Annotated in this window: 117 protein-coding genes, 1 tRNA gene and 1 pseudogene (1 of these 119 only partly in view); 74 read left to right on the plus strand and 45 right to left on the minus strand. The window is 73.0% G+C overall.

Going from position 1 to position 110,813, the window contains the following annotated elements; genetic code table 11:
- Window positions 1–130: 130 nt before the first annotated feature.
- Both IG69_RS0112495 and IG69_RS0112500 read left to right on the plus strand, forming a co-directional pair.
- A complete protein-coding gene (locus IG69_RS0112495; protein WP_030528510.1) occupies window positions 131–457 on the plus strand; it encodes a CD225/dispanin family protein in 327 nt (108 codons plus the stop codon).
- Window positions 458–461: 4 nt separating this feature from the next.
- Window positions 462–917 carry a DUF2752 domain-containing protein gene (locus IG69_RS0112500; RefSeq protein WP_030528511.1) on the plus strand — a complete coding sequence of 152 codons (456 nt, stop codon included), beginning with the start codon at window positions 462–464 and terminating at the stop codon, window positions 915–917.
- Between the two features lie 16 nt (window positions 918–933).
- Here IG69_RS0112500 and IG69_RS0112505 read toward each other — a convergent pair whose 3' ends face one another.
- The 5 genes from IG69_RS0112505 to IG69_RS0112525 form a co-directional block, all read right to left on the minus strand.
- The gene (locus tag IG69_RS0112505; protein WP_030528512.1) at window positions 934–1,356 is read right to left on the minus strand and encodes a DUF2752 domain-containing protein; all 423 of its coding nucleotides are present in this window, start codon (window positions 1,354–1,356) and stop codon (window positions 934–936) included.
- 1 nt (window position 1,357) lies between these two features.
- Window positions 1,358–1,819, minus strand: coding sequence for a DUF4190 domain-containing protein (locus IG69_RS0112510; RefSeq protein WP_051750512.1), 462 nt, complete (start codon window positions 1,817–1,819; stop codon window positions 1,358–1,360).
- A 175-nt stretch (window positions 1,820–1,994) separates the two neighbouring features.
- Window positions 1,995–2,681, minus strand: coding sequence for an RDD family protein (locus tag IG69_RS21075; RefSeq protein ID WP_051750513.1), 687 nt, complete (start codon window positions 2,679–2,681; stop codon window positions 1,995–1,997).
- Between the two features lie 97 nt (window positions 2,682–2,778).
- Window positions 2,779–4,020: a DUF4032 domain-containing protein gene (locus IG69_RS0112520; protein WP_030528515.1), complete on the minus strand. Its 1,242-nt coding sequence runs from the start codon at window positions 4,018–4,020 to the stop codon at window positions 2,779–2,781.
- Between the two features lie 115 nt (window positions 4,021–4,135).
- Window positions 4,136–5,236 carry an ABC transporter ATP-binding protein gene (locus tag IG69_RS0112525; protein ID WP_030528516.1) on the minus strand — a complete coding sequence of 367 codons (1,101 nt, stop codon included), beginning with the start codon at window positions 5,234–5,236 and terminating at the stop codon, window positions 4,136–4,138.
- A 199-nt stretch (window positions 5,237–5,435) separates the two neighbouring features.
- On the opposite strand from IG69_RS0112525, the gene IG69_RS0112530 reads away from it, so the two are divergent.
- From IG69_RS0112530 to IG69_RS0112540, 3 genes are all read left to right on the plus strand, one after another.
- On the plus strand, window positions 5,436–5,864 hold the full coding sequence (locus IG69_RS0112530; RefSeq protein ID WP_030528517.1) for a CBS domain-containing protein: 429 nt from the start codon (window positions 5,436–5,438) through the stop codon (window positions 5,862–5,864).
- Between the two features lie 287 nt (window positions 5,865–6,151).
- Window positions 6,152–7,894 carry a serine/threonine-protein kinase gene (locus IG69_RS0112535; RefSeq protein ID WP_051750514.1) on the plus strand — a complete coding sequence of 581 codons (1,743 nt, stop codon included), beginning with the start codon at window positions 6,152–6,154 and terminating at the stop codon, window positions 7,892–7,894.
- Window positions 7,891–9,351 carry a threonine/serine exporter family protein gene (locus tag IG69_RS0112540; protein ID WP_051750515.1) on the plus strand — a complete coding sequence of 487 codons (1,461 nt, stop codon included), beginning with the start codon at window positions 7,891–7,893 and terminating at the stop codon, window positions 9,349–9,351. Before IG69_RS0112535 ends, IG69_RS0112540 begins: the two co-directional genes overlap by 4 nt.
- Before the next feature lie 45 nt (window positions 9,352–9,396).
- Here IG69_RS0112540 and csrA read toward each other — a convergent pair whose 3' ends face one another.
- Genes csrA through flgN form a run of 3 tightly spaced genes read right to left on the minus strand, consistent with a single transcriptional unit; the run spans window position 9,397 to window position 10,695 of the window.
- Entirely contained in the window at window positions 9,397–9,735 is a 339-nt protein-coding gene (csrA, locus tag IG69_RS0112545) for a carbon storage regulator CsrA (RefSeq protein ID WP_036830000.1), read from the minus strand.
- A gap of 34 nt (window positions 9,736–9,769) precedes the next feature.
- Window positions 9,770–10,174 carry a flagellar assembly protein FliW gene (gene fliW / locus IG69_RS20270; protein ID WP_051750516.1) on the minus strand — a complete coding sequence of 135 codons (405 nt, stop codon included), beginning with the start codon at window positions 10,172–10,174 and terminating at the stop codon, window positions 9,770–9,772.
- A gap of 8 nt (window positions 10,175–10,182) precedes the next feature.
- A complete protein-coding gene (gene flgN / locus IG69_RS0112555; protein ID WP_051750517.1) occupies window positions 10,183–10,695 on the minus strand; it encodes a flagellar export chaperone FlgN in 513 nt (170 codons plus the stop codon).
- Window positions 10,696–10,944: 249 nt separating this feature from the next.
- Between flgN and IG69_RS0112560 the strand changes: the two genes are divergently transcribed.
- The 38 genes from IG69_RS0112560 to IG69_RS0112745 all read left to right on the plus strand — a co-directional run bounded on the left by IG69_RS0112560 (window position 10,945) and on the right by IG69_RS0112745 (window position 48,195).
- Window positions 10,945–11,808 (plus strand): sigma-70 family RNA polymerase sigma factor, encoded by an 864-nt coding sequence (locus IG69_RS0112560; protein ID WP_030528523.1) that lies wholly within the window; start codon window positions 10,945–10,947, stop codon window positions 11,806–11,808.
- 157 nt (window positions 11,809–11,965) lie between these two features.
- Window positions 11,966–12,793: a flagellin N-terminal helical domain-containing protein gene (locus IG69_RS0112565; RefSeq protein ID WP_030528524.1), complete on the plus strand. Its 828-nt coding sequence runs from the start codon at window positions 11,966–11,968 to the stop codon at window positions 12,791–12,793.
- Window positions 12,794–12,885: 92 nt separating this feature from the next.
- Entirely contained in the window at window positions 12,886–14,751 is a 1,866-nt protein-coding gene (fliD, locus tag IG69_RS21080) for a flagellar filament capping protein FliD (RefSeq protein WP_051750518.1), read from the plus strand.
- 16 nt (window positions 14,752–14,767) lie between these two features.
- On the plus strand, window positions 14,768–15,151 hold the full coding sequence (gene fliS / locus IG69_RS0112575; RefSeq protein ID WP_030528526.1) for a flagellar export chaperone FliS: 384 nt from the start codon (window positions 14,768–14,770) through the stop codon (window positions 15,149–15,151).
- The gene (locus tag IG69_RS0112580) at window positions 15,148–15,462 is read left to right on the plus strand and encodes a hypothetical protein (RefSeq protein WP_030528527.1); all 315 of its coding nucleotides are present in this window, start codon (window positions 15,148–15,150) and stop codon (window positions 15,460–15,462) included. Before fliS ends, IG69_RS0112580 begins: the two co-directional genes overlap by 4 nt.
- A gap of 1 nt (window position 15,463) precedes the next feature.
- Entirely contained in the window at window positions 15,464–16,834 is a 1,371-nt protein-coding gene (gene flgK / locus IG69_RS0112585) for a flagellar hook-associated protein FlgK (RefSeq protein ID WP_030528528.1), read from the plus strand.
- A gap of 37 nt (window positions 16,835–16,871) precedes the next feature.
- Window positions 16,872–17,771: a flagellar hook-associated protein FlgL gene (gene flgL, locus IG69_RS0112590; RefSeq protein WP_030528529.1), complete on the plus strand. Its 900-nt coding sequence runs from the start codon at window positions 16,872–16,874 to the stop codon at window positions 17,769–17,771.
- A gap of 318 nt (window positions 17,772–18,089) precedes the next feature.
- Window positions 18,090–18,446: a flagellar basal body rod protein FlgB gene (locus IG69_RS0112595; RefSeq protein WP_030528530.1), complete on the plus strand. Its 357-nt coding sequence runs from the start codon at window positions 18,090–18,092 to the stop codon at window positions 18,444–18,446.
- Window positions 18,446–18,838: a flagellar basal body rod protein FlgC gene (locus IG69_RS0112600; protein ID WP_030528531.1), complete on the plus strand. Its 393-nt coding sequence runs from the start codon at window positions 18,446–18,448 to the stop codon at window positions 18,836–18,838. The genes IG69_RS0112595 and IG69_RS0112600 overlap by 1 nt, the downstream gene beginning before the upstream one ends.
- Complete coding sequence (fliE, locus tag IG69_RS0112605) at window positions 18,838–19,134, plus strand: flagellar hook-basal body complex protein FliE (protein WP_030528532.1); 297 nt, start codon at window positions 18,838–18,840, stop codon at window positions 19,132–19,134. Before IG69_RS0112600 ends, fliE begins: the two co-directional genes overlap by 1 nt.
- Window positions 19,131–20,711, plus strand: coding sequence for a flagellar basal-body MS-ring/collar protein FliF (gene fliF / locus IG69_RS0112610; RefSeq protein ID WP_030528533.1), 1,581 nt, complete (start codon window positions 19,131–19,133; stop codon window positions 20,709–20,711). Before fliE ends, fliF begins: the two co-directional genes overlap by 4 nt.
- A complete protein-coding gene (gene fliG / locus IG69_RS0112615) occupies window positions 20,708–21,724 on the plus strand; it encodes a flagellar motor switch protein FliG (RefSeq protein ID WP_245616144.1) in 1,017 nt (338 codons plus the stop codon). Before fliF ends, fliG begins: the two co-directional genes overlap by 4 nt.
- Window positions 21,708–22,364, plus strand: a complete 657-nt coding sequence (locus IG69_RS0112620) for a FliH/SctL family protein (protein ID WP_051750519.1) — start codon at window positions 21,708–21,710, stop codon at window positions 22,362–22,364. The genes fliG and IG69_RS0112620 overlap by 17 nt, the downstream gene beginning before the upstream one ends.
- A complete protein-coding gene (locus tag IG69_RS0112625; protein ID WP_030528536.1) occupies window positions 22,361–23,662 on the plus strand; it encodes a FliI/YscN family ATPase in 1,302 nt (433 codons plus the stop codon). The genes IG69_RS0112620 and IG69_RS0112625 overlap by 4 nt, the downstream gene beginning before the upstream one ends.
- Window positions 23,659–24,096, plus strand: a complete 438-nt coding sequence (locus tag IG69_RS0112630; protein ID WP_030528537.1) for a hypothetical protein — start codon at window positions 23,659–23,661, stop codon at window positions 24,094–24,096. Before IG69_RS0112625 ends, IG69_RS0112630 begins: the two co-directional genes overlap by 4 nt.
- A complete protein-coding gene (locus tag IG69_RS0112635; protein WP_030528538.1) occupies window positions 24,093–25,100 on the plus strand; it encodes a transglycosylase SLT domain-containing protein in 1,008 nt (335 codons plus the stop codon). Before IG69_RS0112630 ends, IG69_RS0112635 begins: the two co-directional genes overlap by 4 nt.
- Window positions 25,100–26,521 carry a flagellar hook-length control protein FliK gene (locus IG69_RS0112640; protein ID WP_030528539.1) on the plus strand — a complete coding sequence of 474 codons (1,422 nt, stop codon included), beginning with the start codon at window positions 25,100–25,102 and terminating at the stop codon, window positions 26,519–26,521. The genes IG69_RS0112635 and IG69_RS0112640 overlap by 1 nt, the downstream gene beginning before the upstream one ends.
- A gap of 5 nt (window positions 26,522–26,526) precedes the next feature.
- Complete coding sequence (locus IG69_RS0112645) at window positions 26,527–26,958, plus strand: flagellar hook assembly protein FlgD (RefSeq protein WP_030528540.1); 432 nt, start codon at window positions 26,527–26,529, stop codon at window positions 26,956–26,958.
- A 46-nt stretch (window positions 26,959–27,004) separates the two neighbouring features.
- Window positions 27,005–28,231 carry a flagellar hook protein FlgE gene (locus IG69_RS0112650; protein ID WP_030528541.1) on the plus strand — a complete coding sequence of 409 codons (1,227 nt, stop codon included), beginning with the start codon at window positions 27,005–27,007 and terminating at the stop codon, window positions 28,229–28,231.
- Between the two features lie 14 nt (window positions 28,232–28,245).
- Window positions 28,246–28,746, plus strand: a complete 501-nt coding sequence (locus IG69_RS23000; RefSeq protein ID WP_051750520.1) for a flagellar FlbD family protein — start codon at window positions 28,246–28,248, stop codon at window positions 28,744–28,746.
- A 3-nt stretch (window positions 28,747–28,749) separates the two neighbouring features.
- Complete coding sequence (locus tag IG69_RS0112660) at window positions 28,750–29,517, plus strand: motility protein A (RefSeq protein ID WP_030528543.1); 768 nt, start codon at window positions 28,750–28,752, stop codon at window positions 29,515–29,517.
- Window positions 29,514–30,404, plus strand: a complete 891-nt coding sequence (locus IG69_RS0112665; protein WP_051750521.1) for a flagellar motor protein MotB — start codon at window positions 29,514–29,516, stop codon at window positions 30,402–30,404. Before IG69_RS0112660 ends, IG69_RS0112665 begins: the two co-directional genes overlap by 4 nt.
- Window positions 30,401–30,871, plus strand: a complete 471-nt coding sequence (locus tag IG69_RS0112670; RefSeq protein WP_030528545.1) for a flagellar basal body-associated FliL family protein — start codon at window positions 30,401–30,403, stop codon at window positions 30,869–30,871. Before IG69_RS0112665 ends, IG69_RS0112670 begins: the two co-directional genes overlap by 4 nt.
- A gap of 185 nt (window positions 30,872–31,056) precedes the next feature.
- On the plus strand, window positions 31,057–31,920 hold the full coding sequence (locus tag IG69_RS0112675; protein ID WP_051750522.1) for a flagellar motor switch protein FliM: 864 nt from the start codon (window positions 31,057–31,059) through the stop codon (window positions 31,918–31,920).
- 25 nt (window positions 31,921–31,945) lie between these two features.
- Window positions 31,946–32,347, plus strand: coding sequence for a flagellar motor switch protein FliN (gene fliN, locus IG69_RS21645; RefSeq protein WP_084696785.1), 402 nt, complete (start codon window positions 31,946–31,948; stop codon window positions 32,345–32,347).
- Window positions 32,347–32,949, plus strand: coding sequence for a flagellar biosynthetic protein FliO (locus tag IG69_RS22730; protein ID WP_051750523.1), 603 nt, complete (start codon window positions 32,347–32,349; stop codon window positions 32,947–32,949). Before fliN ends, IG69_RS22730 begins: the two co-directional genes overlap by 1 nt.
- A complete protein-coding gene (fliP, locus tag IG69_RS21650) occupies window positions 32,942–33,736 on the plus strand; it encodes a flagellar type III secretion system pore protein FliP (RefSeq protein ID WP_051750524.1) in 795 nt (264 codons plus the stop codon). The genes IG69_RS22730 and fliP overlap by 8 nt, the downstream gene beginning before the upstream one ends.
- Before the next feature lie 10 nt (window positions 33,737–33,746).
- Entirely contained in the window at window positions 33,747–34,016 is a 270-nt protein-coding gene (gene fliQ / locus IG69_RS0112695; protein WP_030528550.1) for a flagellar biosynthesis protein FliQ, read from the plus strand.
- Window positions 34,016–34,795 carry a flagellar biosynthetic protein FliR gene (locus tag IG69_RS0112700; protein WP_030528551.1) on the plus strand — a complete coding sequence of 260 codons (780 nt, stop codon included), beginning with the start codon at window positions 34,016–34,018 and terminating at the stop codon, window positions 34,793–34,795. The genes fliQ and IG69_RS0112700 overlap by 1 nt, the downstream gene beginning before the upstream one ends.
- Before the next feature lie 4 nt (window positions 34,796–34,799).
- Window positions 34,800–35,909: an EscU/YscU/HrcU family type III secretion system export apparatus switch protein gene (locus IG69_RS0112705; RefSeq protein ID WP_036830069.1), complete on the plus strand. Its 1,110-nt coding sequence runs from the start codon at window positions 34,800–34,802 to the stop codon at window positions 35,907–35,909.
- A gap of 109 nt (window positions 35,910–36,018) precedes the next feature.
- Window positions 36,019–38,091, plus strand: a complete 2,073-nt coding sequence (flhA, locus tag IG69_RS0112710; protein ID WP_036830005.1) for a flagellar biosynthesis protein FlhA — start codon at window positions 36,019–36,021, stop codon at window positions 38,089–38,091.
- Between the two features lies 1 nt (window position 38,092).
- On the plus strand, window positions 38,093–38,437 hold the full coding sequence (locus tag IG69_RS0112715) for a hypothetical protein (RefSeq protein ID WP_030528554.1): 345 nt from the start codon (window positions 38,093–38,095) through the stop codon (window positions 38,435–38,437).
- 166 nt (window positions 38,438–38,603) lie between these two features.
- Window positions 38,604–38,679 (plus strand) — tRNA-Thr (locus IG69_RS0112720).
- 275 nt (window positions 38,680–38,954) lie between these two features.
- On the plus strand, window positions 38,955–40,409 hold the full coding sequence (locus tag IG69_RS0112725) for a type I restriction-modification system subunit M (protein WP_030528555.1): 1,455 nt from the start codon (window positions 38,955–38,957) through the stop codon (window positions 40,407–40,409).
- Window positions 40,406–41,539 (plus strand): restriction endonuclease subunit S, encoded by a 1,134-nt coding sequence (locus tag IG69_RS21095; RefSeq protein ID WP_084696787.1) that lies wholly within the window; start codon window positions 40,406–40,408, stop codon window positions 41,537–41,539. Before IG69_RS0112725 ends, IG69_RS21095 begins: the two co-directional genes overlap by 4 nt.
- 21 nt (window positions 41,540–41,560) lie before the next feature.
- Complete coding sequence (locus IG69_RS0112735; RefSeq protein WP_245616145.1) at window positions 41,561–42,622, plus strand: PDDEXK family nuclease; 1,062 nt, start codon at window positions 41,561–41,563, stop codon at window positions 42,620–42,622.
- Window positions 42,623–42,631: 9 nt separating this feature from the next.
- Window positions 42,632–45,982, plus strand: a complete 3,351-nt coding sequence (locus IG69_RS0112740; RefSeq protein WP_030528558.1) for a DEAD/DEAH box helicase family protein — start codon at window positions 42,632–42,634, stop codon at window positions 45,980–45,982.
- Window positions 45,979–48,195: a KAP family P-loop NTPase fold protein gene (locus tag IG69_RS0112745; protein WP_030528559.1), complete on the plus strand. Its 2,217-nt coding sequence runs from the start codon at window positions 45,979–45,981 to the stop codon at window positions 48,193–48,195. Before IG69_RS0112740 ends, IG69_RS0112745 begins: the two co-directional genes overlap by 4 nt.
- Before the next feature lie 225 nt (window positions 48,196–48,420).
- Here the strand turns inward: IG69_RS0112745 and IG69_RS22150 are convergent, their stop codons facing one another.
- A complete protein-coding gene (locus IG69_RS22150) occupies window positions 48,421–49,095 on the minus strand; it encodes a hypothetical protein (RefSeq protein WP_157577550.1) in 675 nt (224 codons plus the stop codon).
- Window positions 49,096–49,836, minus strand: a complete 741-nt coding sequence (locus IG69_RS0112750) for a Sua5/YciO/YrdC/YwlC family protein (protein ID WP_030528560.1) — start codon at window positions 49,834–49,836, stop codon at window positions 49,096–49,098.
- A 60-nt stretch (window positions 49,837–49,896) separates the two neighbouring features.
- Between IG69_RS0112750 and IG69_RS21655 the strand changes: the two genes are divergently transcribed.
- Entirely contained in the window at window positions 49,897–50,583 is a 687-nt protein-coding gene (locus tag IG69_RS21655) for an L-threonylcarbamoyladenylate synthase (RefSeq protein WP_084696788.1), read from the plus strand.
- A 639-nt stretch (window positions 50,584–51,222) separates the two neighbouring features.
- On the plus strand, window positions 51,223–51,546 hold the full coding sequence (locus IG69_RS0112755) for a hypothetical protein (protein WP_030528561.1): 324 nt from the start codon (window positions 51,223–51,225) through the stop codon (window positions 51,544–51,546).
- A 76-nt stretch (window positions 51,547–51,622) separates the two neighbouring features.
- Here IG69_RS0112755 and IG69_RS0112760 read toward each other — a convergent pair whose 3' ends face one another.
- Complete coding sequence (locus tag IG69_RS0112760; RefSeq protein ID WP_030528562.1) at window positions 51,623–52,372, minus strand: class I SAM-dependent methyltransferase; 750 nt, start codon at window positions 52,370–52,372, stop codon at window positions 51,623–51,625.
- A gap of 107 nt (window positions 52,373–52,479) precedes the next feature.
- Here IG69_RS0112760 and IG69_RS23295 point away from each other — a divergent pair.
- Window positions 52,480–52,884 (plus strand): annotated as a pseudogene (locus tag IG69_RS23295) (phosphotransferase family protein); the annotation flags it as partial.
- A gap of 40 nt (window positions 52,885–52,924) precedes the next feature.
- Window positions 52,925–53,332 carry a phosphotransferase gene (locus IG69_RS23140; RefSeq protein ID WP_211251003.1) on the plus strand — a complete coding sequence of 136 codons (408 nt, stop codon included), beginning with the start codon at window positions 52,925–52,927 and terminating at the stop codon, window positions 53,330–53,332.
- Window positions 53,333–53,381: 49 nt separating this feature from the next.
- Here IG69_RS23140 and IG69_RS0112770 read toward each other — a convergent pair whose 3' ends face one another.
- The gene (locus IG69_RS0112770) at window positions 53,382–53,588 is read right to left on the minus strand and encodes a hypothetical protein (RefSeq protein ID WP_157577552.1); all 207 of its coding nucleotides are present in this window, start codon (window positions 53,586–53,588) and stop codon (window positions 53,382–53,384) included.
- Window positions 53,589–53,929: 341 nt separating this feature from the next.
- On the opposite strand from IG69_RS0112770, the gene IG69_RS0112775 reads away from it, so the two are divergent.
- On the plus strand, window positions 53,930–54,556 hold the full coding sequence (locus IG69_RS0112775) for a hypothetical protein (protein ID WP_030528564.1): 627 nt from the start codon (window positions 53,930–53,932) through the stop codon (window positions 54,554–54,556).
- Here IG69_RS0112775 and IG69_RS0112780 read toward each other — a convergent pair.
- From IG69_RS0112780 to IG69_RS0112800, 5 genes are all read right to left on the minus strand, one after another.
- A complete protein-coding gene (locus tag IG69_RS0112780; RefSeq protein ID WP_157577554.1) occupies window positions 54,553–55,938 on the minus strand; it encodes a glycosyltransferase in 1,386 nt (461 codons plus the stop codon). The genes IG69_RS0112775 and IG69_RS0112780 overlap by 4 nt on opposite strands.
- Window positions 55,935–56,975, minus strand: coding sequence for a glycosyltransferase family protein (locus tag IG69_RS22155; protein ID WP_157577556.1), 1,041 nt, complete (start codon window positions 56,973–56,975; stop codon window positions 55,935–55,937). Before IG69_RS22155 ends, IG69_RS0112780 begins: the two co-directional genes overlap by 4 nt.
- Complete coding sequence (locus tag IG69_RS0112790; RefSeq protein ID WP_051750527.1) at window positions 56,972–58,120, minus strand: glycosyltransferase family protein; 1,149 nt, start codon at window positions 58,118–58,120, stop codon at window positions 56,972–56,974. The genes IG69_RS22155 and IG69_RS0112790 overlap by 4 nt, the downstream gene beginning before the upstream one ends.
- Window positions 58,121–58,263: 143 nt before the next feature.
- Window positions 58,264–58,908: a hypothetical protein gene (locus IG69_RS0112795; protein WP_245616146.1), complete on the minus strand. Its 645-nt coding sequence runs from the start codon at window positions 58,906–58,908 to the stop codon at window positions 58,264–58,266.
- A 5-nt stretch (window positions 58,909–58,913) separates the two neighbouring features.
- A complete protein-coding gene (locus IG69_RS0112800) occupies window positions 58,914–59,681 on the minus strand; it encodes a mechanosensitive ion channel family protein (protein ID WP_051750528.1) in 768 nt (255 codons plus the stop codon).
- Window positions 59,682–59,862: 181 nt separating this feature from the next.
- Here IG69_RS0112800 and IG69_RS0112805 point away from each other — a divergent pair, with 181 nt between their 5' ends.
- The gene (locus tag IG69_RS0112805) at window positions 59,863–60,591 is read left to right on the plus strand and encodes a TetR/AcrR family transcriptional regulator (protein ID WP_030528570.1); all 729 of its coding nucleotides are present in this window, start codon (window positions 59,863–59,865) and stop codon (window positions 60,589–60,591) included.
- A 590-nt stretch (window positions 60,592–61,181) separates the two neighbouring features.
- On the opposite strand, the gene IG69_RS21100 is transcribed toward IG69_RS0112805, so the two are convergent.
- Window positions 61,182–61,433 (minus strand): hypothetical protein, encoded by a 252-nt coding sequence (locus tag IG69_RS21100; RefSeq protein ID WP_051750529.1) that lies wholly within the window; start codon window positions 61,431–61,433, stop codon window positions 61,182–61,184.
- Between the two features lie 57 nt (window positions 61,434–61,490).
- Window positions 61,491–61,829 (minus strand): hypothetical protein, encoded by a 339-nt coding sequence (locus IG69_RS21105; protein ID WP_051750530.1) that lies wholly within the window; start codon window positions 61,827–61,829, stop codon window positions 61,491–61,493.
- A 107-nt stretch (window positions 61,830–61,936) separates the two neighbouring features.
- Here IG69_RS21105 and IG69_RS20295 point away from each other — a divergent pair, with 107 nt between their 5' ends.
- Window positions 61,937–62,359 carry a sortase domain-containing protein gene (locus IG69_RS20295; RefSeq protein WP_051750531.1) on the plus strand — a complete coding sequence of 141 codons (423 nt, stop codon included), beginning with the start codon at window positions 61,937–61,939 and terminating at the stop codon, window positions 62,357–62,359.
- Window positions 62,360–62,419: 60 nt separating this feature from the next.
- On the opposite strand, the gene IG69_RS0112820 is transcribed toward IG69_RS20295, so the two are convergent.
- Together IG69_RS0112820 and IG69_RS0112825 are read right to left on the minus strand one after the other, a co-directional pair.
- On the minus strand, window positions 62,420–63,049 hold the full coding sequence (locus tag IG69_RS0112820) for an alpha-ketoglutarate-dependent dioxygenase AlkB (RefSeq protein ID WP_030528571.1): 630 nt from the start codon (window positions 63,047–63,049) through the stop codon (window positions 62,420–62,422).
- Window positions 63,050–63,098: 49 nt separating this feature from the next.
- Entirely contained in the window at window positions 63,099–63,602 is a 504-nt protein-coding gene (locus IG69_RS0112825; protein WP_030528572.1) for a MarR family winged helix-turn-helix transcriptional regulator, read from the minus strand.
- Between the two features lie 124 nt (window positions 63,603–63,726).
- On the opposite strand from IG69_RS0112825, the gene IG69_RS0112830 reads away from it, so the two are divergent.
- Window positions 63,727–64,518, plus strand: coding sequence for an SDR family NAD(P)-dependent oxidoreductase (locus IG69_RS0112830; RefSeq protein WP_030528573.1), 792 nt, complete (start codon window positions 63,727–63,729; stop codon window positions 64,516–64,518).
- Window positions 64,519–64,703: 185 nt separating this feature from the next.
- On the opposite strand, the gene IG69_RS0112835 is transcribed toward IG69_RS0112830, so the two are convergent.
- The gene (locus IG69_RS0112835; protein WP_030528574.1) at window positions 64,704–66,152 is read right to left on the minus strand and encodes a peptide ligase PGM1-related protein; all 1,449 of its coding nucleotides are present in this window, start codon (window positions 66,150–66,152) and stop codon (window positions 64,704–64,706) included.
- A gap of 71 nt (window positions 66,153–66,223) precedes the next feature.
- Window positions 66,224–66,478, minus strand: a complete 255-nt coding sequence (locus IG69_RS0112840; protein ID WP_030528575.1) for a hypothetical protein — start codon at window positions 66,476–66,478, stop codon at window positions 66,224–66,226.
- A 171-nt stretch (window positions 66,479–66,649) separates the two neighbouring features.
- Here IG69_RS0112840 and IG69_RS0112845 point away from each other — a divergent pair, with 171 nt between their 5' ends.
- Window positions 66,650–67,660: a LacI family DNA-binding transcriptional regulator gene (locus IG69_RS0112845; RefSeq protein WP_030528576.1), complete on the plus strand. Its 1,011-nt coding sequence runs from the start codon at window positions 66,650–66,652 to the stop codon at window positions 67,658–67,660.
- Window position 67,661: 1 nt separating this feature from the next.
- Window positions 67,662–68,816: a glycerate kinase gene (locus tag IG69_RS0112850; protein ID WP_030528577.1), complete on the plus strand. Its 1,155-nt coding sequence runs from the start codon at window positions 67,662–67,664 to the stop codon at window positions 68,814–68,816.
- Between the two features lie 148 nt (window positions 68,817–68,964).
- Here the strand turns inward: IG69_RS0112850 and IG69_RS21110 are convergent, their stop codons facing one another.
- The 3 genes from IG69_RS21110 to IG69_RS0112865 form a co-directional block, all read right to left on the minus strand.
- Complete coding sequence (locus tag IG69_RS21110; RefSeq protein WP_051750532.1) at window positions 68,965–70,122, minus strand: M15 family metallopeptidase; 1,158 nt, start codon at window positions 70,120–70,122, stop codon at window positions 68,965–68,967.
- A 414-nt stretch (window positions 70,123–70,536) separates the two neighbouring features.
- Complete coding sequence (locus tag IG69_RS0112860; protein ID WP_030528579.1) at window positions 70,537–71,418, minus strand: NAD(P)H-hydrate dehydratase; 882 nt, start codon at window positions 71,416–71,418, stop codon at window positions 70,537–70,539.
- Window positions 71,411–72,214, minus strand: a complete 804-nt coding sequence (locus tag IG69_RS0112865) for a histidine phosphatase family protein (RefSeq protein WP_084696793.1) — start codon at window positions 72,212–72,214, stop codon at window positions 71,411–71,413. Before IG69_RS0112865 ends, IG69_RS0112860 begins: the two co-directional genes overlap by 8 nt.
- A 360-nt stretch (window positions 72,215–72,574) precedes the next feature.
- On the opposite strand from IG69_RS0112865, the gene IG69_RS0112870 reads away from it, so the two are divergent.
- The 4 genes from IG69_RS0112870 to IG69_RS0112885 all read left to right on the plus strand — a co-directional run bounded on the left by IG69_RS0112870 (window position 72,575) and on the right by IG69_RS0112885 (window position 76,189).
- Window positions 72,575–73,345: a hypothetical protein gene (locus IG69_RS0112870; RefSeq protein WP_030528581.1), complete on the plus strand. Its 771-nt coding sequence runs from the start codon at window positions 72,575–72,577 to the stop codon at window positions 73,343–73,345.
- Between the two features lie 207 nt (window positions 73,346–73,552).
- On the plus strand, window positions 73,553–74,248 hold the full coding sequence (locus IG69_RS0112875) for a response regulator (RefSeq protein WP_084696794.1): 696 nt from the start codon (window positions 73,553–73,555) through the stop codon (window positions 74,246–74,248).
- A 40-nt stretch (window positions 74,249–74,288) separates the two neighbouring features.
- Window positions 74,289–74,678: a response regulator gene (locus IG69_RS0112880; RefSeq protein ID WP_051750534.1), complete on the plus strand. Its 390-nt coding sequence runs from the start codon at window positions 74,289–74,291 to the stop codon at window positions 74,676–74,678.
- A gap of 107 nt (window positions 74,679–74,785) precedes the next feature.
- Entirely contained in the window at window positions 74,786–76,189 is a 1,404-nt protein-coding gene (locus IG69_RS0112885; protein ID WP_169742065.1) for a PAS domain-containing sensor histidine kinase, read from the plus strand.
- Between the two features lie 977 nt (window positions 76,190–77,166).
- Here IG69_RS0112885 and IG69_RS0112890 read toward each other — a convergent pair.
- The 3 genes from IG69_RS0112890 to IG69_RS0112905 all read right to left on the minus strand — a co-directional run bounded on the left by IG69_RS0112890 (window position 77,167) and on the right by IG69_RS0112905 (window position 78,951).
- Window positions 77,167–77,763 (minus strand): FGGY-family carbohydrate kinase, encoded by a 597-nt coding sequence (locus IG69_RS0112890; protein ID WP_030528585.1) that lies wholly within the window; start codon window positions 77,761–77,763, stop codon window positions 77,167–77,169.
- A gap of 158 nt (window positions 77,764–77,921) precedes the next feature.
- Window positions 77,922–78,518 (minus strand): biotin transporter BioY, encoded by a 597-nt coding sequence (locus IG69_RS0112900; RefSeq protein WP_030528586.1) that lies wholly within the window; start codon window positions 78,516–78,518, stop codon window positions 77,922–77,924.
- 232 nt (window positions 78,519–78,750) lie between these two features.
- Window positions 78,751–78,951, minus strand: coding sequence for a DUF4177 domain-containing protein (locus tag IG69_RS0112905; protein ID WP_030528587.1), 201 nt, complete (start codon window positions 78,949–78,951; stop codon window positions 78,751–78,753).
- Window positions 78,952–79,100: 149 nt separating this feature from the next.
- Between IG69_RS0112905 and IG69_RS0112910 the strand changes: the two genes are divergently transcribed.
- From IG69_RS0112910 to IG69_RS0112920, 3 genes are all read left to right on the plus strand, one after another.
- Window positions 79,101–81,521, plus strand: a complete 2,421-nt coding sequence (locus IG69_RS0112910; protein WP_030528588.1) for a zinc dependent phospholipase C family protein — start codon at window positions 79,101–79,103, stop codon at window positions 81,519–81,521.
- Between the two features lies 1 nt (window position 81,522).
- Window positions 81,523–82,860, plus strand: a complete 1,338-nt coding sequence (locus IG69_RS20300; protein WP_036830011.1) for a hypothetical protein — start codon at window positions 81,523–81,525, stop codon at window positions 82,858–82,860.
- Between the two features lie 214 nt (window positions 82,861–83,074).
- On the plus strand, window positions 83,075–83,365 hold the full coding sequence (locus tag IG69_RS0112920; protein WP_030528589.1) for a hypothetical protein: 291 nt from the start codon (window positions 83,075–83,077) through the stop codon (window positions 83,363–83,365).
- A gap of 38 nt (window positions 83,366–83,403) precedes the next feature.
- Here IG69_RS0112920 and IG69_RS0112925 read toward each other — a convergent pair whose 3' ends face one another.
- The 6 genes from IG69_RS0112925 to IG69_RS0112950 form a co-directional block, all read right to left on the minus strand.
- Entirely contained in the window at window positions 83,404–84,111 is a 708-nt protein-coding gene (locus tag IG69_RS0112925; RefSeq protein ID WP_030528590.1) for an ABC transporter permease, read from the minus strand.
- A 4-nt stretch (window positions 84,112–84,115) separates the two neighbouring features.
- Window positions 84,116–85,030, minus strand: coding sequence for an ABC transporter ATP-binding protein (locus IG69_RS0112930; protein ID WP_030528591.1), 915 nt, complete (start codon window positions 85,028–85,030; stop codon window positions 84,116–84,118).
- A complete protein-coding gene (locus IG69_RS0112935; protein ID WP_051750535.1) occupies window positions 85,027–85,932 on the minus strand; it encodes an ABC transporter permease in 906 nt (301 codons plus the stop codon). Before IG69_RS0112935 ends, IG69_RS0112930 begins: the two co-directional genes overlap by 4 nt.
- Entirely contained in the window at window positions 85,925–86,881 is a 957-nt protein-coding gene (locus IG69_RS0112940; protein WP_030528593.1) for an ABC transporter ATP-binding protein, read from the minus strand. Before IG69_RS0112940 ends, IG69_RS0112935 begins: the two co-directional genes overlap by 8 nt.
- Window positions 86,882–86,956: 75 nt before the next feature.
- Window positions 86,957–87,619 (minus strand): hypothetical protein, encoded by a 663-nt coding sequence (locus tag IG69_RS0112945; RefSeq protein WP_030528594.1) that lies wholly within the window; start codon window positions 87,617–87,619, stop codon window positions 86,957–86,959.
- 433 nt (window positions 87,620–88,052) lie between these two features.
- Window positions 88,053–88,913 carry an SDR family oxidoreductase gene (locus IG69_RS0112950; RefSeq protein WP_051750536.1) on the minus strand — a complete coding sequence of 287 codons (861 nt, stop codon included), beginning with the start codon at window positions 88,911–88,913 and terminating at the stop codon, window positions 88,053–88,055.
- 140 nt (window positions 88,914–89,053) lie between these two features.
- On the opposite strand from IG69_RS0112950, the gene IG69_RS0112955 reads away from it, so the two are divergent.
- Both IG69_RS0112955 and IG69_RS0112960 read left to right on the plus strand, forming a co-directional pair.
- The gene (locus tag IG69_RS0112955) at window positions 89,054–89,662 is read left to right on the plus strand and encodes a sulfite oxidase-like oxidoreductase (RefSeq protein ID WP_030528596.1); all 609 of its coding nucleotides are present in this window, start codon (window positions 89,054–89,056) and stop codon (window positions 89,660–89,662) included.
- 13 nt (window positions 89,663–89,675) lie between these two features.
- Complete coding sequence (locus IG69_RS0112960; RefSeq protein WP_030528597.1) at window positions 89,676–90,428, plus strand: ferredoxin reductase; 753 nt, start codon at window positions 89,676–89,678, stop codon at window positions 90,426–90,428.
- A gap of 101 nt (window positions 90,429–90,529) precedes the next feature.
- On the opposite strand, the gene IG69_RS0112965 is transcribed toward IG69_RS0112960, so the two are convergent.
- Complete coding sequence (locus tag IG69_RS0112965; RefSeq protein WP_030528598.1) at window positions 90,530–91,732, minus strand: GAF domain-containing protein; 1,203 nt, start codon at window positions 91,730–91,732, stop codon at window positions 90,530–90,532.
- A 192-nt stretch (window positions 91,733–91,924) separates the two neighbouring features.
- On the opposite strand from IG69_RS0112965, the gene IG69_RS0112970 reads away from it, so the two are divergent.
- The 3 genes from IG69_RS0112970 (at window position 91,925) to IG69_RS0112985 (ending at window position 95,794) form a co-directional block, all read left to right on the plus strand.
- Window positions 91,925–93,757, plus strand: coding sequence for a flavin-containing monooxygenase (locus IG69_RS0112970; protein ID WP_030528599.1), 1,833 nt, complete (start codon window positions 91,925–91,927; stop codon window positions 93,755–93,757).
- Window positions 93,754–94,809, plus strand: coding sequence for a 2,3-butanediol dehydrogenase (locus IG69_RS0112975; RefSeq protein WP_030528600.1), 1,056 nt, complete (start codon window positions 93,754–93,756; stop codon window positions 94,807–94,809). The genes IG69_RS0112970 and IG69_RS0112975 overlap by 4 nt, the downstream gene beginning before the upstream one ends.
- 79 nt (window positions 94,810–94,888) lie before the next feature.
- Complete coding sequence (locus IG69_RS0112985; protein WP_281174737.1) at window positions 94,889–95,794, plus strand: NAD(P)-dependent oxidoreductase; 906 nt, start codon at window positions 94,889–94,891, stop codon at window positions 95,792–95,794.
- Window positions 95,795–95,937: 143 nt separating this feature from the next.
- Here the strand turns inward: IG69_RS0112985 and IG69_RS0112990 are convergent, their stop codons facing one another.
- Complete coding sequence (locus IG69_RS0112990; RefSeq protein WP_051750537.1) at window positions 95,938–96,924, minus strand: aldose epimerase family protein; 987 nt, start codon at window positions 96,922–96,924, stop codon at window positions 95,938–95,940.
- Window positions 96,925–97,023: 99 nt separating this feature from the next.
- Here IG69_RS0112990 and IG69_RS21115 point away from each other — a divergent pair, with 99 nt between their 5' ends.
- The gene (locus IG69_RS21115) at window positions 97,024–98,403 is read left to right on the plus strand and encodes a sensor histidine kinase (protein WP_051750538.1); all 1,380 of its coding nucleotides are present in this window, start codon (window positions 97,024–97,026) and stop codon (window positions 98,401–98,403) included.
- Here IG69_RS21115 and IG69_RS0113000 read toward each other — a convergent pair.
- Together IG69_RS0113000 and IG69_RS0113005 are read right to left on the minus strand one after the other, a co-directional pair.
- Window positions 98,372–99,061 (minus strand): response regulator transcription factor, encoded by a 690-nt coding sequence (locus IG69_RS0113000; protein ID WP_030528603.1) that lies wholly within the window; start codon window positions 99,059–99,061, stop codon window positions 98,372–98,374. The genes IG69_RS21115 and IG69_RS0113000 overlap by 32 nt on opposite strands.
- Before the next feature lie 219 nt (window positions 99,062–99,280).
- Window positions 99,281–99,553, minus strand: a complete 273-nt coding sequence (locus IG69_RS0113005) for a DUF7218 family protein (protein WP_030528604.1) — start codon at window positions 99,551–99,553, stop codon at window positions 99,281–99,283.
- A 145-nt stretch (window positions 99,554–99,698) separates the two neighbouring features.
- Here IG69_RS0113005 and gabT point away from each other — a divergent pair, with 145 nt between their 5' ends.
- Window positions 99,699–101,033 carry a 4-aminobutyrate--2-oxoglutarate transaminase gene (gabT, locus tag IG69_RS0113010; RefSeq protein ID WP_030528605.1) on the plus strand — a complete coding sequence of 445 codons (1,335 nt, stop codon included), beginning with the start codon at window positions 99,699–99,701 and terminating at the stop codon, window positions 101,031–101,033.
- A 2-nt stretch (window positions 101,034–101,035) separates the two neighbouring features.
- A complete protein-coding gene (locus IG69_RS0113015) occupies window positions 101,036–101,839 on the plus strand; it encodes an SDR family NAD(P)-dependent oxidoreductase (protein WP_030528606.1) in 804 nt (267 codons plus the stop codon).
- A 99-nt stretch (window positions 101,840–101,938) separates the two neighbouring features.
- Here IG69_RS0113015 and IG69_RS0113020 read toward each other — a convergent pair whose 3' ends face one another.
- Entirely contained in the window at window positions 101,939–102,307 is a 369-nt protein-coding gene (locus IG69_RS0113020; protein WP_030528607.1) for a VOC family protein, read from the minus strand.
- A 64-nt stretch (window positions 102,308–102,371) separates the two neighbouring features.
- Between IG69_RS0113020 and IG69_RS0113025 the strand changes: the two genes are divergently transcribed.
- Both IG69_RS0113025 and IG69_RS0113030 read left to right on the plus strand, forming a co-directional pair.
- Window positions 102,372–102,812, plus strand: a complete 441-nt coding sequence (locus IG69_RS0113025; RefSeq protein ID WP_030528608.1) for a MarR family winged helix-turn-helix transcriptional regulator — start codon at window positions 102,372–102,374, stop codon at window positions 102,810–102,812.
- A gap of 176 nt (window positions 102,813–102,988) precedes the next feature.
- Window positions 102,989–104,335: an MFS transporter gene (locus IG69_RS0113030; protein ID WP_030528609.1), complete on the plus strand. Its 1,347-nt coding sequence runs from the start codon at window positions 102,989–102,991 to the stop codon at window positions 104,333–104,335.
- 155 nt (window positions 104,336–104,490) lie between these two features.
- On the opposite strand, the gene IG69_RS21120 is transcribed toward IG69_RS0113030, so the two are convergent.
- From IG69_RS21120 to IG69_RS22745, 5 genes are all read right to left on the minus strand, one after another.
- Window positions 104,491–105,012 (minus strand): hypothetical protein, encoded by a 522-nt coding sequence (locus IG69_RS21120; RefSeq protein WP_051750539.1) that lies wholly within the window; start codon window positions 105,010–105,012, stop codon window positions 104,491–104,493.
- 63 nt (window positions 105,013–105,075) lie between these two features.
- The gene (locus IG69_RS0113040) at window positions 105,076–106,230 is read right to left on the minus strand and encodes an acyl-CoA dehydrogenase family protein (RefSeq protein ID WP_030528611.1); all 1,155 of its coding nucleotides are present in this window, start codon (window positions 106,228–106,230) and stop codon (window positions 105,076–105,078) included.
- A 64-nt stretch (window positions 106,231–106,294) separates the two neighbouring features.
- Window positions 106,295–107,140 (minus strand): SGNH/GDSL hydrolase family protein, encoded by an 846-nt coding sequence (locus tag IG69_RS0113045; protein WP_030528612.1) that lies wholly within the window; start codon window positions 107,138–107,140, stop codon window positions 106,295–106,297.
- The gene (locus tag IG69_RS0113050) at window positions 107,137–107,841 is read right to left on the minus strand and encodes a uracil-DNA glycosylase (RefSeq protein ID WP_030528613.1); all 705 of its coding nucleotides are present in this window, start codon (window positions 107,839–107,841) and stop codon (window positions 107,137–107,139) included. Before IG69_RS0113050 ends, IG69_RS0113045 begins: the two co-directional genes overlap by 4 nt.
- 59 nt (window positions 107,842–107,900) lie before the next feature.
- Entirely contained in the window at window positions 107,901–108,302 is a 402-nt protein-coding gene (locus IG69_RS22745) for an ArsR/SmtB family transcription factor (RefSeq protein ID WP_425414808.1), read from the minus strand.
- 52 nt (window positions 108,303–108,354) lie between these two features.
- Between IG69_RS22745 and IG69_RS0113060 the strand changes: the two genes are divergently transcribed.
- The 4 genes from IG69_RS0113060 to IG69_RS0113075 all read left to right on the plus strand — a co-directional run.
- Window positions 108,355–108,831 carry an ArsI/CadI family heavy metal resistance metalloenzyme gene (locus IG69_RS0113060; protein ID WP_030528615.1) on the plus strand — a complete coding sequence of 159 codons (477 nt, stop codon included), beginning with the start codon at window positions 108,355–108,357 and terminating at the stop codon, window positions 108,829–108,831.
- Window positions 108,828–109,901, plus strand: a complete 1,074-nt coding sequence (gene arsB, locus IG69_RS0113065) for an ACR3 family arsenite efflux transporter (RefSeq protein ID WP_051750540.1) — start codon at window positions 108,828–108,830, stop codon at window positions 109,899–109,901. Before IG69_RS0113060 ends, arsB begins: the two co-directional genes overlap by 4 nt.
- A complete protein-coding gene (locus IG69_RS0113070) occupies window positions 109,894–110,316 on the plus strand; it encodes an arsenate reductase ArsC (protein ID WP_030528617.1) in 423 nt (140 codons plus the stop codon). The genes arsB and IG69_RS0113070 overlap by 8 nt, the downstream gene beginning before the upstream one ends.
- 180 nt (window positions 110,317–110,496) lie before the next feature.
- Window positions 110,497–110,813 carry the 5' end (the start) of an HAD family hydrolase gene (locus IG69_RS0113075; protein ID WP_030528618.1) on the plus strand. The gene runs 346 nt beyond the window's last position, so only the first 317 of its 663 coding nucleotides appear in the window; its start codon is at window positions 110,497–110,499; its stop codon lies off the right edge, out of view.

The following is a 110,813-nucleotide window of genomic DNA, read 5'->3' on the forward strand; positions in this document are numbered from 1 at the left end:
ACGAAACCGCCTGCCCGCGAACTGGGTCTGTGCCACGATCGACGCCGCCGGACGAGCCGGCACGGGGTGCGGGGCCGGCGACCGATGAGGTCGGGGTCCGCCCCCGCCGACCTCCAGGAAGCGAGGCGACATGTCCGCCTACGGTGCCACCCCTCCGCCGCCCGTCCCGGGCCACCCCGCCGGGGGGCCGCCCGACAACAAGCTCGTGTGGTCCATCCTCGCGACCCTCTTCTGCTGCCTGCCGTTGGGCATCGTGGCCATCGTCAAGTCCGCCGAGGTCAACACCCGCTGGGGCGCGGGCGACGTCGCCGGTGCGCACGAGTCGGCCGCCGCCGCGGGGAAGTGGATCAAGTGGTCGGTCATCGCCGGCGTCGTCGGCATCGTGCTCGGCGTGCTCCTGTGGTTCGGCCTCGTCGCGAGCTTCGTGGCGGCCACGTCGACGACGACGAGCCCCTGACCGGATGACCACCGCCGCCGCCTCGCGCCTCGAGCGGGTCCGCTCGCTCGAGACGAGCCCCGTCCGGTGGCACCGGCTCGTGCGCCCGGCGGCGGTCGCCGGTGCGGCCGCGACCGTGGTCACCGTCGTCGGCTCGCTCGACCCGAACGCGCCGGGCCACTACCCGCCCTGCCCGTGGCTGTTCCTCACGGGCACGTGGTGCCCGGGCTGCGGATCGCTGCGTGCCGTCCACGCCCTCGCCCACGGCGACGTCGGCACCGCGTTGGCCCGCAACCCGCTCGCGGTCGTGGCGGCGGTCTGGCTGACGGCGTGGTTCGTGCGCTGGTCGCGCCGGCAGTGGCTCGGCCGACGACGCACGACGATGGCTCCGGCCTCCGCGATCCACGCACTGCTCGGCGTCGTGCTGGCCTACTGGGCGCTGCGCAACGTGCCGGGGTGTGGCTGGCTCTCGCCGGCCTGAGCGGCGGGCCGCGAGGTCAGGCGGGGGAGAGGAACTCGGCCCCGGGCAGGTTGCGCCCCACGCCGAACACGAGCACCGCGACGCCGAAGGCGACGGGCAGCCAGTTCGGGACGATCGTGCGGACCGGGCGCCCCTGGCGCGCGCGCAGGAGGCGGTAGCCGAGGTAGAGCACGACCGCGAGGTAGAGCGGCGGCACGAGGGGGTGGCGCTCGAAGGCGGCGCCGACGTGGCCGTGCAGCAGCTCGTAGGTGGCGCGCGTCCCCCCGCACGCGGGGCAGTACAGGCCGGTCGCCGCGTACAGGACGCAGCCGGGGTAGTGACCGGCCTCGTAGGGGGAGTGGGTGGCGAGCCACGCGGCCCCACCGGCGACGGCGACCCCGGCCGCCCCCCACCACACGCGCGGTGAGAGGTGACCGAGGCCGCCGACGTGGGTCGTCATCTCAGTTGGTGTAGTTGGCGGCGAAGTTGGCCGCACCGAGCGCCATCATGATCACGGCGAGGACGACGGCGATGATGCCGGTGACGAAACCACCCTGCGCGAGACCGCGACCGGCCTGGCCGGTGCGGCCGATCTCCTGCTTGGCGAGGTAGCCGAGCACGGCGCCGCCGATGCCGAGCAGGAGCCCCACGATCGAGCAGCAGATGGCGAAGACGAGACCGGCGATGCCGAGGACGAGGGCGATGACCGCCTTCGTGTTGTTGCCGCCGAGGCCGCCGGCGGGGGAGCCGCCGGGGACGGGCATGCTGGGCGGTGCGGTGTAGCCACCACCGGCACCGGGCGGCGGCGGGGGCGGCGGGTAGCCACCGGTGGCCGACGAGTCGCTCGGCTCCTCGGGCTCCGGCGGGGGCGGGTAGCTCCCACCGGGCGGGGGCGGCGGGGGCGGGGGCGTGCTGCTGCTCATGGGTCCTCCGTCGTCAGGGGCCGGCGAGCGCCGGCTCGCGTTCACCCTAGCGGCCGCGCGGCCGTGCGCCGCGGCATTCCACGGCCGTCGTGGGGGCCCCGGTGCGCCCGGATCCTCGGGGGTCGAGGTGATGTCCGACCACCTGTGGGTCGGACATCACCTCGACCCGAGGAGGTCAGGACTTCGGGACCTTGATGACCGTCGAGTGGACGGCTTTGTCGGCGACCGTCTGCCGGTTGTCGTCCCAGAGCATCCAGAGGTAGGAGAGGTAGACGACGCCGTTGACGACCCCGCTGACCAGCTCGCGCAGGAAGCAGTTCCCCGCGCCGATCGGGGCGCCGGTGCGGGCGTCGACGAGCTTGAGGCCCACGACCGACTTGCCGATGCTCTGGCCGCGCCGGCCCATCCGGAAGACCCGGTTCCACAGCTGGAAGCCGACGCCGACGAGCCAGAACAGCACCATGACGGCGATGCCGACGGCGATGAGCGCACCGTTGGCGTCCCCGTACGTCGTCATCCCGTACTCGTCGACCCCGTTGCGGTCCGGGACCCCCGCGACGATGAAGGGGATGCCGGCGAGCATGAGGAGGAACGGCAGGAACGAGAGGCCGGCGTCGACGAGCAGCGCGAGCACCCGGTCGCCGAACGACGCGACGGGGCCGAAGTGGGCCTCGACGTACGGCACCGACTCCGGCACGGCGGGTCCGCTGGCGTACGCCGGCGCGGTGGTCCATCCGCCGTACGGGTTCTGCTGCGGCGCAGACTGGTTCGGTTCGGCGGGCTGGTACGGCGCGGGGGGCGGCGCGGTGGGTCCCGGGGGCGGAGCGGGCTGCTCCGGGGTGGGGGGCTGCTGGTCGCTCATCGAGGTCCTCCGTCGGCGTGCGGCGGGGCGGCCGCCCCGCGGTGTCGCGTGCGCACGCCGTCGATCCTAGGGCGCGGCCGGCGGCCGGTCGGGGACGTCACCGGTCGGCGATGACCGGCAGCTCCTCGGTGTCGACGCCGAGGACCGCGCGCTCGTCGGGCTTGCCGGGGAGCACGTTGGCGACGTAGTCGTCGACGACCTCGCGGATCGGGACGTCGTGCTGCGCGCGCTCGGCCATGTACCACCGGTGCTCGAGCACCTCGTGGAACACCTCGGCGGGCTCGAGCTTGGCGACGAGGTCGCGGGGCACGCCCCGGGTCACGGGCTCGTAGACCTGCGCGAGCCAGTCGTGCGCGATGATCTCCTCGTCCTCGCCCTGACGACCCGTCGCGGCCGAGTACACCTCGAGGTCGTTGAGCAGCCGGCGCGCCTGGTTCTCGCGGACGTCGAGACCGGTGAGCCGCAGCAGGCGCCGCGAGTGGTGGCCCGAGTCGACGACCTTCGGCTGCAACCGGATCGACGTGCCGTCGATGTCGGTCGTGATCTCGAGCTCGTCGACGTCGAAGCCCAGCTTGTTGAGGCGGCGGATGCGGTCGTCGACCCGCCAGCGCTCGGTGTCGTCGATGGTCTCGGCGTTGGTCAGCTCGGCCCAGAGCTCGCGGTAGCGGGTGACGATGCGCTCGCTGACGTCGACCGGGTCGCGCTCCTCCTGGAGCAGGCCGCCGGCGTCGAGGTCCATCAGCTCGCCGGCGATGTTGACCCGCGCGATCTCGAGGTCGTGCTCGCGCTGGCCGTCGCTCAGCCGGTTGCGCAGCTCGCCCGTCTCGGCATCGACGAGGTAGGCCGCGAACGCGCCGGCGTCCCGGCGGAAGAGGGTGTTGGACAGCGAGACGTCACCCCACCAGAAGCCCGTGAGGTGCAGGCGCACGAGGAGCACGGCGAGGGCGTCGATGAGGCGGGTGGCCGTGCCCTTGCGCAGCGACTGGCTGTACAGGGCGCGGTAGGGGAGGGAGTACTGGAGGTGCCGGGTCACGAGGCAGGCGTCGAGCGGCTCGCCGTCGAGGCCGACGCGCCCGCTGACGACCGCGAACGGCTCGACCGACGGCAGGTGCAGCCGGCGCAGGTTGCGCAGCATCTCGTACTCGCGGCGCGCGATGTCGTCCTTGATCTCCTTGATGGCCAGGACGCGGCCGGAGAGGCGGACGAAGCGCACGACGTGCCGCGAGATGCCGCGGGGGAGCGCGGCGAGGATGTCCTCCGGCCACTCCTCGAGCGGGATGCGCCAGGGCAGGTCGAGCAGGGCGGGGTCGGGGCGGGCGGCGGTGAGCTCGAGGGCCATGACGGGCTTCCGGGGTCGGGGGACTCGGGACGGCGGGCGGGCCGGGGACGGGCGACGCCCCGGACGAGTGTCTCGTCCGGGGCGTCGTCGCGTGCGGGCGAGTCGGCGGAACGCCTCAGAGGCGCTTGCCGCTCTCGGGGTCGAAGACGTGCATGTGCTGCGCCTTCGGGTAGACGTAGACCTTCGAGCCCTTCGGGGGGACCGAGCGGCCGTCGACGCGCGCGATGAAGGGCTTGGCGAGGTTGTCGTCGCCCCCGACGAGGCTGATGTCGCCGTCGGTCGGCGTGCCGTAGACGTACGCGTCGGCGCCGAGCTCCTCGACGACGTCGATCGTCAGCTCGAGGCCGTCGTTGTTCGTCGTGATCTCGACGTCCTCCGGGCGGACGCCGACGACGACGTGCGAGCCGCCGTGCTCGACGCCCTCGCGGGGGATGGTGACCGTGTGGTTGCCGAACTTCGCGCCGTCGGACGAGGCCGGGACGGTGACGAGGTTCATCGCGGGGGAGCCGATGAACCCGGCGACGAACAGGTTCGCCGGGTTGTCGTACATCTCGCGCGGGGTCGCGCACTGCTGGAGGACGCCGTCCTTGAGCAGGGCGATGCGGTCGCCCATCGTCATGGCCTCGACCTGGTCGTGCGTGACGTAGACGGTCGTGACGCCGAGGCGGCGCTGGAGGCTGGCGATCTGGGTGCGGGTCTGGACGCGGAGCTTGGCGTCGAGGTTCGACAGCGGCTCGTCCATGAGGAAGACCTGCGGGCTGCGGACGATCGCGCGGCCCATCGCGACGCGCTGGCGCTGGCCACCGGAGAGGGCCTTCGGCTTGCGCTCGAGGTACTGGGTGAGGTCGAGGATCTTCGCGGCCTCCTCGACGCGCTTGCGGATCTCGCCCTTGTCGACGCCGGCGATCTTCAGGGCGAAGCCCATGTTGTCGGCGACCGTCATGTGCGGGTAGAGCGCGTAGTTCTGGAAGACCATCGCGACGTCGCGGTCCTTCGGCGAGAGGTCGGTGACGTCGCGGTCACCGATCCAGATCTTGCCGCCGTTGACCTCCTCGAGGCCGGCGAGCATGCGCAGCGAGGTGGACTTGCCGCAGCCGGAGGGACCGACCAGGACGAGGAACTCCCCGTCCTGGATGTCGATGTTCAGCTTGTCGACCGAGGGGGTGTCGTTGCCCGGGTAGATGCGGGTGGCCTCGTCGAACTTCACAGTTGCCATGGCGTCGTTGCCTTTCCTTCACCGGCAGGAACGTGCCGGACGATCCGTCGTAAAGGGGTGGAGCTCCCGCCTGCGTCGGTGCAAACGGTTTCGCCAGTATGCCGGACGACCCGCCCGCGCCGCGAGGACCGTCCCAGGGGATGGCGCGGCGGCCCGGCTTCCTCTGGCGCGTCCCGCCGGGAGTCCCTACGGTTGGGCCATGAGGATCGCGGACGTCGTCAAGCGCAAGGGTGATGCGGTCGTCACGGTGCGGCCCGACGCCACCGTCACCGAGCTGCTGGCCCTCCTGGCCGAGCACCGGATCGGCGCGGTCGTCGTGAGCGGCGACGGTTCGTCGGTGCACGGCATCGTCAGCGAGCGCGACGTCGTGCGGCACCTGCACTCCGACGGTGCCGGCGCGCTGGAGGCCCCCGTCGAGCAGATCATGACCGCCGACGTGCACACCTGCACGCCCGACGACTCGCTCGAGGACCTCGCCACGCGGATGACCGAGCGGCGCATCCGGCACGTGCCGGTCGTCGTCGACGGCGCGCTCGGGGCGATCGTCAGCATCGGCGACATCGTCAAGTTCCGGATCGACACGCTGCAGGCCGAGCGCGACCAGCTGCGCGACTACATCCAGCAGTAGCCCTCCCGGGACCTCCCGCCACGCCGCGAAGGTGCTGCGTGGCGCGGGAGCATCCGGTGCCGCGCCGCGCGGGTGTGCAGGAATCGACACATTCGTCGATTTCTGCACGGATGGGGTCTGCGCGGGTGCGCAGCTATCGACACATTCGTCGATTTCTGCACGGATGGGGTCTGCGCGGGTGCGCAGCTATCGACACATTCGTCGATTGATGTACGGGGGGGCGCGGGGAGCGGTTCGGGGGTGCACCCGTCCAGCGCGTACCCAGCCCCAGCGAATACCGTGGAGCCATGACCGCCGACGCCCCCGTGGACGGACATCCGTCCCCGGATCCCGACGACCCGGGGACGCACGCCCGGCTCGGGCCCTACCGGCTGGTCCAGCGACTCGGCGAGGGCGGGATGGGCGTGGTCCACCTCGGGCTCGACCGCCACGGCCGGGCGGTCGCCGTCAAGGTCCTGCGCTCCCACGTCGCGCACGACCCGGACGCCCGCCGGCGCCTGGCCCGCGAGGTCGACACGCTCGAGCGCATCCGCAGCCCCTTCGTCGCGCCGGTCGTCGACGCCGACGTCGACGGCGACACCCCCTACGTCGTGACCCGCTTCATCGACGGCCCGGCGCTCGACACCCACGTCGCGGCCCGCGGGCCCCTGCCCCCGCCCGAGCTGCACCGCCTCGCCGACGGCCTGGCCCAGGCGCTCGAGGCCATCCACGCCGCCGACGTCGTGCACCGCGACGTCAAGCCGGGCAACGTCCTCCTCGTCGACGGCGACCCGGTCCTCATCGACTTCGGCATCGCCCACGTCGTCGACGACGTCCGGCTGACCAGCGTCGGCCTCGTCATGGGCACCCCCGGCTACCTCGCCCCCGAGGTCGTCCACGGCGACGACGTCACCGACGCCACGGACTGGTGGGGATGGGCGGCCACGACCGCCTTCGCGGCGAGCGGCACGCCGCCGTTCGGCAGCGGCGGGATGAGCGCCGTCCTCGCGCGGGTGGCGGCCGGCGAGCCGGACCTCGTCGCCGTCGACCCCCGCATCGAGCCCCTGCTGTACGCCGCGCTCTCGCCGTACCCGGACGAGCGACCGCACCAGCACGAGGTCGTCCGCGCCCTCGAGCGCTACGCGCGCGGCGAGCTCGCGACCTCGGCCATCGAGGTGCGCCGCGCCCGCCCCGAGACCCAGGCGCGCCCCGAGACCCAGGCCCTCCCGGCGTCCGGCACCGCGGTGCTGCCCGCGCCGGCCACGGCCACGGCCCCGGCGCCGCTGCCGCCCGTCGCCCCGCGCGTCCGACCGCAGCCCGCGCCGTCCCGCGACCCGCTCCCGCCACCCCCGACCGGCGCCGGCCGGCCGGGGCCGCCGCCCTACGCCCTGCCGCCCGCACCGCGACCGGACGACGACGACGTCCTCGAGGCGCGCGTCGACCCCCGCATCGGCCTGCCCACGCGCTCGGGTGTGCTCCTCGCGCTGCTCGCCCTCCTCGCGGGGCTGACGGCCACCGCGCCGCTCGTCGCCCTCGCCGCGCTCGCGGTGTGGATGGTCCTCGCGCGCACCGCCGACCGGTCCGTCACCTCCCTCGTCATGCGCCGCCACGACCGGGGGGCCCGCGGCAGCGACGTCGCGGTCGCCGTCGTCAGCAGCCCGTGGCACGTCGTCGTCGGGGCCGTCGGCACCCTCGTCACCCTCGCGCTCCCGCTGCTCGTCGGGGTGTCGGCGATGTTCGCCGGGGCCCTCGTCGTCGGCAGCGTGACCGGCGGGGCCACCCGGGCCGACGGCGTCGTGCCGCTGCTCGCGGCCGGTGTCTTCACCGCGCTGACCGCCTGGTGGGGCCCCGGCGGCGCCGGCCTGCGCCGGGGCAGCCGCAGCCTCGTGCGCGGCGCGACCGGGCACCCGACCGTGCGGCAGGTGCTCGTCGTCGCGCTCCTCCTCGCCGGGGCGCTGCTCACCGCGCTCACCGCCTCCCGGGGCGGGCCGGAGTGGTGGCCGCTGCCCGAGGCCCCGTCGTGGGTCGACCAGGTGGTGCCGCAGCTGTGACCGACCCCCGCACCCGGCGGGCCCGCATCCTGCGCGGCGACCTGCCCACCGAGCCGATGCCGATGGCGGACCTGCTGCGCCGCACGCCCTACCGGCACGCCCGCATCCCCGGCGCCTCCGCCCCGGACCCGACGATCGAGCGCGGGCTCGACCTCGCGCTGCGCGTCGGCGCGCTGATGCTGCGCTGCGGCGCCGGCGCCCCGCAGGTCGAGGGTGCGATCGCCGCGACGGCCGCGGCCGCCGGTGTCGACCAGGTCGAGCTCGACATCACCCTCCAGTCGATCCTCGTCCAGGCGCGCAGCGCGGAGGGGCGCCAGCACACGATGCTCAAGGTCGTGCGGCACACCCGCTTCGACTACGCGCGCCTCGTCGCGGTGCACCGGCTCGTCGAGTCGCTCGTCGCCGGCGAGGTGACCCCCGACGAGGCCTCCGACCGGCTCCGGCAGATCAAGCGGACCCCCCGCACCTACCCGAAGTGGGCCATCTCGCTCGCCAACGCCGTGCTGGCCTCCGCCGTCGCGGTCGTCATCGGCGCCAGCGCGCTCGCGGCCCTCGCGACCATCGGGGTGGTCCTCGCGGTCGCCGGGATCGCCCGGCTGCACGCCCGGGTCGACCTGCCCGAGTTCTACGGGAACGCCATGAACGCCTTCGCGGCGACCCTCCTCGCCGGCGGCCTCTACGCGATCGGCGCGACGGGGGCGATCCCCTTCACGGAGGCCGACTTCGCCTTCGTCGTCGCCGGCGGCATCGTCGCGATGCTGCCCGGACGCACGATGGCCTCCGCGATCGAGGACGTCATCTTCGGCTACCCGCTGACCGGCGCCGGGCGCCTGCTCGCCGTGCTGCTGTCGCTGACCGGACTGATCATCGGCATCGCGTCCGGGCTCTCCGCGATGCTCATGCTCACCCGCTGGACCAGCAGCAGCTTCGTCTCGCCGGACGTGCTGGACCTGCGGGTCAGCCAGGCCCCGATCGTCCCGGCCCTGCTCGCGTCCCTCGTCGTCGGTCTCGCCGCCGGGGTCACCGTGCAGAGCCGCCGGGGGCTCATCCTCCCGATGGGGCTGCTCACCATCGTCGGGGTCGCGGTCTCGGCGGTGCTCACCCGCGGCCCGGGGGTCGGGGCCGTCACGGCCACCGGCATCGCGGCCGTCGTGGTCGGCGTGCTCGGCCGGCTGCTGGCCCAGCGCATGGATGCCCCCTCCCTCGTCCTCGTCGTGCCCGCGAGCTTCGGCCTGCTGCCCGGTCTGACGATCTTCCGGGGCCTCTACGAGCTCGTCGCCCAAGGTCAGGACTCGGGGCTGCTCACCTTCCAGTCCGGCCTGTCGACGCTGCTGTCCGCCGGCGGCGTGCTGCTGGCCATCGCCACGGGGACCGTCCTCGGTGAGTACCTCGCCGCGCCGTGGGACCGCCACGTCCGGGGCTCGCGCCGGCCGCGCACCGACGCGGTCCCGCGCTGACGCAGCCCGACGACGGGTCCGTCGTGACGGACCCCGGGAGCGGGGTCAGCCCCGACGCGGGTCGGTCGGCGGCCGCGGGGTGGCCGGAGCCGGGGACGCCGCCGGGGGCGCCGCCGGAGTCGAGGGGGCGGGGCCGGCCGGGCCGCGCGGAGCGGGGGCGCCGCCACCGAGGGCACGTGCGAGGTCGCCGGCGGCGCCGGGACGGGCCGTGGCCTCCTCGTTGGCCGCGCGCACCGCGAGGTAGATCTCCTCGCGGTGGATCTGGACGTCACCGGGCGCCTCGATGCCCAGGCGCACCTTGTCGCCGCTGATCTCGAGGACCGTCACGACGATGTCGTGGCGGATCCGGATGGCCTCGTGGGGGCGTCGGCTCAGGACGAGCACGCGAGCACCCCCCGGCCGAGCAGCCCGGCGCCGGTCATGCGGCCACCAGGGGCGCCCGCAGGGGGAGGTCCTGCCCGGTGAGGACGACCTGCTCGGCGTCGGAGGTGCGGGTGTTGACGACGAGGGGGGCGAGGAGGTTGGCCGTCGAGCGGGTGATGTCTTCGGCGATCGTCACGACGACGAGGACGAGGGCGTCCTCGGCGGTGCTCAGGTGCAGCCGGTCGGCCGTCGCGTCGTCGATCTCGGGGTGGTAGTCGGGGAAGAACGCGGCCGCGTCGGCGGTGACGAAGCTCGGGCCGGCGTCCCCGACGGGGGCGAGGTCGAACAGCCCGGTGGCGACCGCCCGCACCTCGTACTCGGTGGCGGGGAAGCCCACGAGGCCCTCGGGCAGGTGGATCCGACGGACGTCGAGGTCCGCCTCCTGGGTCGGCTGGGTCATCCGGTCCCTCACGTGGTCTCGTCGAAGAGGCGCCCGGCGGTGTCCCGGTCACGCCGTCCGCTGGCGGTGTAGGTGGAGCCGGCGCCGGCTCCGTGGAAGCGCGAGAGCGCCTCCTCGATGGCCTGCGCGCTCGAGGCGAGCAGCTCGCGGTTGGCGAGGGCCGCCTGGAGGAGCGCGGCGGTGGCCTCGCCCAGGGCGTGCCGGTGCTCGGCGAGCACCTGGTCCCAGGGCGCCGGCACGGCCTCGGCCAGCTCGCGCAGGCTGGCCTGCGGGGACAGGCCGAGGGCCTCGGTGAGGGGGAGGAGGTCGACCGAGCGCGCGAGCTCCGAGGAGCGGATCGTCGCGATCGTGTCGTCGACCTCGCGGGTCGAGCGGGCGAGCCAGCCGGAGCGCGCGGTCTCGACGAGGGCCCGCTGGACCTCGATGCGGTAGGCGAGCACGTCGAGCAGCTCGCGGGTGCGCCACAGCGACTCGGACAGGTCCGCGCAGGCGGCGGCGATGTCGGTCTGGCTGTCGGGCACGGTGTCCTCATCGGGTCGGGCGGGGCGGACTTGAGCGGCTCCGCGGGACGGATCCGGCTCTGGGTGCTCCAGCCAGTCTGCCACGCGCGCGCGCACGCGTGGCGCAGGCGCGGATCGGCACGACAACCGGCCGTTCGGACGACCCCCGGTGACCGGTCGGAGACGCCCCCGGTGGCCGAAGGGATCGAAGTCGGCCCCGGAGCCTTCTACGGCTGGCGACATGCTCGGACGTCCCTCGACAGTGGACCCATGACCACCACGGCCTCCCCTGCGGCCCCCCGTCACGACGTGGACGCGCTCTGCCGCGAGCACCTCCCGATCGTCAGCTACGAGGTGCGCGCCCTCAGCGCCCGCCTCCCCTCCCACGTGGCGACCGACGACCTGACGTCGGCCGGCCTCTTCGCCCTCGCGTCGGCCGCCGAGTCGTTCGACGCGAGCCGGGGCGTGCCGTTCGGCCGCTACGCGGCGACCCGCATCAAGGGAGCCCTCCTCGACGAGCTGCGCTCGATGGACTGGGCGACGCGCTCGGTCCGCACCCGGGCCCGCGAGCTCGACGCCATCCGGGGCGCGATGACCTCCGAGCTGGGCCGTGAGCCGGCAGAGCGCGAGCTCGCCGACCGCCTCGGCGTCGGGGTCGAGGCCGTGCGCCAGGTCTCCGAGGCGGTGCACCGCTCGGTCGTCGTCCGCCTCGACTCGCTCGTCGACGCCGGGGTCGCGGACGCGGCCCTGCCGCGCGACGAGCGCACCCCCGAGGACGTCGTGGTCCAGCGCGAGCGCGAGAGCTACCTCTCGGCCGCGGTCGCGGCACTGCCCGAGCGGCTGCGCATCGTCGTCCAGGCCACGTTCTTCGAGGACCGGCTCCTCAAGGACGTCGCCGAGGAGCTCGGGGTCACCGAGTCCCGTGTCTCGCAGCTGCGCACGGAGGCCCTCGGGATGCTCCGCGACGGGATGCGCGCCACGCACGGCGAGGAGCGCCCCGCCGCCGCGGCCGCCGCGACGACCGCCGCCGCCCGCCGCCGCGCGGGCTACTACGCCGACATCGCCCAGCGCGCCTCCATGGCGCAGCGGGGCTCCGTCGCCGGCCGCCCGGCCGGCGTCCGGTTCGCGGGCTGACGCCCGCGCACCACCCCTGAACGGTCTCGGCGGAAAAAGTTCGCCGGGGCCCTCAAGTCCCTCACGGCGCCGCCGATGAGGGGTGTGCCGCCCCGACTGGGAGCGGCACGGATCGCCACGGACGGCGGTCCGAGACCCCATCCAAGGAGGAAACATCATGGGTCTGCAGGTCAACACCAACGTCGCCGCTCTGAACGCCTACCGGCACCTCAGCTCCACCCAGAGCTCGATGAACACCAGCCTCGAGCGCCTGTCCTCGGGTCTGCGCATCAACCGCGCCGCGGACGACGCCGCCGGCCTGGCGATCAGCGAGAAGCTGCGCGCCCAGACCAACGGTCTCTCCCAGGCCACGTCCAACGCCCAGGACGCGATCTCCCTCGTCCAGACGGCTGAGGGTGCGCTCAACGAGACGCACTCGATCCTCCAGCGCATGCGCCAGCTGGCGGTCCAGTCGGGCAACGACACGAACACCGCGGACGACCGCCTCGCCATCCAGAGCGAGGTGACCGCCCTCAACGACGAGCTCGACCGCATCGCCAACACCACCCAGTTCAACGGGCAGAACCTCCTCGACGGCACTGGTGGCACCGCCGGCACCTTCACGTTCCAGATCGGCGCCAACAGCGGCCAGACCGTCGACGTCGCGTTCGCGCAGGCCGACACGACGACCCTCGGCACCGACACCCTGGACGTGTCGACCTCGACCGGCGCGACGGCCGCGCTCACCGCGATCGACGCCGCCATCAAGACCGTCTCGGGCAACCGGGCCGACCTCGGTGCGGTGCAGAACCGTCTGCAGCACACCATCAACAGCCTGAGCGTCGCGTCGGAGAACGCGGCCGCCGCCGAGTCGCGCATCCGTGACACCGACATGGCGAAGGAGATGAGCTCCTTCAGCCGGAGCCAGATCCTCTCCCAGGCCGGCGTCTCGATGCTCGCCCAGGCGAACAGCGCCCCGCAGTCCGTCCTCAAGCTCCTCGGCTGAGCCTGAGCACTGACTGACACCGTCGCCCGGGTCCGGCTCTCGCACGGATCCGGGCGAACGGTCAGCACCACCAGCGAGGAAGGAACAGGACCATGGCGGGAGTCGACGGGCTGATCTCCGGCCTCAACACGACGCAGATCATCAGCCAGCTGATGACCGTCGAGCGGCAGTCGGGCGCGGGCCTGACGAAGGGCAAGACCGCCAGCCAGACGATGGTCAGCGTCCTCCAGTCGCTCAACACGCAGATGCTGTCCCTGCGCGACGCCGCGAAGTTCTTCGTCCCCGACCCGCTCCTCAAGACCTCGGGCTGGACGACCACGACCTCCACCTCCTCCGCGCCGAGCGCCGTCTCCGTCGTCACCGACGGCACGGCCCTGCCGGGGACCACGACCTTCACGGTGTCGAGCGTCGCCTCCGCCGGGTCCGCGGTCTCGAAGGGGTCGGTCGCCTCGACCTCCACCGCCGTCACCGCCGGCCCGGTCGTCGCCGCGAAGGGCCTCGGGGCGCTCGGCGCCTCCGCCCTCCTCGCGGGCACGACGCTCGCGGCCGGGTCCCACACCGTCAAGGTGACCCAGGCCTCGGGTGGCGCCACCCTCTCCGGCGTCCCCCTCGGCTCGACCGTGACCATCGGCTCCGGCGCCCAGCTCGTCGTCGACCTCGGGTCCGGCCCCCAGAGCATCAGCATCGCCGCCGGCACCTACACCCCGTCGCAGCTCGCGGCCGAGGTGACGCGCGCGGCCGGCGGCGGCCTCACCGCGACCGCCGGCGACGACGGTGCGCTGCGCCTGGCCACCACCCGCGAGGGCAGCGCCGCCTCGCTCCAGGTCGTCTCCGCCGACCCCGCGCTCGGCCTCACCGACACGACCACGACCGCCCACGGCACCGACGGCGTCGTCGAGCTCGACGGCGTCGCGACGACGCTCAGCGACCTCGGCCCCGGCTCCACCGTCACGCTCGCCGGGGCGGGCACGGACTCCGTGCAGCTGTCGCTCGCGGGCGGCCTGCGGGCCGGCACGGCGACCCTCGCGGACCTCGGCCTCGCGGCGGGGTCGAACATCGCCCAGGTCGCCTCGGCCGCGACCTCCTCGTCGCTCGGCCTCTCCGGCACGACCATCAAGGTCGGCGACGCCGCCTACAAGCTCCAGCTCACCTCGTCGACCACCGGCGCCGCGTCCGACGTCATGGTCTCGGCCGGCGCGTTCGGGGCGAGCGGCCTCGGCGACCTCGTCGAGCTCCAGACCCCGACCGACACGGTGCTGCGCGTCGGCACCGGCCCGGGCGCCTTCGACGTCCGCTCGGCGAGCAAGGACGTCACCGGACTGCTGCCGGGGACGACCATCACCGCGACGAAGGCCGACCCGACGACGCCGGTCACCGTGACCGTCGCCGGTGACTCCTCCGGCATCGCGGACAAGATGCAGGCCCTGGTCGACGCGGCGAACGCCGCCATCTCGTTCATCGGCGCGCGCTCCGGCTTCAACGGCGACACCAAGACCGCCGGTGTGCTGCTGGGCAACTCGCTGACCCAGAACATCGTGCGCCGGGTCACCGACGCCGCGGTCGGCGGCTCCGCCTCGCAGCCCTCCGCCGCCGGCATCACCGTCGGACGCGACGGCAAGATCGCCCTCGACAAGACGGCCTTCCTCGCCGCCTACGCCAAGGACCCGGCCAAGGTGACGGCCAACCTCACGAAGATGGCGTCGAGCATCGCCGACGTCGCCCAGCAGGCCGCCGACCCGCTCAAGGGCTCGATCACCAACGCGGTGAAGTCCGAGCAGGGCCGGATCCGCGACTACACGAACCAGATCGCGTCCTTCGAGACGCGGATGTCGCTGCGCGAGGACACCCTCAAGCGGCAGTACGCCGCCCTGGAGTCCCTCCTCGGGACCGTCAAGTCCCAGGGCGACTGGCTGACCGGCCAGCTGAAGACCCTCCCGACCAACTCGAGCTCGAACTGAGCCAGGAGACGACGACGTGACCACCACCGCCACCCTGCGCCGCCTCTACCAGAGCGACTCCGTGACGACGGCCTCCCCGAGCCGCCTCGTCGTGCTGCTCTTCGACCGGCTCGTCAAGGACCTGCACCTCGCGATGATCGCCATCGAGAAGCGCGACATCCAGGGTTCGCACCACGCGCTGCGGCACGCGCAGGACGTCGTCACCGAGCTCTCGACCTCGCTCGACCTCGAGATGTGGCCCGAGGGTCGCGGCCTGGCCGCCCTCTACGACTACGTCGTCGAGCGCCTCGTCCGGGCCAACGCGACGAAGTCGCACGAGCTCGTGGCCGAGGTGCTCGAGCTCGTCGAGCCGCTGCGCGAGGCCTTCACGACCGTCTCGGCCACCGCGGAGGCGTCGTGACCGTCGCCGACCTCTCCTGGGACGACGCACTCGACGCGGTCGAGGGCGACCTCGCGCGCGCCGAGCACGCCGTGCGCTCGGGGGACCTCGTCGACCTCGCGGAGGTGCTCGGCCGCTCGCCGCGCGCCACCGGCCCGCTGCCGGAGCGGCTCGCCTCCCGCGCCACCGCCGCGCTCGAGCGCACGCGCGCGCTCGAGGCCGAGATCGGCGATCGGATGGCCGCCACGGTCCGTGCCCTCGGTGCCGACGAGCGCCGCCCGCACACCACCCCCGTCCGGCAGACGCCGGCCTACGTCGACGCGAGGGCCTGAGATGTCCAGCGCCTCCTCCCTCGGCATGGGCCTGAGCGCCCTCCAGGCCGCCCAGCGCGGACTCGAGATCGCCGGCCAGAACATCAGCAACGTCAACACGCCCGGCTACACGCGCCAGCGCATCGACCAGGCCGCCGCGTCGAGCACCGACGTGCCGTCGATGTTCGGGCGCATCCCGGCGATCGGCGAGGGCGTCGTCGTGCTCGGCACGACCCGCATCCAGGACCAGCTCCTCGAGGTCCGTGCGCAGCAGACCCGCGGCGCCGCGACGGCGGCCACCCAGGTCGCCAACGGCTACTCGATGGTCGAGTCCGCCTTCGGCGAGCCGGGCGACACCGGGCTGCAGGCCGGCATGGCCGAGTTCTGGAGCACGTGGGGCGACCTCGCGACCGACCCGACGAGCAGCGCGGCCCGCACGAGCGTGCTCGAGGAGGGCGGCCGCCTCGCCTCGCAGTTCCGCGAGCTCGCCGGCCGGCTCTCGACCCAGTGGGGCGGCACCCGCGAGGCGCTCAGCTCCTCGGTCGACCGCGTCAACCGGCTCGCCCAGGACGTGGGTGACCTCAACGACGCCATCCGCGCCTCGAAGGTCGCCGGCGTCAACACCTCCGAGCTCGAGGACCGCCGCGGCCAGCTCATCGGCCAGCTCGGCGACGTCGTCGGTGCCATCGCGCAGCCGATGGAGGACGGCACGATGACGCTGACGGTCGGCGGCTCGGTGCTCGTCTCCGGCGCGCACGTCAGCAGCCTCGCCGTGTCCGGCCCGTCCACCGGCCCCGGTGGCGCGAGCCCGGTCTCGGTCGTCTGGGCGGCCAGCGGCACCCCGGCCACGGTCGGCGCCGGCGAGATCGGTGGGATGCTCACGACGCTGGACAGCACGATCCCGACCGTCATGTCGCGCCTCGACGCCGTCGCCGCGTCGCTCGCGAGCACGGTCAACGCCCAGCAGGCCGCGGGCTACGACGCGACCGGCGCGGCCGGGGCCCCGTTCTTCGCCGGCACCTCCGCGGCGTCGCTGCGCCTCGCGCCGCTCACCGCGGCCGGGGTGGCCGCCTCCTCCGCGCCGCCGCCGGCCAGCGACGGCAAGAACGCCGACGGGATGTCGGCCCTCTCGGAGCTGCAGTCCGGCCCCGACGCCACCTACCGCGACCTCGTCGTCTCCATCGGCGTCCAGGTGCAGGGTGCCTCGCGGCGGGCCGACGTCCAGACCGCGCTCGCCGGCCAGGCCGAGTCGGCCCGGCTCGGGGTCTCCAGCGTGAGCGTCGACGAGGAGATGGTCTCGCTCATGGGCTTCCAGCACGCCTACGAGGCGGCCGCGCGCTTCATCAGCGCCGTCGACGAGACGCTCAACACGCTCATGCAGATGGCACGATGACCATGTCCGACGCCTCGCCCGTCCCCGGAGCACCGCGATGAACCGCGTCACGCCCAGCGCCACCCGCCAGCAGGTCGTCTCGTCGCTGCAGGCCAGCCTCGCGCGCCTGCAGGCGACCCAGGACCAGATCAGCTCGGGCAAGCGCCTCGGCAAGCCGTCGGACTCGCCGACCGACACCGCGACCGCGATGTCGCTGCGCTCCGAGAGCCTGCGCAACGAGCAGCTGCAGCGCGCGATGGACGACGGCGCCGGCTGGCTGGCCAGCGCGGACTCCGCCCTCATGCAGAGCGGCCCCCTGCTGCAGCGCGCGCGCCAGCTCGTGCTCGCGGGGACCAACGACACCAACAGCACCGACGAGCGCGCGGCGATGGCCGCCGAGCTCGACCAGCTGCGCTCGAGCCTGCTCGACGTCGCCAACACCCGCTACCTCGGCCGCGCGGTCTTCGCCGGCACGCAGGACACCGAGAACGCCTACGCGAGCAACGGGGCCTACCTCGGCAACACGACCGCGGTCGAGCGCCGCATCACGACGGGTCCGGACCGGCTGGAGGTCAGCATCGTGGGACCGCAGGCCTTCTCGACCCTCTTCGCCGACCCGAGCGACCCGGCCGGGGCCGGCATCCTGCAGCGGCTCTCCGACGCGCTGCGCAGCGGCGACAAGACGGCGATGGAGCAGGGCCTGAGCGACCTCGACGCCGCGAGCTCGACGCTGCGCACGAGCCAGAGCATCATCGGGTCGCGCACGACGCGGCTGGAGTCGGTCCGCAGCGTCAGCGAGACCGCGGCGACCCGCGCGTCGGTGCAGCTGTCGACCGTCGAGGGCATCGACCTCGCGAAGGCGCTGACCGACCTCAGCGTGCAGCAGACCGCCTACCAGGCGGCGCTCCAGGCGACGGCCAAGGTCGTCCAGCCGTCGATCCTCGACTTCCTGCGCTGACCCCGGCCCGGTGCACATTTCGGGGTGACCCCGAAAAGTGCACGAGACAAGGGAACGGTTCCGGGGTCTCGTGGACATTTCGGGGTGACCCCGAAAAGGTGAGGCACCGGGAGGGGCTCCGCGCAAGCCGACCGGGGAGGTCCGGCCGAGCGTCGGAACGTGACTCGGCCGTTCGGCCACACCGCGGTTGGCGCCTCAAGTCACCCGGGGGGACGCCGATGGGGCAGTCGGTCATGGATGGCCGTCAGCCGCCAGGGACGCGCGGCGTACCCGACGCACCACCGTTCGCGGATGGTGCGTGACGCCTCCAGGAGAACCATGATCGACCCCGTCGGCGACAGCACGTTCCGTGCTCTGGGCCGGGCGCTCACCGGTCTGTCGGTGCGCCAACGCACGATCGCGGACAACATCGCGAACCTCCAGACCCCCGGGTACACCGCGCAGCGCGTCGACTTCGAGAGCAGCCTCGCCTCCGCGTGGGCCTCCGGCGGCGACACCGGCTCGTCCTCCATCCGCACGATGGCGTCCTCCGACCCCGCCGGCCTCAACGGCAACAACGTCAACCTCGACGAGGAGACCCTCGCCGCCACCGAGACCGGACTGTCCTACCAGCTCGGCGTCCAGGCGATGACCGACCGCTTCCAGCGCCTGCGCAACGCGATCGGCGGTGCGTGATGGCCCTCTTCGGTGCGATGAACACCGCGGGCAGCGGTCTCCTGCTGCACCGCACCTGGCTCGACGCGATCTCCGACAACATCGCCAACGTCAACACCGTCCGCCCGACGAGCGAGAACGCCTTCCAGGCGCGCTACGTCGTCGCCCAGTCCCGGGGCAACGGCACGGGCGTCGACGTCGCCGGCATCCAGCTCTCCTCCGCGCAGGGCCGGCTCATCCACGACCCGAGCAACCCGATGGCCGACGCGCAGGGCTTCGTCCGCGCCCCCGACGTCGACCTCGGCGAGCAGATGACCCAGCTGATCATGTCGCAGCGCGGCTACCAGGCGAACCTCGCGACGGTCGAGCGCGCCCAGGCCGCCTACCAGCAGGCGATCGGGCTGGGCCGCTGATGAGCATCAGCCCGATCTCCTCGCTCGGCGCTCTGCCCCCCGTCGGGGCGACCCAGCGCGCCGCCGGCCCCCAGGCCGCCGGGTTCGGCGACGCCGTCACCCAGGGCCTCGAGAAGCTCGACCAGCTCCAGAAGGTCAGTGACACCAAGGCCGTCGAGGCCGTCACCGGCCAGCTGAGCGACGTCCACGACTACACGATCGCCGCCAACCAGGCCGCCGTCGCCACCCAGCTGACGGTCGCCGTCCGCAACAAGGCCGTCGAGGCCTTCACCGAGATCATGAGGATGCCCGTATGACCGGCCCGGACCCCAAGGCCCTCCTCGCGCGCGGCGGGAAGATGTTCTCCGACCTCACCTCCGGCCAGAAGATGGTCGCGCTCGTGGCGGTCCTCGGGGTGGCCATCGGTGGGTTCTTCTTCGTCCGCTGGGTCTCCACGCCGGCCTACGCGCCCCTGTTCACCGGCCTCAGCGCCTCGGACGCCGGCGCCGTCACCTCCGCGCTCACCGACGCGGGGACGCCCTACCAGCTCGCCGACGGCGGCCAGACCGTCCTCGTGCCGCAGGCGCAGGTCTACCAGCAGCGCATCTCGCTCGCGGGCCAGGGCCTGCCGGCGGGCGGCGGCGAGGGCGCGACCGGCTACTCGCTCCTGGACCAGCAGAGCATGACGAGCAGCGACTTCCAGCAGAAGGTCACCTACCAGCGCGCGCTCGAGGGCGAGCTGGCCAAGACCGTCCAGGCGCTCGACGGCGTGCAGTCGGCCGTCGTCCACCTCGCGGTCCCCCAGGAGGACGTCTTCACCTCCGACGCGACGAAGCCCACCGCCTCGGTCCTCGTCAAGACCGCCCCCGGCAAGACCCTCTCGACGGGCGCCGTCGACTCGATCGTCAACCTCGTCTCCGGCTCCGTGCCGAAGCTCGCCGCGGCCGACGTCACCGTCTCGGACGCGACCGGCCAGGTCCTCAGCGCCGGCGGCAACGGCACCGGCGCCGGGGGCAGCGACGCCCGCCAGACCCAGCAGCGCGCCGTCTCGGACGCCGCCGCCGCCAACCTCCAGTCGATGCTCGACAAGGTCGTCGGCCCGGGCAAGGCCGTCGTCCGCGTCGACGCCACCCTCAACTTCGACGCACAGCAGACCGACCGCGAGACCTACATCCCGACCAAGCCGCAGACCACCACGCAGCTGCAGACCTCCAAGGAGACCTACACCGGCACCGGCGCCCCCGCCGGCGGTGTGCTCGGCGGCACGACGACCACGGGAGCCGGTGGCACGGGCTCGTACTCGAAGACCGAGACCAGCCAGACCAACGCGCTCGGCACCCTCAAGGAGTCGGTCAAGAGCACCCCGGGCAAGGTCGAGCGGATGTCCGTCGCGGTCCTCCTGGACTCCGCCGCCTCGGCCTCGGTCAGCTCCAACGACATCACCCGCCTCGTCACCGCGGCCGCCGGCCTCGACCCCAAGCGCGGCGACCTCGTCGAGGTCACCTCGCTGCCCTTCGACACCTCCGCGGCCGCCGCCGCGCAGAAGGAGCTCGAGGCCGCCGCCGCGGACGCCAAGCAGCAGAACATGATCGACCTCGCCAAGACCGGCGGGCTCGCGCTCCTCGTCCTCCTGGCCCTCGTCTTCGGGTTCCTCCGCAGCCGCCGCCGCAAGGGCGACGCCGAGCCCGAGGAGATCGAGTACTACCGCGTGCCCGAGGGCCCGGCCCCCGCCGACGCCGTCCTCGAGATGGCCGAGGCCCGCGCCGCCCTGCCGATGCCCGCGGAGACCCAGCTCGTCACCGCCGGCTCCGGCGCCGTCGAGTCGATGGCCCGCGACAACCCCGACGACGTGGCCCGCCTGCTGCGCGGCTGGATCTCGGAGGGGGCGAAGTGACCGTCACCGCCCAGCCGATGAGCGGCATCCGCAAGGCGGCGCTGCTGCTCATCCAGCTCGGCCCGGACCAGTCGGCGCCGGTGCTGCGCTCGCTGCGCCCGGAGGAGATCGAGGCCCTCATGGCCGAGGTCGCCGCGATGGACGTCGCCGACGAGGACTCGCGCGAGGCCGTCCTCGCCGAGTTCCACGAGATGGTGCGGGTCAGCAAGCAGCGCACCCGCGGTGGCTTCGACATCGCCGAGGAGATGCTCGTCAAGGCCGAGCACGAGCAGTCGCGCGAGATCCTCGGGCGGCTCTCCACGGCCATCACGCACGCCCCGTTCGCGTCGCTGCGCACGGTCGACGGCGCCCTGCTGCGTCCGTTCCTCGAGGACGAGCACCCGCAGACCATCGCCCTCGTGCTCGGGCACCTCTCGAGCGAGCAGGCGGCCCTCGTCCTGTCCGGCCTGGCCGACGCGGTCCGCGCCGACGTCGCCCACCGCCTCGCGACGATGGACAAGACGAGCCCCGAGGTCGTCCGGGTCGTCGAGTCGCACCTCGTCCGCAGCCTCGCGACCCTCGGCGACGCCCGCGACCACGTGACCGTCGGCGGCCTCGACCCCCTCGTCGGCATCATGAACCGCTCGCAGCGCGAGACCGAGCGCGCCATCCTCCTCGGTATCGAGGAGCGCGACCCCACCCTCGCCGAGGACCTGCGCTCGAAGATGTTCGCCTTCACCGACATCGTCGACCTCGACGACCGGACGATCCAGCTCGTCCTGCGCCAGGTCGACGCCAAGGAGCTCGCGCTCGCCCTCAAGGGTGCGCCGCCGGCGGTGCGGGACAAGGTGTTCCGCAACATGTCCGAGCGCTCCGCGGCCGCCCTCCAGGAAGAGGTCGAGGTGCTCGGCCCGGTCCGCACGGCCCAGGTGGAGGAGGCCCGCTCCGCCGTCGTCAAGGGCATCCGTGCCCTCGAGGAGGCCGGCGAGATCGTCATGTCCCGGGCGGGAGGCAGCGATGACCTCGTCCACTGACCTCCGCCCGACGACCCTCCTGCGCGGCGCGGACGAGCTGCGCCCGGCGAGCTTCGGCCGTCAGCTCGCGCCCGCCGGCGACCCCGCCGGCGTCGGCATCCCCGCCGAGTGGCTCGAGGGCCGCGAGGCCGGGATCGCCGCCGGCCGGCGCGAGGCCGCCGCCGAGCAGCTCGCCTGGCTGGAGCGCGCCGAGGCCGCCACCGCCGCCGAGCGCGCCGAGCAGGCCCGCCGCGTCACCGCGGCGCTCGCCGGCATCGGCCGCGCCGCCGAGGACGCCGTCGCCGGGCTCACCGTCCGTGACGTCCTCACCACCGCCGCGGCCCTCGCCGTCGACATCGCCGAGGCGCTCGTCGGCCACCACCTCGAGGTCGACGGCTGCGCTGCCCGCGACGCCGTCGCCCGGGCGCTCACCGAGGTGCCGCGCGGCGGCACCGTCCTCGTCCGCCTCAACCCGGACGACGCCGAGCTGCTCGCCGCCTCCGCCGAGGACCTCGGCGCTCTCGCCCCCACCTCCGTCCTCGAGCTCGTCGCCGACCCCGCCGTCGAGCGCGGCGGCTGCCTCGCCGACGTCGGCGACCGCACCGTCGACGCGCAGCTCTCCTCGGCCCTCACCCGCGTCCGCGAGGTGCTCGCGCGATGACGACCACCCTCCACGACGAGCTCGTCGCCGCGGCCCGCCCCCGGGTCACCGGCCGGGTCACCCGCGCCGTCGGCGTCGGCCTCGAGGTCAGCGGCCTCGACGTCGCCGTCGGCGAGGCCGTGCGCGTCGTGGGGGAGCGCGGCTCGATCCTCGCCGAGGTCGTCGCCCTCGACGACGGCACCGCCCGCTGCATGCCGGTCGGCGAGCTGCGCGGCGTCCGCGTCGGCGACCGCGTCGAGGCCACCGGCGGCCCGCTGCGCGTGCCGGTCGGCGACGGCCTCGTCGGCCGCGTCGTCAACGCGCTCGGCCAGCCGATCGACGGTGGTCCGGCGCTGACCGACGTCCAGTGGGTCGGCACCGACGGCACCCCGCCGCCGGCGATGACGCGCGAGCGCATCAACACCCAGCTCGGCCTCGGCATCCGCGCCTTCGACACGCTCATCCCGTGCGGCCGCGGCCAGCGCATGGGCATCTTCGCCGGCTCGGGCGTCGGCAAGTCGAGCCTGCTGTCGATGATCGTCCGCGGCACCGACGCCCCGGTCACGGTCCTCGCGCTCGTCGGCGAGCGCGGCCGCGAGGTGCGCGAGTTCGTCGAGCACGACCTCGGCCCCGAGGGCCTGGCCCGCGCCGTCGTCGTCGTGGCGACCTCCGACGAGCCGGCGCTCGTGCGCCTGCACGCGGCGTTCACCGCGACCCGGATCGCCGAGTGGTTCCGCGACCAGGGTCGCGACGTCCTCCTCGCGATGGACAGCGTCACACGCGTCGCGATGGCCCAGCGCGAGGTCGGCCTCGCCGCCGGCGAGCCCCCGACGACCCGCGGCTACCCGCCGTCGGTCTTCGGCATCCTGCCGCGGCTGCTCGAGCGCGCCGGCACCGCCGAGCGCGGCAGCATCACCGGCCTCTACACGGTGCTCGTCGAGGGCGACGACATGAACGACCCCGTGGCCGACGCCGTGCGCTCCATCCTCGACGGCCACGTCGTGCTCGACCGCCGCCTCGCGACCGCCGGCCACTACCCGTGCATCGACGTCCTCGAGTCGGTCTCGCGCGCCAACCGCGCCCTCACCGACCCGCAGCAGCGCGCCGCCGCCGACACCCTGCGCAGCCTCCTCGCCGCGCGCCGCGACGCCAAGGACCTCGTCGAGATCGGCGCCTACGTCGCCGGCACCAACCCGCTCGTCGACCGCGCCCTCGCGCAGAGCGGCGCCATCGACGCCTTCCTGCGCCAGGACCTCGACGACGTGACCGACGCCCGCGACAGCTGGGCCGCCCTCTCGAGCCTGGCGGGTGCGCTGTGAGCACCCGCACCGAGCGCCTGAAGACCGTGCTGCGCGTCCGCACCATCCAGGAGGAGCAGCGCCGCGGCGACCTCGCCCGCGCCGCCGCCGCGCAGGGGCGCGCCGCCGAGGCCGCCGCCGAGGCCGCGGCCCGCTACGGCGCGCGCGACGTCTGCGGCGTCGGCGTGCCGGTCGACCTCGCGACCTTCCTCGGGACGCGCGCCGCCGAGACCCGCCGGGCCGACGGCGTGGCCCACGCCGTGCGCGAGCAGGCCCTCGCCGAGGGCGAGACCGACCGCGCTCGCGCCCTGCTCACCGAGGCCCGCACGCGCACCTCGGGCCTCGAGCGGCTCGTCGAGCGCGCGGCCGAGGAGCAGCGCCTCGAGGTCCTCGCGGCCGACGAGCAGACCGCCGAGGAGTCGGTGCGCGGCCGCCGGACGGAGGACGAGGGATGAGCGTCGAGACCTCCGGCCCCGCCGCCGCATTCGCCCGGATGGCCGCCATCCAGGGCGCGATCGCCTCCGTCTCCGGCGGCGCCCGCACCCAGACGGCGGCCGCCACCACCGGGGCGTCGTCCTTCGACTCCGTCTACGGCGCCGCGCTCGAGGGCGTCGAGGGCGGCACCGACCTCGCCGGCGGCTCGTCCGTCGGTGGCTCCGACACCGGCTCGCGCGCGGTCGCCGCGGCCAAGAAGTACCTCGGCGTCCCCTACGTCTGGGGCGGCACCACGCCGAAGGGCCTCGACTGCTCGGGCCTGGTCCAGCTCGCCTACCGCGAGGTCGGCGTCGAGCTCCCCCGGGTCGCGGCCGACCAGGCGCGGCAGGGCACGGCGGTCCCGGACCTCGCCCACGCGCAGCCCGGCGACCTGCTCGCCTTCAACTCCCCGGTCACGCACATCGCGATCTACGTCGGCGACGGCAAGATGATCGCCGCTCCCAAGCGCGGGGACGTCGTGAAGATCCAGGACGTCTACAAGACGCCGACGGCCATCCGCCGGATCGGCCCGACCGTCGCGGAGGGCGTCTCCGCCACCGGCCCCACCGCCGCCACCGGTGGTGTCGCGGCCCTCTCCGGCAGCGGTGCGCCCGCCGGCCTCCACCAGCTGTTCTCGGCCGCGACGGCGCGCTACGGCCTCCCGGCCGGCCTGCTCGACGCGGTCGCCAAGGCCGAGAGCGGGTACGACCCGCGGGCGGTCAGCGGCGCCGGCGCCCAGGGCCTCATGCAGCTGATGCCGGCCACCGCGCGCGGCCTCGGCGTCGACCCGTTCGACCCGGCCCAGGCCGTCGACGGTGCGGCCCGGATGCTCAAGCGCGACCTCGCGCGCTTCGGCCGGCTCGACCTCGCGGTCGCGGCCTACAACGCCGGGGCCGGTGCCGTGCAGCGCTACGGCGGCATCCCGCCGTACGCGGAGACCCAGCAGTACGTCCGCCGAGTCCTCGGCACCCTGGGGGTGAGCTGATGTCCCTCGTCGTCACGCCGACCGTCGCGCCGCAGCCGGGCGCGTCGCGTCCCGGGCGGCCCGCCGCGTCCGACGACGGCTTCGCGGCCGTGCTCGCGGCCCGCTCCGGCGCCGCCTCCGACGAGGCGGCGCCCGCGCGCACCGACGACCGCGTCGACCCCGCCGACCCGCGTGAGCGGCGGCCCGTCGAGGCGAAGCCGGCCCGCGTCCGCGGCGAGCACGCCACCGACGGTCCGGCCGCCCGCACCACCCCGGACGACGGGGGAGCGGACCGCCCGGTCACCGCCGACGTCGACACCACCGACTCCGCCGACGTCGCCACGACCCCTGCGGTCGACCCCACCGCCCCCGAGGCCACGGCGACGACGGTCGTGCCCGCCCCGGCCGCCCCGCCCGCGGGTCTCGTCCTCCCGGTCGTCGTCGGCGCCCCGGTGGCCGCCACCCCGGACCAGACCCCGGTCGACACCGTGGCGACGACCGCCGGCGCCGCCCCGGCCGGCGCGTCCACGACGACCGCTGCCACGACGGTCCAGGACCCGACGAGCGACGGCACGGCGACCCACGGAACCACGACCGGGGGCACGACGACCTCCGGCGCGACCGTCCCGACCACGGACGCCGCGGCCACCGCGACCCCGGGTTCCGCGACCGCCACCACCGCGACCGCCACCACCGCCACCGACGCGGCGGCCCCGACGAGCGCTCCCGCCACCACGCCCGCGACCCCGGCCCCGGCCGGCGCGCCCGCACCGGAGGGTGCCACCGGCGACGCCGCCTCGGCGCCGACGACCGGTGCCCCGACGACCGGTGCGCCCGCCCCGGCCGCGACCGACGTCCCCGCGCCCGCCCACGCCGCGGTGCACGAGGCCCTGACGACGGCCGTCGCGAGCACGCCCGACACCACCCCGGCGCCGACCGTGGTGGCTCCCGCCCTCGCGGCGCCGGCGCCCGTCACCGGCGCGACGGCCACGGCGGCCACCCCGGCCGCCGCGCCCGTCCCGCAGCCGGCGCACACCCAGGTCCTCACCGCCGTGGGTCCGCTCCTCACGGGCGCCGACGGCAGCCACGAGCTGACCATCCGCCTCGACCCCGACGGCCTCGGCGCCGTGCACGTGCGCCTCTCGGTGAGCGGCGACGAGGTGCGGATGCACCTGACCGCCGCCGAGACCGGCACGCGGGACGCGCTGCGCGACGGCCTCACCGAGCTGAAGGCCCGTCTCGAGGAGTCCGGCCTGCGAGCCACGAGCCTCGACGTGGGCACCGGCAGCACACCCGGCCGGAACGGCGCCGACGCGCAGGACCTGCGGCAGCCGCGCCCGAGCGGGCACGCGACCGTCCGCCACGGCCCGGCGCCGCCGCTCGTGGCTCCGACGCCGGCATCCCTGCAGCACACCGACTCCCGACTCGACCTGAGGATGTGAACCCGATGACCACGATCCCCACCGGCGCCGCCGCCGCGGGGCAGGCGGCCGCCGCCGGCTCGACGGCCGCGACGAGCTCAAACAAGAGCTCGATCGACTCCGGCGCCTTCCTCAAGCTGCTCGTCGCGCAGCTGAAGTACCAGGACCCGAGCAAGCCGGTCGACAGCTCCGCCTTCATGGCCCAGACCGCGCAGATGCAGATGGTCGAGAGCATGAACCAGCTCGTGTCCCAGAACGCCGCCATGATCGGCGGCCAGAACAGCCTGAGCGCCCTCGCCCTCGTCGGCAAGGACGTCAGCTGGACCGTCGACGGCGTCACCAAGTCCGGTGTGGTTCAGGCCGTCAAGCTCGACTCCACAGGACCGCTCCTCGTCGTCGGCAGCGCCGAGGTCCCCCTCTCCGTCGTCTCCCGCGTCAGCCAGCACGGCACGGCCTGAGCCGCGCCGCCCCGACCTCGCACCACCGACCCCGAAGGACCCCACCATGCTCCGTTCGCTCTTCTCCGCCGTCACCGGCATGCGCAGCCACCAGACCGCGATGGACGTCATCGGCAACAACATCGCCAACGTCAACACCGCGGGCTTCAAGTCCAGCCAGACGCAGTTCCAGGACACCCTCAGCCAGGCGCTGCGCGCCGGCGGTGGCGGCGTCAACCCGGCCCAGGTCGGCCTCGGCGTCCAGGTCGCGGGTGTCGCGACGAACTTCAGCCAGGGCAGCGCCCAGACGACCAACCGCCCGAGCGACCTGATGATCTCCGGCGACGGGTTCTTCATCGTCCAGCAGGCCGGCTCGCAGGTGTACACCCGCTCCGGCGGCTTCTCGCTCGACGACCAGGGCAACCTCACCTCGCCCAACGGCGGTGTCGTGCAGGGCTGGCTGGCCGTCGACGGCCAGATCAACACCGGCACCTCGATGACCGGCCTGCGCGTGCCGACCGGCCTCATCATGGCGCCGACCCCGACGCAGGCGGTCGACGCGGGCGGCAACCTCTCCGCCGACGCCGCGGTCGGCGCGACGGTCGTCAACGGCATCGACGTCTTCGACCAGACCGGCCGCAGCATCCCGGTCACGCTGACCTACACCAAGACCGGCACGGACACCTGGTCCGCCGTCGCCACGGTGACCAACTCGGCCGGCAGCACCGCGACCGTCGGGTCGGCCAACCTCGCGTGGAACTCCACGACGATGGCCTTCACGCCCGAGACGGTGACGATGACCAACGGGGCGCTCGCCTCCGCGGGCTTCGTCTTCCCCGGCGACGTCGCGGTCAACCTCGCCGGCGACGGCACGCCGCTCACGCAGTACGCCGGCGCCAGCACGGCGACCCTGCGCGGCCAGGACGGCTCCTCGGCCGGCCAGCTGCAGAGCTGGGGCGTCGGCGCCGACGGCGTCATCACCGGCTCGTTCTCCAACGGCCGCACCCAGTCCCTCGGCATGGTCGCCCTCGCGTACTTCGGCAACCCCGAGGGCCTCGAGAAGGCCGGCGACACCTCCTACCGCGTCTCCGCCGCCTCCGGCCAGCCGGCCATCGGTGTGCCGGGCTCCGGTGGGCGCGGGTCCATCGCGGCCGGCCGCCTCGAGATGAGCAACGTCGACCTCGCGCAGGAGTTCACCAACCTCGTGATGATCCAGCGCGGCTTCCAGGCCAACTCCCGCGTCGTCAGCGCCTCCGACGAGATCCTCCAGGACCTCGTCAACCTCAAGCGCTGAGCCGGAGCCGGTCGATGACCGACGGTCCCTCGGCGGGCCCGCCCCCCTCGGGGGCGGGCCCGCTGGCGTGCCCGTCGGGCGACGGCACGCACGACCCCGCGCACGACCCCGCGGACGGCCCGCTCGCCCCCGCGATCCCCCTCGTCGGTACCCGCCCGGACCTCAAGTCCTGGGCCCGGCTGCCGATGGGAACCCCGACGCGCCACGGACGGCGCATCCAGCACACCCAGGACGGACCCGGCCCCATGATCATCCTCACCCGCCGCAACGGCACGCGCTTCGGGATCAACCCCGACCTCGTCGAGCGCGTCGACGAGACCCCGGACACCATCGTCCTGCTCGTCACCGGCTCGCGCTACGTCGTGCAGGAGACCCTCGACGAGGTCGTCTCGATCATGCGCGAGTCGCGCGCCTCGGTCCTGCACGCCGCCGAGGAGTCCGGCACCGGCCAGCCCGGGTCCCGCCCCGGCGCCGGCCGCGTGGCCCTGCGTGCCGTCCGCGGCCTGGAGGACTGAGCCATGGAGCTCGCGACCATCGGTGGGATCGTCCTCGTCTTCGTGGCGGTCATCGTCTCGCTGATCATGGAGGGCGCCTCGCCCACCTCGATCATCCTCATCCCGCCGATCATCCTCGTCTTCCTCGGCAGCATCGGCGCCGCCGTCGCCGGTGGCTTCCTCTCCGACGTCTCCTCGATCCTCAAGCAGACGGTCAAGGCCTTCACGACCTCCGCCCCGAAGAGCGCCGACGCCGTAACCGAGCTCATCGGCCTGGCCGACATCGCCCGCCGCGAGGGCCTGCTCGCCCTCGAGGAGAAGGCCCGCAGCGCCGAGGACCCGTTCCTGCGCGAGGGCCTGGAGATGACGGTCGACGGCACCGACGCCGACGAGATCTACGACGTCCTCGCCGCCCGCATCAAGACGCGCAAGAAGGCCGACCAGCTCGGCATCAAGTTCTTCGCCGACATGGGCGGGTACGCGCCGACCATCGGCATCATCGGCACCGTCATCGGCCTCATCCACGTCCTGAGCAACCTCGACGCCCCCGAGGAGCTCGGCCACCTCATCGCCGGCGCCTTCGTCGCGACGCTCTGGGGCGTCATGACGGCCAACGTCATGTGGCTGCCGCTCTCGAGCAAGCTCAAGCGGATCAGCGAGGCCGAGGCCCTGCACCTCGAGATGGTGCTCGAGGGCATCATGTCGATCCAGGCCGGCACCAGCCCGCGCGTCGTCGAGAAGCGGCTGCGCGCCGTCATCGCCGGTGACGCCCCGCTCCAGGACGCGGCGTGAGCGGCCCCGGGCCCGGCGGCAAGCGTCGCAAGGGCCACGAGGAGGAGCACGAGGGCGGTCACGAGAACGCCGAGCGCTGGCTCCTCAGCTACGCCGACATGATCACGCTGCTCATGGCGCTGTTCATCGTCCTCTTCGCGATCAGCCAGGTCGACCAGCAGAAGCTCCTCCAGCTCTCCTCGGGCCTGCAGGAGTCCTTCGGCGCCCCGCAGATCACGAACCACACCAACGGCGTCCTCGACGGCACCTCAATCGACTCGGCCATCCAGGCGATCGCGCCGATCGCGCCGCAGGTGACGAGCGACATCGCGTCGGCCCCCGGCAAGTCGCAGACCTGCGTGCCGGTGGACGAGAAGGCCAAGCAGGCCTCCCGCGACCAGCTGACCGCGGTCCGGCAGAAGATCACCAAGGCGCTCGCCGCCCAGGGGATGGCCAACGCCGCGCACTTCGAGGTGCGTGACGACGGGCTCGTCGTCGACATCGTCTCCGACCGGGTGCTCTTCGACCCGGGCCAGGCGACGCTGCGCGACGGCGGACGCAAGGTCCTCACCGCGATGGCCCCGACCCTGCGCCAGCTGTCGAACACGATGACCATCGAGGGCCACACCGACGACGTGCCGGTGGCCAGCTTCTACCGCTCCAACTGGGAGCTCTCCGCCTCCCGCGCGACGACGGTGCTCGAGTACCTCATCGCCTCCGGCGTCCGCGGCAAGCAGCTCTCCGCCGCCGGCTACGCCGACCAGCGCCCGCTCGCGAGCAACACGACCGACGCCGGCCGGGCCCGCAACCGCCGGGTCGCCGTCGTGGTCCACGCCGCGACGACCGGCGCCACCTCCTCCACCTCGACCAGCGCCACCGCCACCGCCACCTCAGGAGGCTCCCGATGAGCACCGCCACCGTCCCCGCCGCCGCGGCCGCCGCCGCCGCGCCGGAGAAGAAGAAGCCGATGATGCTCATCGCCGTCGTCGTGGCCCTCGTCATGGCCGGCGCCGGGTACTGGTTCTTCCTCAAGCCCTCGTCGGCCGAGGGGGCCGAGGCGCCCAAGCCCGAGCCGACCCCCGGCGTCGTCGTCGACCTCGACCCCCTGACCCTCAACCTCGCCGACGGCCGCTACCTCAAGATGGGCCTCTCGCTCGAGGTCACCGAGGAGGCCCAGGCCGCCGCCGGCAAGGAGGGCGTCAACGGTGCCAAGGCGCGCGACGCCGCCATTACCATCCTCGGCCAGCGCACCTACGAGCAGATGCTGCAGCCGAAGACCAAGGAGGCGGCCATCAAGACGCTCGAGAAGGAGATCAAGAAGCGTTACGACGGCGACGTGATGGACGTCTACGTGACGGAGCTGGTCATGCAGTGACCCTGCACTGACCCTCGGCCTTCGGGCCGGCACGGACAGGGAGCCGGCCCGCAGCCACCCGGTCGGGGGACGCCGCCCACTCGGGCGCTCGTCCCCCACCGGGTCGGCCGAACGGCCCTTGCTGCCCACGTGCGACACGAACCGCTCAGGTCCCCCCGGTGGGTGCCGATGGGCAGGCCGTGAGTGTGGAGCCACAGACGTACGACTTCCGGAGCCCGGACCGCCTCTCGCGACAGCGTGAGCAGGCGCTCCAGGTCGTCGTCGAGACCTGGGCGCGGCGCGTCTCCACCGTGCTGTCGACCGCCCTGCACACGATCGTGCCCGCGAAGGTGGTCGCGCTCGGCCAGTGCACCTACGGCGAGTACCTCGAGTCGATGGCCCGCCCCAGCGTGCTCGGCGCGCTCGCGGTCGAGAACCTCCCCGGCGGCGGCCACCTCCAGCTCTCGCTCGGTGACGCCATGGGCTTCGTCGACCGCATGCTCGGCGGCTCCGGCACCGGCGCGCAGCCCGAGCGGCCCCTCACGGAGATCGAGTCCGGTGTGGCCGAGCTGCTCCTGGCCCAGATGGTCGGCGAGCTGCCCTTCTCGTTCACCGTCATCGGCGACCTGCCCGTCGCGATGACCGGCCTGGAGTCGACGGTGCGCTTCCACCAGGTCGCCCGCACCACCGATCCCGTCGTCACGGTCGAGCTCGAGCTGCTCGTCTTCGAGCGGCCGGTCCCGCTGACCGTCGCGGTCACCCTCGCCACGCTCACCCCGCTGCTCACGTCCCTCGACAAGATGGCCGACGACGACGGCGCGGGGGAGCGGGCCGCGCAGGTCCGCCGCGTCGTGACCGACCGCCTCGGCCAGGTCGAGGTCGACGTCGCCGTCTCCTTCCGCGAGGTCACGCTGACCTCCGCCGAGGTCTTCGCCCTCTCCGTCGGTGACGTCGTCCCCCTGCGCCACCGCACCGCGGAGCCGCTCCTCGTGTCCGCCGGTGGCACCCGCGTCGCCCGCGCGACGCCCGGCAGCCACGGCCGCCGCCTCGCCGTCCAGATCGTCCCCTGACCCCCGACCCGACCGGAGACCCGCCATGAGCATCGCCGACACCCAGGACCCGTTCGCCGTCACCGGTGAGGAGGCGCCCGCCCCGACGACCGAGGCCGCGCCCGCGCTGCCGCCGCTCGGTGGTGCCGTGCCCGCCGCCGCGACGGCCGCGCCCGCCGCGGTCGACCCCCGCCGCCTGCACCTGCTGCGCGAGGTGGAGCTCGGCATCAGCGTCGAGCTCGGCCGCAGCCGGATGACGGTGCGCGAGGTGCTCGGCCTGGCTCCGGGCGCCGTCGTCGAGCTCGACCGCCCCGCCGGCAGCCCGGTCGACGTCCTCGTCAACGGCACCCTCATGGCGCGCGGCGAGGTCGTCGTCGTCGACGACGAGTACGCCGTCCGCGTCACCGAGATCGTCAGCGCCGACCCGGCCCTGGGGCTCGGCGCCTGATGGACGGATCCGTCGTGCTCGTCGTGCTGCGGCTGCTCGTCTCCCTCGGCGTCGTCCTCACCCTCCTCGTGCTGCTCGCCCGCTGGGCGCGCAAGCGCGGCCTCGGGGGTGCGGTCGGCTCGCGTGCCGGGGTGCAGGTCGAGGTGCTGTCGCGGCGCGCGCTGGGCCGCGGGTCCGCCCTCCACGTCGTGCGCGTCGGCGAGCAGGTACTCGTCCTCGGCGTCACCGACCAGCACGTCTCGCTCCTGCGCGAGCTCGACCCGCAGGTCCTCGAGGTCGTCGAGCCGGAGCAGGAGGCCCCCGTGGTCACCGCCCCGACGGTCGCCATCGCGCCCGCCGCCGCGCCGGACTTCGCCGCCGCGCTGCGGGCGCAGGCCGACGGGACCGGCCTCGACCTCGGCCCCGCGGCCACCGTGCCGGTCGCCGTCGCCTCCGTCGCTCCCGCTGCTCCGGTCACCCGCAGCGGTCGCCACGCCGCGGCGCGCCGCCCCGTCCTGCCCCGCCCCGCCGCCCCCGCGGCCGGTGGCGCCCCGGTGCCGACCGGATGGCCGTGGAACGCCGCGAGCCTCGTCGTCGGCGCGATCAAGGGGAGTCGTGCCTAGTCCCCTCGCCCTCCTGCGGCGGGTGCGCCCGCTGCTCGTGACCGGCCTCGTGCTGTTCACGGCGTTCGGCCCCGGCGCCGCCCTCGCGTCGGCCGCGCCGAGCCCGAGCCCGTCGCCCACCCCCGGTGGGGTGTCGGTGACGCTCGACGGCGGCGCGACGCAGCCGAGCCAGACGGTGACGATCATCGTCCTGCTCACCGTGCTGTCGCTGGCGCCGGCGCTGCTCATCCTCACGACCGCCTTCACCAAGGTGATCGTCGTGCTGTCGCTGACCCGCAACGCGCTCGGCACCCAGACCATCCCGCCGAACCAGGTCTTGGTCGGCCTCGCGCTCTTCCTCAGCCTCTTCATCATGGCGCCGGTCCTGTCGCAGATGAACGACCAGGGCATCCAGCCCTACATGAAGGGCGACATCACCCAGTCGCAGGCGATCGAGCGCACCGTCAAGCCGCTCCGGACGTTCATGGGCGAGCAGACCCGCCCGGCCGAGCTCGCGACGATGGTCAAGCTGAGCGGTGAGGAGAAGCCCGCGACGGTCGACGACGTGCCGCTGACGACGCTCGTGCCGGCCTTCGTCCTCTCGGAGCTGAAGTCCGCGTTCATCATCGGCTTCGTCATCTTCGTGCCGTTCCTCGTCATCGACGTCGTCGTCAGCTCCGTGCTCATGTCGATGGGCATGATGATGCTGCCGCCCGCGCTCATCTCGCTGCCCTTCAAGCTCCTGCTCTTCGTCATGGTCGACGGCTGGGGCCTCATCGTCACCGCCCTCGTCCAGAGCTACCGGTGAGGGGGAGGACGTGACCGACGCCGACATCGTCCACATCGGGGTGCAGGCCATGATCGTCAGCGCGAAGCTGGCGATGCCCGTGCTGCTCACCGCCCTGGCCATCGGCTTCGTCATCTCGCTCTTCCAGGCGGTCACGCAGGTGCAGGAGGTGACGCTCAGCTTCGTGCCGAAGCTCCTCGGCGTCGCGCTCGTCCTCGTCGTCGCCGGCCACTGGATGCTCCAGGAGGCGGTGTCCTTCACCCGCGCCATGTTCGACCTCCTGCCGCAGCTGCTCACCTGATGACGATCGCGTTCGCCGCCGACTCGCTCGTCACGCTGCTGCTCGCGACGACGCGGCTCTCGGTGTTCTTCCTCCTCGCCCCGCCGTTCAGCAGCAAGGCCGTTCCGGCGCGCGTCAAGGCCGGTCTGGCCGTCGCGCTCTCGCTGGCGGTGCTCCCGGCCATCCGTGGGCAGGCGACGCCGGCGCTCGAGCTCTTCCCGCTGCTCGGCGCGGCCCTCTACCAGGCGGTCGTCGGCGCGGCGATGGGCTTCGTCGTCCTGCTGGCCTTCGCGGTCGTGCAGGCCGCCGGCGAGCTGCTCGACCTCGCGAGTGGCTTCACGCTCGCCTCGCTCTACGACCCGATGTCGAACGCGACGAGCAGCATCTTCGGGCGCATCCACCAGCTGCTCGCGATCACCCTGCTCTTCGCGACCGGCGGGCACCTCTTCCTCGTGCGCGGGCTCATCTCGACCTTCACGGTCCTGCCGCTGCACCCGATGGCCCTCGGCGACCTCGCCCGGCTCGTCACCGACGGGATCGGCACCTTCCTCGGTGGGGCGCTGCAGGTGGCGGCGCCGGTGCTCGTCGTGCTCTTCCTCTCGGAGATCGCGCTCGGCCTGGTGTCGCGGGCCGTCCCGACGCTCAACATCTTCGCGATCAGCTTCCCCGTGAAGATCATCCTCGTCATCTCCTTCGCGGGAATGGCCTTCGCGCTGCTGCCCGGGGTCGTCAGCGAGCTGCTCGACCAGACCGGACGCGACATGACCTCGGTGGCGCGGATGCTCGGGGCGGGTGGGTGAGCCGGTGAGCGACAAGTCGCAGAAGACCGAGAAGCCCACCCCGCAGCGGCTCAAGAAGGCGCGCCGCGACGGGCAGGTCGCCCGCACCGCCGAGCTCAGCGCGTGGGCGGCCGTCATGCTCGCGTCCGTCGTCCTGCCGCACCTCGTCTCCGGGCTGTCCGAGCTGTTCGTCGGCACCCTCCAGGGGCTGCGCGAGGTCATCCTCGACCCGCAGCCCGAGCGCGGCGTGACCGTGATGCGGCAGACGGGGATCGACGCCGTCAAGGTGCTCGCGCCGTTCCTCGGCGTCATGGTCGTGGCCGCGCTGGCCAGCAGCGCGGCGCAGGGCGGCATCCGCGTCTACCCCGGCAAGTTCAAGCCCAACTTCGGTGTGCTCAACCCGGCCAAGGGGCTCAAGCAGCTCGTCTCCGCGCACGCCGCGTGGACCCTCGGCAAGACCCTGCTGAAGTTCGTCATCTTCGGGTGGGTCGGGTACACCGAGCTGCGCGACGTCGCGATCCTCATGACGACGCACGGCTCGTGGTCACTCGGGGCTGCGGCGTCCGCAGCGGTCGGGGCCGTGACGCACGTGCTCCGGCTCGTCGCCGGCGTCGGGCTCGTGCTCGCCGCAGCGGACTTCGTCATGGAGAAGCGGCGCATCGGCTCGCAGCTGAAGATGAGCCAGGACGAGATCAGGCGCGAGCACAAGCAGTCCGAGGGCGACCCGCTGCTCAAGGGCATGATCCGCGGCAAGCAGCGCGAGATGAGCCGCAACCGGATGCTCTCCAACCTCGCCTCGGCCGACGTCGTGCTCGTCAACCCGACGCACGTCGCGGTCGCGCTCAAGTACGAGATGGGCCTCGGCGCGCCGCGGGTCGTCGCGCGCGGCGCCGGTGCGGCGGCGGCCCGCATCCGCGAGGAGGCGGCCGAGCTGCGGCTGCCGATGGTCGAGGACGTGCCGCTCGCGCGCACCGTCTACCGGATGTGCGACGTCGGCGACGAGATCCCGCCGGAGCTCTTCGATGCCGTCGCGGGCGTGTTCGTCTTCGTCCTCGGGCTCAAGCGCCGCGGCGTGACGAGCGGCTTCCACCGCAGCCCGTACGCGGGCACCGACCGGGCGGGGGTCGCCGCGTGAGCTCCGCGACCACCCCGGGCGCCCGGACCCCTCAGGTCACGTCCCCGCCTGCCGATGGGAGTCCCGAGATGACTGCCACCACCCGCTCCCGTCGCCACCGCGAGGTCCGATGAAGAACGCACGGCTGAGCCAGATCGGCATCCCGGCGGCCGTCGTCGGCGTCGTCGTCATGATGGTCGTGCCGGTGCCGAGCATGCTGCTCGACCTGCTGCTGGCCCTCAACCTCACGATCTCGGTGCTCGTCCTGCTCGTGGCCCTGCGCGTGACGCGGCCGCTGGACTTCGCGGTCTTCCCGTCGCTGCTGCTCGTCGCGACGCTCTTCCGGCTGGCGCTCAACATCAGCGCGACCCGCCTCGTGCTCGTCGACGGGTTCGCCGGCAAGGTCATCGAGGCGTTCGGTCACTTCGTCGTCGGCAGCTCGCTCGTCGTCGGCCTCGTCATCTTCCTCATCCTGGTCGTCATCCAGTTCGTCGTCATCACCAACGGTGCCGGGCGCGTGGCCGAGGTGGCCGCCCGCTTCACCCTCGACGCGATGCCCGGCAAGCAGATGGCCATCGACGCCGACCTCAACTCGGGCCTCATCGACGAGGACGAGGCGCGGCGCCGCCGCAAGGAGGTCTCGGGCGAGGCGGACTTCTACGGCGCGATGGACGGTGCCTCGAAGTTCGTCAAGGGCGACGCGATCGCCGCCATCGTCATCACGCTCGTCAACCTCATCGGCGGCCTCGTCATCGGCGTCGTCCAGAACGGCCAGGCAGTTGGGGACGCGATCCAGACCTACAGCCTCCTGTCGGTCGGCGACGGCCTCGTCTCGCAGATCCCCGCCCTGCTGCTGTCGATGTCGACCGGCATCATCGTCACCCGCGCCTCGACCGAGCGCGACATGGGCGGCGACATCATCCACCAGTTCGGCCAGCAGCGCGGCGCCATCCAGATCGCCGGCGTCGTCATCATGGCGCTGGCGCTCGTGCCGGCCCTGCCGAAGCTGCCGTTCATCCTCATCGGCGGCGGCGCGGTGCTCCTGGCCCGCGCGATGCCGAAGCTCGAGGAGCGCGAGGAGGCCCGCCGCGCCGAGGAGGCCGCCGCCGAGCGCGAGGCCCTGCCGTCTCCCGACAGCCCGCAGGTCCTCGCCCACGACATCCGCGTCGAGCCGCTCGAGCTCGAGCTGGCCTTCGACCTCATCGGCCTCGTCGACGCCGACAACGGTGGCGACCTGCTCGGCCGGGTCAAGGCGCTGCGCCGCAAGCTCGCGATGGAGCTCGGCGTCGTCATCCCGCTCGTGCGCACCCGCGACAACCTCGACCTGCCCTCGCACACCTACGCGATCCGCGTCCACGGTGTCGAGGTCGCCCGCGGCGAGGCGCCCGCCGGGCACGTGCTCGTCATCGGCGACGCCATCGCGCACCTCGAGGGCATCCCGACCCGCGAGCCGGTGTTCGGCCTCGAGGCCAAGTGGGTCGCCGCGCACCTGCGCGGACGCGCCGAGGCACTCGACGGCACGGTCGTCGACCGCTCGTCGGTCATCACCACCCACCTCGCCGAGACCGTCCGCCGGCACGCTGCGGACCTGCTGGGCCGCGAGGACGTCAAGCTGCTCGTCGACGCCGTGCGCTCCACGCACCCGCAGGTCATCGAGGAGCTCACCCCCAACCCGCTCGCGCTCGGCGAGATCCAACGCGTCCTCAAGGGACTGCTCGTCGAGGGCGTCGGCATCCGCGACCTCGTCCGGATCTTCGAGGCGATCTCGCTGCGGGCCCGGGTCACCACCGACCCCGACCAGCTCGTCGAGGCAGCGCGCCTGGCGCTCGGCCCGGCCATCGCGGCGTCGCACGCCTCCAACGGCGACCTCCACGTGCTCACCTTCGAGCCGCGGCTGGAGCAGAAGCTGCTCGAGTCGCTGCGCTCCGGTGACGGCGGCCCCCAGCTGCTGCTCGACCCGTACTTCGCCGACCGGCTGGCCACCGAGGCCGCCCGCGTCTCGCGCACGGTCGAGGAGGGCGGTGTGCAGCCGGTGCTCGTGTGCGCGCAGCCGCTGCGGCGGGCGGTGCGCCGGCTCGTCGAGGGCGCGGCCCCGCAGCTGCCGGTGCTGGCGTACCAGGAGCTCGGTGGCCACCTGCGCCTGACCACGGCCGGCGTCGTCGACGTCGCCGCCGCCGACGCGCTCGGCACGGCGGGGGTCTGACATGGGCCGCACGAAGTCCGGGGGAGAGGCGAAGGCCAAGCCGGCCAAGGCGCACTCGCCGGAGCGCTTCGCGTTCGGCGCGCTCTTCGGCGTCGCGCTGTTCGTCCCCGCGGGGATGCTCGTCTACGCCGGCAACCTCTCGATCGACCAGGCCGTATACCGCTTCGGCCTCGCGTGGCTCGTCGCGGTCGTCGGCGTCGGCATCGTCGCCTCCACGCTCCACAACCCGGTCGTCCGCACACCCGCTGCGGCTCCCGTGCCGGTCGCCGCGCCGGCTGAGCAGCCGCCGGTCGACGAGACGATGGCTTTCCCCACGACCGACCCCGCGGACCCGCAGGCCGGCTGAGCCCCCTCCGCTGCGCCGGGTCGAGGTGAAAACCGACCACGTCAGGGTCGGTTCTCACCTCCACCGGATGAGGTGCGCGGGGGTCTGTTACGCGCTGCCCTGAAGCCGCGCATCGGGCTGTGAAGCGGCCGATAGAGTGTGGGGCCGTCGGCCTCCGGGTCGGCCCGCTGGCGTGGCGCAATCGGTAGCGCACCTGTCTTGTAAACAGGGGGTTGGGGGTTCGAGTCCCCCCGCCAGCTCCACCCCGCGTGTATTGCTTCGCCTGATGCTGGACGTTTCGTGGTCGGCTGATCCGCGACAGTGTTCCGCTTGAGGCTTGACAGGTGCTTCGGCTGATCCTCAACGCTCTTTCACAAGGAGTGAGTCGAGCTGCGGAGTGGCAGACACCGCCCGCTGCGCGGAGGGCCATCCGGTTGGTCACGCGGCACGGCATCCTGGATGGATCCTCGGGAGAGCCCTGAGGCGGAGGTGGCCCATGTCCAAGTCCATCGGGCAGGCCCCTACTAGGGTTGCGCCCGTGATCACGGGTGACTTGAAGAGCAACATCGACCGCGTCTGGGACGCCTTCTGGTCAGGGGGCATCAGCAACCCGCTCGAGGTCATCGAGCAGATCACCTACCTGCTCTTCATCCGTCGCCTCGACGACATCCAGACGCTGGCCGAGAAGAAGGCACGCGTGACCGGCGGCGCCGTCGAGAGCCCCGTGTTCCTGCCCGGCCATTCTCACCTGAGGTGGAGCCAGTTCAAGAACACCTCCCCCGAAGTGATGCACAAGACGATCGCCTACGAGGTCTTCCCATTCCTTCGCGGGATGGGCGACGGCACCACCTACAGCGAGCACATGAAGGATGCCCGCTTCACCATCCCGACCCCGGCCCTGCTGTCCAAGGTCGTAGACATGCTCGACGACATCCCGATGGCGGATCGCGACACCAACGGCGACCTCTACGAGTACCTGCTCTCCAAGATCGCCTCAGCCGGCGTCAACGGTCAGTTCCGCACCCCGCGCCACATCATCGAGCTGATGGTCAAGATGACCGCTCCGCAGCCGGCCGACGAGATCTGCGATCCTGCCTGCGGCACGGCTGGCTTCCTTGTCGCCGCGGGCGAGTACGTCCGCGACACTCACGCCGACGCGCTCCTGGACCAGCTGGAGCGCAAGCACTTCCACGCGTCGATGTTCCACGGCTACGACTTCGACTCGACCATGCTCCGCATCGGCAGCATGAACATGCTGTTGCACGGCATAGAGGCCCCCGACATCCGCTATCGCGACTCCCTGTCTGAGGGCGCGGCCGCGGACGCCGACAAGTACACGCTGATCCTGGCCAATCCGCCTTTCGCCGGGTCGCTCGACTATGAATCCACGGCGAAGGATCTCCAGCGGGTCGTGAAGACAAGGAAGACCGAGCTGCTCTTCCTCGCTCTGTTTCTCAAGCTGCTCAAACCTGGTGGGCGGGCTGCTGTCATCGTGCCGGACGGCGTGCTCTTCGGTTCGAGCAGCGCGCACAAGGCGCTCCGCAAAATGCTGGTCGAGGATCAGAAGCTCGACGCCGTCGTGAAACTGCCGTCCGGTGTCTTCCGCCCGTACGCCGGCGTCTCCACCGCGATCTTGTTCTTCACCAAGACCAACTCCGGCGGCACCGACCAAGTCTGGTTCTACGACGTCCGCGCCGACGGCTTCAGCCTCGATGACAGGCGCAACCCGGTCGAAGCCAATGACCTCCCCGACGTGCTCGCCCGCTGGCAGACCCGCGACGACGAGAAGGATCGTGCCCGCGCCGAGCAGTCCTTCCTCGTGCCCAAGGACGACATCGTTGTCCAGGGGTACGACCTCTCCTTGAACCGTTACAAGGAGATCGTCCACGACGAGATCGAGCACCGCGCCCCGCTGGAGATCATCGCCGACATCGAGACGCTTGAGGACGAGATCGCCCAGGGCCTCGCGGAACTGAAGGCGATGCTCTCGTGACAGTCATCGCACTGGGCAACGTCGTCGACATCGTTATGGGGCAGGCTCCGCCCGGCAACGCATGCAACAAGGATGGCGTTGGTGTTCCCTTCGTTAAGGCAGGCGAGTTTCAAAGTCGTCGGCCTGTTATCCGCGAATGGACCACTAAGCCGCTGAAGTTGGCTCAGCACGATGACACCCTTGTTTGCGTTGTCGGCGCGACCGCCGGCAAGGTCAACCAGGGTGTCGACTGTGCCATTGGACGATCAGTCGCAGCGATTCGTCCTCAGCCAAGCGAAATCGATCCTGAGTACCTGTACCGGTTCCTCTCGACGACCGTCACCCGCCTGCGTGGAGGTAGCCAGGGCGCCGCTCAGGGCGTCATCACAAGGGAGATGATCGGCAACCTCGAGGTGGACCTCCCACCCCTCCCCGAGCAGCGCCGCATCGCCACGATCCTCGACCATGCCGACGCCCTCCGCGTAAAGCGCCGCCAAGTCCTCAGCCACCTCAGCTCCCTCACCCAATCGATCTTCACCGAAATGTTCCCGGACGAAGCGGAAGCTGAACGCGTCCCCCTTGGCGACCTCGCAACGCTCGTCACAAAGGGCACTACCCCCACGAGTGTTGGCCTGAAGTTCTCACCCGAAGGGGTGCCATTCCTACGTGCCCAGAACCTGCAGTGCGGAACTGTGGCGTTCGGTCCCGGCGACTTGTTCATCGATGAAGATTCAGATCTTGCGCTGAAGCGATCCAGGATCATGCCCCGCGACCTCTTGATCTCGATCGCAGGCACAATTGGCCGAGTTTCCCTCGTGCCTGAGGAATCCCCGACAATGAACTGCAACCAAGCCGTGGCCATTATCAGGCTCATCGAACCGGAGACCGGCCCGTGGCTTCGAGCATGGCTCGCGTCCAGCGATGCACTTTCACAAATCGGCGCTTCCACCGTGACTGGAACAATCTCCAATCTCAGCCTTGGTCAGATTCGGCAGCTGAAGGTCCCCATCGTCAGGGGAGACGAAGTCAGGGAGTTCAATCTGCGATCCGCATCCGTCGAAGCGGCAAAGGATTCCGCCGCTGCTGTTGCGGCTACTGAAGACGAACTTTTCGTCTCCATCGAGTACGGCGCCTTCCGAGGGGAGCTGTAACCGATGCCCGTTGAGATGAGGATGTGGCGCATCGACGGAGACGAGCCCAAGCCACTGACGGCGTCAGTGCTCCCTGCAGAGAAGGACCTGCACGAGTTCCTCAAGCGCGATCCCTCACTACTCGGCGAGCGCCTGCTGGTGATCGGCAGTGAGGTGATCACGCCGTACGGCCCGCGTCTCGACCTTCTTGCGATCGACGCCGACGGAAACCTGCACCTGCTGGAACTGAAGCGCGACAAGACGCCTCGCGAGGTTGTCGCTCAGGTGCTCGACTACGGCTCGTGGGCGTCGACGCTGTCGCGCGACGACGTTCTCGATATCGCCACCAAGCACCTCGACCAGCCGTTCGAGGCCGCGTTCGAGGACGTCTTCGGAAGCGCGCCGCCCGACGAGCTCAATGGCAACCTCAGCCTCACGATCGTGGCTGCCGAACTCGATGCCAGTTCCGAGCGAATCGTCAACTACTTGCGCGACTTCGGTGTCCCCGTCAATGCGGTCTTCTTCTCCTACCTCGAAGACGACGACCGTCGCTACCTGGCCCGCTCCTGGCTCACCGCGTCAGATGACGAGACTCCGCAGGGCCCCCCGGGAAGCAAGAAGAACAAGCGCGCCGCGTGGAACGGCAAGGACTGGTACATCTCCTTTGCCGGTGGCGACCGCGTATGGGACGACGCCCGCCAACACGGCTTCGTCTCGGGTGGCGGCGGCAAGATGTTCTCGCAAGACATGAGGGCATTGCCCAAGGACGCTCGGATATGGGTCAACGTCCCGCCCATGCGCTACGTGGCGGTGGGGCGAGTCCTGGCACCGGCGGCACGTTTCGAGCACGCCCAGGTCCGCGTCGCCGGCAACTGGGTACAACTGAGCGCGCAAGCGCTGCACGGCACTTACTCTGATGACCCGGCGACGCCGGACGACATTGCTGAGTGGGTCGTGCCGGTCGAGTGGATTGATGCGCGGCCCCTCGAGGCTGGGTTCTGGGAGAAGGGCATGTTCGCCAGCCAGCACAGCGCCTGCAAACTGCGCCAGGAGTTCACTCTTCAACGACTGGCCGACCACTTCAACATCGACGACGGCGAGTAATCGACGATCATGGGGAACTTCGACTTCGTTCATCAGACGCTGCCGTCACTCCATGACGACTGCGCCCGGGCTGAGTCGTACCTGTCGTCTGACCCGCGCTCGGCGTGCTTCTACAGCCGCCGGGTGGTCGAGGAGTTGGTGGGCTATCTCTACGACGTCCTCTCGCTACCACCCCCGTACCGCAACGACCTCGCGGCGAAGATCAACGATGCCGCGTTCAAGGCCAAAGTGCCGCAGGGCATCACGCAGAAGCTGACGGCGATCCGGCGAATCGCCAACACCGCAGTGCACGAGAACAGGCAGATCCGCCCGGACGTGTCACTGGCCGTGCTGCGCGAGCTGTTCAACGTCGTCGTGTGGACGTCCTACCATCACTCCCCGGCGCCGACAGTGGTGCCGCTACAAGCCCAGTTCGACCCTGCTCTTGCAGCCAAAGCCGCGCCGCTGTCGCGCGAGGAGGTCGCCCGCCTCGCGGCGAAGTTCAAGGAGCAGGACGAGGCCCACGCCCGCGAGCTCGCCGAGAAGGACGAACGGCTGGCTGGCCACGAGGCGGAGATCGCCGAGTTGAAGGCTCAGATCGCAGCCGCCCAAGCAGCAGCAGCGCCGGACACGCGCGACTACGACGAGGCCGCCGCCCGGGACCTGTTCATCGACGTCTTGCTGCACGAGGCCGGGTGGACGTTGGATGAGGAGCGGGACCGGGAGTACCCCGTCACGGGGATGCCCAACGCTGGGGGGAGCGGCTTCGTCGACTACGTCCTCTGGGGCGCCGATGGTCTGCCGCTGGCGGTGGTGGAAGCCAAGCGCACCGCCAAGTCGCCGGAAGTGGGTCAGCAGCAGGCCAAGCTGTACGCCGACTGCCTGGAGAAACAGTTCGGCCGACGACCCGTCATCTTCTACACCAACGGTTACGAGCACAGGATCTGGGACGACGCCGGCGGTTACCCACCGCGCGAGACCCAGGGCTTCTACACCCGCGACGAGCTGGAGCTGCTCATCCAGCGCCGCCAGACCAAGCTCCCGTTGTCGTCCGCACAGGCGAACACCAACATCGCTGGCCGGCCGTACCAGGTGCAGGCCACCAAGGCAGTGGGCGTTGCCTTCGACCGCAAGCAGCGCGAGGCCCTCCTCGTGATGGCGACCGGCTCGGGCAAGACCCGCACCACCATCGCGCTCGTCGACCTGTTGCAGAAGGCGAACTGGGTCAAGCGCGTACTCTTCCTCGCTGACCGCACCGCTCTGGTCAACCAGGCCGCCAACGCGTTCAAGCAACACCTGCCTGGATCAACGACGGTCAATCTCGTCACCGAGAAGGCGATCGAAGGGCGCGTCTACGTCTCGACCTATCCCACGATGATGAACCTCATCAACGAGATCGACGACGGCACTCGCCGCTTCGGGCCGGGCTACTTCGACCTCATCGTGGTCGACGAGGCGCACCGCTCCGTCTACGCCAAGTACGGAGCGATCTTCGACTACTTCGACTCACTACTCATCGGCCTCACCGCGACGCCCAAGGACGAGGTCGACCACAACACCTACCGGCTGTTCCACCTCGAAGATGGTGTCCCCACCGACAACTACTCCCTCGACGACGCAGTCGACTCCGGCTACCTCGTTCCCCCGAAAGGCATCAGCGTCGGCACCCAGTTCCTGCGCTCCGGCATCAAGTACGAGGACCTCACCGAGGAGGAGAAGGACCAGTGGGACGCCCTCGACTGGGGCGAGGACGGTCCGCCCGACGAGGTCGGTGCCGAGGAGATCAACCGGTTCCTCTTCAACGAGGACACCGTGGACAAGGTCCTCGAAACCCTGATGGTGCAGGGCTACAAGGTGGCCGGCGGGGACCGCCTGGGCAAGACGATCATCTTCGCCAAGTCACAGAAGCACGCCGAGTTCATCGAGAAGCGGTTCAACTTCGCATACCCCGAACTCGCCGGCCACTTCGCCCGCGTGGTCACCCACGGCACGCCGTACGCCCAGTCGCTGATCGACGACTTCTCGATCAAGGACAAGGCGCCGCACATCGCGATCAGCGTCGACATGCTCGACACCGGCATCGACGTGCCCGAGGTCGTCAACCTCGTCTTCTTCAAGATGGTGCGATCGAAATCAAAGTTCTGGCAGATGATCGGCCGTGGCACTCGCCTCTGCCCGGGTCTCTTCGGTCCCGGAGAAGACAAGCACGACTTCCTGGTCTTCGACTTCTGCGGCAACCTCGAGTACTTCAGCCAGGACCTCCCCGGATCCCAGGGGCAGACCCAGAAGTCACTCTCCCAGCGGCTCTTCGAGGCGCGGCTCGGGCTTCTCACAAGACTCGGCGATAACGAACCCGATCTGCGCTCGTCCAGCGTGAAGACGCTGCACGAGCTCGTCGCCGGAATGAATTTCGAGAACTTCGTTGTCCGCCCGCACCGCCGAGCCGTAGAGAAATACGCGTCCGCAGACGCCTGGAACCAGATCGTGCCCGAGGACTCGGAGGCGCTGCTCACTCTCGCCGGACTGCCGTCCTCTGTCCGCGACGACGACGAGGACGCCAAGCGCTTCGACCTCCTCATACTGCGGCGACAGCTCGCCCAGCTCGACGGCGATGCCGCGCTGGCCGAGAGGCTGCGCGAGTCCGTCCAGCAGATCGCCGCCGCGCTACTCGGCAAGACCACGATCCCGAGCGTCGCCGAGCAGGCGGTGCTTCTGGAGTCGGTGGCCGGCGACGAGTGGTGGATCGACGTGACGCTGCCGATGCTGGAGCTCGCCCGACTCCGCATCCGAGGCCTCGCGCGGTTCATTGAGAAGACGTCACGCAACCCGATCTACACCGACTTCGAGGACACTATCGGCGAGGGCGTCGAGGTGGTGCTGCCTCGCGTCACCCCCGGCACCAACTTCGAGCGCTTCCGCGCCAAGGCCGAGGCGTACCTCCGCGAGCACCTCGACAACCTCGCCCTCCAGCGCCTCCGCCGCAACAAGCAGCTCACCGCGAACGACCTCACTGAGCTGGAGCAGATGCTGGTTGCTTCCGGTGGCGAGCAGGTCGACCTCGTCTGGGCCAACGAGCAGACCGGCGGCCTAGGCATTTTCGTCCGCGGACTCGTCGGCCTCGACCGCACCGCGGCCATCGAGGCGTTCGAGAACTACCTGGACGGCACGAAGTTCTCCGCCGATCAGGTCCGCTTCGTGAATCTCATCATCGACGAGTTGACCAAGAACGGTGTCATGGAACCTGCGCGCCTCTTCGAGTCGCCTTATACCGACCATGCCCCGTCCGGCCCCGACTACGTCTTTCCAGACGTGGAAGTCGAGGTCATCGTTGAGACGTTGAAGGGCATCAAGCGCAACGTCCTACCTGAAGACGTCGCGTGAAGTTCCGCCGGAAGGACCCGGTCACCCCACGCGTACCGAGGACCCTCGCACGGAAGACGAAGTCGCTCTATGCCGACGACGCTGACGGTCTTGATCGCGACGTCCTGAATCGAAAGAGGCTAGCAACGCAACTGGGGCGAGCCGTCAGGGACCTTGCGGAAGAGACCGAGAGCGCGGTTGTTGGGCTGGTTGGTCCGTGGGGATCCGGCAAGTCCAGTTTGCTCGGCCAGATCGAGAAGGACCTTGCCGAGAACGATTGGTACATCGGACGACATAACCCCTGGGCCTACTCCGATTTCGCAGGCTCGGCTGCCGGCTTCTTCGCGTCCGTACGTGACGCCGTCCCGGAGGATGTCCTCGGAAAGGAGTGGCGCGCGGTCGTGGGCGAGTGGGTCTCCAAGGCGGCGCCGCTTGGCGCGGCAGGTGGTGTTGCTGGCGTTGACGGATCCGGCGCCATCGGAGCGGTCGGTGCAGTCATCACCGGCGACCGCAGCCCGGCCCGTCTCCGCGAGGCTGCAGCTGAAGGCCTGACCAAGATCGATCACCCAGTCCTCATGGTGCTCGATGACCTTGACCGACTAGCGCCCGACGAACTCCTCTACACGTTCAAGCTCGTACGGCTCCTCGGCCGCCTGCCAAACGTGTACTACCTGCTCGCCTACGACGAGACGACTCTCACGGATCTACTCGAGGCGACCGATCTGGTGGGCAAGGGCACAGGTCGCGCGCAGCAGTACCTCGAGAAGATCATCCAGGTCCGCCTGGAAATGCCGCCCATGCTGCCCGAGCAGCAGGCAGCACTGGCGAACGCCGCAATGGACGAGGTCTGTGCCCGGAGGGAAATAACGCTGTCAGCCAGCACCACGCGACGAATGCAACAGGTCTGGCAAGACTGCCTCTCGACCTATCTTGACCAACCCCGTTCAGTGAAGCGGCTGTTCACCCAGGTCGACGCTACGTGGCCAGATGTCGCGGGAGAGGTTGACTTCTCCGACTTCGTCGCCATCACGTTCCTGCGGGTCTTTGAGGGTCCGACGCTCGAACTGGTCATCAACCACCGCGCTGAGATTCTGGAGCAAGCCTCCGCCTTCAGCTTTGCCATGCGACAGGAGTCGCCACAAGATCGGTGGCAGCGGTGGAGTCAGCGGATCGCCGACGCGGGACCGCGACACCCTGCTGCGATCGAGGCGCTACTGGCGCACCTCTTCATCTTCATCCGCGGCGCCCGAGAGGGTACGACGTACGCCGGCTCCTCCCACCAAGAGGATGTCAGGAAAAGGATGGGTGTCGGTACCTCCGAGCACTTCGACCGTTACGTCCAAGTCGGCGTCCCGGAGTCCGACCTACCCGAAGCGACAGTCAGGGCCGCAGCGGAGGAGCTGAGGGCCGGCCAGTCCGGCGAGGCGTTGGCCGACCTAGTCCGTCGGATGAACCAAGACGCCGCTCCTGTCTTGCGTAAGTTGCGCCGAGAACACCTTTCGTCGCCGTTGCCTGCTTCGACGACCCTGCCCCTGCTCAGCAGCGTCTATCTGCCAGCGATGGAGCAGAAGAGCGGTCTGTTCGGGCTCTCGCCAGATTTCAGTGTTATCGGTCTCGCTATCGACGTGCTCGACAGCACCGAAAGCGCGACCGCTGCTCCCTTAGTCGAGCAGATGGCCGTCTCGGACGCCGCCGGGCTCGCTCTGGCAGCCGCCTGCGTGCGGATGGCGCTTAAGGACTCGGACACACCGCGCCCGTGGGCAGCGGGCGCGAAGGCATCAATCGCGGCGGCGCTCGAAGATGGGATCAGGGCCTTCGCTACTCAGCCGGCCAGATCCCACCCTCGTCTGGTGTCTTACGTCTACGACCACCTACACCTCGCGAAACCCGCAAACACCCGCGAGTTGCTCTGGGAGGCCATCGACTCCGGCGTGTGGGACTTGCGCGAGGTGCTCGGACTGATGGTCCCCCTCGGACAAGCCAGCAACGGCGAAGCCAGCTGGACCTCGATGGGCGACTTCTCCGAAGGGATGGTCGAGGACTTGCTGGGCGTTGACGCGGTGTTGGCCCGTATCCCCGAGCGTCCGGACTTGCTCGAGCGCCACAATTCTGATGACTACTTCGATCGGCGAGTTGACGCCGACGACCTCGAGGCGAGGATCGAGTACGCCCTTATCGGCCTTGAGCGCGTGAGGGCTAGGCGCCTGCGAGAAACAGAAACCACCGACGAATAGTCGACACCTGGTGAGCGTGACCAGCCCGGATCGGATAGCTGACCTTTCGAGGCGGCTGCCCTTGCCCATCAGCGTCCGCACGTGGGTACCAGATCACCACGTCAACTCACCAAACCCGCCGCCATTTGGCATTCCCCCAGTAGCCCCTTGGATCCCTCGAGTTCAGTCGAATAAGCCGCTTCCATTGGCCCGGTGGGTCCTGACAAGTCCGCCCACTTGCATGTGCTATTGGCCGAACTTTGGCCAAATGTCGGCAGCGGTTACTGGTGAGTGCGGACCTTCGTAGTGACGCAGAAACATATCGAAGCTACGGTCAAGGACCGGGCTGGCGGTCGGCGCTAAAGAGCTTAGATCGAGAGCGGCTTTCAAGAACGCTAGGGATACCTTCTTCTCCTGAAGTCGTCGGCCCGTCTCGTCGAGCCCTTGGAAGACCCGGAACGCCAATACTGCGACCACAGTCCCCGCGGCGGTAGTCAGCGACGCCAGGCCAACGGAAGATCCCGTAATGCTAGTCAGGTCGCTAGTCGACAGCAGCAGCGCAGTCGGCACAACAAACGCGACGACCATGGCGATTGCCGAAAAAGCCAACCATCTGTTCCGAGAGGTGCGCGAAGTCTTCAGTTGACTCTCAATCTGATCGCCAACCTGTTGCGCGAAAGTTTCAAGGCCGCTAATAATCGGCCTGGCTAGGTCTGGATCGGAAGGCAATAGGGTTTCCCGGCCCTGTTCGCGTTGCGTGACCGTCCGATAAATTTCCGCCAGTTCCGTTCTCGACCTTTGGTTATCAACATCGTTCGTTGAGGCGGTTTGAGCGAGAAGCTGCGTCGCAAGAGCCTTCTCTGCATCCGTTGCCACGATCGAGTTGAGGACGTGGTCAGCGAGCGGCTTCGCTCTCTCCATTTAAGTCCATTCCTCAACGTCGCGCGACGAAATGCGCCCAGCTATGTCAATGACACGCTTACGCTCGACCGCGCCCTCTCGGAATACTATGAGCGCTTTGCGACCCTCGTCATCGCGAGAGAATCCAGCAACAGTGCTTACGTCGGTCGCCTTAATTGTGGGGTGCTGAATGGCAATGAGAGGAGTTTCTTCCCTCTGGAGACGCATCAGTCCCGCCACGACAATCGCAATGGCGTCATCGATGCTTACGACGCGGCTACCATCGTCGTAGTAAATGGCCGTGCTCGTGATCGGCTCGTCCATCTCAGCCGAGAGTTGTCGTTCGATCCAGCTGTGCGGCAGGCGCACGCCAAGTTCCCCTCGGGTGTAGAGCGCAGATGGCAGCGCATCCTGTACGTGAGGGCTCAATTGTTGGCTGATGGGCGCGACGAGGGTCAAAGGAGTGTCCTTATCCGCTGCGTCTAGGATTCTGTGCTCCCTGAATGAGAGGTCCACGTAGCGCTCGATCATGAGTTGGCTTGCGAAGCTGAGTGAGATCTTCTCTTCGTGCCTGTCGAGGATCGCATTGATCAACGCTGGAACGCCGTCTCGAGTGGGCTTTCCGGCGAGCGCGTAGCACGTGTCGGAGGGAACGATGCAGAGTCCCCCCTCGCGCAGCGTCCTTCTAACTTGGTGCACGTCGCCTGGGGGCAGCATGTCGCCGCGAGACTTGAGCTTGAAGATGGTCAGGTTGCGCTGCATGCGGTCTCCAGAGGGCCTGACGGGTCACCGTGCCTGAGGTTCTACCACTAACCTAGCGGCGTGACCCGCATCGTCGACTGGCGTGTATCGGATCCTGACATCCAACTGGCTGTGCAGTGCGTCCAAGACGGTGGGCTGTTGGTGCACCCAACAGACTCGTCTTACGGGGTGGCTTGCGACGCCTTCAACCCCAACGCTCTCGAACGGCTGAAGTCATTGCGGGGGATGACCCCTGACACGGTCCCGGTTGTCCTTGTTTCCGATGTTCGGATGGCCCAGGGGCTGGTCGCTGAGGTCCCGCCGTACGCGCGTTCGCTGATGGAGCGTCACTGGCCTGGGCCCCTGACCATTGTCCTGAAATCCGCTCCCTCGCTCCTATGGGATCTGGGGGCAAGTGGCCACACGGTGCCTCTTCGCGTGCCCGATCACGACGCACTGCGCCAGTTGATTGCGGCTGCCGGCCCTATCGTCGTAAGCGGGGCGCATCGAGTCGGCGATCGGCCAACCTTCTCACTTTCCGACGCCCTAGAGTCACTGGGAGTGAGCGTCGACCTCGCGATTGACGGCGGCTTGCTCCCAGATGCTCAGGCCTCGACCTTCGTTGATTGCACAGGTAAAACCTTGGACCTGGTCCGCCTGGGAGCGCTGCATCTCGATGACATCATGGACACCGCACGAGCTGCAGGCGATGCTTTCGGGACGCCAGCAGGGTCAAACGAGGATGCTTCCGAAGGGGCCGACAACTGATAACGCGGGTCGCTCGCGCGACTCGCTTCCCAAGATCAGCGTGTTGCCACAGGCGTGCTTGTCACAAGGGAGCTCGTCGTGTGGTTCGCGCGCCATTCGAGTGAACAAAGTGGGGCAGCGGTGCCCTTACGCATGGCACGCAGGCGGCACGCCGCGGGCAGGCGAGCCTGTGATGGTGTCGTTTGTGCAGGCCAGAGCCTGCATGGGGTTGTTGACCCGTTGGCTTGTAGACAGGGGGTTGGGGGTTCGAGTTCCCCCACCAGCTCCATCTCTCTGTGTCGCTGCGCGCGTGGGTGTCTTCGATGGCGTCACAACCGGGGTGATGGCCCAGCTACGACGCCATGAGCCGCGACGGTGTTTCGCGTGAGATCTGACAGGTGCTTCGGCTGATCCTTGACGCTCTTCGTAAGAGAGATGCGTGGGGCTGAGCAGTGGCGCGGGTCGGCCCTGTCGCCACCCTGACGAATGAACAGAACACGCCGTCCGCGGCCCCCCGCAGACAGCGTGTTCTACTCACTCGACTCGGCCGAGCGTCCATCCGCTGCGAGCAGACCGAACGCCCGCTGGCGGACGGGGCCCACCCGCAGCCAGCGAAGGCGCGCTGCCCGGCGACCCGTGCCTCTTGCATCGCCTCGCCGGGTGGGCGTACTGATCTCTGTCATGAACTGGGACGCTCTTGGCAAGGCCATCGGATGGCTTCCCGGCGCCGCGGTCGGAAGCCTGGTCGGCGGAGTGTTCGCGGCAGTCACGTTCGACTCCTTCGCGACGTCATGCCCCATCGGTGGCCCGTTCACCGGCATCGGAGGAGCCGTGACGCAGCTGAGCCAGGACTGCGTCCGGTCCCCGTTCGGCGACATGGGGTTGGTCGCCTACCTGACTGCGATGGCCTTCCTCGGGGCCGCGGTGGGCGTCGTGGTCCACGCTGCCCTTCATCGCGACGACGGCCACGAGTCCCCGCGATGAGCCCGGGACGTCGGACCGTGAACTGGTTGCAGCGCAGCGCTGGCCGGAGACTGCTGCCCGCCCTCAGTCGTGGCGCCTAACGCCTCGCGGCGATCAGGTGGCGGGTGGAGTGGGCCACGAAGGGGCGACCGGCGCGCATCCCCGCATCGAGCTCGCGCAACTGACGCTCGTACCGGTCGACGCCGAAGTCGGGGACCCACCAGACGCACTTGCGCAGGATCCAGACGACGGCGCCGATGTCGTGGAACTCCATCCGGCACCGGGCCGTCCGGAGGGTCTCGACGGTCAGCCCGGCGGCCTCGGCATCGCTCGCCTCGCGACGGGGGTCGCGTCCCCGGCGTTGCTCGGGGAGCGGCCCGAGCAGGTGCTCGATCAGCTCGAACGCGGAGGCCGGGCCGACGTGCTGGGCGAGGTAGAGCCCGTTCGGCCGCAACACCCGGTGGATCTCCGGCCAGTCGGGCCGGACCGGGTGGCGGGCCGTGACCAGGTCGAAGGACCGGTCCGGGAACGGCAGCGGTGCCCCGTCCGTCGTCTGGACGACCCGGACGCCGCGCGGTCCCAACGTCTCCCGCGCCCGCTCGACGTTCGGCGGCCAGGACTCGGTGATCACCATCGTCGCGGGAAGCGCCGGTGCCTCGTCGACGACCTCGCCGCCTCCGGTGTTGAGGTCCAGCGCGCGATCGACCGTCGCGAGCCGCTCCGCGAGGAGGCGGGCGAAACCCCACGGAGGGCGCTCCTCGACGGCCCGGCCCTGCAGCCATCCGAAGCCCCATCCGGTGACGTCGGCCGCCTCGGCCTCGGCCACCAGCTCGTCGAACGTGCGCACGGCACCACACCCTCCCAGATATCCCGGCGCGCGGTGGTCGGGGGATCCGGGAGGATGGCTCGGTGGTGACCACGGCTCGTTCGTCGATCGATGCGGCCGTGCGGCGGGTGTGCGGACGAGCCGTCGACCGGTTGGTCGGCCTGACCGGTGGGGGCATGAACGAGACCTACCTCGCCGAGCTGTCCAGCGGGAGCGAGGTGGTCGTGCGGGTGGCCAGGCACCCGGTGCCGTGGATCACCGACGAGCCACTCCTGATGGAGCAGGCGCGCGCAGCGGGTGTTCCGGCGCCGACGCCGCTGGGGGTGCAGCACGTCGAGGACGAGACGGGCGTGCTGTCCTTCTGCGTGCTCGAGCTCATCCCCGGCCGGTCCCTGGACACGCGGGGCGCCGAGCTGCCGACCCGCGACCTCGAGCGGTTGACGGCCGACGCGGGCGAGCTCCTCGCGCGGATCCACACGCTGGCCCCAGCGGGTGGGGCCCGTCACGAGCTCCGCCCTCCGGACGACGCCGCGACGGCGCGGGCGCTGGTCACCGTGGGGCGGGAGGTCGGCGATGCCCGGGGTCGCGATCGTCGAACGGGGCGTCGAGCTCGCACGCCGGGTGGCGCACCGCGCTCTCGGCCCACTGCCCTTGGCGCACGGGGACTTCATGCCCACGAACCTCGTGGTCGACGACCGCAGGATCGTCGGCGTCATCGACTGGGAGTTCGCCGGGCCGGCGCCACCGGCCTTCGACCTCGCGCGGTGGGAGGTCTCCGCCGGCGACCCGTGGCACGACTGGTCGGAGGTGCTGTGCCGCGGTTACGCACGGGTCGCGGATCCGACATCGGCGGCAGCGGGGCTGGTTCCGGCCTTCGCCGTCGACTGGGCGCTGGAGAAGCTGGGCTGGAGGAACCCCGCCGGCGCCGTCCAGGTCCGGCGATGCCTCGAGGTGATCGACAGGTACGCGAACGCCGGGTGACGCGGCCCGGTCGGGGCCATGGGTCATTGACGCCACATCCGGCGTGCGATCACCGTTGCTGGAGCCGCCACGCAGCCTCGAGCGCGTCCTCGATGGCACCCGCATCACCGTTGGCGAGGTCCGACACGAACATCATGTGCGTGGCGAAGCGGGGCGGGATGCTGAACGTCGCGGGGAACTGCGTGACGATCTGGTCCCGGTAGTCGAGGTCCGCCCGGAGCACGACGTGGGAGTCGTCGAGCTGACGGGCGACCAACCTGCCGTCGTACCGCCAGTGGGTCCGGCCCTCCGACCGGGTGGCCCGCACCCCCGCGAGGCCGGCCGCCAGCTCGTCCAGCTACGACATCTCCACGTGTCGCACCTTCCCTCGGGCCCTGCCGTCGCACCTTAGCCAGAGCCGGCCGGCGTCGGGCGCTCGTGCCCTCCCGACCGGTCGACGCACACGTGGAGGCTCGGCCCCACGACGTCGGTCCTCGGCGTCCTGCGTGGTCCCGATCCCCATGCACCGATCACGCGACGTGACGGTGCCGTCGCCGAGACTCGACCCATGACACCTGCCTCCTGCGCCATGCTCCTCGTCGTCGACGGGGTCCGCTGATGGCGCTGCTCGACGCGGGGCGGGGGCTGCTGTTCACGGCCGCACCCGGCACGGCCAGCACGGCCCTGCGCGAGGCCCTGTTCGCGCAGGGCGGCGTCGTCGAGGTACCTGCCGCCGACGCAGTGCGGGTCGAGGGCATCGACGTCAAGCACGCGACCGCGGCCCAGCTCGTCGGTGCCGGGTTCCTGGCGCCGGACCACGGGCTGCGCGTGGTCACCACGACCCGCAACCCGTTCGACTTCTACGTCGCGGAGTACGAACGCACCCGCCGGCGCTGGGTGCACGAGCTGCGGCGGCCGGACTCCTGGGTGTACGCCACCCCCGGCGCGGTCGGGCGGATCGTGGATGCCGTGACGCTCGAGTTCGACCAGTGGCTGGCGCTGGCCGTCGACGGCCCCGGCGAGCGGCGCGTCAACCGCGGCCACGTCGACGAGGCCGACGTCGTGCTGCGGATGGAGCACCTCGAGGAGGACCTCCGCAGCCTCCTCGGCCTCGAGCTCACGGTTGCGGCCACCAACGTCACCGACCGCGAGCGGGCCTACTGGCGGGCGTACGACGCCCGCAGCCGAGCTCTCGTGCAGACCGCCCACGCCGCGGACCTCGAGCGGTTCTCCTACGCGTTCTAACCGCGCGACCGACCCGGTCCCTCGGGTCCTGCGAGCCCGGCCTTGAGCAGACGACCCGCCACGCCGGAACCGGTCGGTGCGACGTCTGTCGCGGAAGCGGAAAGGCGCTGTGTGTCAACGAGGTCCGGACGATCCCACAGCGCGGCCCGGCGCAGCGCGCGCAACGACCGGACCTCGAGGAGGGGCCGGCCGTCGTGCTCGACGGTGACCTGTCCGGGGGCACCGGCGCGGTCCACGTCGGACAGCAGCCGGTGCCAGGTGGCGGGGGAGGCGTGGGCGGGCGCGTGGACGTGGACGTGGCGCCGGTAGCGCCCGGCCGCGTCCAGCAGCGCCACGTCGGGGACGCCGTCCGCGTCCCCGTCGGGTCGAGGACGCACCCGACGCTCGTGCTGCAGCAGCGCGGCGTGGGCATCGTCGAGGAGCAGTCGTGCGGTCGGGGCGGCCTGGAGGAGGGGGTCGAGCGTGATGACGAGGGCGGCGAGGTCGAAGCCGGGTGACACCGTCACGACCACGTCGTCCGCCCCCAGGTCGAGGGCGCGCGTGGTGACCCCGGGGACGCCGACGCGCCTGGCGACGGCGAGTGACTCGAGGTCCTTCGTGTGAGCGGCGTCCTCGCGTCCCCAGTCCCGGGGCTCCTCGCCCGCGTCGGGGCCGTCGTGCCAGACGGTCGCGTCGTGGGCGTGGGCGAGCAGGCCTCCGGCCTCCCACGCGCGCGCGGCCCACTCCCAGTCCTCGCCGCCGTAGGTGGTGAACCCCTCGTCGAAGCCACCGACGTGGTCGAACCACCAACGGCTGCACGCCACGGCCGCCGAGATCACGTGACGGAACGACAGTGCGTCCGCGTGGAGCAGGTCGGCCGAGCCGGAGTACGCCTCCCGCAGCCACGCCGGCTCGGCCAGCTCGTGCGCGGGCCCGCTGGTCTCGACGGGCGCCTCCACCGGGACGGTCGCGAGGTCGGCGTGCCGTCGCCGACCGACGACGACGGCCTCCGGCAGCAGCCGCGGGAGCCGGGTGACGGCACGGAGGAACGACGGCTCGGGGGTGGAGTCGGCGTCGAGGAAGACGAGCACGTCGGCCCGGGTCGACCGAGCGCCGGCGTTGCGGGCGGCGGCCGCCCGGAAGCCGCGGTCCTCCTGGGTCACCAGACGCACGCCGTCGGGGACGCTCGGGGGCGGGTCGCTGCCGTCGTCGGTGACGACCACCTCGACCGCGTCCGCGGGGTAGTCCTGGCGCGCGAGCGCATGGAGGGTGCGGTCGAGCTCGCGCTGCTGGCGGTAGTGGAGCACCACGACACCGACGCTGCGGACCGGGGCGTCCTGCCCCTCGACGAGGTCCCAGCGGTTGCCCGGTACGGCTGCGCCCCAGGGGGGTTGCGGGCTCACCGCGCCCACCAGGACCGGTAGGCGTGCACCACGTCCTCCAGCGTGTGGGGCGGCCGGTAGTCGCGGGGCAGCCAGGTCCGCGCCGGGTCGTCCATGGCCAGGGCGACCTTGGCGGGCCAGGCGTCGAGAGGACGGACGAGGTGGGCGCCCGGACGGAGCTCGTCGAGCTCGATGGTGGAGGGGTTCTCCCGCAGGAGGGGTCGCCGGCCCGCGGCGACCCAGCTGTTGACCGATCCGGACGCCGACGGATGCCGGTGGGCGGCCACCGGCACCGTGGTCTCGTGCATCGCCCGGACCAGGGCGTCGTCGTCGAGGTACCCGGTGACGTGCCACGCCACCCCGAGGCGGTCGGCGAGGCGCGCCAGATCGTCCGCGAGCTCGTCGTGGCCGGCGACCACACCCCCGAGGGCGGCGACACCGAGGGCGCGGCCGGTCGAGTGCAGGGCCGCCGCGAGCTCGATGGCCTCCTCGTGACCCTTGTCGGGGTAGACCCAGCCGAGCACGCCGATCCACCCGTCCCGGGCCCGCGGTGCGTCGGCCGGCAGGACGGCCCAGCCTGCGCCCACGGCTCGCGTCGGACCGGTCGCCCGGGGCTCGAGCACGATGGGGAGCGGGATGACCTCAGGGCCGCGGGGCGCCTCCGGCAGGGCCGCCGCGGCGAGGGTCGCCTCCCAGCGGCTGTTGACCGCCCATGCGGACGAGCGCGCCACCAGGTGCGAGTAGACCGCCGCCCGCCGCCCCCATCGCGACCCCTCGGCCGGCTGCGGGACGTCGTGCAGGGTGAGGCTCAGCCGGGTCCCGGCCGCCCACGCGTCCACGACGTCCCGGGCCGCCTCCGGGGAGCCGAACAGGCCGGTGGAGAAATGGAGATGGACCGGGCGGCCGTGGAGCCGGGCGGGCACCTCGTGGCCCCGGACGACCGGGGCGCCGGCCGCGTCGGCCACCTGGCGGGCCAGCAGGGTGACCCCGTGCCGGTCGGGACCCGGGAGCCAGTGCACCGGCAGGTCGTCGACCTGCGGGGCCATCGCCTCGCTCATCCTGCGGACCCCCGGGCGAGGAGCGCGGCGTACACCTGCGCGTGCACGTCGCGCACCTCGGTGACCTGCCGCGCGCGGGCGTCGGCATCGGCACCCGGAAGACCTGCGGCGCGCGTCCTCAGGGCACCCCCGACGGCGGCGAGCAGCGACGCCTCGTCGGCGCCGCCCGGGCGCCACCGATAGACGCCCTCCGGCCCCTGGTCGACGAGGTGCCCGACGTCCGGCGCGACCACGCTCGTCCCGAGGTCGTGGCACGCCTCCAGCCAGCCCGAGTGCGTCCCGTGCCGGTAGGGCAGGACGGCGACGTCGAGCGACGCCAGGTGCGACCAGAGGGTGTCGTCGTCCATGGGCGGGTGGACGACGAGCCGGACGCCGTCGGCAGCGGCCTCGGCTAGGGCGCGGCACACCTGACGGGCCCGGTCGTCCGGCGGTGCGTTCCAGGTCCGCTCGTGCAGCCACACGCCGACGTCGGCCTCGGGCATCGCCCGGGCCAGGTGACGGAGGGCAGGGAGCAGGCCGAGAGCGTCAGTGCCGGCCCGCAGGTCCTTCAGCGTCGTCCCGACGACCGGGCGCGTCACAGGTGCGGCCGCCCGCGAGACACGCACTGCCCGCATCGTGGTCAGCGGGACGAGGTGCGGGTGCGGCACGACGACGGCCGGTCGGGCCCAACGTCGCTCGATCTCGGCCGCGGCCCCGGGGGTCAGCGTCAGCACCGTGTCGGCGGCCTCGACCAGGAGGGAGAGCCGCTCCTCGTGGCCGGCCTGCTCGTGCAGGTGGGGGTTCTCCAGGTCGTGGACGGTCTGTACGAGCGGTCGCCCCGTCTCCCGCAGGGCGCGGACCGTCTGCTCGAGGGTGGACAGCGGCACCTGCTCCACCCCGAAGTGGACGTGCATGAGGTCGAAGTCGGAGCGCGCGACCCACTCGGGGGTGAGCATCCGCGGCGGCCACCAGCGAGCCCCGGCCACCTCACCGTCCAGGTCGGGATGGGGGTCCGGCAGCGCGGCGAAGCCGGCCTCGACGGGCATGACCGTCCGGGAGTACGCGTGCGCACCGGGCACCACCGCCACCGTGCGGACCCGTCCCGGCTGGTCGACGAGCACGCGGGGGGCGGCAGCAGGCGGGACAGCGAGGGGCACGGACGTCACTCCCGGGATGGTGGGACGGGGCGGCTGCCCCGCGGGTCGGTATCCCACCGGCTCTACCCACCGGCAGCGCAGGCCACGCATCCTGCCTCCGCCGGCCGGTGACGGGGCGCCCTCGGTGCGAGGGCGCCCCGTCCGGTCACGCGTCAGTCGCCGAGACCGGCGCGGTCGACCTTGCGGTGGAAGCGCATCCCGGCGAGGCCGCCGAGGACGGCCCCGAGCAGGCTGACGACGGCGACACCGACGAGCGCGAGGATGCCGGCGGTGCCGACGTCGCCCTCGCCGACGGGCAGCCGGGGGAAGCTGTTGAGCTGGCCCAGCACGTTGTACCGGTCACCGGCGACGAGGCCGAGGACGGCGACGACGAGCGCGATGACCAGGGCCCAGAGCCAGACGGCGAGGCCCTGCTTGGCGCCGTTGAACCGGGCCATCCGGCCGGCGACGTACCCGCCGCAGTAGTACGCGACGAAGAGGACGACGAGCAGGGCGATCCCGCCGGCCAGCCCCACGGTGGTGGGGTCGCTGGTGGCGCGGTCCGCGGCGTCCTGGACGTCGGTGCCCGTCGCGATGCCGACGCCGGTGCCGGCGGCGGCCACGAGCGCGGTGAGGAGCACGGCGGAGCCGGTGGCGGTCAGCCAGCCGAAGAAGGCCGAGCCGACCTTGATGCCGCCGTACCGCTCCTTCTCGGCGTCGAGCACCTCGTGGCGCGTGGGTGCGGCATCGCGCGGCACGGTGTCGCGGGGGGTCGCGGTGTGGCCCACGGTCGTCCTGTCCTCGTGAGGGGTGGCCATGGCGGTCAGCGGGGGGTGCTGGCGTCGTACGCCGAGGTGGGCTGGGTCGCGGCGCGCGCCTGGCGCGCGGCGTCACGGGCCTGGTCCTCGACGCTCGGCGACGCGGCCACGTGGGCGCGCATCTTCGGGGCCTCGTCCTCGACCGTGCCGAGGTAGCGCTCCCAGCGCGACTGCATCGGCTTGACGAGCCCGCCACCGACACCGACGACGAGGATGCCGCCGATGGTCGCGAGGACCGCGACGAGCACGGGGGTCGTGACGGTCGTCGCGATGCCGACCTGGTTGAGCGCGGCGATGACGCCGAGGCCGAGGATGAAGACGCCGGCGATGTTCGCGAGGACCTTGCCGTACGACAGGCCGCCCAGCGTGTTCTGGATCAGGCCCTTGACCGCGGCCGAGATGGCGGCGGCCACGACGACGATGACGATGGCGACGAAGACGCGCGGCAGGAAGGCGATGACGCCGGTCAGCAGCTCGCTGATGGGGTTGGGCCCGAAGGCGCTGAAGGCCAGCTGCAGGGTGAAGAGCAGGATCGCGTAGTAGACGATCTTCGCGAGGATGTCGGAGGCGTCGTACGACGAGGACTCGAGCATCCGGCCGATGCCGCCACGCTCGATGGCGCGGTCGAACCCGACGCGCGTGAGGACGGCCGAGACGGCTTTGGCCAGGGCCTTCGCGACGACGAAGCCGATCAGCAGGATGACGAGGAACAGGAGCAACCTGGGGACGAAGGTGGCGACCGCCGCCAGGGCGTCGCGCAGTGCGTCGTTCATGGAAAGCCTTTCGAAGGGGCCGCTGGAGGCGGCTCACGGGGCGCGCCGAGAGCGGCACCCTCGGGGCCTACCCCCAATGTTTACGACGTAAACATCGGACCGCCGCGGCCGGCCGCGTCCCGCTCCGGACCCCGTGTCGCGCCCCCGTGGCAGGGTGGGGTGACACCCGCGAGGAGGTCGCATGCCGCCGACGGACGAGCTGTCGCCGCAGGAGAGGGCCGCGCCGCGCCGCGCGCTCGACCGGGCCGTGGTGGTCGAGGAGGCCATCGCGATGATCGACGCCGAAGGGCTCGAGGCGCTGACCATGCGCTCCCTCGGGGCGCGGCTCGGGGTCGAGGCGATGGCGCTCTACCGCCACGTCAACGGGCGCGAAGACCTGCTCGAGGCGATCGTCGACTCGCTCGTCGACTCCATCGCGGTCGACCCGGGCGACCTCTTCGAGCCGGCCGACGGCTGGCAGGCGTTCCTGCAGTGGATGGCGCACTCGGTGCGCTCGCTGGCCGTCGCGCACCCGGCCGTCTTCCCGCTGGTCGCGACCCGCCACCCGGCGGCGCCGTGGCTGCGGCCGCCGCTGCGCAGCCTGCGCGTGGTGGAGGGGTTCCTCGACGGGCTGACCCGCCGCGGCTTCACCGACGGCCAGGCCGTCGAGGCCTACCGCGTCTTCACGAGCTTCCTCCTCGGCCACCTGCTGCTCGAGGTCGCGACGCTCGGGGCCACGACCTCGCCGGTCGAGGAGCCGCTCGACGAGGGCGGCGCTGCCGTCCGCCCGCCGGGTGAGGAGGTGTCGGTCGAGGACTTCCCCACGATCCTGCGGACCGCCCCGCTCCTTTCCGAGGACCACACGGTCGAGGAGTTCGAGCGGTCGCTCGAGGCGCTGCTCGACCGGCTTGACCTCGTCCTGTCGCAGTGACGGGACTGGGGGACCCTTTTCGACGGGGACGGTGCAGGGGTTGGTCTCAGCATCCAAGAGGCACGCAGCGCTCTCCACGGTCAGCCTCTCGGGGGCGATCCCGCTGCATCCGTGGCGGTCTCGGCACAATGCTTCGGAATGAGTGTACTCAGGTGGATATTTCTGACTCATCCGTTCGGCCGATCTTCGGGGCGGAGCCCATCCAATCCGAGCGCCGAGAGTAAAGGCCCGGTAAAGTCATCGTCAGCAGAAGGGCAGGACAGAGGGTCGCAGGGGCCCGACGAAATCCGGTCTGCGACAGCCCACAGGGCTTGGCAGGGAAGCCACCCGAGAAGTCTTCGGGACGACAAGTGAATCCAGCAGTTCGGGTCAGTACTCACCCACTCCGTGCAGGGCGGAACCGGTGAGGACGGACGAACCACCAAGGGCGCAGGGGCTCGCGGTGGACCGGACTGGAGGCCAGGCGGCCTGGCCGGCTCCGCAGGGGGAGCTGACGCCACAGCCGCCGAACCGACACCACGGCGCCCCGTCCGACCACCAGGTCGGGCGGGGCGCCGTGGTGGGCCCCGCGGGCTCAGAGGTCGGTCCTCTCACCGCGTGCGACGGAGCACCCCCGACCGGACCTGCGACGACATCGCGACGAGGGCGACGGCCGGACCGGCGGCCAGCGCGACGAACGCCCACCCCCACCCCGCGGCCGACTCCAACGCAGGGACCACCCAGACGATGGGGACGGTGACGGCGTACCCGATCGCCATCTGCAGGGTGAGCATGCTGCCGACATGGGTCTGGTCGGCCACCGTCGTCACGAGCGAGGAGAACTGCGCCGAGTCGGGGATCACGGACAGCCCCCGGACGAGGGCGACCCCGACGACGAGCCAGAGCGGGGCCGCGCCGAGCTACCCCGTGGCCAGAGCGCAGCTGCCGGACACCACCAGGCACAGCATCGCGACCCGGGCCGACCCCACGCGCTCCGCGAGGCGGCCGCCGGCCCAGCACCCGACGGACCCGATGCCGATGACGAGGAAGGCCAGCAGGCTGGCGGTGCGGCTGCCGGTGCCGCCCTGCCCGACGACACCGACGAGGAAGACCGAGATCCAGGCCCACATGGCGTACAGCTCCCACATGTGACCGAAGTAGCCGATGGAGGTGAGCAGCACCGGGCGCGCGCAGAAGGCACGGACGGTGCCGCGCAGCCGGAAGGTCCCGGCCCGGGAGGCCCGGAACCACGTCGTCACCGACCGCGTCGGCCCCGGATGCCCCGGCGTCCGGCGGGGCGGGCGGGGCGGACGCGGCGCAGGGCGCGCCGGCCCGGGACGCCGGCTCGAACGACGCGTCCATCCCGGTGCCCGCCGCCGGCTCGGACACACCGGCGGCACAGCAGCCGGTCGCCATCCGCATCCCGGCCATCGGGGTCGAGTCGCGGCTCATCGACCTCGGCATCGCGAAGGACGGCACCATGCAGGTGCCCACCGACCCGGCGCTCGCGGGCTGGCTGACCGGGGCTCCGGCGCCCGGCGAGCGCGGCCCGGCGGTCATCGCCGGCCACGTCGACACCCACGAGGGACCGGCGGTGTTCTACCGGCTGCGCGAGCTCGAGCCCGGTGACGCCATCGAGGTCGAGCGGCGCGACGGCACGACGCTGACGTTCACGGTCCGCCGGCTGGAGAGCTTCGCGAAGACGACTTCCCGACCGACCGCGTCTACGGCCCCGCCCCGGGCCCGGTGCTGCGCCTCATCACGTGCAGCGGGGACATCGACCCGGTGAGCGGGCACTACGTCGACAACACCGTGGTGTTCGCCTCCTGACCGTCCCGCGCCGTGCGGCTCAGGGGTCGGGGACGGCCTGGCTCGAGGCGGCGAAGTTGACGCTGATGCGCGGGCTCGACGCCGCGCCCTGCTTGGGGACGCAGTGCCGCCATTCGGTCTGGCAGCGCCCACCCATGACGACGAGGTCGCCGCTCGCCGGGCGCAGCCGCCGGCTCGGACCGCCCTCGGTCGGCCGGAGGAGGAAGTGCCTCGGCGCGCCGAGGCTGAGCACCGGGACGACGCACTCGCGCCGGCGGGCCGAGGCGCCGTCGCCGTGCCAGCCGGTGCTGTCGCGCTGGTCGCGGTAGAGGTTGAGCCAGAGCCGGTCGTAGTCGACCCCGTAGTGCTCGCCCAGCTCGCCGGCCAGCTCGCGCAGCCTCGACGGTGCCGCGCGCACGTCGGGGTACTCGGCGGTCAGCCGCGGCTCGGTGACGACCTCGTCGTACATCCGGCGCCGCCGCTGCTCCCACCCGGGCAGGGCGAGCAGCTCGGCGAACAGGTCGTCGGCGCCGGCGAGCCAGCCCGGCACGTGCTCGACCCACGAGTGCTCGTCCAGACGCAGCCGCTGCGCCGCCGCGAACGACACCCCGGAGCGCGCCCGGTCGGCGCCGTCCTCGTCCCCGAAGAGGGGGAGGGGCACGTCGGTCATGCCCTCACGACTACCAGCGGGCACCGACACCCGCCGTGTGCCGGCTCGGTCAGCCCTGCGGGGCCTCCGGCGGGACGGCCCAGCCCCCGTCGTCCCGGATGGCCCGGACGATGCGCCGGCTGGCCTCGCGCAGCCCACGGGCCTGCGCCGCGGTGAGCCGGTCGAGCACCAGGTCGTGCACGAGCCGGACGTGCCCCGGCGTGGCCTGCTCGACCTTGTCACGCCCGGCGGCCGTCAGGGTGGCGAGGGTGTAGCGACCGTCCCGGGGGTCGGGCGACCGGCGCAGCCATCCGCGGGACTCCAGCCGGGTGGCCGCTCGGGACAGCCGCGAGAGCGTGCTGTTGGCGTACCCGGCGAGGACGCTCAGGCGCAGCTCCCCACCCTCGGCCTCCGCCAGCGCGTAGAGGACGCCGTACTCGAAGTGGGTGAGGTCGGCGTCCCGCTGGAGCTGCGCGTCGAGCGCCGCCGGCAGCCATTCCAGGACGGTGGCCAGCGCGGCCCAGGTCTCGAGCGCCTCGCCCGTGAGGCGCTGCGGGGCGGGGGAGTCCGGCATCCCTGCAGCCTACGCATCCGCAGCCGGTCCGCGGCCGTCATTGACTTGCCCGGGCAAGTCATCCGGCCTACATTGACTTGCTCAAGCAAGTGATTTCGGCCGGAGGCCGAGGACGGAGAAGAGCGTGGACCTGGACCTGGCCGGCAAGCGGGCGTTCGTCAGCGGTGCGACCCGAGGCATCGGGTACGCCGTCGCGCGAGGGCTGCTCGACGAGGGTGCGGAGGTGGTCGTCAACGGCCGGGACGAGCGGCGGGTGGCCGAGGCCGTCGAGCGGCTGCGCGCGCACCGCCCGGCCGGGCGGGTCAGTGGGATCGCGGCGGACCTCGCGGACGCCGCACAGGTGGAGGGGCTGATCGCGGCCCTCGGGCCGGTCGACGTCCTCGTCAACAACGTCGGGGTGTTCGAGGTCGCGCGCTTCGAGGACCTTCGCGACGAGGACTGGCTGCGGTACTTCGAGGTCAACGTCATGAGCGCGGTGCGCCTGTCGCGCAGCGTGATCGGGCCGATGCTCGAGCGCGGATGGGGACGCATCGTCTTCGTCAACACCGAGTCCGCGGTCGACGTCCCCGCCGACATGCTGCACTACGGCGTCACCAAGGCCGGGGCGCTCGCGCTCGCCAACGGCCTGGCAAAGCTGACCCGAGGGAGCCGCGTGACGGTCAACACCGTCCTCGGCGGGCCGACCTGGTCCGACGGCGTCGCCGACGCGGTGGCGGAGGTGAGCCGGACGCAGGGCGTCCCGGTCGACGACCTGCGTGCCGCGATCGTCGGGCCCGACCACCGCGGCCTCCTCCAGCGGTTCATCGAGCCCGACGAGATCGCCTCGCTCGTGCTCTACCTCGCGAGCCCGCGCTCCTCGGCGACGAACGGCGCGGCGCTGCGGGCCGACGGCGGGGTGCTGCCCACGATCGTCTGACGTGATGCTCCGCCGGGATGTCAGGTGGAGGAGGAGCGGCCGGCGTCCATCCGGCCCGCACGTGCGGGGTTGTCGCTGTCCGAACCCCTGGCGGCGCGCGGAAAGCCCGCACGTGCGGGGTTGTCGCTGTCCGGACCCGCCAGAGACCGCGGAAAGCCCGCACGTGCGGGGTCGGTGGAGGGCCGCTAGGCCGTCCGGAGGGCGGCCGACGCGGCGTCGAAGAGCCGCTCGGCTTCTTCCGCGGTCCGCCCGATCGCCGTCGCCCCGACGGTTCCCCGATCGTCCAGCGAGGGGAACATGTGCAGGACCACGCCGGTCCGCGCGACCGGGTCGAACGCGAGCCCGGCGGCCTCCAGTGCCGCGATGACGTGCGCAGCCGTGACGCCCCGCCCGACCTCGACGTCGTCGCTCGAGCGGTAGTGCCGCTCCCCGCCGTCGTCGGCCAGCCACCGGCCGCTCTGGGTCTCGTAGACGCCGGGCGCGAGATGGCGCAGCGCGGCGTACGAGTGGCTCGTCCCGCCCTTGCGCAGGTTGAGGTCGACGGCCACGAGCGTCCGCCCGCCCGCTCCCCGGGCCGCGACGAAGTCGACCGAGAGCCAGCCGACGGCGCCGCGCTCTGCCAGTCGGCGCGCCACGGCCGCCGCCTGCGTGGCGACCTCGGACGCGTGCGCCGCATCGGCCGGGAAGCGGCTGCCGACGAAGACCTGCCCGTCCTCTCCGCCGAGGAGCTGCTCGTGGGTCGAGCGGACGACGACCTCCCCGTCCCGGCCGATCTCGACCTGGGCGCTGGGGCTGCCCACGACCTCGCCGGTCACCAGCTCCTCGACGACGCCGCCGAGCGCCAGGTCCCGCAGGAACGCGGGTGGGGAGAGCCGCGCGAGAGCGGCCACGAGCGCGTCGTCGGGCAGCGATCGGCCCTCGTCGTCCCGCACCAGCAGGACGAGGTTGCCTTCTCCTGCACCGGAGTTGTCGAGCTTGACGACCACCCGCTCGACCAGCGGCCTCTCCCGCAGGATGGTCCGGACGGCCACCGCCACCTCGTCGTTGCTGCGGACGTCCTCGACCCCCACCGGGACGGCCACGTCGCACTCGCGGAACAGGCGGCGCGAGGCGCTCTTGAAGCCCAGCGGCCACAGCTCGGCGGGACCGCCGTTGAGGGGGACGCCGAGGGCCTGCGCGACCGCGAGCTCGTCGTCGGTGACGTTCCACGGCTCGATGACGGCCGGGGTGGCGCCCACCTGCCGGCGCAGCCGGTCGAGGAGGTCGGGCCGGTCGAGCAGCTTGGCGGCGATGCCACGCGGGCCGTCGTCGGGCACGACGAGGCACGTGACCCGGCGGCGTGCGTCGTCGGGGTCGCCGGGACGGGCGAGGCGCGCGTAGTGGTCGAGGACGTCGGGCGCCGGCTCGCTGCTCGCCACGACGACCACCCGCGCCGAGGGGTCGTGCGCCGTGACGAGGCCGTCGAGGAGGGCTCGGTGCTCCAGGGCCGGCAGGTGCGACGCGTGCCGCTCGAGCAGCCGCGCCGGCATGCTGTGCGACGGCAGCGAGACGACGACATGGTCGCGGCAGGGCGACCCGTCGGACGGGTCCGGGGAAGGGGCGGCCGCGACGTCGGCACGCTCGCGGGCGCTCATCCGGACCACCCTAGGTGCTGGGCGCCCGCAGGGTCGGTCGCGACGGCGACCGGCCCTGCGTGGGCATGCGCTCAGACCGGCTGGGGGGCCTCGGCCACGAGGTGCGGCGCCACGAGGGCGGCGTAGCGCTCCCACATGTCGCCGGGGGAGGGCACGAGGTACCCGGGCAGGCTCGAGGTCACCGACGTGAGGAGCCACCAGAGCACGAGGACCGCCGCGACGAACGCGGCGGGTCGGCCGTACGACCGCAGCAGGGTCCCCGTGCGCGGGGTGCGTGGCCGGGGCGCCGGCGGGGCGGGTCGGGCGAGCGTGGAATTCGTCGTCATTGGCGAAGGCTCCTGGGGTGACGGGAGCGCGGCTCCTGTCGCGGATAGCGCTTTCCCGAACGGGATGGTCTGCCCTGAGGCGTGTCAACCACGTCGTGGGACCCAGGTGGTCGCCCGACGACCACCGACCCAGCACACTGGGCTCGGCCAGCGACGACGAAAGGGGCCGCGATGGCGACGACGCTGCAGGAGGTCGCGCGGAGTGCCGGCGTCTCCCTCGCCACGGCCTCCCGCGTCCTCAACGGGTCCGACCGCCATCCCGGCCCGGAGATCGCCTCCCGCGTCCGCGCCACCGCCGAGTCGCTGGGCTACGTCCCGCACGCCCAGGCGCAGGCCCTCGCGCGGGCGACGAGCGACCTCGTCGGGCTCGTCGTCCACGACATCGCCGACCCGTACTTCTCGACGATCGCCGGCGGTGTCCAGTCGGTCGCGCAGCCCCTGGGCAAGCAGACCCTCCTCGCGAGCACCGGCCGCGACCCGCAGCTCGAGACGGCCGCCGTGCGCTCCCTCGCCGCGCAGCGCACCCAGGCGATCATCCTCGCGGGCTCCCGACGGCGCAGCGCCGACGGCGCCCACCGCGACCTCGTCGCGGCCTGCCGGATGTACGAGCGCAACGGCGGTCGCCTGGCGTTCGTCGGGCAGCAGTTCGAGGGGTTCCCGGCCGTCGTACCGGACAACGCCGGGGGTGCCCGCCGCCTGGCCCGGGCCCTCGTCGAGACCGGGCACCGGCGGTTCGCCGTCGTCGAGGGCCCTCGCTGGCTGCGCACCTCGGTCGACCGCGCTGACGCCTTCTGCCGGGAGGTCGGGCCGGAGCGGGTCGCGTGGTCGGTCCGCGGCGACTTCTCGCGCGCAGGTGGCTACGGCGCCGTGCGCTCGGTCCTCGAGGGTGGTGACGACCCCGGGCCCCTGTGCGTCTTCGCGGTGTCCGACGTCATGGCGCTCGGGGTCCTCGCCGCGTGTCGCGACCTCGGGCTGCGGGTGCCCGAGGACGTCGCCGTCGCCGGCTTCGACGCCATCCCGACGTTGCTCGACGTGACCCCCACGCTCACCACCGTGGCGCTGGACCTGCGCGCCATCGGCGCCCGGGCCGCCGAGCTCGCGCTGGACGGCGCCGCGTCGGCCCGCCGGGTGTCCGTGGCGGCGGAGGTGCGGTTGCGCGACAGCACCGCGCTCGGGGGCTGACGTGCATCCCAAGGCCGCCGCGGGCCACGCCCCGCGGCAGCGCAGGGTCGTCGTCGCGTCGGACAAGTTCAAGGGTTCGCTCTCGTCCGACGGTGTGGGAGAGGCGGTCCGGCGCGGCCTGCTGTCGGTCCGACCCGATGTCGAGGTGGACGTCGTCCCCGTCGCGGACGGCGGTGACGGCACCCTCGCGGCCGCGGTGGCGGCGGGCTACGAGCTGGTGCCGGTGACCGCGGCCGGACCCACCGGAGAGCCGGTGGCGACCGCCTACGCCCGTCGCGGCGACCGGGCCGTCGTCGAGCTCGCGCACACCAGCGGCCTGGCGCTGCTGCCCGGGGGTCGACCGGCCCCGTGGGCGGCGACGACGCGCGGCACCGGCGAGGTGCTCGCCGCGGCCCTCGACGCCGGGTGCCGCGACATCTGCCTCGGCGTCGGCGGCAGTGCGAGCACCGACGGCGGCGCCGGCCTTCTCCTCGGGCTGGGCGCCGGCCTCGTCGGCGCCGACGGCGCGCCCGTCCCCGACCCGGGTGCCCGGCCCGACCGGGTCGCGGCCCTCGACCTGCGGACGCTGCACCCGGGGCTGTCCGAGGCCCGCCTGGTGCTGGCGTGCGACGTCGACAACCCGCTGCTCGGACCGCGCGGTGCGGCAGCGGTGTACGGCCCCCAGAAGGGTCTGCGTCCCGACGACCTGCCGGTCGTGGAGCGCGCGCTGGAGGCGTGGGCGGACGTGGTCGACGCGGCCACCGGGACCGACCACCGGGCCACGCCGGGGGCCGGTGCCGCGGGCGGTGTGGGCTTCGCCGTCCTCGCGGCGCTGGGCGCCGAGGTCCGGTCCGGCGTGGAGGTCGTCCTCGAGCTGGTCGGGATCGACGAGCGGCTGCGCGGCGCCCCGCTCGTCGTGACGGGGGAGGGGGCGCTCGACGTGCAGACCCTCGCGGGCAAGGCCCCCGCCGGGGTCGCGGCGCGGGCGCGCGCCGCGGGGTGCGACGTCGTCGCGGTGTGTGGCGCACGGCAGCTCGACGAGGCCGGGCTGCGCTCGATGGGGGTGGGTGCGGCGTACGCGCTGCTCGACATCGAGAGCGACCTCGCCCGGTGCCTCGCGGAGCCCGAGGTGCTGCTCGAGGAGCTCGGCCGCGCCATCGCCCGCGCCCACCTCTGAGGGTCGTCGGGGGCGGTGGTCCGCCGTGCCGGCGAGCCCGGGACGTCCTCGCCGTTCGGATGCGGGAATGGCTCGCGCAGAGACGAGTACGCCGCAGGGCCGGTCGCGACGGCGACCGGCCCTGCGGTGGGTGTGCGGGGAGCGGCGGTCAGCGGCCGCGCTCCGAGACCTCGACCTCGTCGCCCACCGAGCCGACGTACCCGTCGGCCCCGGCGAACACGAAGCGGTAGGTGGAGTCGACGTCGCGGTCGACACGGGCCCACACCCAGCCGTCGTCGTTGGTCTCGAGGGTGTCCTCGGTCGTCCAGGTGGACGAGCCGTCGACCCGGCGCTGCAGGGTCACGGTCCGGCCGTCGAGGCGGTCGCCGGCGGGCGTCGTCAGGCGCCCGACGACGAGCGGGTGGCGACGTCCGTCGGTGAGACGGCTGCGGAGCCGGGTCACGGTCGTCAGCGTCGTGGTCCCGGTCGCCGGCTTCGCGGTGCTCGAGCCGGCGAACGTGAAGCGGACGACGGTCGGCGTCTCGGGCGCCTGGGTCCAGGCCACGCGGCCGGCGGAGTCGGTCGTCGCCGTCCGCACGGTCCTGAACTGGGTCGAGCCGAGGTCGCGGGTGTCGATGCTGACGCGCGCGTTGGCCACGGCCTTGCCGGTGCTCTTGACGCGCAGGGTGAACGTCGCCGTCCGCGGCCAGGTGCCGGTGACGGAGAGCGACCCGGTGGTGACCGCCGGGGCCGGCGGCGCCGGCGGCTTGGGAGCCGGCGGCTTCGGCGCGGGCGGCGGCGGGGTGGGCAGGGCCGTCCCGAAGAACTGCCAGTGCCACGGCTCGGGGTTCGAGCCCTTGGCCACGGCCCAGGTGGGCTGCGCCCATCCGTACTTGCGGCCGACGCTGGCCATCCACTTGTAGCGGGCGCCGCTGTAGGCGCCGACGCCGCAGCCGAGGTCGACGGCCAGACCCCAGCCGTGGGTCGAGGTGCCGGGCTTGGCCGCGCGCGGCGACCCGTACTTCTTGTAGAGCGCGACCTGCTTCGTGTACGAGCGGTACGCGTCGTTGATGCAGAGGTTGGCGCCGAAGCGGGCCTTGTAGGCCGTGTTGAGCGAGGTGAGCTTGCGCGTCGCGTCGCAGCGCAGGCTGTCGGTCCTGTCCCAGGGGATGGCGCACAGCGCGGACGCGGGGATCTTGCCGTTGGTGTGGCCGCCCCACCCGAGGGAGGAGCCGGCGGCGGTGGCGGTGGGCGCGGCGGCGGTGGCGAGGCCGAGCGCGAGCAGGGGGACGGCGAGCAGGGTGGTGGGTCGTCTGAGGGCGGACATTCGGGCACGTTCCTTCCGGGTGGGCCGCCTACGGAACGTGACCTGTCGGGTTGGGACGCCGGTGCGCCCCGCCCTCGTGAGAGGACTTCACCCCGAGGAGCGACTCCATGTGCCTGGGCGCCCCGCCCCCACCATCACAGGGATCGCGAGGGCCCCGGGTGCTGGTGGGGTTCGGCGACACCCGGGCCGGTCGGAGCAGGGGTTCCGGCCGACGATGGTCCTCGACCAACGACGCTACGAGCGGGTCCCGGCGCGCGGGCGGGACCGGGCGGCGGGTGGGCCGAACGGCCCAGCGGTTCACCCGTTCAGCCCTCTGACCATTGCGTTTGCCCTGGAGCGCCACATCCGCGGGCGGCACGCCCCACGCTCGGGGGTCGACGCCGCACGCACGCCCGGCCGGCGGGCACGAGCCGGTCAGGTCTCGACCTCGTCGAGGATGCGCGGCAGGCGCGACACGAGGTCGCGGGCGAGAAAGCCGACCCGACCGACCTCGGACGTCAGCCGCTCGCCCGCGCCGTCGTGGAGGTAGGCCCCCCACACGGCGGCCTGGGTGGGCTCGGCCCCGCGTGCCAGGAGCCCGGCCACGACCCCGGCCTTGACGTCCCCCGACCCGGCCGAGGCCGACCCGGGCGCCCCGGACCCGAGCGTCCAGGTGCGGCCGTCCGGTGCGACGACGTGCGACACGTCCGACCCGGCGAGGACGGTCGCGCCGGTGGCGCGGGCCATCCGGGAGGCCGCCGCCGGCACGTCGGCCGCCACCTCGTCCTCGTCGGCGCCGATGACGAGCGAGAGCTCGCCGATGTTGGGGGTGACGACCGATCCCGCCGCGAGCGCGCCGAGGCCGTCGGGGTGCTGCGTGAGGAAGGCCGTGGCGAGGGCGTCGACGACGAGCGGCACCTCGAGCAGCGGCACGAGCGCCTCGAGCAGCGCGAGCGCAGCGTCGGGGTCCCCGATGCCGGGGCCCACGAGCACCGCGTCGGCGCCGGACGCCTGCTCCGCGACGCGCCCCGCGGCCGCCGCCGAGATCTCGTCGCCCGTCGCGGGCAGACCGGTGACGAACGCCTCCGGCAGCGAGACGGCGACCTGCGTGGCGGTCGTCCCGACCGTCGCCACCTGCACCTTGCCGGCGCCGCTGCGCAGGGCCGCCTCTGCCGCGAGCAGGACGGCGCCCGGGTTGCCGGCACAGCCGCCGACGACGACGAGGCGCCCCTTGGTGTCCTTGCTGCCGGTGGGGTCGGGCAACCGCCAGTCGCGCAGGAGGGCCGGTGTGACGACGACGGGAGCGTGCTCAGGCATCGTGGTCACCGCCGTCCGCGGGCCCGTCGCCGGTGCCGGCCGGTGTCGGCGCGGAGTGCGTCGTCCGCGCGCCGCCCGGGCGCTCGAGGTGCTCGACGGCGCCGTACCCGGTGAGCTCGAGGCCGCCCTCCCCGCTCCGGTAGGTGGTGAGCGAGCAGTTGGCCAGCGGGGTGTCGCGGTCGATCCCGAGCAGGTCCTGCTCGGTCAGCCCCTCGAGGACGTAGCGGAAGGCCATGATGACCGCCTGGTGGGTGAAGACCCACACGCGGCGGTCCGCGCAGTCGGAGCGCACGTCGCGCAGCAGGCCGCGTACCCGCAGCACGACGTCGACCCAGCTCTCCCCGCCGGGTGGCCGGTAGTAGAACTTGCCCATCGACTCCCTGCGGCGGGCCTCGTCCGGGTGCAGCTCGCGGATGCCGCTGCTCGTCAGGCCGTCGAACAGGCCGAGGTCGCGCTCACGCACGCGCTCGTCGTGGACCGGCGCGGGCACGGCGCTCACGTCGGCCAGCGCGTGGTCCGCGGTCGCGGCCGCCCGGGTGTAGGGCGAGGCGATGACGACCTCGGGCAGACGTTCCGTCGGCCACGTCGCGAGGTGCCGGCCCAGCGCGCGGGCCTGCACCTCGCCGGTGTCGGACAGCGGTGTGTCCGGGTCGCGGTGTTCGAGGTCGAGCCGGTCGACCCCGTGGCTGCCGGCTGCCTCCGCGGCAAGGTTGCCCACGCTCTGGCCGTGCCGGACCAGCACGAGCTCGCTCGGCCAGCCCTCGGTCGACGGGGGGCCGGGGGGACGGTCGGGCACGGGGGCCTCCTGGGCGGCCGGGACGGGACGTCCGGCCCCGTACCCACGACGGTGCGCGGGATGCGTCCTCGCCTCGACGGGCAGGTGCACGGAGTTCGCGGCGTAGGGTCGCCGGATGGCGCTCGACCCGGCACCCGGCCCCCGGACGGAGGGGGACGCGCCGGTCCCGGACGGGCTCGCGTGGCACTACACCGACGGCCCCGGGCTGCTCGCGATCCTCTCCTCCAACACGCTGTGGGCCACCGCGGCACCCTTCCTCAACGACCGCGAGGAGGTCGCGCTCGGCGGCCGGATGGTCGTCGAGCGGATGCTCGAGGCGGGCGCGGCCCCGGGGGAGTCGCGGGCGAGCTCGCGGACCGGGTGCGGGAGGCGACGGCGCACGGCGAGGGCCCGGGCGCCGGCAGCGCGTTCATCCTCAGCGCGAGCAGCTCGCCCGACTCGCTCGCGATGTGGCGGCTGTACGGCGGGGTGAAGGAGTCCTACGCGATCGGCCTCGACCCCGCGCAGCCCCTCGTCGCGCTCGCCCGCGAGGACGTCGACCTCCGGCCGGACCGCGACGGCGAAGTCCACCTGCGCCGGCACGGCTGGCAGCCGGTGCGCTACCGGCGGGAGATGCAGCTCGAGCTCGTCGACGCGGCGCTCGCGCTGCTCGGCGACCTCGCGGGCGGTCCGGCGGCGCCCTTCGCGCGGCGCCCGCTCGACGACGGCACCGAGCCCGAGCTCACCCCGGCGCTGCGCGAGCACCTGGCCCGTCACCTCGAGCCCTTCCTCGACGCCCTGCAGGAGGCGCTGCTCCTCGTCAAGCACGAAGGCTTCGCGGACGAGCGCGAGACCCGCTACGCCGTCATGCTGCTCACCCGGCCGGGCGAGGCGAGCCGGCTCGTCGAGGCCTCGCTCCTGTCCTACCGTGCCTCCGCGTACGGCATCGCGCCCTACCTCCGGCTCACCGGGACCGACCCGGACCGGCCGGACGCCCCGGTGGCGACGCGACCCTCCCTGCTCCCGATCCGCGCGGTCGCGGTGTCGCCGTCCCCCAACGGCAGCGAGGCGACGGCGTCGGTGCGCACGCTCCTCCTCTCGCACGGCCACGACGTGCCGGTGCGGCGCTCCGCCATCCCCTTCCGGTCCTGACGCGCCCGTCCGGGCGCCCCGCGAGGTATCGAAGCCATCGACGCCGTCGCGCCCCGCCGGTAGCGTTCGGGGCCTCGGTGACCGCGACGTCGCCGTCATCGGGGGGAAGGGACACCGGCGCGGCGCAGGCCGTCGTCTGGTGCAGATGCATCACGTCGGGTGGTGCACGGAGTTCTGGCGGGGCGACTCGGGGAGCGGGACGATGACATGACCGATGACAGGGAGCAGGACATGACACCGACGGCCGCGGCCGAGCCGCGCACCGGCACGGTCACCGTGGTCGTCGTCGACGACCACCTGCTGCTGGCCGACGCCGTGGCGACCGGCCTGCGGATGCGTGGTCGCACGACGGTGCTCGACGTCGCGGCCTCGTGCGCCGAGGGGCTCGCGGCGGTCGAGCGACACCGCCCGGACGTCTGCCTCCTCGACCAGCGTCTGCCCGACGGCTTCGGCACCGACCTCATCCCCCGCCTCCTCGCCGCAAGCCCCGGCACCAAGGTCCTCCTCGTGACCGCCGACGACAGCGTCGACGTGCTGCACCAGGCCCTCGCCGCCGGCGCCGTGGGCATCGTCAACAAGGGCCAGCGGGCGGACGCCCTGCACGAGGCGGTGATGCGCGCGGCCGAGGGCATCACGATCCTCAGCGCCCGCGACGTCCAGCGGCTGCTGCCGTCGTCCGAGCGGGGTGGCCAGCAGCTGGGGGACGACCTGACCCCCCGTGAGCGCGACGTGCTGCGCCTGCTCGTTCAGGGTGTGTCGACGCGCGACATCGCGGCCCGGCTCTTCATCTCGTACGCGACGGCGCGCAACCACATCCAGTCGGTCATCGGCAAGCTCGGCGCCCACAACAAGCTCGAGGCCGTGACCATCGCCCTGCGCGAGAACATCGTGAGCGGGCCGTGAGCGCGTCGCGTGCCCACCGCCCCCTGCAGCGGGGTGTGCCGTGACGTCCACCGAGGTCGGGGTGCGGCGGGTGTTCCTCTGCGACGACCAGTTCGAGATGCGACAGGCGCTGACCGCGGTGATCACGGCCATCCCCGGTTTCGCCGTGGTCGGCGTGGGGGAGGACGGCGACCAGTGCCGCGAGGGGCTGCGGGCCGAGGACGTCGACGTGCTCGTCGTCGACGTCAGCATGCCCGGCGGTGGGGCCGAGCTCGTGGCGGCCGTGCGGGCGGAGCACCCCGACCTCGCGATCATTTCGTTCTCGGCGCACTCCGAGCCCGAGGTGCGTGAGGCGATGCTCGCCGCCGGGGCCGACGACTTCGTGCTCAAGACCGGCCGCCTCGCCCCGTTGCACGAGGCGCTCCTGCGGCATTCTCGTGTCGTGGAATGAAATTGCCCGGGCCCGTCGCAGTTCGACATGACGTCGCGCCGGTCCGTGCGGCCCCCTAGCATGGGCGGCGACGGGGACGTCGAACGGTCCTCGGGTGGGGAGGGGTGGTGTCCGACGCATCGGACGGGGAGCACCGGCGAGGGCTGTCGGCGGCCCAGACGCTCGAGCGGATCGTCGGGGGCGTGTTCTCGGTCGGCCCCGACGGCACGGTCCAGTACGTCAACGGGTCCATCCTCGCGATGCTCGGCGAGGAGGCCTCCGCGGTGGTGGGTCGCAACGTCTACGAGCTCTACCCCCACGCGCGCGACCCGGACTTCCTGCACTATCTCGAACGTGCCCTCGAGACCGGCGAGGTCGAGGAGTTCGAGGCGTTCGCCCCGCGGGTCGGGAGATGGCTGCGCCGCCGGCTCTACCCCACGACCGACGGCGTGACCGTCATCGTCGACGAGGGGCGGCCGGGTGACAGCGAGGACGTCCCGGACCCGCTGCGCGAGGCGCTCGGGCGGGCGCGCGCGGCCGAGCAGCGCTACCGCGACCTCCTCGACTCGATGGCCGAGGGCTGGAAGGAGACCACGCCGGCGGGAGGCATCCTCGCCGTCAACGAGGCGCTCGCGACGAGGCTCGGCTACGACGACGCCGCGGACCTCCTGGCCCGGGTCGGCAGCGCCAACGACCTGTACGTCGACCCCGAGGACCGGGTGCGGGGTCTGCGGAGCGAGTCGGGGGGCAAGCCGCGGATGATCGAGGCGCAGATGCGCCGTCGCGACGGCGGGACGGTGTGGGTGCGCTCGACCCTCACGCCCCGGTACGGGCCGGCGGGCGACATCGTCAGCTTCCGGGGGTTCGTCGAGGACATCACCGAGCACCGCGACGCCGAGCGCCGGCGGCGCGAGGCCGAGGAGCGGATCGAGGCCCGCGAGCGGACCCTCCTCGCCGAGGCGGTGCACGACGAGCCGCTGCAGCTCGTCGTCGCGGCGATCCTGCGGCTGGACGGCCTCCAGGCGCAGCTGCCTCCCGAGCTCGCCGAGCCGGTCGAGCACGTCGTCTCCCTCCTCGAGCAGACCATCGAGCGGTTGCGCAACCTCGTCGTCGCGCTCAGCCCGCCGGACCTGCGCGACGGCCTGGCGGCCTCCATCCGGGCGCTGGCCGAGGGACTCTTCATGGGCACGGCCACCGAGGTCGAGGTCGAGGGGCCCGTCCTCCTGCCGCTCGAGCCCGAGATCGAGACGGGGGCCTTCCGGGTCCTGCGCGAGGCGCTCGTCAACGTCCGCAAGCACGCCCGGGCCGACCGGGTGCTCGTCCACCTCACCGAGTCGGGGGAGACCGTGGTGCTCGAGGTCGTCGACGACGGCGTCGGGGGAGCGAGGGCCAGCACCGAGCCCGGGCACCTCGGCATGACCTCGATGGTCGCCCGCGCCGAGAGCCTGGGCGGCAGCCTCACGGTCGACAGCCCGGCCGGCGGCGGGACCCGCGTCTCGCTCGTCGTGCCGGTCGGTGACCGCGCCTCGTAGTGCGACTGCATCAGTCAAGACTGGACGTCCGCCCCTGTCGGCTCCGGGGGCCCGCGCGCCACACTTGAGCCATGCCTCGGGGCCACGGCCTCCCTTCCCCTGCAGGGGGCAGGCCCCCGGGACACGTGCACCAGGGCGTCCGGCCCCCTTTCCCCTGCATCGGGGCCGGCCCCCCGACCCGCACACCGCGAGAGCCCGGCCTCCTTCCCCCTGCACGGAGGCCGGGCTCTTCGCCGTCCCCGGCCGGTGGGTAGCCCGGGGTGACGTGGCCTGGCGCCGATGCATCACGCAGGTCCGGCCGTCCGCCCCTGTCGACCCGGCTGCGCCGCAAGATGATTGTGGGCATGCCTCGGGGCTCCGGCCCCACCTCCTCCCCCGTCCCGGGGTCGGGGCCCCCGGGGCGGGCCGCGGGTGGTGCCACGAGTCGACCTCCGCGACGAGGGCACGAGGTGGTGACGCCGACCGCCCGGCCGGGGGTGACGAGCCACCCCCGGCCGGAGCACCGGTCGGGCTGCAGCGGCGGCGTCACCACCTCCCACCCCTCACCTGCGGCCCCCGGGGCCCGGCCCGCGGGTCGGGCCCCGGCCGCGCGGGAGCACCACTCCGGACCGCCGGCCGGGTCGAGGTGAAACCCGACCGGCTGATGGTCCTTCGTCACCTCGAACCGCGGGCTGAACCAGCGGGTCGAGGTGAAACCCGACCGGTTGACGGTCCCCTTTCACCTCGAACCGCGGGCTGAACCAGCGGGTCGAGGTATCCGGCCCTTCTCCCGAGGTGGCCGGATACCTCGACCCGTCCAGGCGGGGGCACCGGCTCGCGCGATCCGTCCCTCGCACCCCTGCCGGTCGCCCCAGCACTCGGAGCAACCGGGACGAGCGGCCGCCCACGACCGCTCGTCCCGGTTGCGTCAGATGCGGGGGCGAACGACAGCAGCCGGACGACGCGTGCCGACCGGCTGGCCCGCCTCGTGACCGACGTCAGGAGCCGGGGCCCGCCTGGAGGTCGGCCAGCAGGTGCTGGTGCTCACGCGTCGCCGGGTGCAGCGACGTGTAGGCGGCGTAGAGCTCGTCGTAGAGCCCTCGGTGCGTGGCGTCCGGCTCGACGACGCGGTCGAGGCTCGCCCAGTCGGCGTCCGGGGCCACGAGGCCGACACCCTGCGCGGCCATCAGCGCGTCGCCGTAGGCCGCCCCGATGGTCTGCCGGGGCAGGTGCTGCGGGCGGCCGGTCACGTCGCTGACGACCTGCGTCCACAGACCGCCCTGCGTCCCGCCGCCGACGGCGACGAGGCGCTCGACCGGGTTCTCGGGGGAGTCGAGCAGCTCGAGGATCTGCCGGATGCCGAAGGCGATGCCCTCGTACGCCGCACGGAACAGATGGCCGCGGCGGTGACGCAGCGTGAGCCCGACGAGGACGCCACGGGCGCGGGTGTCGAAGATCGGGGTCCGCTCGCCGGCGCCCGGGCTGGTCCTGCCGCTCGTCGCCTTCGCCGGGCTCGTGTGGCGGCCGCTGGTCGAGCCGGTCGTCCGCCGGGAGGTCCGCCTCGTCCGGCACCGCGACCGTCCGTTGTCGCCCACCGCGCGAGAGCTGATGGCGGCGCTGGCCCGGGCCTCGACGGGCGAGGTCGTGCTCCCCCCGCTCGTGTCCTGGTCCGACCCGGCCGACCCGGCGGAGACGGCGACGGCGCCCTCCCGGTGAGGGGGAGGGCGCCGTCGTCGTGCCGTGGTGGCGGTGGTCAGTCGCGCTCGAGCGCGCCGACGAGGCGCCACGCGGCGGGCAGGGCGCCGGCGGCGAGCAGCGCCTTGAGCGCGTCACCGAGGAGGAAGGGCACGACACCGACGGCGACCGCGGTCGCGAGCGACATCCCGGTCGAGAGCGAGAGCCACGTGACACCGAAGGCGTAGATGGTCAGCGAGGACGCGACGGCCGCGAGCAGCTGGCGCGGCACCGAGCGGTCGTGGCCGCGACGGGCCGCGAGCCCGGCGACCGCGGCCGCGGCGAGGAAGCCGACGAGGTAGCCGCCGGTCGCGCCGACCACGACGTGCGCCCCGTGCGAGCCGTCGGTGAAGACCGGCAGGCCGACGACCCCGAGGACGAGGTAGAGGGCCATGCTCGCGACCGCGCGGCCGGGGCCGAGCGCCGCGCCGACGAGGAGGACCGCGAAGGTCTGCCCGGTCACCGGCACGGGGGAGCCCGGCACGGGGATCGCCACCTGGGCGGCGAGCGCGGTGAACAGCGCCCCGAGGCCGACGGTGACCCCGGTGCGGGTCAACGCGCGGGGCAGGACGGCCTCTGCGAGGACGGGGCGGATCGGGGTGGCGAGGGCGGTCATCGGGTCTCCGTGTCTCGAGGGGCGGGGCTGCCCCCATCCTGCCGACCCCGGCGCGCGGCGGCGCAGCGGGGTGACCAGTGAGACACCCGGACCCGTCGGCATCCACCGCGTTCGAGGTGAAAAACGACCTTCTCGTGGTCGGGTTTCACCTCGACCCGGCAGCGTCCGCGGCGTTCGAGGTGAAGGACGACCTTCTGGTGGTCGGTTTCACCTCGACCCGCGGCGGCCGCGGTCAGATCGGGCGCTCGAAGGTGACGAGCAGGCCCTCGACCCCGCCGGGGCCCATCCGGCCCTTGACGTCGGCGCTCGTGATGGCCTTGAGCTGCCAGCCCTGGCCCGCGTGCTCGTTGAGGACCTTCTCGAGGCGGTCGCCGGACATCTTGCCGCCGATCATCTTCTCGCGGAGCTCGACGACCTTGTACTGGTACGGCACGGTGCATCCCTTCGTCGCGGACGGACGCCTCCGACCGTAGCGGCGCGGGTGCCTCTCCGCCCAGACCCGGGTCAGCCCCGACGTATCACCGGGGGCGGTCCGCCCCTCCTCCCGCCGACGGCACCCGTCGTCGGTGGGAAGGAGCGGACATGCCCGGTTGGTACGTACACCTCGAGGCGGCGCACGACACCGCCCGGCTGCTGCGGGACGGCACCGTCCCACCCGGGTTCGCGGTCAGCGAGCCGGAGGCGAGGGTCATCGGCGAGCACTGCCACACCTGGCGCAACTACCTCGCGCTCGGCGCCCTCGGCCCCGACCTCTTCTACCTGCTGCCCGACTTCAAGGACACGACCGGCCAGGTCATCCGGCAGGTCGTGCAGTGGGCTCTCGACGTGTGGGAGGTCGTCGACGCGGAGTTCGTCGCGAAGTGGGAGAAGTGGATCGACCCGATCTCGACGAACAACGCGCAGCTCGCGTCGCAGCTGACCGGCGGGCTGTCGACGCAGCTGGCCCAGGTGCTCGACGAGCTGACGTCGGCGATCATGTCCGCCTTCAAGGGGCTGCTCGCGGAGATGGGTGACTGGTTCGGCGTGCTGACCTCCGGTGTGCCGCAGGGCTACGGCGACGACGCCTTCTACTGGTCGGACATGTTCCACTACCGGCGGACCTACCAGTTCCCGTTCGTCCTCTTCTCGCAGGCGCAGGCGGCGCTCGCGGCCGCGACCACCGACGACGAGCGCAAGGACGCGCAGGCGCGCATCGCCTTCGCCGTCGGCTGGATGTCCCACTGCGCCACCGACGTCACCGGCCATCCCTTCACGAACGCGAAGTCCGGCGGGCCCTACCGCGACCACTGGCAGCGCCACCACCTCGTCGAGAACCACATGGACTCCGAGAACTACGACGCCCGCCACCCCGGACCGCTGTACGGCGAGTACGGCACGTCGGCGCTGCACTTCCGCATCGCCTTCCGCCACCGCGACGACGCGCCCTACAACGGTCGCGACGACGCCCCCGCCTACGACCACTGGGCCGGCCTGCCCGCGTACGACGACGGCGACGGACCGACGGCCACCGCCGCCCGGCGCGCCTTCTTCGACCTCGACAGCGGGCCGTTGCCGGGCCACCTCGTCGAGGGCCTCCTCGACGCGATGCACGAGGTCTACGGCGCCGACGGCCCGCACATCCTCCTGCAGGACCCGCCCTTCTCGGCGACCGACCCCGGCACCGGGCAGCCCGACGGGCGCCCCAACGAGGCCGCGATGAACCAGATGTGGGAGATCGTCTACCGCTACCTCAAGATGACCGGCAGCGACGCCATCAGCCTTCGCCTGCCGCCGCCCCCGTCGGTCTTCACCGACCACTCGTTCCCCACGCCGCCCGGCGGCGGGGGCTCCGGCATCGACGACGACCCGAGCCGTGGCGCCGACGTGGACGACGACGACTCCTTCAGCCTGCTCGACCTCCTGCTCGCCCTGTTCGCGTGGGCGGTGTACCTCGCGCAGGTGGTGCTCTGGCTGGCGACGATCCTGCCGAGCCTCATCGTCGACGTCACGACCTTCCCGGCGCGCGAGGTCGTCTACTGGGCGGTCATCGTCCCGGCCTGGAACCTCTACCTGCTCGCCCGGCGCGCCCTCGTGATGTCCGGCTTCGCGATGCCCAAGCCCGCCGAGGTCAACACGGGCCTGACGACGCTCGGGCGTCAGGGGACGTACGACATCGGCTCCGCCCTCGACGCGCCGTTCGGTCTGCCGACCGCGCCGCCGCCGGTCACCGAGCCGTCGGGCCGGCTGACCTCGCACTCGGCGCACGCGCTCGACCACGCCTACCCGCGCGGCATCGTGCGCGACCTCCCGTCCGCGATCGGTAGGCCCGACCTCGCCGGCGCCCTCGGGCTCACCTCGCCGCTGCGGTACGCGGCGGACCCTCCCGGCGACGAGCTCAAGCCCTCGGAGTGGGTGGCGCCGTGGCGCTACCCGCTGCGCAACCAGGCGGGAGCCGGTGTGGCGCAGGAGGGTCCGGCCACGCACGTCGGCCCCTACGTCGTCGGCTCCGACTCGACCGTCCTGCTCTCCGGCCTCACCGGGGACGACGGCGCCCGGGCGGACCTCGAGGCGGCGTCGAGCCCGGATGAGACGGCCGCCGTGCTCGACGTCCGGCTCCCGCAGGACGAGCACCTCGGTGGGCCGGTCGACTACGGCCTCTACCTCGTCGGCCGGATGGCCGCCGAGAGCGGCGAGCCGGAGCTCTCGGTGCCCGACTTCAACCTCGACTCCGACCGCGGCTACGCCTGGCACTGCTGGGACTGGAACCGCTCGACAGTGCCCTGCGTGCCCGACATCACGCCGGTCGGCACGGAGGACTACGGGTACCGGATGCCGTGCACGTCGCCGCAGCTCTTCCACGCCGACCACGACTGCCCGACGCACCCGGGCCGCTGGTACGTCGAGACGCACGACCTCGACGTGCACTACCTCCCCGGCGCCGGGCCCCGGCGCTGCGGGAAGCCGTCCGAGCACGAGCCCGTGACCGACCTCGAGTGGCAGCGCCACCTCGGCGAGGAGCGATGAGATGACCACCACCCCCACCGGCCCGCGACGCGACGGCCGGGACGACGAGCAGCACCCGGTCCTCACCGAGAAGGAGGACGCCGCCCAGCGGGGCGCCGACCCCGCCGGTTCGGTCGGCGCGACGACGCGGCCGAGCGGCGACCTCGCCGACGGCTGGACCCCCTCGGACCACCTCGCCCGAGAGGCCGGCGAGCTCGCGGCCGAGATCGGGCGCGAGCACCGGCCCCGGCGCGAGGACGTCTACCCCTACCTCCTCGTCCGCGCGGCGAGCCCCGGCGACCGCGGGGCGCGGCCGGTCTGGCCGCCCGTCCCGTGCTGGCAGTCCCCGGACATCCTCCTCATGGACGCCGCCGCCACCGGCCCCTTCGACCCGACGCAGCTCGTCGGCAGCCCGACCGCCGGGCGCCGCTACCGGGTGTTCGTCCGGGTCTGGAACCTCGGGCTGCTGCCGGCGGTCGGGGTCCACGTGCGCGCCTGGTTCGTCGACCCCGGCTTCTTCGGGGGCGCGACCGGGCCGGCCTACCAGCCGCAGCTCATCGGGGGTGCGATGGTCGGCCTCGACGACCGCACCCGCCCCGGCGCCGTCGCGGTCGTCGAGCTGGACCGCACCTGGGACATCCCCGAGACGCTGACCGGCCACGAGTGCCTCCTGGCGTCCGTGTCGTGCCCCCTCGACCCGTGGTCGGGTGTGCTGGACGCCAACGCCGACCGGCACGTCGGACAGCGCAACCTGACGATCCTCGCCGGCAGCGACGACGCCAAGCAGCTGCTGTGGATACTGGGCTCGCGCGTCACCGGCACGCTCGAGCTGGTGCACGGCGGGGCCACGGTGGGGCCGCTGGTACGCGGCGTGCTCGGCGACACGGAGACCGGGCTCGGGGTGCCCGAGCGGCTGCTCCCGCCGTCCCCGAAGGCGCTGCGCCACGGGGTCGCCACGCCGACCGGGCAGCACCTCGCGACGATGCTGCGCACCCGCGGCGGCTGGCTCCTCGCCGACAGCGAGCGGGTCGTCGCGCTGGCGACCGAGCTCGGGCTCGTCGGCCGCGACGGCGGGAAGCCGCGCCGGGGCCGCCGCGACCCCGTCGCGGTGGACGTCGCGGGACTCGCGCAGGAGCTCGCGCCGGAGCACGCCGAGCGCATCGGGGTGCTCGTCGACGGCGAGCCCGGTGACGCCCTGCTCGAGGGTCTCGTGCGCCTCTGGGACGTCGGAGACCTCACGGCAGGCGGACTGGCGGGGGCGCTCGCCGAGGGCGGACCGGCTGCGCACCTGCTGCAGCTGGCGCACACCGACCCCGAGCGACAGGAGACCGGCGGCTACTCCCTCGTCCTCCTCGGCTGAAGCGGAGGCCGACGCGGGGGCCCGGCACCGTCAGCCGGCTCTCGTCCGTGCGATCTGCGCGGATCCGGGTGCGACCGCACCGCGATCCGCGCAGGTCGCGGGGAGAACGGCCGGGACAGCCTTCGACGGCCGGGGGATCGGTGCGGCGCAGCGCGGTTGGGGTGCCGGGCGCAGACGTAGGTTCGGGGGGTTGCCGACCGAGAGGAACCACCCGATGGATGCCGATGCCGACCGCCTGGCCGAACGTCGTGAGCACGACCTCGCCGTGCAGGAGGTCGTCGACCGGCTCGCGGAGGAAGGGCCCCACGAGGACCCCACCCTCGTCGCCGACCGGCTCGTCGAGCGGCTGACCGCCGTCGGCGTCGTCGGGATGCCCGGCCCCTGGGTCGACTCGGTCGTCACCGAGCTGATGGCCGGCAATCCCTACGTCGTCTCGCCCTTCACCGAGGAGCACGAGGACGTCCCGGAGCCCACGACGCCGGCGCGCTCCGAGGTCATCGAGTAGGGCGCTGCCCGGACGACGCGACGGCCTGGGCCGGAGCGCTACTCGTCGCCGCGGAGGGTGAACGAGCGCAGGCGGTCACCGGCGAACCACACCGACCCGACGCTCACGACGAGGGCCGCGACGACGGCGTACCCGAGCCCCGTGCCGCCCGCGTCGACGAGGTCGTCGACCGCGTGTCCGACCTCGCGGCCCCACGCGCCGACCGACAGCCACTTGACGCCGCTGAGCACCGAGCCGATGACGCCCTCCCAGAAGAGCGTGTAGAGCAGCCCGACGACGACGGCGTGGCGGGTCAGCGCGGCGAGGCCCAGGAAGAGCGCCGTGTACACCGTGCCCGCCACCACCCCGGCCGCGCCGAGGGCGAGGGCGCGCCCCGGGTGCGCGGAGTCGAGGACGAGGGAGGCGACGGCGAGCGGGAGGGCGCCGAGGGCCGTCGTCGTCAGCCAGGCGGCGGCGAACTTGCTGCGCGCGATGGTGTGCCGGCTCACCGGCTTGGCGAGCAGGTAGACGATGGAGCCGTCGTCGACCTCCGGGCCCAGCACGGCGGTGGCGGCCAGCAGCGCGACGAGCGGCAGCGCGAGCGTGTACCCGAGACCGACCGTGGCCTCGACGCCCACGGCGTCCGAGGTGAGCAGGCGGACGACGACCGCGAGGCCGACGAGCGCCAGCGGCAGCAGGAGCAGCACGACACCACGCCGCCGGCCGACGACGGCCTGCGCGGAGAGGGCGAAGAGCGTGCGGTTCACCGGGTCATCCCTCCACCAGGTACGAGAACACGCTCTCGAGCGAGTCGTCGGTGGGGGCGAGCTCGAGCAGCCGCAGCCCCTGCTCGCGCGTCACGGCGGGCAGGCGCAGCGCGAATGCGCCGAAGTCCGCCACCGACACCGACACCCCGCCGTCCGGGCGCAGCGCCACCGCGACGACCGACGGCTCCGCGATGAGGCAGGCGGCGAGGCGACGGTCGTCGTCCGCCGAGACGACGTACTGCACCGGGCGGTCGGTCATCAGCCGGCGGATCTCGCCGAACTCGCCGGACGCCGCGTGCCGCCCGGAGACGACGACCTCGATCTGCCGGGCGACCTGCTCGACCTCCTCGAGGATGTGCGAGCTGAACAGGACCGTGCGTCCCTCGGCGCCCATCCGGCGCAGCAGCGCCATGAGGTGGAGGCGCTGGCGCGGGTCGACGCCGTTGAACGGCTCGTCGAGGAGGAGCACCGACGGGTCGTGGACGAGGGCGGAGGCGAGCTTGACCCGCTGGCGCATCCCCTTCGAGTAGGTGCCGATGCGCCGGGCCGCGGGCTCGACCATGTCGACGACCTCGAGGGCCCGCTCGGTGGCGGCGCCGGGGTCGGGCAGGCCGTGCAGCTCGGCGTTGGCGAGGACGAAGCGCCGGCCGGTGAGGTAGCCGAAGCTCACCTCGCGCTCGGGGACGAGCCCGAGGTGCCGGTAGACGTCGGTCGTGCGCCACACGGGCGTGCCGTCGAGCGTCACCGTGCCGGCCGACGGCGCGAGGAAGCCCGACATGAGGGCGATGAGGGTCGTCTTGCCGGCGCCGTTCGGCCCGAGCAGCCCGGTGATGCCGGGACCGACGCTCATCGAGATGCCGTTGACGGCGACGACGTTGCCGTACCAGCGCGAGACCTGGTCCAGGACGAGCGTGCTCATGCGCTCGCCTCCCGGCGGTAGCGCGCGACGAGGGCGCCGACGCAGGCGGCCGAGAGGCCGACGAGGACGACGACGTACGCGGCCACCATCCCCGCGCCGGTCGGTGGGGCGAGGGTGTCGGCGTCGGTCCACGCGCCCATCAGCCCGCGGTAGAGCGAGTACGGGGAGAACAGCCCGGCGACCTCGGCGACGCGGGTGCTGCCCTCGCCGTCGGCGATGCCCTGGACCGCCGTCACCACCCCGTTGGCGATGACGAGGAAGGCGATCGTCGCGACGACCGCGAACCCGCGCCGCGTCGACCACGACGCGATGATCCCGCCGACGCCGGCCAGCGACAGCGCGAGGAGCACCGCGAGCCCGAGCGCGACCCCGGCCTCACGGGTCTGGTCCGAGACGTCGAGCTCGGTGAGCAGGGCCGCGGCGTAGAGGATGACGACCGGCAGGACGAGGAAGACGAGGGTGGCGAGCAGGAGCGAGAGCCAGCGCGCGACCGCGTACGCGGCCGAGGGCAGCGGCCGGGCGAGGTAGAGCGCGATCGTGCCGTGCCGCAGGTCGCGCGAGAAGAGCACCGGCGCCTGCGACGCGACGAAGACGCCGAGCAGCACCTGCGTCGTCGACGCGTACTGCGCGTACCCGATGGGCAGCCGGTCCAGGCCGACGAAGGCCATGATCCCCGCGACGATGAGGGCGGGCAGCAGGTTGAGCCCGAGCAGGAGGAAGGGCAGCACCTTCGAGCGGCCCGAGCGCCCGAGGCCGAAGGCGTTGCGGAAGCCGGTGAGCACGAGCGAGCGCGCGATGGCCGTGCTGCCGAGGCGTGGCCCGGTGTAGGGCCGGTAGCCGAGGTCGTGGATGACGCTGCGGCCGGCGTCGTCGGTGCCGCGGGGGCTCGTCGACTCAGCCACGGGGCACCCCGGGCTCGTCGTGCACGGCGGCGTCCGACGGGTCGGCGAAGACGTCCTCGAGATGGCGGTGGTCGGCCTGCATCCGCACGAGCCCGAGCCCGAGCTCGGCGGCGGTGTCGCGGACGACGTCGCGCACGTCCCGAGGTCCCCGGTCGGCGGCGTCGACCGAGAGCAGCGACCCGCGGCGGACCACCGGCACGCCGGCCGCGGCGAGGGCGTCGGCCATCCGCGTCTGTGCGTCGTCACCGAGCACCTCGACGAGGAGGGCGCCGGTGGCGTCGAGGAACTCGTCGGTCCGCGAGGCGCGCAGCAGGGTGCCGCCGTCGAGGACCACGACGTGGTCGCTGACCCGCTCGAGCTCGCCGAGGAGGTGGGAGGTGACGATGACGGCGATCCCGAAGTCGTGGCCGATCCGGCGGACGAGACCGAGCATCTCGTCGCGGGCGGCGGGGTCGAGACCGTTCGTCGGCTCGTCGAGCAGCACGAGACGAGGGTCGTGGACGAGCGCCTGGGCGAGCTTCGCCTTCTGCTTCATCCCGGTGGAGTAGCCACCCATCGGGCGGTAGCGCTCCTCGGCCAGGCCGACGTGGCGCAACACCTCGGCCGCGCGCTCGCGGGCGGCGACGCGCGGCAGCCCCGACATCATCCCGAGGTGGACGACGAAGTCGCTGGCGCTGACGTCCGGGGGGAGGCAGTCGTGCTCGGGGAGGTAGCCGACCGCGGCCCGGACCTGCGCCCCCTCCGTGGCGACGTCATGGCCGAGCACCTCGGCGCGGCCGCCGGTCGCGGGGACGAGGCCGAGGAGGATCTTGAGGAAGGTCGACTTGCCCGCGCCGTTCGCGCCGACCAGCCCGGTCGTGCCGGGGCCGATGTCGAGGGTGAGGGCGTCGAGCGCGAGCACCGCACCGTAGTCCTTGGTGAGGCGCTCGGTGCGTACGACCGGCTCCACCCGCCTCACCCTAGCCCGGGGTCGTCCGGGCCCGGGTGAGGAGAGGGTGGAGGGGGTGCGGTGATCCCGTCGACGTCAGTTCGGGACGTCGACGTAGACGAGGGCGTCGGTGCCGCCGCGGCAGACGACGGGGGTCGTGTTCTCGCAGCGCATCTCGTAGTCGCGGCCGGTCACCGGCGAGCGGGCCGTGACGGTGGCCGGCAGGTCGGCCGACGACGCCATGAGCGCCTGCGCGGTCTCGGTGGCGAAGTCGCACGACGTCACCTCGTTGCCGCTCCACGCGGTCGCGCCGTCGACGGTGCCGCACTCCTTGGCCGTCGAGGCCCGCTGCGTGGGCGTCGGACCGTCCGAGGGGGCGTCGGACGCGGTCTCCTCGGGGGAGGGGGCCTCGTCGGAGGCCGACGCGGAGCTCGACACCGAGGGGGCGGCGACGCTGGAGTCCTCGTCGCCGTCACTGCCGAAGAACCAGAGCATCCCGGCGAGCATGAGCAGGCCGACGAGGGCCAGGGCCACCATCCCGAGGCAGCCCGTGCGCCGGTCGGCCGGGGGCTCGTCGGACGCGCGCCCGCCGAGCAGGAGGGCGTCGTCGGGCTCGGCGACCGGCGCCGCCGTGGGGGCCGACGGCACGGTGGCCGCGGCCGGGACCGGCGCCCCGGCGGGCGCCGCCGGGGTCGGACGGGCCGCCGTCACGGGCAGCTCGGTGGTCGTCGCGTCGTCGGCCGGCGGGGTCGTCGGCATGGTGTGGTCTCGCGGCAGCGTCGTGCCGCAGAGGGAGCAGAATCGGTCCGCGGGGTGTACCGCGGCGCCGCACTCGGGGCAGGTCACGGGTCTCTCCGTCCGGGGGTGGACAACCCAGCCACGATAGCCACGGGGCCGCCCGCCGCCCCAAATCGCGAGGTCAGCGGGCGCTCAGGAACAGCACGACGGGTGGGTGCCGAGGCCCCGGTGGCTTGGCACCCACCCGCCGCGTCGAGGGGATGACCCGGTGGTGGTCACCGCGACGCCGGCGGACCCCGTCGTCCACCGGCGCGCCCACGCTAGGGGCAGCCCGGTGGGTCGCAGGTCAGGCGAACACCCGGAGTCGGTCAGGGTTCGGTCAGGCGACCGGGCCCGGGGCGGTGGTGTCCCGGGCCCACCGCCGGTCGGACGGAGACGGGGGCAGGGGCCCGGCTCAGGTCGCGACCGGGACGTGCGTCGTCGCGACGCCGGTCCTCGGGGACAGGGTCCCGGGGTCCGCGTCGTGCCACGACCACACGTCGTCACCGCGCAGGAGCACGTCCGAGCCGCCGTCGACGTGGACGGTCTGGCCGCAGACGTGCGTGTTCTCCGCGGAGACGAGCCAGGCGAGCAGCGCGGCGACCTGCCCGGCCTCGAGGTACCCGCCCAGCGGCATGGGCACCACGGCGTCGAGGGCGGCGCGCCCGTCGGCCGTCGCCGTCATCGCCGCGGTCATCGGGGTGCGGACCACGCCCGGGGCGACCGCGTTGAGGGGGATGCCGGCCCCGGCCCACACCGGCAGCGGCGCGACCCGCCGGACCCAGCGCGAGAGCGCCCGCTTGCTGGAGGGGTAGATGGTCGCGGCGGCCTGCGGCCCGGCCGCCTCCAGCTCCGCGGCCAGCGCGAGCGCGCGGTCCTCGTCGCCGGCCAGGCAGGCCTCGACGAGCGGCGCGTGCACCGGCAGCAGCGTGGCCATCGACGACGTGACGACCGCGCGAGGGGCGCGGGAGGAGGCGGCGAGGGAGGGGCGCAGGCCGGTGAGGAGGTCGACCGCGCCGAAGTGGTTGACCGCCACCGTCTCGCGGACCGGCAGCGCGAGACCGGCGTTGGCGACGACGGCGTCGATGCGGCCGCCGGTCTCGTCGAGCACGCCCTCGACCGCGTCGTCCCGGCCCCGGCGGGTCGAGAGGTCGGCGACGACGTCGCCGGACGTGACGTCGACCGCGACGACGTGCTCGCCGCGACGGGTCAGCAGCGCCGCGAGCGCCTGCCCGATCCCCGATGCCGCCCCCGTCACCACGATCGTCCGAGCCATGGCAGTCCTGCCTCCCGACCGGCCCCGCGGCGGAACCCGGGGCTCCTGCTCCGAGCCTAGGAAGGGCGGGGTCGGACGGCGGCCGGACGTCTCGGGGGTCACAGTGTCTGGTGCGTCACCCGGGCTGCGACGATGGGCCCGTGGACATCGTCACCCGTGGCTTCGTCGGCCGGCGCTCCGGCGGCGACCCGCGCATCCCTCCCGGCCAGTACCTCGAGCGCGACTTCCCGGTGCTCTCGGCGGGACCGACCCCGGTCGTCCGGCGCGAGGACTGGACGCTCCGGGTGGAGGGCGTGGACGGCAGCAGCGGCATCCTGTCGTGGGCCGACCTGCACCGCCTCCCCGTCGAGGACGTGCGCACCGACATCCACTGCGTGACCAAGTGGAGCAAGCTCGACACCTCGTGGCGCGGGGTCGACGTGGAGGCCGTGCTGGCGGCGGCCGGCGTCGGCACGCAGGGCGCGACGCACGTGCTCGTCCACGCGCACGGCGGGTACACGACGAACCTGCCGCTCGCCGACCTGCGGGGCGGACGCGCCTGGATCGCGACGGAGTACGAGGGCGCTTCTCTCGCACCGGAGCACGGTGGCCCGGCGCGGCTGCTCGTCCCGCACCTGTACTTCTGGAAGTCGGCGAAGTGGGTGAGCGGCCTGCAGCTCCTCGCGCAGGACCGGCCCGGGTTCTGGGAGCAGCTCGGCTACCACGAGTACGGCGACCCGTGGCGCGAGCAGCGCTACGTCGGCGACTGAGGCCGGGGCCCCGATGACCGTCGCGTGGTCCTCCCCGCCGCTGCCCATGCCCTGGTACCGCGCCCGCGTCGAGGACGCATGGCTCGAGACCCGTACCGCCCGCACCGTCGTCCTCGACGTCCCCGGCTGGCCGGGGCACCACGCCGGTCAGCACGTCGACGTCCGGCTCACCGCCGACGACGGTTACACCGCCACCCGCACCTACTCCGTCGCGTCGGCGCCCGAGGCGGGCCGGCTCGTGCTCACCGTGCAGCTCGTCACCGAGGGCGAGGTGTCGCCGTGGCTCGTCGGGGAGGCCCGGGAGGGCGACGAGCTCGAGGTGCGCGGCCCGATCGGCGGCTGGTTCCGGTGGGACGAGCAGATGCCGGAGCCGGTGCTGCTCGTCGCCGGCGGCAGCGGGGTCGTGCCCCTCATGGCGATGGTCAGGCACCGCTCGCGCGTCGGGGCCGTCCAGCCCTTCCACCTCGTCTACTCGGCGCGCACGCCGGACCACGTCATCTACACGAACGAGCTCTTCGCGCTCGCCCGCACCTCGCCGGGCCTACGGGTCGACCGGCTCTACACGCGCGGCGGGCTGCCCGACGACGCGCGGGAGCCGGGGCGGCTGCGGCCGCAGGACCTGCCGGCGGTCGACGCGTTCCCGGCGCCGCCGGTCGTCTACGTCTGCGGGCCGTCGGGGTTCGTCGAGGCGGCGGGGGGCATCCTCATCGACCAGGGCCACGACTCGGGCGCCATCCGCACGGAGCGCTTCGGCCCCTCCTCCTGACCCGTCGCTCGTACCGACTTCTTGCGAGTTCCGCCGCCCGACCCGCCGCCGGACGGCGCGTCGAGCGGCTCAACTCCCAAGAAGTGCGGTGAGGAGGAGGGTCAGCGGGGGTCGCAGGTGAGGTGGACGCCCTCGGCGACCCGGTAGGGCGCCGCCGCGACGATGGCCCCGACGACCCGCCGCAGCCGGCTGACCTCGGCGCGGACGGTCACCTGGTGCTCCTCGTCACCGAACAGCGAGCGGCTGAGGGCCGCGGCCGTCAGCCCGTCGGGACCGGCCGCGGCGAGCAGCCGGACGATGGCCGCGTGCCGCGGCGTGAGCGCGGCCCGCCAGCCGCCGTCGTCCCCGCCGCTCACCTCGAGCAGCGCCTCGCCGCCGACGGTGCGCAGCGTCGCCACCAGGACGGCCGCCTGCGCGTCGGGCCGCACGAGCCAGCCCTCGCCGAGCCGCTCCGGCAGGCACAGCCCGAGCCCCGGCACGGTGAGGGGCAGGTTCTCGCGGGGGGCCGCGATCCGGTCGCGGACGAGGACGCCGCTGTGGTGCGCGACCCAGCCGTCGTCGTCGACGAGCAGGACCGGGCCGTGCGTCGTCGCGAGCACGTGCTCGGCCGAGCGGCGCAGACGCTGGAGCGACTGCTCGTGGTGGCGCCAGAGCCGGGCCTCGGCGAGCTTCGTCGCGGTGTCGACGAGGGCGATGAGCGCGGGGTGGAGGGTGAGCGCCGGGCCCGACACGTCGACGACGCCGAGCATCGCGCCGGTGCGGGGGTCGTGGACGGGGGAGGCGGTGCAGTACCAGGGGTGCTGCCCCTCCTCGAAGTGCTCGGCCGAGAACAGCTGCACCGGCGCCTGCTCGGCGAGGGCGGTGCCGATGGCGTTGGTGCCGACGTGGTCCTCGGTCCAGACGGCGCCCTCCGAGAAGCCGAGGGTGTCGGCGGTGCGCAGCACCCCGGGCGACCCCTCGCGCCAGAGGATGATGCCGTCGGCGTCGGTGACGACGACGATGAACCGCGACGCGTCCGCGACCGACGTCAGCACGGCCCGGATCTCGTCGACGACGAGCCGCAGCGGGGAGGCCCGGCGGCGGCGCTCGACCTCGCCGAGCGGCAGCGGGTCGCGGGCGTTGGCGTGCGTCGGGTCGAGCCCGAAGCCGAGCGTGCGGCGCCAGGAGCGGGAGACGACCGGCCGGACCGGCGCGACCGGGGCCGAGCCGCCCATCACCGCGTCGTGGACGCGGCGCAGCGCGCGGGCGTGCTGCCCGAGGTCGGTGCCCGGGGCCACGGCGCTCCCGGCGCGGTACGACGTCATCGTCGGCTCCTCACCCCCCGGCGGCGCCGCCGGGCGATGGCCACAGGCTAGCCCTCCGCGCCGACGCGCGCCCCGTCGAACCGGGTGGGGATGCAACGCGCTGCAACGCTTCCCGCGGCGGCCGTCCGCTTGCTGTCCTGTGCCCCATCAGCGCGCGTCGACGAGGACGCGCGGCGGACGACAGGAGCCCCCATGACCGACACCCTGGAGCGCACCACGACCGAGGAGGGGAGCGCGCCGGCCCGGGCCGATGCGTGGCTCTTCGGCTTCGAGCAGGCCCTCGCCGCGGGCGACCTCGACCGCGCCGCCGGGATGTTCGCGACGCGCAGCTTCTGGCGCGACCTCGTGTCGTTCACGTGGAACCTCACGACGGTCGAGGACCCCGACGGCGTGCGCGACCTGCTCGCCCACAACGCCGAGCGGACCGCGGCCTCGGGCTTCGCGACGAGCGAGCCCGCGACCGAGGACGGCGGCGTCGTCACCGCGTGGTTCACCTTCGAGACCTCGACCGGGCGGGGGAGCGGCCTCGTGCGACTCGTCGAGGAGGACGGCGAGGACCGCGCCTGGACCTTTCTCACGTCGCTCGACGAGCTCAAGGGCTTTGAGGAGCCGCGCGGCACCCGACGGGTCCGCGGCGCCGAGCACGGGGCCGACCGCTCGCGCACGACGTGGAAGGAGCAGCGCCAGCAGGAGGCCGAGTCGCTCGGCTCGACGACGCAGCCCTACGTGCTCGTCGTCGGCGGCGGCCAGGGCGGCATCGCCCTGGGGGCGCGGCTGCGGCAGCTCGGCGTCCCGAGCCTCGTCCTCGACAAGCACCCGCGGCCGGGCGACCAGTGGCGCGGGCGCTACAAGTCGCTCTGCCTGCACGATCCGGTCTGGTACGACCACCTGCCGTACGTCAAGTTCCCCGACAACTGGCCGGTCTTCGCCCCGAAGGACAAGATCGGCGACTGGCTCGAGTCGTACGTCAAGGTCATGGAGGTGCCGTACTGGTCGAGCACCGAGGCCAGGAGCGCGACGTGGAACGACGAGGCCGGCGAGTGGGTCGTCGAGGTCGAGAAGGAGGGGCAGCCGCTGACGCTGCGCCCGACGCACCTCGTCTTCGCGACGGGCATGAGCGGCAAGGCGCGGATGCCCGAGGTCGAGGGGATGGACGTCTTCCGCGGCGACGTGCACCACTCCTCGCGGCACCCCGGCCCGGACGCCTACCGCGGCAAGAAGGCCGTCGTCATCGGCAGCAACAACAGCGCGTTCGACATCTGTGGGGCCCTGTGGGAGAACGACGCCGACGTCACGATGGTGCAGCGCAGCTCGACGCACATCGTCAAGTCCGACAGCCTCATGGAGTACGGCCTCGGTGACCTCTACTCCGAGCGGGCGCTCGCGGCGGGGGTGACGACCGAGAAGGCCGACATGATCTTCGCGTCGCTGCCCTACCGGATCCTCCACGAGTTCCAGATCCCCGCCTACGAGAAGATGGCCGAGGTCGACAAGGACTTCTACGACCGCCTCGAGAAGGCCGGCTTCTGGCTCGATTGGGGTGACGACGGCTCCGGCCTCTTCATGAAGTACCTGCGACGCGGGTCCGGCTACTACATCGACGTCGGCGCCGCCGAGCTCGTGGCCGACGGCGAGGTCAAGCTCGCCCACGGGCAGGTCGTGCGCCTCACCGAGGACGCGGTCGTGCTCGACGACGGCACCGAGCTGCCCGCCGACCTCGTCGTCTTCGCCACCGGCTACAACTCGATGAACGGCTGGGTCGCCGACCTCATCGACCAGGAGACGGCCGACCGGCTCGGCAAGTGCTGGGGCCTCGGCTCGGACACGACGAAGGACCCCGGGCCCTGGGAGGGCGAGCAGCGCAACATGTGGAAGCCGACCCAGGTGCCGAACCTGTGGATGCACGGCGGCAACCTCCACCAGTCGCGCCACTACTCGCAGTTCCTCGCCCTGCAGCTCAAGGCGCGCTTCGAGGGCCTCGACACCCCCGTGTACCGGCTGCAGGAGGTGAACCACACGTCATGAGGGCCGCCCGCTTCCACGCCCGCGGCGACATCCGCGTCGACGACGTCCCCGAGCCGGCGACCCGGCCGGGCACCGTCAAGGTCGAGGTCGAGTGGTGCGGCATCTGCGGCACCGACCTGCACGAGTACCTCGACGGCCCGATCTTCGCGCCGACGGCCGAGGCGCCGCACCCGCTGACCGGTGAGTCGGCCCCGATCACCCTCGGCCACGAGTTCGCCGGCGTCGTCGCCGAGCTCGGCGAGGGCGTGACCGACCTCGCGGTCGGAGACCGGGTCGTCGTCGAGCCGTACATCATCTGCGGGCGGTGCGACGCGTGCCGGCAGGGCCGCTACAACGTCTGCGCGACACTGGGATTCGTCGGGCTCTCGGGCCACGGCGGCGGCTTCAGCCAGTTCGTCGTCGCCGAGCGCCGCTGGGTCCATCCGCTCGGGGAGCTCGGGACGGACGTGGGCGCGCTCATCGAGCCGCTCGCCGTCGCCTACCACGCGGTGCGGCTCTCGGGCGCGCAGCCGCAGCACTCCGCGCTCGTGTTCGGCGCCGGGCCGATCGGCCTCGTGACGACGGCCTGCCTCAAGGCGGTCGGCGTCGAGGAGGTGCTCGTCGTGGAGCCGGCGCGGGCCCGCAAGGAGAAGGCGCTCGTCGCCGGGGCCGACCACGTCGTCGACCCGCGGGACGCCGACGTCGTCGAGGCGGTCATGGAGATCACGGACGGCCGCGGCGCCGACGTGTCCTTCGAGTGCGCCGGCCTCGACCAGGTGCTCGCGACGGCCATCCGCTCGACCCGCGCCGGCGGCCGCTGCGTCAACGTCGCGATCTGGGGCCACGAGGCGTCGGTGGCGATGAACGACCTCGTCTTCCGCGAGGTCGACGTCCTCGGCAGCCTGGCCTACTGCGACGACCACCCGGCGACCATCGCCATGGTCCGCGACGGCAAGGTCGACCCGTACCAGTTCATCACCGGGCGGATCGACCTCGGCGACATCGTCGAGCAGGGCTTCCGGCAGCTCGTCGACAACAAGGAGGAGAACGTCAAGATCCTCGTCCACCCCTGATCGGGAGGGCGCGCCGGACCGCGCCCCCCGACGCCCCCTCCCGCGGCCGGTCCCTCCCCGGCCGCGGGAGGGGTGCGCGGTGGCAGGGTGGGAGGCGGCGCCACCGACCGGTCGGCGCCGCCACGGACGATGGAGGAACGACGTGCGGGTCGCGGTGCTGGGGACGGGGATCATGGGCAGCGGGATGGTCCGCAGCCTGCTGCGCGAGGGGCACGAGGTCGTGGCCTGGAACCGCACGGCGGAGCGCGCCGAGCCGCTCGCCGCCGACGGCGCGACGGTGGCCGGCTCGGTGGCCGAGGCCGCGGACGACGCCGACGTCGTCGTGACGATGCTCTTCGACGCGGACGCGACCGTCGAGGTCGGCCGGGAGGTCGTCGCGCACCTGCGCGAGGACGCCGTCTGGCTGCAGTGCGGCACCGTCGGCGTCGAGGGGGCCGCGCGGGTGGCCGAGGTCGGTGACGGGCGGGTGCTCGACGCTCCGGTCCTCGGGACGCGCAAGCCGGCCGAGGAGGGCGCGCTGGTCGTGCTGCTCTCGGGCCCGGAGGCGTTGAGGCAGAGGGTGGCTCCGGTGCTCGAGGCCATCGGGTCGCGGTCGGTCGTGGCCGGTGACGAGGTCGGGGCGGCGAGCGCGCTCAAGCTCGCGTGCAACGCGTGGGTGGCACTGCTGACGGCGGGGACGGCGCAGTCGCTCGCCCTCGCCGGCGCGCTCGGGGTCGACCCCGCGCTGTTCCTCGAGGCCATCGACGGCGGCCCGGTCTTCGCTCCCTACGCGAAGGTCAAGGGCGGGGCGATGCTCGCGGAGGACTGGACGCCCTCGTTCGAGGTCGACGGGGTCGTCAAGGACCTCGGCCTCATGGTCTCGGCGGGCGCGGCGGCCGGCTTCCCGACCGAACTGCTCCACGTCCTGCACGAGCTCTTCGCGCAGGCGTCGGGAGCCGGGCACGGCGCCGACGACATGGCCGCGGTCCGTACCGTCTTCCCCTGACCCTCCTCGGGTCGAGTGCGGAAGTGGTCGCCGGGGCAGCCGCTTCCGCCCTCGCCCCGGACAGGCGCCCGGGTCGAGTGCGCCGGCGGTAGCGCAGGCAGCCGCTTCCGCCCTCGACCCCGACGGGGGCGCTGGTCGCCTCGTCAGGAGCGGCCGACGCGCCAGGTGGTGCGGGCCTCGAACACCTCGCCGGGGCGCAGGGTCGCGTCGGGGAAGGCCGGATGGTGCGCCGCGTCCGGGAAGCCCTGCGTCTCGAGCGCCACACCGGCGGACCGGCGCAGCGGACGGCCGTCGAGGCCGGTCAGCGACCCGTCGAAGTGCGCCCCGGTGTAGACCTGCACCGCCGGGCGGTCGGTGTGCACCTCGACCCACCGGCCGCTCGCCCCGACGAGCCGGGCGGCCCGCCGCATCCCCGCCCCGTCGACGACGAGGTTGTGGTCGAGGCCGCCGCCGCGCACGAGCTGCTCGTCGTCGAGGGCCAGGACGTCACCGATGCGTCGCGCCTGCCGCAGGTCGAACAGCGTGCCGTCGACCGGCAGCACGTCGCCCGTCGGCAGCAGGTCCGGGCCGACCGGGGTGAAGGACGACGCGTCGACCTCGAGGCGGTGGTCGAGGACGTCCGGGGCGTCGTCGAGCGCGAAGTAGGCGTGGTTGGTCATCCCCAGGTAGGTGGCGGCCGTCGTCGTCGCGTGGTGGTGCAGCCGCACCTCGTCGCCGGCGACCTCGTACGTGACCCGCGCGGTCACCTCGCCGGGCAGCCCCTGGTCGCCGTCCGGGCTGACCAGCCCGAGCACGACCCGGGACGGCGCCTCCTCGAGGACCTCCCAGGTGCGCCGGTCCCAGCCCTCGGGCCCGCCGTGCAGCGCGTTGGCGCCGTCGTTCGGTGGGACGCGGTGCTCGGTGCCGTCGACGACGACGCGGCCGCCGCCGAGCCGGTTCGTGAAGCGGCCGACGGTCGCGCCGAGGTAGCCGCCGTCCGCGACGTAGGTGCCGGGGTCGTGGTGGCCGAGGACGAGGTCGACCGGGCCGCCGTCGTCGAGGGTCAGCCGGCGCACGGCGGCCCCGGCGGTGAGGACCTCGAGGGCCAGCCGGTCGCTGCGCAGGACGAGGGTGCGGGAGGGAGCGCTCACGGCGCCATCCTGCCCGGTGCGGCGCTTCCTGAGAGGCGGGTGGGTCGGGCCGCCGCTCCGGCCGGGCGGGGCGTCGGCGCGCCCGCCTAGACTCGCCGCATGCGCGTCCGGCTCGGCCTGAGGAGCCGCATCCTCGCCCTGACGATGCCGGTCGTCCTGCTCATCAGCGCCGCGCTCGCCGGCATCGTCTACCTCTCGCTCGGGCAGGTGCTCGAGGCCTCCGCCCGGGACGTCGCGCGCGCCGAGGTGGTCGAGCTGCGCGCCGACCTCGCGGTGCACGGCGTGAGCGACCTCATCGGCACGCACGCCGTCCTCGACGGCAACCGCGTCGTCCAGGTCGTCGACCCGCGCACCCGCGAGGTCGTCGCCGCGACGGGCGGCGCCCCCACGACGCCGCTGCTCCGGGTCGAGCCCGAGGGCGACTCCGTGCGCGTCGAGAAGGTCAGCGACGTCACCGGGCTGCCCGAGGGCGCGTGGGTCGTGGCCACCGCCGACGCCTCCTCGCCCGAGAACGAGCACTACACGCTGCTCGTCGGGGTGCCGACCCGTGTCGAGACGACCGCGCTCGGGCAGTCCACCGAGTTCGCGTTCATCGGCGCCGTCGGGCTCATCGCCCTCCTCGGCGCCGTGACGACCTTCGCGGTCGGCCAGGCCCTGCGCCCCGTCGAGCGGATGCGCGACCAGGTCGAGGCCGTCGCCGCCTCGGGCGCGCCACCGGCCCCCGGCCCGGCCCTCGAGGTGCCCGCCGGGCGCGACGAGCTCGCCCGCCTCGCCGAGACGATGAACCACCTCCTCGAGCGGATGCACACCGCCGACGCCTCGCGCCGGGCGTTCGTCGCCGACGCCGGCCACGAGCTGCGCAGCCCGCTCGCGACGATCCGGGTGCTCCTCGACCGGCTCGCCGAGGAGCGGCCGAGCACCGACCGGCAGGCGACCGCGGCCCGCGCGTCCGCCGAGGTCGACCGCCTGGCCGTCCTCGTCGAGGACCTGCTGACCCTCGCCTCCGCCGACGAGCACGCGATGGTCCTGCACCGCGCCGAGATCGACCTCGACGACGTCGTCCTCGCCGAGACCGGGGCGCTGCGGGCGCGGGGGATGCCCGTCTCGGTCGCCGTCGAGCCGGTGCGCCTCGAGGGCGACCCCGCGCGGCTCGGGCGGGTCGTGCGCAACCTCCTCGAGAACGCCGAGCGGCACCGCAACGAGGTCGTCCGCGTCCGGCTCGGCCACGACGGGGAGGCCGCCGTGCTCACCGTCGACAACGACGGCCCGCCCATCGAGCCGGCCGACCGCGACCGCGTCTTCAACCGCTTCGTGCGCCTCGACGACTCGCGCACCCGCGGCACGGGCGGCACCGGCCTCGGTCTGGCCATCGTCGCCGAGGTCGTGGCGGCGCACGACGGCACGGTCGAGGCCACCGAGAGCCCCGAGGGATGGTGCCGCTTCGCGGTCAGGCTCCCGGTGCAGGCTCCGTCGGGTTGAGCCGGTAGCCGAGGCCGCGCACGGTCTCGATGACCTTGGTGTCGAAGGGCGCGTCGATCTTCCGGCGCAGGTAGCCGATGTAGACCTCGACGACGTTGTCGGCGCCCGGGTAGTCGGAGTCCCAGACGTTCTCGAGGATCTCGGCCTTGCTCTGGACGAGCCCGACCTTGCGCATCAGGTGGTGCAGGAGCGCGTACTCGCGGGCGGTCAGCTGGATCTCCTGCCCCTCGCGGGTCACCCGCCGGGTCGTGGGGTCGAGGCTGAGCGGACCCGCCTGGAGGGCGACCGGCCGCTCGGGCGCGCCGCGCCGGGCCAGGGCCTGCAGCCGGGCGAGGAGGACGGGGGTGCTGAAGGGCTTGGTGACGTAGTCGTCGGCGCCGAGCTCGAAGGCGTCGGTCTGGTCGAACTCGCCGTCCTTGGCGGTGAGCATGAGCACGGGCGTCCACACCTTCTGGTGGCGCAGGTGCTTGAGGACGTCGTACCCGTTCATCCCCGGCAGCATGATGTCGAGGACGAGGGCGTCGTACTGGCTGGAGAGGCCGAGCCGCAGCCCCTCCATGCCGTCCTCGGCATGGTCGACGACCCAGCCGGCCTCGCGCAGGGCGTCGCCCAGCGCCGCGGCCAGGGGTTTCTCGTCCTCGACGAGGAGCAGCCTCATCGCGTCTCCCTCCGTGCGGTCGTCGTGCTGCGGGACCCTACCCCCCGCGCGTCGTCGGACGCTCCGGACGTCAGGTACAGTACTCGGGTCCGGTCGGCCGAGAGGCGCTCCGGACCTCGGACCGGCGTCCGGGAGCTGCGAACCCCCTGCACGCAGCTCCCGGGCGTCTTCCGTTGTGGGGGAATCTTATTCGTCGGGCGTGGAGCGACGGGCCGACGCTCAGTGGTCGCGCAGCGCCTCGATCAGCTCGTCCTTGGACATCGACGAGCGGCCCTCGACCTCGAGCTCCCGAGCGCGCTCCTGGAGCTCCTTCTTCGTCCACTCCTCGTAGGCCGGGGACGAGCCCCCCTTGTGGCCCACGGCGGAGCGCGAGGTGTTGGCGGCGGCGTTGGCGATGCGCGCCGACTTCTCCTTGCTGTTGCCCTCGTCCCGCAGCTTCTCGTAGAGCTCGGGGTCCTTGACCGAGGGTCCGGGGTCCTTGCGTGCGGGCACGGCCGCCTCCTTCGTCGCTGGTTCGTCGTTCCTACCCTCTCCCGGCCCCGGTCACGCTCCCGGCGTGGAACCGACCCTCGCACGCCCCGTGGGACGACGGATTCCGCGGGTTTCGGCAGCGATTTCGCGCGGTTAGGATGCCGCCATGATCGAGCAGCAGCGGATCCTCGCGACCGCCATCCCCGGCCCGCGCTCCCAGGAGCTCCAGGCGCGCAAGACGGCCGCGGTCGCCTCCGGCGTCGGCACCGGCCTGCCGGTCTACGTGACGGACGGCGCGGGCGGCATCATCCGCGACGTCGACGGCAACCAGCTCATCGACCTCGGCTCCGGCATCGCGGTGACGACCGTCGGCAACGGCAACCAGCGGGTCGTCGACGCCGTGACCGAGCAGATCGCCCGGTTCACGCACACCTGCTTCATGGTGACGCCGTACCAGCCCTACCTCGAGGTCTGCGAGAAGCTCAACGCGCTGACCCCCGGCGACCACGAGAAGCGCTCGGCCCTGTTCAACTCCGGCGCCGAGGCCGTCGAGAACGCCGTGAAGATCGCCCGGCACGCCACCGGCCGGCAGGCGGTCGTCGTGTTCGAGCACGGCTACCACGGTCGCACCAACCTGACGATGGGCATGACCGCGAAGAACATGCCCTACAAGCACCGCTTCGGCCCGTTCGCACCCGAGGTCTACCGCGTGCCGATGGCCTACCCGTACCGCTGGGCCGGCGGCCCGGAGCGCTGCGCCGAGGAGGCGCTGCGCACGGTGACCGACATGATCCACGCGCAGGTCGGCGAGGAGAACACCGCCGCCGTCGTCATCGAGCCGATCCAGGGCGAGGGCGGCTTCATCGTCCCGCCGGATGGCTTCCTGCCCGGCCTGGCCGAGTACTGCCGCGAGCACGGCATCGTCTTCGTCGCCGACGAGGTGCAGTCCGGGTTCTGCCGCACCGGCGACTGGTTCGCCAGCGACCACGAGGGCGTCGTCCCGGACCTCATCACGACCGCGAAGGGGATCGCCGGCGGCATGCCGCTCGCGGCGGTCACCGGCCGCGCCGACCTCATGGACGCCGTCCACGGCGGCGGCCTCGGCGGCACCTACGGGGGCAACCCGGTCGCCTGCGCGGCGGCGCTCGCGAGCATCGAGTCGATGGAGGTCGACGACCTCGGCGGCCGGGCGCGCAGCATCGGCAAGATCCTCGGCGACCGGCTCGGCTCGCTCGCCGAGAAGCACCCCGAGATCGGCGACGTCCGTGGGCGTGGCGCGATGATGGCGATGGAGCTCGTCACCGACCCCGCGACGAAGGAGCCCGCGGCCGCCCTCGCCGCCGCCGTCAACAAGGGCTGCCACGAGCGCGGCGTCGTCACGCTGACCTGCGGCACCTACGGCAACGTGTTCCGCTTCCTGCCGCCGCTCTCGATCGGCGACGACCTGCTCCACGAGGCGATGGACGTCCTCGAGGAGTCGATGGGCGCGGCGCTGGCCTGAGCGTGGCCACCTCCCTCCCCGCCGCGTTCGACCTCTCCGGGCGCACGGCGCTCGTCACCGGTGCGGGCTCACCGACCGGCATCGGGATGGCCTGCGCGCGCCTGCTGGCCGAGTGCGGCGCCCGGGTCGTCGTCGGGGCCACCACCGACCGAGCGCACGAGCGGGCCGCCGAGCTGCGGGCCGAGGGCCATGACGCGGCCGGAGTCGTGGCCGACCTCACGACGCCGGACGGGGCCTCGACAGCCGTCGCCGCCGCGCTGGAGCTCGCTGGCGGGCTCGACGTGCTCGTCAACAACGCGGGGATGGTCTCGGTCGCGTCCGGCGGCGACTACCTCGGCGGCGACCTCGAGGGGACGCCGCCCGACCGGTGGTCGGCCTCGATCGCGCGCAACCTCGACACCGCGTACCTCGTGACGCGGGCCGCCCTGCCCCACCTGCGCCGCAGCGGGGCGGGGCGCGTCGTCATGGTGTCGTCGACCGCCGGGCCGGTCATGGCGCTGCGCTCGGACGTCGCCTACGCCGCGGCCAAGGCCGGGGTGGTCGGCCTGGCGCGGGCCGTGGCCGTCGACGAGGCGGTGCACGGCGTGACGGCCAACGCGGTCGCGCCGGGGTGGATCGCCACGGGGTCGCAGACCCCGTCGGAGGAGCGCGAGGGGCACCTCGTCCCCGCCGGCCGCTCGGGGACGGCGCAGGAGGTCGCGGCGGCGGTCGCCTTCCTCGCGAGCCCGGGCGCCGCCTACGTCACCGGCCAGCTGCTCGTCGTCGACGGTGGCAACGGGGTGGCGGAGGAGCGCCTGCCCCGCTGAGCGACGCGGTGCCGGGCGCCGCCGCGGTTCCTGCCGGATGCGCACGCGGCTGCCGTCGCATCCGGCAACACCCCCGGCGTCGGCGGTGGGCGACGGTCGTCAGGCGCGGTCGTGGAGCGTCACGTGGTAGCCGTCCGGGTCGGCGAAGGTGAAGGTGCGCCCGAACGGCCCGTCGACGGGCGCGGCCACGACGGGGTGACCGTCGGCGACGAGCGCGTCGTGGATGTCCTGGACGTCGGTGGCGTGCAGCCACACCGCGGTGCCCACGCCCGGGCGCTGGCCTGCCCCGAGGTCGGTGCCCGGCACAACGTCGCGCAGCGCGAAGGCGATCGGCCGGGTCTCGAAGACGACCGCGTGCGGCGGACCGGCGGGGGAGCGGACGAGGCCGAGGTAGGTCTCGTAGAACGCCTGCGAGGCGTCGAGGTCGCGGACCTGGAGCGAGACGAAGTCGGGGCCGGTCACGGGCATGGTTTCCTCCTGCGGGTTAAGTGTCAGTTTTCTGACACGTCGCACTGTATGTCAGACTCCTGACATGAGTCCAGAGCGCGACGGCGTCGACCTCGACACCTCGGTCGGGTACCTGCTCAAGGTGGCCTCGAGCGCCCTGCGCGCGGCGATGGAGCACGCGCTGCGCCCGCTCGGGATGACGGTCACCCACTACTCGACGCTCGAGCTGCTCGCCCAGCGCCCGGGCCTGTCCGGCGCCGAGCTCGCCCGCGGGACGTTCGTCACCCGGCAGTCGATGCACGTCCTGCTGCAGTCGCTCGAGGAGCTGGGGCACGTCACGCGGCCGCAGGAGGCCGAGGTCGGCAGGACGCTGCCGGCGACCCTCACGCCGCTGGGGCGCCGGCGCCTCGCCCTGGCGAGCGCGGCCGTCCGGGAGGTCGAGCAGACGATGCTCGGCGGCCTCACCGAGGGCGACCGGGTCGAGGCGTTGCGCCTCCTGCGCTCGATGGCCGACGCCCTGCGCTGACCCCGCACGTGCGGGCTTTTCGTGGTCGGGCGGGGGTTCGGACAGCGACAACCCCGCACGTGCGGGCTTTTCGTGGTCGGGCGGGGGTTCGGACAGCGACAACCCCGCACGTGCGGGATCTCCTGCGGGCCGGGAGAGCGGTCGGGAGGGGGCGCCGACGCTCGTAGAATCGGCGGGTGACCCGCCCCGTCCTGCGCCAGGTGCACACGATCGGCAAGCGGCGGGCGTGGGCGATCTGGGTCGTCGGCCTGTCGGTCTACGTGCTCGCCGTCTTCCACCGCACCTCGCTCGGCGTCGCCGGCCTGCTCGCGGCCGAGCGCTTCCACATCTCCGCCGCCCAGCTGTCGACGTTCACCGTCGTCCAGCTCGCGGTCTACGCGGCGATGCAGATCCCGGTCGGCGTGCTCCTGGACCGCTTCGGCTCCAAGAAGCTCATGCTCACCGGCCTGCTGCTCATGTCCGGCGGCCAGCTGTGGTTCGCGGTCGCCGGCACCTTCGAGGTCGGCGTCGCCGCGCGCGTCATGCTCGGCGCGGGCGACGCGATGGTCTTCACGTCCCTGCTGCGCCTCGTCGCCGTGTGGTTCCGGGTCAAGCAGGCGCCGTTCGTCACCCAGCTGACCGGCATGATCGGCCAGCTCGGGGCCGTGGCCGCCGCCACGCCGCTGGCCGCAGCCCTCGCCACCTTCGGGTGGACGAGGTCGTTCGCGACCGCCGGCGGCGTCGGCCTGGTCCTGTCCGTCGGGCTCCTCGCCGTCGTCAAGGACTCGCCCTATCGCGGCGAGGCCGTCGAGAAGATCAAGGTCCGCGCCCTCGCAAAGACCCTCGCCGAGGTCTGGGGCAACCCCGGGACGCGCCTCGGCCTCTGGGTGCACTTCTCGTCGCAGTTCGGCGCGACGGTCTTCACGATGCTCTGGGGCTTCCCCTTCCTCGTCGCCGAGGGGATGACCCAGCAGGCCGCCTCCCTCGTCCTCGTCGCGATGACGGTCACCGCGATGGCCGCCGGGCCGGTCGTCGCCGCCTTCACCGCCCGGATGCCCTACCGCCGCTCGCAGCTCGTGCTCGGCATCGTCGGCGTCATCGCCACGACCTGGGCCGTCGTCCTGCTCTGGCCCGGGCCCGCGCCCACGTGGCTGCTCTACGTCCTCGCGGTCGTCACCGCCTGCGGCGGCCCGGGTTCGATGGTGGGCTTCGACCTCGCCCGGACCTTCCACCCGTCCTCGCGGCTCGGCCGCGCGACCGGTGTCGTCAACATCGGCGGGTTCACCGCGTCGCTCCTGGCCATCGCGCTCATCGGCGTCGTCCTCGACCACCTCGCGCCGGGCGGCCCGGAGGACTACACGCTCGACGACTTCCGCATCGCGATGTCCGTGCAGTTCCTCTTCTGGGGCCTCGGCGCCGTGCAGCTCGTCCGCTACCGGCGGCGCAGCCTGCGGCACATCGAGGAGGTCAACCCCGTCGCGCTCGACCGGCTGCGCGAGGGCGAGACCCTGCTGCCCGGCATCTCGCGCGACCTCGACGGCTGAGCCCGCTGGCGGCCGACGCCCGCTGCTCGTTCGACGGTCACGCGCCCGTCGCGTGTCGGACCCGCCACGGACACCGGCGCCTGCCTACCGTTGACCACGGACCGGGCCACGTATGAGATGGCCCGGTCCGTCCGCGTCCGGGGGAGGTGGCGGCGTCAGCCCGCCGTGCGGGGGCTGTAGCTGCCGCTCGGGGTGGCGCAGTAGGTGAACGGGCCGCCCAGGCGGGCGTGGTACTCCATCGTGCGCTGGTCGACGCGCAGGAGCAGCAGCTCGCCCTCGACCGTCATCTGCGTGTAGGCCATGCCCTTCTGCGGGCAGCCGAGCGAGCCGTCGGCCCACGTGACCGGCAGGTACCCGCCGATCCGCACGTCACCCGCGACGATGCCCGCGCGCCCGGCGGCGTCCTGCATGGCGGCCTTCACCTCGGGACGGTCGGCGAGACCCGCGGGGACCTCACCGTCCGCGGGCGGCGGGACGGTCGGCCCGCTCGACGGGTCGGGGCCGCTGGGGCTCGTCGTGGGGTCGGGGGAGGGCGTGGTCGCCGGGGGCGGGGTGGTGGCGCCGGTGCTGCTGCCCGTCGCGGAGGGGGTGGTGTCCCCTCCGGGGGCGGTGGCGCTGCCGCAGGCGGCGAGCAGGGTGGCGGTCAGGGCCGCGATGACGACGAGGGGGAGGCGCACGAGGGTTCCTTCCGGTGGAGGTCCGGGGGTGGGACGCGCCGGGGGCCCGACGGGTTCCGCCACTCAGCGCAGGACGTGCCGCCCGATGACGAGCCGCTGGATCTGGTTGGTGCCCTCGAAGATCTGGGTCACCTTCGCCTCGCGCATGAACCGCTCGGCCGGGAAGTCCTGGGTGTAGCCGGCGCCGCCGAGGACCTGGACGGCGTCGGTGGTCACCTTCATCGCGGCGTCGGTGGCGACGAGCTTGGCGACCGCGGCCTCCTTGCTGAACGCGCGCCCGGCGTCCTTGAGGCGGGCCGCGTGCAGGTAGGTCGCGCGGGCGCTCGTCACCGCGGCCTCCATGTCGGCGAGGAGGAACGACAGGCCCTGGAACTCGCCGATGGCGCGTCCGAACTGCTTGCGCTCCTTGGCGTACGACGCCGCAAGATCCAGCGCGCCCTGTGCGAGACCGGTGCTCGCGGCGGCGATGCCCAACCGGCCTGCGTCGAGGGCGGACAGCGCGATGGCCATCCCCTGGCCCTCGTCACCGATGCGGCGGTCGGCCGCGACGCGGACGTCGTCGAACATCACCTCGCGCACGGTGTCGCAGTGCAGGCCCATCTTCTTCTCCGGCGTGCCGAACGACAGGCCCTCGGCGTCGGCCGGGACGACGAAGCACGACAGGCCGCGGCCGCCGTCGTCGGAGGTGCGGGCGAAGGTCGTGTAGTAGTCGGCGTGGCCGGCGTGGCTGATCCACGCCTTGCGGCCGCGGATCACGTAGGAGTCGCCCTCGCGCGTGGCCCGGGTCGTCATCGACGCGATGTCGGAGCCGGCGAGCGGCTCGGAGAGGCAGTAGGCGCCGAGCTGCGCGCCCGAGAGCATCCGCGGCAGCAGGGCTGCCTGCTGCTCCGCCGTGCCGAAGGCGGTGACCGGGTAGGCGGTCAGCGAGTGGACCGAGACGCCGACGGCGACGCTCATCCACGCGCTCGCGACCTCCTCGACGACCTGGAGGTAGACCTCGTAGGGCTGCCCGTAGCCGCCGTGCTCCTCGGGGTGGGGGAGCGAGAGCAGCCCCGCCTCGCCGAGCGTGCGGAAGACCTCGGTCGGGAACTGCTCGCCGGTGGCGGCGGCGCGCTCGGCCTCGTCGACCTGCGGTCGCAGGGTCTTGTCGCAGATCTCGCGGGTCAGGTCGATGAGGTCCTGACCCTCCTCGGTCGGCATCAGCCTCGTCGCAGCCATGCCCCGAGGGTAACGAGGTGGTTGGACGTCCAACAAAACCCGGGACGGACCGACCGCCCCGCCGTCAGAGGACGGGCGGCCGGTGCGGGGTCGGGGCCTCGTCCGGGTCGCGGAAGCGCACCAGCTCCGGGCGCTTGGCGGTGCGGGCGTCGCCGGACGACGTACCGCGCACGCGGCGCTCGACCCACGGGGCGGCGTGCGTGCGGACCCACTCGGCGTGCTGGCGCAGCTCGTCGGAGCGCGAGGTCCGGTCGGCGGGCGGCAGGGGAGTGGTCCAGTCGGCGGTGTCGGTCTCGTGGCCGAGCGCCGTGAGGGCGGCGAGCGCGACGCGGCGGTGGCCCTCGGTCGTCAGGTGGATGCGGTCCTCGGACCACATCCGCCAGTCGCGCAGCGCCCGCATCCCCCAGAGGTTGAGGACGTGGCAGCCGTGGTCCTGCGCGATCGTGAAGATGTTCGCGGCGTGGACGGCGTGCCGGCCGCGCAGCGCGCGGAAGAGGCCGGCGTCGCGGGTGTCGGTGGGCGTGGCGAGCAGGACGTCGGCGCCGGCGGCCCGCAGGCGCACCACCGCGTCCTCGAGGCGGGAGGCGAGGGAGTCGAGGTCGACGCTGGGGCGCAGCAGGTCGTTGCCGCCGCCGACCATCGAGACGAGGTCGGGGGACATCTGCAGGGCGGCGTCGAGCTGCGGGCCGACGACGTCCGAGAGCGTGCGCCCGCGCACCGCGAGGTTGGCGTACCCGAAGGGCAGGTGCTCGGCCTCGGCGACGCCGTCGAGGGCGTGGGCTAGCCGGTCGGCCCAGCCGACGAAGGCGTCCGGGCGGTCGGGGTCGGGGTCGGACATCCCTTCCGTGAAGGAGTCGCCGATGGCGACGTAGCGGGTCCAGACCCGGCGCTCGGCGGGGTGGGTGGTCACGTGAGCCTCCAGTCGACCGGCGCGGCGCCGGCCTCGGTGAGCAGGGCGTTGGCGCGCGAGAACGGGCGCGAGCCGAAGAACCCGCCGTGCGCCGACAGCGGGCTCGGGTGGGCGGACTCCAGGCAGGGGATGCCCGCGCCGGTCAGGTGCGGCGCGAGCGAGCGGGCGTCGCGGCCCCAGAGGATCGCGACGAGGGGTCCGCCGCGCTCCGTCAGCGCCTCGATGGCCCGGCCGGTCACCTCCTCCCAGCCGCGGCCGCGGTGGCTGGCCGGCTTGCCGGGGGTCACGGTGAGCACGCGGTTGAGCAGGAGGACGCCCTGGTCGGCCCACGGCGTGAGGTCGCCGGTCTCCGGTCGGGGCAGGCCGAGGTCGGTCCCCATCTCCTTGTAGATGTTGACCAGGCTCTTCGGCACCGGGCGCACGTCGGGCTCGACGGAGAACGACAGGCCCATCGCGTGGCCGGGCGTCGGGTAGGGGTCCTGGCCGACGACGAGCACGCGCACGGCGTCGAGCGGCTGCTGGAAGGCGCGCAGGACGTGGGGGCCGCCCGGCAGGTAGCCGCGGCCGGCGGCGACCTCGCCGCGGAGGAACTCACCGAGCCGGGCGACGGTGTCCTCGACCGGGGCCAGGGCCCGTGCCCACGAGGGGTGGACCAGCTCGTGCAGCGGCCGGGCGGGGCTCGGGGAGGGCGCGGAGGACATCGGCCCCACGCTAGTACGCGTCAGTTGGTGGCCCGCCGGGAGCACCCGCCCGGGTCCGGTCAGGCGAGGATGCCGCGGACCTCGGCGAGGCGCTCCGGCACGAGGCGGTACCAGGCCCACGAGCCGCGGCGCTCGCGCTCGAGCAGGCCGGCGTCCGTCAGCACCTTGAGGTGGTGCGACACCGTCGGCTGGGCGAGGCCCACGAGGTCGGTGAGGTCGCAGACGCACGCCTCGCCGGCCTCGGTCGCCCGGATGGCGCTGACCAGCCGCAGGCGCACCGGGTCGGCGACGGCCTTGAGGAGGCTCGCGCTGCGCTCGGCGTCCGCACGGGACATCCCGCCGTCGACGCCGATGCCGCAGCAGGCGCCGGTGGTGCTCGTGAGGGGCAGCTCGCGGACCGGCACGGGGACCTCCTGGATCGACAGGCCCCTATATTGACACACGTCGATGCCGTGGTCCACGCTGTACCCATCGACGTCCGTCGATGCCAGACCCCTCCCGGAAGGTGCCCCCATGACCGCCGGCCCCACCACGCCGCCCACCGGCCGCGTGCAGCTCGCCCTCAACGTCAGCGACCTCGAGGCGTCGGTCGCGTTCTACTCGGCGATGTTCGGGGTGCCTCCGCACAAGCGCCGCCCGGGGTACGCCAACTTCGCCGTCGAGCAGCCGCCGCTCAAGCTCGTCCTCATCGAGACGAGCGAGGCCACGCGCGGCACCGGCGCCGCCGGCGCGCTCAACCACCTCGGGGTCGAGGTCGGCTCGACCGACGAGGTCGCCGCGGCGCGCGAGCGGTTCTCGGCCGCGGGGCTCGCGGCCTTCGACGAGGACGACACGACGTGCTGCTACGCCCTCCAGGACAAGGTGTGGGTCCACGACCCGGCCGGCGCCCCGTGGGAGGTCTACACCGTCAAGGACGAGAACCCGGTCGACGGCCGGCCCGCGACGGCCAGCCTCGAGGTGCTCGGTGCCGGGGGGGCCTGCTGCCCGTGACGGTCCCCACCGACGCCCCGGCGCCCGCCCCCGCGGGCGCCGCCCGGCTGTCGACCCTCGACCGGCTGCTCCCCGTCTGGATCGGCCTCGCGATGGTCGCCGGCCTCCTGCTCGGGCGCCTCGTCCCCGGCCTCGGCGAGGGCCTCTCGGCCGTCGAGGTCGACGGCGTCTCGCTGCCGATCGCCCTCGGCCTGCTCGTCATGATGTACCCGGTGCTGGCCAAGGTCCGCTACGACCGGCTCGACACCGTGACCGGTGACCGGCGGATGCTCGTCGCGAGCCTCGGCCTCAACTGGGTGCTCGGCCCGGCGCTGATGTTCACGCTCGCGTGGCTGCTGCTGCCCGACCTGCCCGAGTACCGCACCGGGCTGATCATCGTCGGGCTCGCGCGCTGCATCGCGATGGTCGTCATCTGGAACGACCTCGCCTGCGGCGACCGGGAGGCCGCGGCCGTGCTCGTCGCGCTCAACTCGGTCTTCCAGGTGGTCGCGTTCGCCGGCCTCGGCTGGTTCTACCTGTCGGTGCTGCCGGGGTGGCTCGGCCTGCAGCAGACCGCCCTCGACGTGTCGGCCTGGGACATCGCCCGGTCGGTGCTGGTCTTCCTCGGCATCCCGCTCGTACTCGGCTACCTCTCCCGGCGGCTCGGCGAGCAGCGCTGGGGGAGAGACGCCTACGAGCGCTCGTTCCTGCCGCGCATCGGCCCGTGGGCGCTGTACGGACTGCTCTTCACGATCGTCGTGCTGTTCGCGCTGCAGGGTGAGCAGGTCACGAGCCGGCCGCTCGACGTCGTGCGCATCGCGCTGCCCCTCCTCGCCTACTTCGTCCTCATGTGGGGCGGCGGGTTCGTGCTCGGCCGTGGCCTCGGCCTCGGCTACGCGCGGACGACGACCCTCGCGTTCACCGCGGCCGGCAACAACTTCGAGCTCGCCATCGCCGTCGCCATCGCGACCTTCGGCGCGACCGCCGGGCAGGCGCTCGCGGGCGTCGTCGGCCCCCTCATCGAGGTGCCCGTGCTCGTCGGGCTCGTCTACGTCTCGCTCGCCCTCCGGAAGGGGTTCTCCCGTGGCTGACCGCCCGTCCGTCCTGTTCGTCTGCGTCCACAACGCCGGTCGCTCCCAGATGGCCGCCGCCTGGCTGCACCACCTCTCGGGCGGGGCCGTCGAGGTCCGCTCGGCCGGCAGCGCTCCCGGCGACGCCGTCAACCCGGTCGCCGTCGAGGCGATGCGCGAGGTCGGCATCGACATCGCCGCCGAGCGCCCGAAGATCCTGACCCCGGAGGCGGTGCAGGCGTCCGACGTCGTCGTGACGATGGGCTGCGGCGACACCTGCCCGTTCTTCCCGGGCACCCGCTACGAGGACTGGGTGCTCGACGACCCGGCCGGCCAGGGCATCGGGATGGTGCGAGGCGTGCGCGACGAGATCCGGACGCGGGTGCTCGCGCTCCTCGACGAGCTCGGCGTCCCGGCCGTCGCTCCGTCCCACTGACTGCGAGTTCCGCCGCTCGACACGCCCCGGAACGGCGCGTCGAGCGGCGGAACTCGCAAGAAGTCGGGAGGGGGGCTGCGGGAGGAAGGGGCGACTCGCCGGGTTGTGAGTCTCGACGGGGGTGGCGGCCGGGGGTGGACCGCCGTCCGGCCCGCGACGCCGCCCCGTCAGACTGGACCGGTGACCGCGACCCCGCCCTGGCCGACCGTCCTCTTCGACCTCGACGGCACCCTCGCCGACACGATCCCGCTCATCGTCGCCTCCTACCAGCACGCCTTCCGGTCGGTGCTCGGCGAGGAGGTCGAGGAGACGCGGGCGCGCGCGTGGATCGGCCGGCCGCTGCTCGAGGCGCTGCTCGAGGAGAGCCCCGAGCACGGCCACGCGCTCGACGCGACCTACCGCGAGTGGAACCTCGCGAACACCGGCCGGCTCATCCGCCGCTACGAGGGCGTCCCCGAGCTGCTCGAGGCCCTGCACGCGGCCGGCGTGACGACCGC

This window comes from Phycicoccus jejuensis (assembly GCF_000720925.1).
GTDB classification, from domain to species: Bacteria; Actinomycetota; Actinomycetes; order Actinomycetales; family Dermatophilaceae; genus Phycicoccus; species Phycicoccus jejuensis.

Coding starts and splice junctions, on each gene's coding strand:
- IG69_RS0112635 (WP_030528538.1), top strand. CDS start 24,093: ATGAGCGTCGAGACCTCCGGCCCCGCCGCCGCATTCGCCCGGATGGCC.
- fliE (WP_030528532.1), top strand. CDS start 18,838: ATGAGCATCAGCCCGATCTCCTCGCTCGGCGCTCTGCCCCCCGTCGGG.
- IG69_RS0112965 (WP_030528598.1), bottom strand. CDS start 91,732: ATGACGTCGTACCGCGCCGGGAGCGCCGTGGCCCCGGGCACCGACCTC.
- IG69_RS0112820 (WP_030528571.1), bottom strand. CDS start 63,049: ATGACCGACGTGCCCCTCCCCCTCTTCGGGGACGAGGACGGCGCCGAC.
- IG69_RS0112625 (WP_030528536.1), top strand. CDS start 22,361: ATGACGACCACCCTCCACGACGAGCTCGTCGCCGCGGCCCGCCCCCGG.
- IG69_RS21110 (WP_051750532.1), bottom strand. CDS start 70,122: ATGTCCGCCCTCAGACGACCCACCACCCTGCTCGCCGTCCCCCTGCTC.
- IG69_RS0112835 (WP_030528574.1), bottom strand. CDS start 66,152: ATGAGCGCCCGCGAGCGTGCCGACGTCGCGGCCGCCCCTTCCCCGGAC.
- IG69_RS0112775 (WP_030528564.1), top strand. CDS start 53,930: ATGGCGCTGCTCGACGCGGGGCGGGGGCTGCTGTTCACGGCCGCACCC.
- IG69_RS0112640 (WP_030528539.1), top strand. CDS start 25,100: ATGTCCCTCGTCGTCACGCCGACCGTCGCGCCGCAGCCGGGCGCGTCG.
- IG69_RS22730 (WP_051750523.1), top strand. CDS start 32,347: ATGGACGGATCCGTCGTGCTCGTCGTGCTGCGGCTGCTCGTCTCCCTC.
- IG69_RS0113050 (WP_030528613.1), bottom strand. CDS start 107,841: ATGTCCTCCGCGCCCTCCCCGAGCCCCGCCCGGCCGCTGCACGAGCTG.
- IG69_RS0112600 (WP_030528531.1), top strand. CDS start 18,446: ATGGCCCTCTTCGGTGCGATGAACACCGCGGGCAGCGGTCTCCTGCTG.
- fliD (WP_051750518.1), top strand. CDS start 12,886: ATGGCGGGAGTCGACGGGCTGATCTCCGGCCTCAACACGACGCAGATC.
- IG69_RS0112500 (WP_030528511.1), top strand. CDS start 462: ATGACCACCGCCGCCGCCTCGCGCCTCGAGCGGGTCCGCTCGCTCGAG.
- IG69_RS0113040 (WP_030528611.1), bottom strand. CDS start 106,230: ATGGCTGCGACGAGGCTGATGCCGACCGAGGAGGGTCAGGACCTCATC.
- IG69_RS0112900 (WP_030528586.1), bottom strand. CDS start 78,518: ATGACCGCCCTCGCCACCCCGATCCGCCCCGTCCTCGCAGAGGCCGTC.
- IG69_RS0112510 (WP_051750512.1), bottom strand. CDS start 1,819: ATGAGCAGCAGCACGCCCCCGCCCCCGCCGCCCCCGCCCGGTGGGAGC.
- IG69_RS0112520 (WP_030528515.1), bottom strand. CDS start 4,020: ATGGCCCTCGAGCTCACCGCCGCCCGCCCCGACCCCGCCCTGCTCGAC.
- fliF (WP_030528533.1), top strand. CDS start 19,131: ATGACCGGCCCGGACCCCAAGGCCCTCCTCGCGCGCGGCGGGAAGATG.
- IG69_RS0112650 (WP_030528541.1), top strand. CDS start 27,005: ATGCTCCGTTCGCTCTTCTCCGCCGTCACCGGCATGCGCAGCCACCAG.
- IG69_RS0112495 (WP_030528510.1), top strand. CDS start 131: ATGTCCGCCTACGGTGCCACCCCTCCGCCGCCCGTCCCGGGCCACCCC.
- IG69_RS0112715 (WP_030528554.1), top strand. CDS start 38,093: ATGGGCCGCACGAAGTCCGGGGGAGAGGCGAAGGCCAAGCCGGCCAAG.
- IG69_RS0112805 (WP_030528570.1), top strand. CDS start 59,863: ATGCCGCCGACGGACGAGCTGTCGCCGCAGGAGAGGGCCGCGCCGCGC.
- IG69_RS23000 (WP_051750520.1), top strand. CDS start 28,246: ATGACCGACGGTCCCTCGGCGGGCCCGCCCCCCTCGGGGGCGGGCCCG.
- IG69_RS20300 (WP_036830011.1), top strand. CDS start 81,523: ATGACCACCACCCCCACCGGCCCGCGACGCGACGGCCGGGACGACGAG.
- IG69_RS0112535 (WP_051750514.1), top strand. CDS start 6,152: ATGACCGCCGACGCCCCCGTGGACGGACATCCGTCCCCGGATCCCGAC.
- IG69_RS0112910 (WP_030528588.1), top strand. CDS start 79,101: ATGCCCGGTTGGTACGTACACCTCGAGGCGGCGCACGACACCGCCCGG.
- IG69_RS0112960 (WP_030528597.1), top strand. CDS start 89,676: ATGACCGTCGCGTGGTCCTCCCCGCCGCTGCCCATGCCCTGGTACCGC.
- IG69_RS0112735 (WP_245616145.1), top strand. CDS start 41,561: ATGTGGCGCATCGACGGAGACGAGCCCAAGCCACTGACGGCGTCAGTG.
- IG69_RS21115 (WP_051750538.1), top strand. CDS start 97,024: ATGCGCGTCCGGCTCGGCCTGAGGAGCCGCATCCTCGCCCTGACGATG.
- IG69_RS0112645 (WP_030528540.1), top strand. CDS start 26,527: ATGACCACGATCCCCACCGGCGCCGCCGCCGCGGGGCAGGCGGCCGCC.
- IG69_RS0112560 (WP_030528523.1), top strand. CDS start 10,945: ATGACCACCACGGCCTCCCCTGCGGCCCCCCGTCACGACGTGGACGCG.
- IG69_RS0112700 (WP_030528551.1), top strand. CDS start 34,016: ATGACGATCGCGTTCGCCGCCGACTCGCTCGTCACGCTGCTGCTCGCG.
- IG69_RS0112595 (WP_030528530.1), top strand. CDS start 18,090: ATGATCGACCCCGTCGGCGACAGCACGTTCCGTGCTCTGGGCCGGGCG.
- flgL (WP_030528529.1), top strand. CDS start 16,872: ATGAACCGCGTCACGCCCAGCGCCACCCGCCAGCAGGTCGTCTCGTCG.
- IG69_RS0112950 (WP_051750536.1), bottom strand. CDS start 88,913: ATGGCTCGGACGATCGTGGTGACGGGGGCGGCATCGGGGATCGGGCAG.
- IG69_RS21075 (WP_051750513.1), bottom strand. CDS start 2,681: ATGAGCGACCAGCAGCCCCCCACCCCGGAGCAGCCCGCTCCGCCCCCG.
- flhA (WP_036830005.1), top strand. CDS start 36,019: ATGAAGAACGCACGGCTGAGCCAGATCGGCATCCCGGCGGCCGTCGTC.
- IG69_RS0113060 (WP_030528615.1), top strand. CDS start 108,355: ATGACCGCCGGCCCCACCACGCCGCCCACCGGCCGCGTGCAGCTCGCC.
- IG69_RS0112505 (WP_030528512.1), bottom strand. CDS start 1,356: ATGACGACCCACGTCGGCGGCCTCGGTCACCTCTCACCGCGCGTGTGG.
- IG69_RS0112975 (WP_030528600.1), top strand. CDS start 93,754: ATGAGGGCCGCCCGCTTCCACGCCCGCGGCGACATCCGCGTCGACGAC.
- IG69_RS0112825 (WP_030528572.1), bottom strand. CDS start 63,602: ATGCCGGACTCCCCCGCCCCGCAGCGCCTCACGGGCGAGGCGCTCGAG.
- IG69_RS0112875 (WP_084696794.1), top strand. CDS start 73,553: ATGACCGATGACAGGGAGCAGGACATGACACCGACGGCCGCGGCCGAG.
- flgK (WP_030528528.1), top strand. CDS start 15,464: ATGTCCAGCGCCTCCTCCCTCGGCATGGGCCTGAGCGCCCTCCAGGCC.
- fliN (WP_084696785.1), top strand. CDS start 31,946: ATGAGCATCGCCGACACCCAGGACCCGTTCGCCGTCACCGGTGAGGAG.
- IG69_RS0112740 (WP_030528558.1), top strand. CDS start 42,632: ATGGGGAACTTCGACTTCGTTCATCAGACGCTGCCGTCACTCCATGAC.
- IG69_RS0112945 (WP_030528594.1), bottom strand. CDS start 87,619: ATGCCGACGACCCCGCCGGCCGACGACGCGACGACCACCGAGCTGCCC.
- fliW (WP_051750516.1), bottom strand. CDS start 10,174: ATGACCCAGCCGACCCAGGAGGCGGACCTCGACGTCCGTCGGATCCAC.
- IG69_RS0112860 (WP_030528579.1), bottom strand. CDS start 71,418: ATGCCTGAGCACGCTCCCGTCGTCGTCACACCGGCCCTCCTGCGCGAC.
- IG69_RS0112530 (WP_030528517.1), top strand. CDS start 5,436: ATGAGGATCGCGGACGTCGTCAAGCGCAAGGGTGATGCGGTCGTCACG.
- IG69_RS0112930 (WP_030528591.1), bottom strand. CDS start 85,030: ATGAGCACGCTCGTCCTGGACCAGGTCTCGCGCTGGTACGGCAACGTC.
- IG69_RS22155 (WP_157577556.1), bottom strand. CDS start 56,975: ATGAGCGAGGCGATGGCCCCGCAGGTCGACGACCTGCCGGTGCACTGG.
- IG69_RS0113025 (WP_030528608.1), top strand. CDS start 102,372: ATGAGTCCAGAGCGCGACGGCGTCGACCTCGACACCTCGGTCGGGTAC.
- IG69_RS0112565 (WP_030528524.1), top strand. CDS start 11,966: ATGGGTCTGCAGGTCAACACCAACGTCGCCGCTCTGAACGCCTACCGG.
- gabT (WP_030528605.1), top strand. CDS start 99,699: ATGATCGAGCAGCAGCGGATCCTCGCGACCGCCATCCCCGGCCCGCGC.
- IG69_RS0112800 (WP_051750528.1), bottom strand. CDS start 59,681: ATGAACGACGCACTGCGCGACGCCCTGGCGGCGGTCGCCACCTTCGTC.
- IG69_RS0112970 (WP_030528599.1), top strand. CDS start 91,925: ATGACCGACACCCTGGAGCGCACCACGACCGAGGAGGGGAGCGCGCCG.
- IG69_RS0112670 (WP_030528545.1), top strand. CDS start 30,401: ATGAGCACCGCCACCGTCCCCGCCGCCGCGGCCGCCGCCGCCGCGCCG.
- IG69_RS0112620 (WP_051750519.1), top strand. CDS start 21,708: ATGACCTCGTCCACTGACCTCCGCCCGACGACCCTCCTGCGCGGCGCG.
- IG69_RS22150 (WP_157577550.1), bottom strand. CDS start 49,095: ATGGAGAGAGCGAAGCCGCTCGCTGACCACGTCCTCAACTCGATCGTG.
- IG69_RS0112525 (WP_030528516.1), bottom strand. CDS start 5,236: ATGGCAACTGTGAAGTTCGACGAGGCCACCCGCATCTACCCGGGCAAC.
- IG69_RS0112660 (WP_030528543.1), top strand. CDS start 28,750: ATGGAGCTCGCGACCATCGGTGGGATCGTCCTCGTCTTCGTGGCGGTC.
- IG69_RS0112795 (WP_245616146.1), bottom strand. CDS start 58,908: ATGGCCACCCCTCACGAGGACAGGACGACCGTGGGCCACACCGCGACC.
- IG69_RS23140 (WP_211251003.1), top strand. CDS start 52,925: ATGCCCGGGGTCGCGATCGTCGAACGGGGCGTCGAGCTCGCACGCCGG.
- IG69_RS0112840 (WP_030528575.1), bottom strand. CDS start 66,478: ATGACGACGAATTCCACGCTCGCCCGACCCGCCCCGCCGGCGCCCCGG.
- IG69_RS0113020 (WP_030528607.1), bottom strand. CDS start 102,307: ATGCCCGTGACCGGCCCCGACTTCGTCTCGCTCCAGGTCCGCGACCTC.
- IG69_RS0113000 (WP_030528603.1), bottom strand. CDS start 99,061: ATGAGGCTGCTCCTCGTCGAGGACGAGAAACCCCTGGCCGCGGCGCTG.
- IG69_RS0112750 (WP_030528560.1), bottom strand. CDS start 49,836: ATGCAGCGCAACCTGACCATCTTCAAGCTCAAGTCTCGCGGCGACATG.
- IG69_RS0112920 (WP_030528589.1), top strand. CDS start 83,075: ATGGATGCCGATGCCGACCGCCTGGCCGAACGTCGTGAGCACGACCTC.
- IG69_RS0112845 (WP_030528576.1), top strand. CDS start 66,650: ATGGCGACGACGCTGCAGGAGGTCGCGCGGAGTGCCGGCGTCTCCCTC.